Below are 85068 nucleotides of genomic sequence, written 5' to 3'. Positions count from 1 at the left end.
CCTAATGCAGAAGGCAGTAGCGAACGTCCACAACGTTCTTATGGTGATCGTCCGGCTTACAATCGTGAAGGTGGCGACCGTCCTTATCGTCCTCGCTATAACAGCGAAGGTGGTGATCGTCCTCAACGCCCATCCTATGGAAACAACGCCGGTGGCGACCGTCCTTATCGTCCTCGCTATAATAGCAGTGAAGGTGGCGACCGTCCTCAACGTCCTTCTTATGGCGGTGGTTCTTCCTATGGTGGAGGTTCTTCTTATGGCGACCGTCCTCAGCGCCCGCGTTTTAACAGTGGCGATGGCGGACAACGTTCTTATAACAACGATCGCCCTTATCGTCCCCGCTATAATGATGGCGACCGTCCTCAGCGTTCTTCCTATGGTGGTGGAGGCTCTTACGGTGGTGGCTCTTATGGCGACCGTCCTCAGCGTCCGCGTTTCAATTCCGATGGAGGAAGACCGAGTGGTGGATATGGACGTCCGCAACAGCGTCGCACAGCGGATTATGATCCGAATGCAAAGTACAGTCGTAAGAAACAAATAGAATATAAGGAGCAGTTTGTTGATCCTAACGAACCGATTCGTTTGAATAAATTCCTGGCAAATGCAGGTGTTTGCTCTCGTCGTGAGGCAGATGAATTTATCACAGCAGGTGTGGTTTTAGTAAATGGAGTAGTGGTTACGGAGCTTGGAACCAAGATTAAACGTGGTGACGAAGTGAAATTCCACGACCAGACGGTAAGCATCGAACGTAAAATCTATATTCTGTTGAATAAGCCGAAAGACACTGTGACTACCTCGGATGACCCGCAGGCACGCCGCACGGTTATGGATTTGGTGAAAGGTGCTTGTGACGAGCGTATTTATCCGGTAGGTCGTCTGGACCGCAACACTACAGGTGTTTTGCTGCTGACGAATGACGGTGACCTGGCTTCCAAGCTGACACATCCGAAGTTCCTGAAGAAGAAGATTTATCACGTACATACAGATAAGAATGTGACGAAGGCTGATATGGATCAGATTGCAGCCGGTATCCAGTTGGATGACGGTGAAATCCACGCAGATGCTATCAGTTATACGGACGATTTCAAACGTGATGAAGTGGGCATCGAAATCCACTCCGGTAAAAATCGTATCGTACGTCGTATATTTGAGTCATTGGGTTACAAGGTAGTGAAGCTCGACCGCGTGTTCTTTGCCGGATTGACAAAGAAAGGTTTGCGTCGTGGCGAATGGCGTTACCTTAGTGAACAAGAGGTGAACTACCTGCGCATGGGCTCATTTGAGTAATTATATAATAAGGTATTAAACACAAATTTATGGAAAAGATTAGTAGAACAAAGATTGTTGACGTGTTGAAGCGCGAAGATTTTGGCGCTATGGTCAACGTGAAAGGCTGGGTTCGCACCCGCAGAGGTAGTAAACAAGTTAATTTTATCGCCCTGAATGACGGTTCTACAATAAATAATGTGCAGATAGTAGTGGATTTGGCAAACTTCGATGAAGACATGCTGAAAGATATTACTACCGGTGCCTGTGTGAGTGTGAACGGTGAATTGACGGAATCTGTAGGTTCCGGTCAGAAAGCTGAAATTCAGGCTCGTGAGATTGAAGTTCTGGGAACTTGTGATAATACATATCCTTTGCAGAAAAAAGGTCATACGTTGGAATTCCTGCGTGAGATTGCTCACCTGCGTCCCCGTACGAATACTTTCGGTGCAGTGTTCCGCATCCGTCATAACATGGCGATGGCTATCCATACTTTCTTCCATCAGAAAGGTTTCGTCTATTTCCATACCCCCATCATTACAGCTTCTGACTGTGAAGGTGCCGGACAGATGTTTCAGGTGACGACAAAGAATCTGTATGACTTGAAAAAAGACGAAGCGGGTTCTATCATCTATGATGATGACTTCTTTGGCAAACAAGCCAGTCTGACGGTTTCCGGTCAGTTGGAAGGTGAACTTGCAGCTACAGCTCTGGGGGCTATCTATACGTTTGGCCCTACATTCCGTGCAGAAAACTCCAATACTCCGCGCCACTTGGCCGAGTTCTGGATGGTGGAGCCGGAAGTTGCGTTCAACGATATTACGGACAATATGGATCTGGCGGAAGAGTTCATTAAATTCTGTGTGAAATGGGCTTTGGATAACTGTGTTGATGATGTGAAATTCCTCAACGATATGTTCGACAAAGGGCTGATTGAGCGCCTGCAAGGTGTGTTGAAAGAGTCTTTCGTGCGCCTGTCTTATACGGATGGTATCAAGATACTGGAAGATGCAGTTGCAAAAGGCCATAAGTTTGAGTTCCCGGTATACTGGGGTGTGGACCTGGCTTCCGAACACGAACGTTATCTCGTGGAAGAGCACTTCAAACGTCCGGTCATCCTGACTGATTATCCGAAGGAAATCAAAGCCTTCTATATGAAACAGAACGAAGATGGCAAGACGGTACGCGCAATGGATGTGTTGTTCCCGAAGATTGGCGAAATTATCGGTGGCTCCGAGCGTGAAGCAGATTATGACAAACTGATGAAGCGCATCGATGAAATGCATATTCCGATGAAGGATATGTGGTGGTATCTCGATACCCGCAAGTTCGGTACGTGTCCTCACTCCGGCTTCGGCTTGGGCTTTGAACGCTTGCTTCTGTTCGTGACGGGTATGGCGAATATTCGTGATGTCATACCTTTTCCGCGTACACCGCGTAATGCAGAGTTCTAATTCGACAATAAAAGTTAAGAGCCCGCACAATCTTGGTTGTGCGGGCTCTTTTTTTATAGATAAATTGTTATAATATCAAAATAAATGCTTATATTTGGGTCAGTTGGATGCCGATACGTTAACCAAATATATACGAACATGAGAAAGCAATATTTCATTACCATGCTGGCGGCGGTGTTGCTGGCGGTAACAGGAACGATGGCGCAGGAGAAGACAAGTTTCAAACCTGCGGACCTGAAAGGCATCTGGCAATTATGTCACTATGTATCCGAAGTTCCGGGTGTTCCCGGTACGTTGAAGCCCAGCAATACGTTCAAGGTATTGAGCGATGACGGGCGTATCGTAAACTTCACTCTTATTCCCGGCAAAGATGCCATCATCACCGGCTATGGCACGTATATGCAGTTGACGGACAACAGCTATAAGGAAAGTATTGAGAAGAATATTCATCTGCCCATGCTGGATAATAAAGATAACACTCTGGAGTTTGAACTGGGTGATGGCGGACTTATGCATTTGAAGTATTTTATTTCTAAAGATTTGAACGGTAATGAACTGAACTGCTGGTATCACGAGACCTGGAAGCGAGTGTCGATGCCCGATAAGTTCCCGGAAGACATTGTTCGCTGAGACGAGCTTTCATAATGTAACAAGCAATGTCAGGTTGCAAAACAAACAATCTTTTGCAGCCTGACATTGCTTGTTTGGTATCCTGACATTGCTTGTAATTGATTGCTAGCCTTTTAAAAAAAAGAAGAAAACGTTTGCCAGTTTTGGGAAAATCCGTACCTTTGCAAGCCGATTATTATCTAATAAGGATAAGCAATTAATTCAGAGCGAGTTAATCTACCTTTGTCCGGGGTAGTTAATCCGTAATGAGATTTTTTTAGTAGTAACATTTAAAAAACAAATCAAGAGTGGATACTTTAAGTTACAAGACCATTTCTGCAAACAAAGCTACGGTAACCAAAGAATGGGTTATTGTTGATGCTACAGACCAAGTATTGGGACGTCTGGGCGCAAAAGTTGCGAAACTGTTGAGAGGGAAGTATAAACCAAACTTTACTCCTCACGTAGATTGCGGTGATAATGTAATCATTATTAATGCCGACAAAGTTAAAATGACAGGTAATAAGTGGACTGACAAAGTGTATTTGTCATACACAGGTTATCCCGGTGGTCAGAGAGAAATGACTCCTGCTCGTTTGCAGGCTAAACCGAATGGTGATGACAGACTGTTGAGAAAAGTAGTAAAGGGTATGCTGCCTAAGAATAAATTGGGCGCTAAATTGCTGAGCAATATGTATGTATATGCCGGTAGCGAGCACAAACATGAAGCTCAGAGCCCCAAGTCAATTGATATAAACTTACTTAAATAAGAAATATGGAAGTAGTAAATGCATTAGGCAGACGTAAAAGTGCAATTGCACGCATTTTCGTAACCGAAGGTACAGGAAAGATTACTATTAACAAGAGAGACCTTGCAGAGTACTTTCCATCAACTATTCTTCAGTATGTAGTAAAACAACCGCTGAGCAAGCTGGGTGTTGCTGAAAAATATGATATTAAAGTAAATCTTTGCGGTGGTGGTTTCACCGGTCAATCTCAGGCTTTGCGTCTGGCTATCGCCCGCGCACTGGTGAAGATGAATGCTGAAGACAAGGCTGCTCTCCGCGCCGAAGGCTTCATGACTCGTGACCCGCGTTCTGTTGAACGTAAGAAGCCGGGACAACCGAAAGCTCGTAGAAGATTCCAGTTCAGTAAACGTTAATCAGTTTAGAAAGTTAACAAGTGGACAAGTTAACAAGTGGACAAGGTATTTCCTAGTCAACTGTCAACTGATAACCTCGTCAACTGAACGGCGTTTAGTATCTAAACTACCGGGACTCTGGAATGATAGACTACCCGGCGGTTGGTTTAGAAAAAACAAAAAAGAAAGTAAACGATTTAAAGAAAAACAAGATGTCAAGAACAAATTTTGATACATTATTGGAAGCTGGTTGCCACTTTGGTCACCTCAAAAGAAAGTGGAATCCCGCAATGGCTCCCTATATTTTCATGGAACGCAATGGTATCCATATCATTGACCTCCACAAAACAGTTGCTAAAGTAGACGAAGCTGCTGAAGCTTTGAAGCAAATTGCTAAATCAGGAAAGAAAGTCCTGTTCGTTGCTACTAAAAAACAAGCTAAACAAGTGGTTGCTGACAAAGCTGCCTCTGTAAATATGCCTTATGTAATCGAGCGCTGGCCGGGCGGTATGTTGACTAACTTCCCCACTATCCGCAAGGCTGTTAAGAAGATGGCTACCATCGACAAATTGACGAACGACGGTACGTACTCTAATCTGTCTAAGAGAGAAGTTCTGCAGATTTCACGTCAACGTGCTAAGTTGGACAAGACTTTGGGTTCTATTGCTGACCTGACTCGTCTGCCGTCTGCACTGTTCGTTATTGATGTTATGAAAGAAAATATCGCTGTTCGCGAAGCTAACCGTTTGGGCATCCCCGTATTCGGTATCGTTGACACGAACTCTGACCCTACTAACATTGACTTCGTAATTCCGGCTAATGACGATGCTACTAAATCAGTAGAAGTAATTCTGGATGCTTGCTGCGCTGCTATGCAGGAAGGTTTGGAAGAAAGAAAAGCTGAAAAGGTAGATATGGAAGCTGCTGGTGAAGCTCCTGCTAACAAGGGTAAGAAGAAAGCTACAAAAGCAAGACTTGACAAATCCGACGAGGAAGCAATCAATGCAGCTAAAGCTGCTGCTTTCATGAAGGAAGAAGAGGCTTAATCATAGTTGAATGGTAAGATGGTAAAATGATAAGATGATAATGTCGTCTTACCATCCTATCATCTTACCATTTTATCATTTAGAATATTAATTTAACAAAGAAAATATATTATGGCTGTATCAATGGCTGATATTACCAAACTCCGCAAAATGACCGGAGCAGGTATGATGGATTGCAAGAATGCATTGACAGAAGCTGAAGGCGATTTCGACAAGGCAATGGAAATTATCCGTAAGAAGGGACAGGCTGTTGCCGCTAAGCGTTCAGATCGTGAAGCTTCTGAAGGTTGCGTTCTGGCTAAAACTACCGGTAACTTTGCTGTTATCGTTGCTTTGAAGTGTGAAACCGACTTTGTGGCTCAGAATGCTGACTTCGTGAAGTTGACTCAAGATATTCTTGATCTCGCTGTAGCTAACAATTGCAAGACTTTGGATGAAGTGAAAGCACTGCCGATGGGTAATGGCACTGTACAGGATGCAGTGACCGACCGTAGCGGTATCACGGGTGAGAAGATGGAACTTGATGGCTACATGACTGTAGAGGGTGTAAACACTGCTGTTTACAACCACATGAACAAAAATGGCCTCTGTACCATCGTTGCTTTCAACAAGGATGTAAACGAACAATTGGCTAAGCAAATTGCTATGCAAATTGCTGCCATGAACCCGATTGCAATTGACGAAGATGGTGTTTCTGAAGAAGTGAAACAGAAAGAAATCGAAGTTGCCATTGAGAAGACCAAAGCAGAACAAGTACAGAAAGCTGTGGAGAATGCTTTGAAGAAAGCTGGTATCAATCCTACTCATGTGGACAGCGAAGACCACATGGAGAGCAACATGGCTAAAGGCTGGATTACGGCTGAAGATGTAGCGAAAGCAAAAGAAATCATTGCTACTGTTTCTGCTGAAAAGGCTGCGCATTTGCCTGAACAAATGATTCAGAACATTGCTAAAGGACGTTTGGCTAAGTTCTTGAAGGAAGTTTGTCTGCTGAACCAGGAAGATATCATGGACGGTAAGAAGACTGTAAGAGAAGTGTTGGCTGAGGCTGATTCTGAACTGAAGATTGTAGACTTCAAGCGTTTCACTTTGAAAGCTGAATAATTCAAATCTATATATAGAAGCGACCGCACGTAGTTCCCGTAGCGGTCGTTTTTTTTATGCATATTCGTTGCTTTTGAAACAGGTGATATAACTTACTGAAAACAGATGGTCTGTTTACCCCAAACGGATGGTCTGTTTGACCTCAATAGACCATCTGTTTGCCCCTAATAGACCGTCTGTTTCGGCAGAGCGGATTACCCTACCGGTTTCGATTGCGTATATCCTTCTTTTTTTAGTAGTTCCAGTACTTTCTGTTTGAAATCTCCTTGCACAATGATTTCTCCGTCTTTGGCACTTCCACCTACACCACATTTAGACTTCAGCAATTTGCCTAATTCCTTCAAGTCATTCTCCGTACCTACAAATCCTGTGATAAGCGTAACCACTTTTCCACCCCGGTTCTTACGGTCCAGTTGAACACGTAACTTCTGCCGGGAAGGTTCTAAAGTGACTTGTTCTTCATCATCTTCCATTTCATAACTATAATCCGGGTTGGTAGAATAGACAACATTCAACCGTTCTTTCCAATCATTATTTTTCATATTTGTACTGTTTAGTAAGGTCAAAAGTAATATTTTGCATGGAACTTTGCAATCTTTTGAGAGTTTTGTCGTCTAATAGAAAAATGCTATTTAACTTCAAATGCCAAAGACATGAAGAAATATATCTGTTCCCTCTTATTGAGTCTTACCACTATACTTTCTTTTGCACAAAATTTCAAGGGTACTGTTACGGATGATAGCGGAAATCCGGTTCCTTATGCCGCTCTTTATCTGCGAGAGACTAAATCGGGTCTAACGACTGATGAACATGGACACTTTCAAACAAAACTGCCTGTGGGACAGTATACGTGTGAAGTCTCATCTTTGGGATACAAGTCCCAGAGTTTTTCTTTTCAGATGCCTGAGCGTGATTATGAAAAGAATATAGTCCTTGCCGAACGCACCTATACGTTGCCGGAAGTAAGCATTACCAAAGGAAATGAAGACCCGGCTTATGCTGTGATGCGCCGGGCGATAGCCCGTGCCCCTTATCACCGTACACAAGTGAAAGGTTACAGAGCAGGCACTTATCTGAAAGGAACAGGAAAGGGGACTTCCATTCCGGCAGTGTTGAAGCTATCCAAGGAAGTTCGCAAAGATGCAAAGGAGTGGCTTGGTAAACTCTTCGTGCTGGAAGAACAACAAGTCGTGAATTTTACAGCTCCCAATGTATGGAATAACCGGGTTATTGCTCATAAAAATTCTTTTCCGGAAGAGATACAGGTGGATATGGGGATAACTATGGTGAACCTTTATACCCCTGAACTTTTCGGCAAGATATCCCCCTTGAATAAAAGAGCTTTCTCATACTATCGTTTCAAACTCGACGGTTGTTTCGTGGAAGAAGGGCAGATGATTAATAAAATCCGTGTCATCCCCCGGAAAGAGGATAACCGTTTGCTGGAAGGGGATTTATTTATTGTGGAAGATTTGTGGTGTATATCTGCTGCCGATGTCAGAGTTCGCGGCGGAGGTTTGAAAGCACAAATCAAAGTTACCTGCAAGGAAGTACAACCTTCTGTTTTTCTACCGGTTTCCACTACGATGTCTTCTTCTATTGACATAATGGGCTTTAAGGCGGAAGCATCCTATCTGGCGGCAGTGCACTATACGGAAGTTAAAACAGACCACCAACCACAGGAAACAAAAAAAGAAGCTACAGTGGCGGTTGCAGTGAACAACGCAGCACAGCCGAAGAAACATAAATATGAACGGCCTGCCCGCATTGGCCGTAAGGATACTCAGGTTGATTCACTTGCCGATAAGCGGGATTCCCTTTACTGGACTGCTGTGCGTAGTGTACCGTTGAGATTGGAAGAGGTGCAGAGCTACCAATACAAGGAAAAGATTATTCTGAAAGATTCACTGTCCGGAGGAAATAAAGCGAATCAGAAAAAAGGTATCGGCCAGGTGTTGAATACCGTCATGTGGGGAAAGACGTTTAGAACTTCCAATAAAAAAGCCTGGTTGACTTTACCTCATCTTACCTCATATCTTCCCGAATATAATTTTGTCGATGGTTTCTGGTTGGGAGCCAAGCTAAAGACGGGCGTAAAACTGTCGCAAGCTTCCACCCTGCGTTTTGTACCTTCGTTCTACTATACTACAGCCCGGAAGAGTTGGGTAGGACAAGGGGAACTTACGTTAGATTATGCTCCACGAAACTGCGGTCGCTTTTCTCTTTCCGGTGGGGTACTCTCTGACGACTATAATTCAGAGAACGGAGAATCCCGTTTTATAAATGCAATGTCCAGTTCATTGTTCGGACACAACCATCTGAAACTCTACGAGAATACTTTCTTTACTGTGGACCACGCGATAGAACCTTTCAACGGATTACTTTTTTCGTCCTCACTTTCCTGGCAACGCCGAAAGATGCTGGATAATCACATCCGGCACAGTTGGTTCAAGAGAGATGTTGAGCCGAACCTGCCGGAGAACGATGCTTTCCGGCCGATGCCCGATAATGATATTCTGAAAGCTTCTTTCGAATTGGAATACACCCCGGCACACTACTATCACATGTCGAAGGGTAAGAAAGTATATGAAGATTCTCCTTATCCAACTTTTGCCTTGAAATATGACAGAGCCTTCCCGATGAACGGAAGCCGCTATCTGACCTCCTATCATCTGATGCAATTTTCTGCTAAGCAAGATATTGAGTTCGGCATGTTCAATCGTTTGCATTGGTCGGTAAACGCGGGTACATTTTGGGGAGCGAAAAACCTGCAATTCCCCGACTTCAAGCATTTCGCCTCCACCCGTATTTGGGTCACGGAACGTTTTTTCGATACCGGATTCAGCCTGCTGGATAATTACGCTTTATCCACCGATACCCGTTGGGCGCAGGCAAACGCCTCTTGGTACACCCCGTATCTTCTTCTGAAACATCTTCCTTTTCTGTCAAGAAAACCTATAGATGAAGCCCTGCATCTCCGTTCTATTGTGATATACGGGCAACGGCCTTACACAGAGTTGGGATATTCAATCGGGTTTTCAGATATGGCGCGGATAGGTGTGTTTGTTGGCTTCGATTGCCTGAAATACCATTCAACAGGAGTTTCCATCAGTCTGCCGTTATCTTTGATTGCGGGTGAGTGACACTTTTGTAGAAATTATGTTAACTTTCTTCTGTATGACTGTTCATTTTCGGAAAAAAGCGTATTTTTGTCAATCCGTAACCTATAAGAAATGAAGAAAATGACCACGAACCAGGCAATTCAATATAAGGATAGCATGAAAGTGCCGGAGCCTACTTTGCGCAGGTTGCCGTGGTACTTGTCGAATGTCAAGCTACTCAAACAGCGGGGCGAACGGTTTGTCTCTTCTACGCAAATATCCAAAGAAATCAATATAGATGCTTCCCAGATAGCTAAAGACTTGTCTTATGTGAATATCTCCGGACGCACGCGTGTGGGCTATGAAGTCGATACGCTGATTGCCGTATTGGAAGACTTCCTGGGATTTACCGATATGCACAAAGCATTCCTTTTTGGTGTAGGTAGCTTGGGGGGTGCCTTGTTGCGCGACTCCGGTTTGAAGCATTTCGGACTGGAAATAGTGGCGGCATTCGATGTTAATCCCGAATTGGTAGGTACTACACTGAACGGTATTCCTATTTTCCATTCTGACGATTTTGAGCAGAAGATGCACGAATATGATGTGAATATCGGCGTACTGACCGTACCCATCGAGATAGCCCAACGGATTACGGATACAATGATATCCGGCGGCATTAAAGCAGTGTGGAACTTTACCCCTTTCCGTATCCGCGTGCCGGAAAATATCGTTGTCCAGAATACTTCTCTATATGCTCATTTGGCGGTGATGTTCAACCGCCTGAATTTTAACGAAATCAAATAATGAAGATTATTGCTGTTGGAATGAACTATGCACTGCACAATAAAGAGCTGGGGCATACGTTAGTAAATAAAGAGCCGGTTATCTTCATGAAGCCCGACTCGGCGATATTGAAAGACGGAAAGCCTTTCTTTATTCCCGATTTTTCGGATGAGGTTCATTATGAAACAGAAGTGGTGGTACGCATCTGCCGTTTGGGAAAGAATATTGCGCCGCGCTTTGCAAGCCGTTATTACGACGCGGTGACGGTAGGTATCGACTTTACAGCGCGTGATCTGCAACGCAAGTTCCGCGAGGGGGGCAATCCCTGGGAACTCTGCAAAGCGTTCGACAATTCGGCGGCTATAGGTACATTTGTTCCTTTGGAACAGGCAGGAGGCGATGTGCAGCAACTCGATTTCCGTATGGAAATAGACGGACGGGAAGTGCAGCACGGAAACACCTCGGATATGCTTTTCAAGGTGGATGAGATTATAGCATACGTCAGCCGCTTTATGACGCTGAAAATTGGCGACCTGTTGTTTACGGGAACTCCCGCAGGCGTAGGTCCGGTACAGATAGGACAGCATTTACAAGGATACCTCGGAGAAGATAAGTTGCTCGACTTTTATATTCGTTGAGTCAATTTATTAATATATGTTCGTTAAACGTTGCTGGTTGCTTTGTTGCTTTATTGCTCTCTTTCTTCCGGTTTTGGCGCAGGAATTCGTTACGCTGAACTGGCAGGAGTTGCCGTCCGTGCAAACGCTTCCCGTAGTGACGCGAGAACTTCCGTTGAAGGATGATTTCCGTTCTTTTACTTATCAAGTTGAAATAGAGTTTCCGGAATATCAGAGATTAAACAAGAACGAAGTGGCGGCTTTAGAAATCCGGCTCGACAGTTTGCGCCGGTTTCCAGATGAAGACATGGCTTTCAGGGAAGGTCTGCCGGTATCTCCACAAATAACTTCGTTTATCAAAGTCTCCGCACATCGTGGTTTCCTCTCCATACACTTTGTCCCCGTGGTCTATCGGGAAGGCAGTTATCAACGACTGAACTCTTTTAAATTATCGGTGAAATCTTTCCCGAAGAAAGAAGAAATGGGAGAGGGGGCAGCCACCCGGAGCACTGCAACCTCCTCTATTAAAACTTCTCTGAAAGACTGTACTAATTCACTTCTTTCCTCCGGTCGTTGGACGAAGATACGTGTCCGGAACACCGGAGTCTTTAAGATTATGAATGCCGAATTGAAGAAAATGGGCTTTTCCAGACCGGAGAAAGTGCGGGTATTTGGGTATGGTGGCTATTTACTTTCCCAGCGTTTCAGTGAACATCCTTCGGCTGATTTGCCCGAAGTCCCCTTACTGCGTTTGTCGGACGGCGTGTTATTTTATGCGCGTGGCACTGTTTCCTGGAAGCCTGATACCAAAAACTCTTATTTTATCCGCGAACGTAATTTCTATTCCGATGAAGGATATTATTTTTTGACCGACCGGGATGATATTCCGGAAATGGAAACCGAAGTAGTACCCTCTGTGCAAGGCACTGCTGGCAACCGGCTGACTACATTCAACTCTTATGCCCTTTATGAGAAAGATGCATTTAGCTGGGCCAATACCGGCAGGGAGCTTTATGAAGACTATGATTATGTTGCAGGAAATGTGAAAAACTATACCTTACATTTGCCGGGCATTGTACCCGGAGAAGTCGGCTGGTTGACTACCACATTTGCCGCCCGTTCCATTGGAGTGCCCACTTCTTATGCTGTCTCGGTGGATGACGTAGCACAAGGTAGCGCCTCGTTAGCATCTATTTCATCCGATAATCAGTATTACACAAAAGCCACTTCTACAACCATAAATACTTTCTGGCGGGGAGCAAATTCGGAGACTGCCGTGGTAACCGTCACTCATACCCGTCCGTCAGGAACATCGGGCCGTCTGGATTATATCGCTTTGAACTATACTCGCGAACTTACTCTGAACGCTCCTTATCTAACTTTCCGTTCTCTGGCTTCTATTAATAAGGAAACCACATTCGTACTATCCGGTGCCACAGCCTCCACCGTTATCTGGGATGTAACCGACCCTGCAAGTATCAGTAGAATAGAGGGGCGTTTTGCCGATGGTACCTATACATTCACCATTCCTGCGGGGAAACTGCGTGAATTTGTTGCTGTTACTCCCGAAGCAACAGGCTTTGAAACTGTAGAATCTGCGGGCGGCATTGCAAATCAGAACCTGCATTCTCTGGAACCAACCGATATGATTATCATCTCTCCCGACCGGACTGACCTGATGACACAGGCAGAACGATTGGCACAGGCGCATCGTGAGAAGGACGGAATGTCTGTTGTAGTCATTCCTGCTCCGCAAGTCTACAATGAATTCTCTTCCGGGACGCCGGACGGAACAGCTTACCGCCGCTTGATGAAGATGCTCTACGACCGTTTCCCTAAAGCTGTCGAACGTCCTAAATACTTGTTATTCTTTGGAGATTGCAGTTATGACAACCGTATGCTGACCTCTTCTTGGAAGAACTACCATCCGGATAATTATCTGCTCTCTTATCAATCGGAGAACTCTATCGAAGAAACCGGTTCCTATGTAACCGATGACTACTTCGGCTTTCTGGATGATGAGGAAGGTGATAATCTGACGGCTGCCATGTTGGATATCGGCATCGGACGTTTTCCTGTCCGCACGGCTACTGAGGCAAAAGCAACTGTAGATAAGACCATTGCTTATATGGAAAACAAGCATGCAGGCCCTTGGAAACATACCGTCTGTTATGTATCCGATGATGGAGATAAGAACCTGCATATCTCCCAATCTGAGATACTGGCAAGTTATACTGAACGGAATTATCCTTCCCTGCTTGTCAACCGGATTTATGCTGATGCCTTCCGTCGTGAGGCTTCCGCTACGGGAGAAACGTATCCTGATGCTACGAAGTGCCTTTTGCAAATGTTCGATAAAGGGATGCTGGTAGTCAACTACACGGGACATGGAAGCGCCTCTGCCTGGGCAGCAGAAAGCCTGTTGACAACCAACGACATCACCAAAATGTCTTCTCCTCGTCTTCCTTTGTGGATAACAGCTACCTGCGACTTCACCCGTTTTGACGATATACAGACTTCGGCAGGCGAACAGGCGTTTCTGAATGCCAGAGGTGGCGCCATTGCCTTGCTCACTACCTCCCGTGTGGTATATGCTTCGCAGAACTCCGCCCTGAATCAGGCTTTCCTTCGTCACATCTTTTCCCGTCCCGAAGGCAAACGTCTCCGGTTGGGAGACATTATGCGCCTCTCCAAATGTGATGAGGCGTTGGCGAACGATAAGAATAAACTGAATTTCGCCCTTATCGGCGATCCTGCCCTGACTTTGGCATATCCCGATTATCAGGTACAAATAGATGAATTTGCAGGAGTGAATGTGGCAGAAGAAGGTGCCGTCTATCCGCAAGCGAAAGCCGGCAGCAAGATTACCGTCAAAGGACATATTCTGACTCCTGAGGGTAATCCGGCAGAGGACTTTACCGGTACGGTACACCCTACTGTGCTCGACAGTAAAGAGCAGGTTACCACGCTTGACAATCGGGGCGAGGGGGCTTACACTTATACCGAGCGCAGCAAAACACTTTTCTCCGGCAGTGACTCCGTTCGTCGGGGACGTTTTGAATTTACTTTCCCTGTGCCGTTGGATATCAATTATTCGGATGAAGAAGGTCTGTTGAGTCTTTATGCTCTGAGTGCAGACCGGACTAATGAAGCGGGAGGATATTTTGACCATTTTCTGGTAGGGGGCACAGCCGACGAGATTTCTTCGGATACTTTAGGTCCTAAGATGGCGATTTATCTGAATACCCCGGATTTCCAGTCCGGCGGACAAACCAATAATACACCTCTGTTTGTGGCAGAGTTGGAAGATGCTGACGGTATCAATACGGTAGGCAATGGCATTGGTCATGACCTTTCGCTCTGCATTGACGGCAGTGCGGTGCTGACCTATAATCTGAATGATTACTATACTTCCACAGCCGGAGATTATACCCGGGGGGGGGTGCACTTCTCCGTGCCCGACCTTGCCGAAGGGAAGCATACTCTTGCATTCCGTGCCTGGGATTTGCTGAATAACTCTTCTACAAAGACGTTGGATTTTGAAGTCGTTCGCGGATTGCGCCCCAATCTTTTCTCCGTGATTTGTACGCAGAGCCCTGCAAGGGAGAACACAACGTTTGTTCTTTCCCATAATCGTCCCGGTTCTACGCTTGCCGTGCGCATGTCGGTCTATGATTTTTCCGGGCGGGAATTGTGGACACATCTTGAAAAGGGTATATCCGAGGGACAAACTTATTATATAGAATGGGATTTATGCAGCAATGGGGGACAACGCCTGGCACCCGGTGTATATTTGTATCGTGCTTCCATTGTCTCCGATGGCAGTCGTGAAAGTACGAAAGCACAGAAAATCATTATCCTGTCACAATAAATGAGGTTGTTTATAGTTTTATTAAGACAGTTCCATAAAACATGCTGTATGAAGAAATTTATCTTAGTATCCATCATAGCTTTCTTATCCGTAAGTCTTTTTGCACAAGATAAGAACCAGTTTAACCCTGTCAATACCGGCGTTAACTCTTTGGGCATTGCTCCCGATTCCCGTGGTGGCGGTATGGGCGATGTTGGTGCGGCAACCGATCCGGACGTGAATTCCCAATACTGGAATCCTGCAAAGTATCCGTTCACCATCAGCCGTGCCGGAGTAGCTGTTTCATATACTCCCTGGTTGCGTAAATTGGTGAATGATATCGATCTGGCGTATGTGGCAGGCTATTATCGTATCGGAGATTATCAGGCCGTCAGTGGTTCGCTGCGTTACTTCTCTTTAGGTGAGGTTCCTGTTGGTTATCAGGATGCAAATTCCCCGGGCTATTCCATCAAACCTTATGAAATGGCAGTAGATGTTGCTTACTCCCGTATGCTTTCCGAACGCTTCTCTGCGGCTGTTGCTTTGCGGTATATCTACTCTGACTTGGCGTATAGGGAAGATGAAGAGGTTTCTGCCGGTTCAGCCTTTGCTGCTGATATTGCGTTCTATTATACCAATTATATTATTTTAGCGCAGCGTGAGTGCATGCTCTCTTTCGGACTGAATGCCTCTAATATCGGTACGAAGATTTCTTATGATAGCGGCAATACCAGCCAGTTTCTGCCTACCAACCTGCGTTTGGGAGCTTCTTTGCTGTTTCCGATAGATGATTACAATACGCTTGGAGTCAGCTTTGATGCTAATAAATACATGGTTCCCACCCGTCCAGTCCGGGGAAAAGATGAGTCACAGGAAGAATATGAAGAGCGTCTGGACAGTGACTACAATGATATCTCACCCATTAAAGGTATCTTTAAATCTTTCAGTGACGCCCCCGGTGGTTTCAAGGAAGAATTGCAGGAGATACAGTGGTCGTTGGGTTTGGAATATACCTATCACGAACAGTTTTCCGTTCGTGGCGGCTATCACTGGGAGCATGAAAATAAGGGAAACCGTAAGTACTTCTCGTTCGGTGCAGGCTTCAAGATGAGTGTGTTCTCGCTGGATGCTGCCTATCTGGTATCTACGGCACAGAGCAATCCGCTCGACCAGACACTTCGCTTTACGTTAGGCTTCGATCTTGACGGAATAAAAGACTTGTTCGGACGTCGCAGAAGATGAAGCAGCTACGAGTTACGGGTTACAAGTGCCTTTCGGCAGGAAGAGGAGCTGTGTGTGGAACATTCATTAATGCTGAGTTTTCCAGTAGTCCAGATATATATTTGCTACCCCCAATAATATATCTGTTATATTCAATTTATCTTCCGGTAGCTTTAAGTGCAGTTTTTTAGAGTCGTATATCATTGCATTTGCTCCTTGTGTCCGTGGCGTCGTCTTCACGAACATATCCTTCAGATTGATTGTAACCGTGCTAAAGCTCCGGAATATATCCATTCCTATGATTCCATCTCCGGCGAAGTGAAGGCCATTTTGTTCAGGTGTTGCCACTACACTGAGACTATCTGTGCATCCTATATACTCTCCTATCTGGAAACATGCACCCGGCAATTTGTAAATACAGACCCGTGCTGTGCCACCAAAACCGCCAAGCCCCATTGAGTCCCTTTCTGCTATTCGTTCAATGCGGCTTTTATGCCGTTCAAAGTAATCGTAATTCAACTGACTGAGACCGGAGCCGCTGTCGAAATTCATCCGTAGTAATTCATGGTCATATACCACTTGAAGATCAAGGATGTTTTTCCCTGTAAAACAGATATTCGGGGCAAATTTCGGTGCAGGAGTCAAGTCTTTGGGAATAGTCAGGCGGTTGGTGAGGAAATCCAGTTTTATTTCTTGGAACTGATTGAGGATAGGCAGTCCGATGATAGCTTCCAGATGTTCCATGTAGCGGTCGACTTTTTCTTCTCCGGTTTTCATATCCAGCACATAGAAAGGTACGTTTCTCATCACAAGCGGACCTACCTTTATTTCTTCGGCAATGGCAAATTGTCCGCTCCCTGTACCTACTCCGTTTGCTGTGATTTCTATATCCAGTATCTTCATTCCGCAGGTTTTTGCTATTTCAGGGGTGACTACATTGACACCTGCACCCGTATCCAGCGTAAAGTTCTGTTCTTTTCCATTTATATTGCCTTCCAGAGTTATGGTAGTGGCTCCCGAACCACTTTTGCCCACATTGTCTATGCGGATAGGCAGCACTAAATCCGTTTCTGGCTTTTCCCATTGGTATAAGGCGTAGCCGGACAAAACACGATATTCTTTTTCTTTCCTCCGATATCCGGCAAGAAAGACACTGTCCACCTGCCCCTCCAGTTGGTCGCAGAAACTTTTCAGGGTTTCGGCGGCCTGGTCGTTTGCTCCCTGCTTGCTCAGGTTTTCGGTGAGAAGGTAAATCATGGAAGCCGTGTTTTCAAATCCCATATTCTCCTGTTGTTCGGCAAGCAATTTGCCGATGGCTTTGCAGGCGGCTTCGGGACGGTTGAAGAAGTTGCATAGCAATGCTTGCCCAAAGTCACGCAGAAAAGGGTCCAGCGAGTCTTTGTTGGCAGCAAATTCCCAATGCAACTCAAACCAGTTTTCCTGATTCATGTAGTTTGCTGCCCGCTCGTTGGCGGTTTGGCCGAATGCACTGAGGCTTGTGCAGATAATTGCAACGAGAAATATCTTCTTCATGTCTGTGAGTATTAGTAGATTGTATAATCTCTCAAATATACGAAAAAAAAACGTTTTGTCTATTCTTTCGCCTGCTTTCTTTAAATTATATGCAGTTTTTCATTAATACTTCTTCTCACTAAAATACCCGGGGGCGGCAAGCTGATTTTACTGTAATAATGAGGAACTGTTTTCTTTGAATCCATACGAATTAAATTTGGAAGCAAAAATAAACATTTATATCTTTGTCTCTCGGAATTATCTAATACTCTAAGGAATCCATCTTTTTATGTAAGTTTGTTCTGTAAATTAGAATCGATGAAAGATGCAAAAGATATCCATAGTCTCTTGGGAATGATTTAAGAGGAAAACACACTCGCATTTAATATATTCTATGAAATGTATTATGACCAGGTGTTTCGTTACGCTTATTATTTCCTGAAAGATACTGAGTCTTGTCGGGAAGTAGTTGCAGATGTGTTCTTTGCTGTGTGGCAATCACGCAAAAGACTAAAGGATATAGAAAATCTGGAAACTTATTTATTTATCTCCGTAAGAAACGAAGTGACGCGCTACAACAAAAAAATAGGTAGACATAACCATGTTTCATTGGATGAATTATCGGTTCAATTAGAAATAACAGAAGAAGAATCGCCTCATGATAAAATCTCTTATAAAGAAATGGAGCAGTTGTTGGGGGAAATTATTGGCAAATTGCCGGAAAAATGCCGCCTAATATTCCTGATGGCCCGCCAAGAACGGCTGAAACCCAAAGAAATTGCAGAGAAACTCTGTATATCGGAAAGCACAGTACGCGTACAAATGAAAATTGCTATAGAAAAGATCATCAAACAAATCAAACCCTATTATCCCGACCTTACTCTCTCACTATTATGGTCACTCTTCTTTCCTGTCATTAGTTAAAGAAATAAAAAACTCGAGGTCTCTTTTAAATGAAATCTGATTGAGTGTACTCCTCTGTTTAGAAACAATAATTATGAGCGAGGAAAATAACCCAATTGACATTCTACGGAATGAATTGATTCATGATATCAGTGACCCTGAGAAAGCGACATTGGAAGAATGGAGCCGTTCGACTGATGATAATCGTAGCTTTTGGCAACTGATTAGTGAAATGAAGCTTTCTTCTGAGATTGAAAAAAAGAAGGAAGAAATGAAGACCGGCATCTTGCAAGAAGTTAATAAACGGATAAACAGGAGCCGATACATCCGTCGTATTTTAAAAATCAGTACAGTAGCTGCTTCTATCGCCATTCTGTTGGGAATAACCAGTTACTTCTCCTATAGAGAAGGGTTCAATCAGATAAATAGCCAGCAGATAGAAATGTCCAACCCATTCGGTATGCTGTCGACGATTACTTTACCTGATGGGAGTAAGGTTGTTCTGAATGCAGGAACCACCATTACTTATCCCAGTGCTTTTGTTGCGAAGAACCGGGAAGTTGAAATAAAAGGAGAAGCTTTTTTTGAGGTTGCCCATGATGCCAGACATCCTTTTATTGTGAAAGCTGACCGGATCAACATCGAAGTGTTGGGTACTCAATTCAATGTAAAAGCCTATGAAGAAGATGATTGGATTGAAGTCTCTTTATCAGAAGGAAAAGTGGAAGTGCAGAGCGAGGACAAAAGGAACAGGATTTTCCTCACCCCCGGAGAACAGGCATATTATGATAAACACAATCACTCCCTGAGCACGCGTAACGTGGATATTACTCATTATACATCGTGGAAGAACGGGGCATACTATTTTAGGGCACTTCCTCTGAAAGAAATAACCAAGCAGCTCGAACGTATTTTCAATGTCCATATCCATATAACTTCTCCTAATATTGAGAATATCGTTTTAACCGGTGACTTCCTACGAGGCGAGAATCTGGAACAAATATTACGAATGATAACTGCAGATAAACGCTTGAAATACAGGATAGAAGAGTATGTAATCTATATAGATGAAAATAAAAGTTCTAAGAAATAAATTATTAACCCTAAAAATGAGTGCCTATGATAAAATAGTGTAGTATATAGAAAAGCGAAAAATGCGCTAACATTTTTCGCTTGGATAAGACTTGAGTCTGTAATAATTCATGGATTTACAAACCTAAAATCAATACAAAAATATGGATTTAAAATTAAAAGTAAAACAACCTCACCACATTTATTATTTATTTCTTGTGATTGCTTCCTTTTTTGCATCCACGGAAGTAGCCTATTCGCAAGTAAAAAATATGTCTCTTCATTTAAAGAACGTGACGTTGGAAGAAGCCTTGGGGCAAATCAGACAGAAAGGAGAATATTCTTTATGGTATCGCAATGAAGAAGTTAATTTGAAAAAAAAAGTGTCTCTTGATATTCAAAATGGCAATATCAGCCAAATTTTAGACAGCCTTTTTGAGGGGGAAAACCTGAAATATATAATAGAAGATAATCACATCGTTATCTTCAAGACAAATGGAACGAGTAAATCTGCTCAACAAACAACCAAGCAAATCACCGGTGTAATTAAAGATAATCATGGAGAACCCATCATTGGATGTAATATTATGGAAAAAGGAACATCGAACGGTACAATTACCAGCGTGGATGGAGATTTTTCCCTGAATGTTGCAGAAAAAGCGGTTTTGTTGGTCTCTTATATCGGATACCTTACACAGGAAATCCCTGTGCAAAACAAACAAAATATAGCGGTTACTTTACAGGAAGATGCAAAAATGCTGGATGAAGTAGTTGTCGTTGGCTATGGTCTTGCGAAGAAAAGTGACCTGACCGGATCTATTTCCCAGGTTAAAGCGGAGAGTATGCAAAACTATACTCCGTCAAGTGTTAGCGACTTACTACGCAATAGTATTCCGGGTATGAGTGTAGGATATTCCGTATCCGCGAAAGGAAGTGGTGATATGATGATTCGTGGCGATAATACGCTGACCGCCGGCTCAAGTCCGCTGATTATTGTCGATGGAGTAATCTATAATGGTGACATTTCGGATATCAACCCGAATGACATTGAGAAGCTGGATATAATGAAAGATGCAAGTTCGGCTGCCGTTTATGGATCGAGGGCTACAAACGGGGTGGTTGCTATTACGACAAAAAAAGGAAATTCCCAGAAGCCTGTTATCAACTTTAGCGGAAGTATAGGGATATCTACCGCTGCGAACAGGGTGAAACCTTATGATAAAGAGGGCTTCATTAAATGGCGTTCCGATATGTTTAAATCAGTCTATAGTGCAACTGTGCCACAGAGCCCCTGGAGTCCTTTTGATGATCCGCGTACGATAGATCCTCAATATCTGGATCAATGGATGACTTACCATAGTACTACACAGGACAATCTTGTAGATGCCTGGTTATCTGGTTTACGACTGACCGGGTTGGAAATTGAGAATTACAAATCAGGAAGAAGCATTGACTGGGAGGACTATATTTTTCATAATGGTCCCAGGCAAGATTACAACCTGAGCCTTTCCGGAAAAAAAGAAGATTTCTCTTATTATTGGTCACTGGGATATATGACAAATGAGTCATTGGTAAAAGGGGATGAATTTTCTACCATACGTTCACGGGTGAATATAGAGGGAAAATCTGCCCGTTTCTTGAAAGTGGGATTGAATGCACAGTTCTCTTACCGTGACGAGAGTTCGGTCCCTGCGGATGTGAGCCAATACACCAAACTAACCCCTTACAGTTCATTTTATGAGGATGATGAGGAAACATTAAGGTTATATCCGAATGATGACAATCAGGCACTTCACCCATTGTTGAATCCCACATACAGGTCGCGGGAACAGGAATACTTTACACTCTTCCCTAAGATCTATGCAACTCTGGATTTACCATTCGGCATCACTTATACTGTAAACTATACAACCCGGTTTGTTTTTTACCACAACCATACACATGACTCCTCTGCACATCCACAGTGGAAGTTATTCGGAGGAAGTGCTTCCCGTGAAAATTCATTGAGAAGGGAATGGCAGGTTGATAATATTATAAACTGGAACAAAACCTTTGCACAGAAACACAAGGTGGATGTTACATTCCTGGTAAACGCCGAGCAGTTCCGTAATGATACGGAGAAAATGAATAATCAGAATTTCAGTCCAAACGACATCCTCGGGTATCACGATATGTCTATAGGAAACTTACCGGAAATTTCGAGTAATGATGAGATCCGGACATCGGATGCGTTGATGGCAAGGCTTAACTATGGCTTCATGAATAAATATTTGCTGACCTTGTCGGTGCGGAGAGATGGATCATCCCTGTTTGGCTACTCCAATCCGCGTGCCACCTTCCCTGCCGCAGCTCTGGGATGGGTACTCTCAGAAGAAAAGTTCTTTAAAGTGAAGTTTGTTGATTATCTTAAATTAAGAGCATCCTGGGGTATAAACGGTAACAGAGACATTGATAACTATGCTGCCTTGTCTAAGATGCTTGCCGAGAAATCGCTGAATACTGATGTAAGCGGAACCCCGATTATCATTCCTACCCTGGAAATAAATACGATGGGAAATAAAAAGCTTAAATGGGAAAAGACCGAAGCATATAACCTTGCTTTAGATTTCAGGCTGTTCAATGGCATTTTAAACGGAACAATAGAAACCTATTATATGTCGACCACAGATGTACTGGTCAACAGAGAACTTCCCACTATCACCGGATATAAAAGAGTGTATGCCAATTTGGGAGAGATAAGGAATAAAGGACTTGAACTTTCTCTGAGTAGCACCAATATGAAACAGCATAATTTTGAATGGACCTCCAATCTGCTCTTTGCCTTAAATAGGAATAAGATCATTTCGATAACCGGTGAAAAGTATGACGTTTTTGATAAAGATGGTAACTTTGTAGGACGGAAAGAGCCGGATGACAAAACCAATAACTGGTTTATCGGTCAGGCAAAAGATGTGATATGGGATTATAAAATTCTGGGAACCTGGAAGACCGGGCAAGAAGAAGAGGCTGCCAAATGGAATCAGGCACCCGGTGACTTCAGACTGGAAGATGTAAATGATGATGGACTGCTGACAGATGAAGACAAACAGTTTCTGGGATATAAGACCCCACGATTCTCGTGGACATTGAGTAACACTTTCAGACTGTTCAATGATTTTGAATTCTCCTTCGTCCTGTATTCTCTTTGGGGACACAAGGGAAGCTATGATTTGGCAAAGCATGATAACCATATCGAAGATCGCTGTAATTCCAGGGATATTCCTTATTGGACTCCTGAAAATCAATTGGATGATTATGCCCGGTTGAGGTCTGCTCCCGCTAAGGGAGTGAGCTATTCAGTATGGTTTGACAAGTCTTATATACGCTTGGAAAATGTAGCTTTAGCTTATAAGGTGCCTTCCAAATTTTTGAAGAAGACTCCTATATCCAACCTTAAATTTACATTGAATGTGAAGAATGCGGGGATATGGGCTAAAGACTGGAAGTTCGGCGACCCCGAAGACGGAATGCGTTCACAAAGAATATTCACTTTTGGATTGAATATGACACTTTAATTCTAAACTAAATTATATAGATATGAAAACCATTATGAAATATAAAGCAGCGATCCTGTCTTTTACCATTTGTCTTTTCTGCTCCTGCGGATCAGATTTCCTTAACCCTGACCCTTTGTCTTTTTATGCTCCCGAAAATGCATTGACCGATGAGGCGGGATTGCAAGCGGTATTGGACAAAGCAATGACCACCTTCCGGGGAGAATTCTGCACCGACCAGGCACCATTTTGCACCAATATGAAATATTCGGATATAGCCGTAGACGGTACAACCGATAAGGCAACCCCGTGGCAGGATTTAAATAATCAGATGCTGCCCGATGGAAAAAATGATGACTTGGCATACACCAGAATCGGATGGTACTGGGACAATTCTTTTATCAACATTAAAAACTGCAATACGATTGTAAACAGAATCGATCAAGCTACATTCAAATCGGAAGAGTCAAAGAATGCCTTGTTGGGCAGTGCCTATTTTGTGAGGGCCTATCGCTACTACATGAAAACCTTGCAGTATGGAGATGTACCTTTGGTTTTGGAAGAACTAACCGAACCTAAAGTGGACTACTATACCACCACCAAAGAATCTATTTGGCTGAAAATGATAAAAGACCTGGAGTTTGCAGCACAACATGTCCCCGAAGCTAATAAAGTAAATGGCGGACAGGTGACCAAAGCTGCCTGCAAGCATCTATTGGCCAAGTACTATTTGCTTGAAGGAAGATTCGATGATGCTATCCGGATAACGACCGAAGTTATTAGTGGAGGAGTTCATAAACTGTGCAATGAGCGGTTCGGAGCAGACAAGAGTGTTGCCAATAAAGACGTGGTATGGGACATGTTCCGTATTGAAAATAAGAGCTTGCCGGAAAATACGGAAGGATTATTATTGGCTATCAATAGATATGGCATGGAAGGAAATACGAATGGCACCTATGTGATGCGTAATGCACTTCCTTATTATGGATTGACGGGAATTATTAAAACCCCTAACGGCGCAAACGGCTTGTCGGATGCAGCCAAAAATGAAATTGGTCTTGTAGAAAAATACGGCAGAGGAATCAGTCGTATCCGCCCCACCTGGTATGCACAAAAAGGTGTATGGACCATTAACAAGGTAGAAGACTTTTCTGATTACAGGCACCGGACGGATAATGAAAACTGGATGACAATGGAAATGCTGGTTTATAACAGTCCCGCACTGAAGAAAAACGGAAATGAGTGGTATGGGAAAAATCTTCAATTGTATAATGATCAGGGGAACATTTTATGTAATGACACTATCAGATGCTGGTTTAGCTGGCCACACTATAAAACCTGGTATCCTGATCCTGACCGTGTGCAGCCCCAGGGAGGACCGGGGGATTTCTATATTTTCCGTTTAGCCGAAACTTATTTGCTCAGGGCAGAGGCATATGTATGGAAGGGTGAATGGCAGAAAGCAGCCGACGATATAAACGTCATAAGGAAAAGAGCCAATGCACAATACATGTATTCGGCTGCAGATATTGAAAAGCAAAAGACAGGTGCCGTATTAGATGAAAGGGCAAGGGAATTGTATTATGAAGAACCGCGTAAAGTGGAACTAACCCGAATGGCTATTATTTATGCTCGGACAGGAATCCCCTGCTATAATGGAAAGACGTACACTATGGACAGGCTGACAGAAGATAACTTCTGGTATGACAGGGTGGTGGAAATCAGCGACTTTTATAATAAAGGTGTCCGAACTCCCTACGGAAACTATTTCACCTGCTCACCTTTCCATATCTTCTGGCCTATTCCTTCGTATGCAATCAATACGAACTCCGGAGGAATAATCAATCAGAATAAGGGGTATCCCGGTACGGAAAAGAATGTTCCTCCTTTGGTATATGAGGGGAATTAAGTAATTTAGTGGAAGAATCAAATCAGAAAAATATGTTTTTAACTGATAACATTATGAGATCTGTCACTGGAGCAGTGTTGATTTCACTAAGTTCGGGAGTACTTGCTGGAACCAAAGAAAAGAAAGAACCGGATAAGCGGCCAAACATTTTGTTTGTGATAAACGATGACCAAAGCTATGCACATACAAGTTTTGCCGGCAGCCGGTTCGTAAGTACACCCGGGTTCGACAGGGTAGCTTCCAACGGAATCTACTTTACCAACTGTTATGCTGGTTCTCCGGGAAGTGCTCCTTCCAGAAGTAGTCTGGTGACGGGACGCCACCACTGGCAAAACAAACAGGCTGGGCAGCACGCCTCTTCCTGGATGAAAGAGCATGTTCCGTTTGTCGACCTACTGGAGGCAAGTGGATATTACACCGGATTTACCGGTAAAGGAGTCGATCCATTTCAATACGCACGTAATGATGAGGACTCCTTGTGGAGAAAGGGAAATGCTGCCGGACATCCCTTCAATAAACATAGGTATAAAAAAAATAGCCCTTCGGATTCACGTACGGCTAAAGGGATTGGATTGATTAATTATTATGAGAACTTTCGCTCGTTCTTGCAGCAACGTAAAGAGGGGCAACCTTTCTATTTCTGGTATGGAGCTACCGAACCTCATCGTGTTTATGAGAAAGGTTCGTGGAAACGTAATGGAAAGAAAATCGAACAAGTGGATGTTCCCGGTTTTCTTCCTGATACGGAAGAGGTCAGAGGGGATATGTTGGACTATGCGGTAGAAATAGAATGGGCTGATTCGCATTTGGCTAAAATGCTGGAATATCTGGATTCAATAGGTGAACTCAATAATACAATTGTTATAGTAACGGCAGATAATGGCATGCCTTTCCCTCGGGCAAAAGCCAACTGCTTTGAATATGGTGCACATGTCCCCTTTGCGGTCAGCTATCCGAAAGGCTTTCCGGGTAAACGCCGGGTAGATGATCCGATAGGCTTTACCGATATTGCTCCCACTATCCTGGAGATGGCGGGAGTGAAACCGGATGGAATGCTTCCTATTTCGGGGCGTAGCTTCATAAATATACTCCGATCGGAAAAAGAAGGAATAGTGGATAAAACGAAAAAGTATGTGTATATGGGGCGCGAAAGGCATTCCTCTTCCCGTTGGAGAAATCTGGGATATCCGCAACGTGCTGTCCGTAATCAGGATTATCTGTTAATCTGGAATGTCAAACCTGAACGTTGGCCTGCCGGAGCTCCTCAGATGGTGGATAAGGATACAGGCGAATTATATCCCATGTACGGGATAGGTGAAGATGGGACTTTTCATTCCGACCGGGCTTTTACCGATGTGGATGATGCACCTTCAAAAACTTTTTTGATAGAGCATTATAAAGATCCTGCCATCCAGCCTTACTTTGAACTGGCATTCGGTAAACGTCCTGAATTTGAATTGTACCATATTGGAAATGACCCGTTCTGTCTTGATAATCTGATAGGGAAAAAGGATTATGCTGCGATTGAAAAAGAACTGAGACAGGCTTTAGTAAATGAACTAAAGCGGTCGGAAGATCCCCGTACTGTGGGGCCTGATAAAGAGATATTCGACTCCTACATCCGATATAGTCCGGTGAGAGAATTTCCCAAACCTGACTGGACAGAATAACAGGATAGGAATCAGGTTATTCAGAAGCCTTAAAAGGATTCCTGAATTGAAGTGAAAATGAGTGTATCTGCTATTTTGACCTATACTGGATATAATTTTATAAGGTATAGGGAATAGGTCAAAACAGAACTGATACACTCATTTATAGTGTATCAGTAGTGTATTAATAGTGTATCAGTAGTGTATGAATAATATAGAAAAAAGAATCTGACAGTTTATCCTTTTACCGGGGATTTATAGTGTGAAGCGATTTCTTTTCCTTACTTTTGTGCGTATAGATAGAAAAATAATTAAGACATATAAGATTATGGGAAAAGTAAAAGATGGGGTTATCGGCGGTTTTTCCGGTAAGGTGGGACCGGTAGTGGGGTGCAAAGGCAAGAATGGGTATTACGTGCGTTCGTTACCCACAGGGGGCAATCCGTCGCGTTCGGATAAGCAGCGTTCGGCCCGTTCCAAATTTGGTGTGGCCATTGGGCTTGCGAAGATGTTGACGCCTTTTTTGCGTGTAGGTTATCGGGAGTTTGCCGCAGTCCGCTCGCCTTTCAATGTGGCTGTGTCGTGTATACTGGGCGCCGCCGTGGTAGCGGGGGAGGACGGACCCGTTATTGACTTTGACAGAGTGCTGGTGTCGCATGGTGGACTGACGTCGGCAGAGGGCGCTACGGCTGAAGTGGCTGATGATAAAGTATCCTTTTTCTGGGCTGATAATAGCAATAAGGGGAATGCTGCCGGGACAGATGTAGTCTTGTTGCTGGTTTACAACAAGGAGCTGGGACAACCGATGTATGACGTGAACACTGCCCATAGGCAGGACGGTAAAGCTACATTGATTCTGCCTGATGGTTGGAAAGCAGAGTCGTTGGCTGTCTATTTGGGGTTCAGTAGCGCAGATGGAAAAATGACGGCAAACAGTGTGTGCTTGTGGAATGGGTGATAGGCAACGTTTGAAGTGAAGATATTAGGGTGTGAATGCATGCCGGCATGTGAAACTAAAAAAGAGAAGGAACATGCCGGCATGTTGTGTTTGGAACTTTGAAATCATAACATAATAGTTTTTATATTTGTTAATATTATGTTAAAAGCAAGGCTTTTAATGTCTTGAATATATAATAATATTACTTTTACGAAAAGTTTGTATGCTTTTGCAGATTGATGGTGTTTTTATTGAATAACAGGTCTGCAAAGGAGAAGCTTTATGCCGTTTTGTGTTCTTTATATGCTTTAGAATGGTTTAATGGCATGTTTTGGAACAGGATATATATATTGCGGAATTACCGGATAATACAGCTGAATGTCGTTTTAGTATCGCTTTTTGTCCGTATAATCCAATTTTTATTGTATTTAATTTTCTGTAAAGGGTCGCATTTATAATAAATCTTAATAATAATAATTATGAAACTCAAATTTAGTTTGCCTTTAATTCTTCTCTTTTTAATTTCTTTGGGAGGATATGCGGCCGGACCTTTGGAATATGAGATCGTCGGTGCCGGTAGTGGAACGCAGGGTACATATCTGGTAAAAGTGTACGTTGTTTCCAAGAAAAATAAGCCGGACGCTGATTTACTGAAAAAATGTGCTGTTCATGGAGTGCTGTTCAAGGGTTTTTCCAGCCAGGAATCGCGGGTGACTCAGAAAGCACTGGCGGGTAGCACGCTTACCGAACAGGAACATTCCGATTTTTTTGAACCATTCTTTAAAGATGGAGGAGGCTATCAGAATTATGCCGATATGGTAACCGCCCAATATGATATTGTGAAGATGGACAAAAAGCAATATCGTATTGGTGCCACATTTTCCGTTTCGAAAGATCGTTTGCGTAAGGATCTTGAAAAGGCAGGGGTAATAAAAGGACTTGGAAGCGGCTTTTAACTATTAATTTAAACATAACATGCAATTTATGAAAGTGAGATTTAGTTTTATTCTTGCCGTGTCGGCAATATGCATGGCATTCAGTTCGTGCAAATCTCCTTCGACAGCGGCATTTTATACGTTTGAAACAGAATGTGTGGGAAATGCAATGGATGGGACGGTGGTACTTCGTGCATGGGGACAGGGCGCCTCCCGGGCGGATGCTGTGGAACAAGCCAAAAAGAAAGCCGTACGCGACATTATCTTCAGCGGAGTACAGAAGGGCCAATGCAAATTCAAACCGCTTCTTTTTGAGGTTAATGCGGAGGAGAGGCATCAAGCTTATTTTGACAACTTCTTCAGTAAAAACGGTGCATATGTCGATTTCGTGAAGATGGATGCCACCAAAATGGGGTCGGGCGTGAAGAAAAAGAGCCAGACACGCGATTCGTATGCGCTGGTGCTAAGAGTGCTGAGAGCTGATCTGGAGAAAAAGCTTATTTCTGACAATATCTTAAAAAAGTAGTATATGCGAAAACTCATTGGTACTTTGATTTTCTTGACCGTCATGGGGCAGGCGGCATTTGCCCAGGTGAAGAAACCCACCATTATGGTGATTCCGGCAGACGCGTGGTGTGCAAACAATAATTATATGCGCTCTTACGAGGCGCAGGGGGTTAAAACGGATGTACCCGATTATAAAAGTGCTTTGCAGAATGATATAGACTTACTGAATGTGATAACCAAAATCGGCGAGTTAATGGCTGAAAGAGGATTCCCTCTGAAAGATCTTTCTTCCACTATCAGGAGTATGGAACAGTCGTCGGCAGAAAACCAGATGTTGACAAGTTCTGCTTCGGGAGCTTCGCTGGCCGAGACGCCTTATGAACAATTGCTCAATAGAGCGAAAGCCGATATTCTGGTGGAGTTGGTTTGGAAGATTAATGTTACCGGCCCCAAACGCTCGGTCACCTATACATTGCGCGGGCTGGATGCGTATACAAACAAGCAGATTGCTGCTGCCACCGGGACGGGGGCAACTTCTTTGTCGGCCGAAACTCCGGTATTGCTTGAGGAGGCTGTACTGAATAATATGGATAATTTCGCTTCTCAGCTACAAGCACATTTCGATGATTTGCAGACAAACGGGCGCGAAGTAAATGTAGAAATATTAGTGTTCGACAATGGTTCCGGCAAGAATCTGGAGACTGAATTTGACGGCGAGATGTTGACGGATATCATTGACGGATGGATGTACAACAATACACAGGAACATCGGTATAATGTATCGGATGCTACGGAGAATCGTATGCTTCTGGAGCAGGTTCGCATCCCCCTTTACCGTGAAAACGGTATGCCGATGGATACCCGTAGCTTTGCCAACAATTTACGGCGTTATCTGAGGGCTGCGCCCTACAATGTGGAGTGCAAACTGCTCACCAAAGGATTGGGAAAGGCTATATTGGTAATCGGAGAAAAATAACATTTAATACATCTGTGGTATGAAAAAGATAATTTTTCTGTTTCTCCTGATGTGTATGGCAGGTATGAAGGCCTACTCGCAGGACTGTGAGATACGTTTGATGGCAATTGATGTCGGACAGGATGGAGAAACGCCGGCTTCGGCCAACGAATATTTATACAATCGCTTGTGTACGGTAGTGAGCAGCGACGGCATCAGTGCATCGGGAGATTATGCACAATTTTTTGTGGCAGCCAAGGCATTGCCGCTTTACGAACAGGTGGTGGCGGGAGCTCCTGCTAAGACGGCACTGACTTTATCGCTCAACCTTTATATCGGTGACTATTTGGGTGAAAAGGTGTTCGACCGCATTGCTTTTGAGATACGCGGAGTAGGCGAGAGCCGCGAACGCGCTTTTTTGAATGCCTACCGTTCGCTGAATGCCAGCAACGAGAAAATTGCAAGTTTCCTTGAGAAAGGCAAGAAACGCATTATCAGTTATTATGATGCAGAGTACAGCAATATAATCAAGGAGGCGCAACGTTTGTCGCAGTTGCGTAATTATGAACGGGCACTGTTTCTGCTGACAGCCGTTCCTGTGTGTTGTAAGGGTTACGAGCTTGTTTCCGAAGAACTGGTGAAGACCTATCATGCTTATATTGATTATAGCTGTGACCGTCTGTTGATGCTTGCCCGCAATGCCTGGGCCGTAAATCCTGACCAGACCGGTGCCGCCAGAGTAGCGGAGATTCTGAATCAACTGGAACCGGATGCGGCATGCTATGGTGAGGCGATGGAGTTGTACAAGGAGGTGAAAGCAAAAGTCAAGGACGACTGGAACTTTGAGATGCGCCAAAAGTATAATGACGAGATTGCCATACGGAAACAAGTCATTGATGCGGCTCGTGCTGTAGGTGTAGCTTTTGGAAAGGGGCAGCAGCCTAAGACAACAAATCTTATGTGGTTGAAATAACAAAATAATATCTTATGGAAACAATTCGTCGTTTTTTATTGCTATTGGGAGGCCTTCTGGCTTTTGCAGGCTTGCAGGCTCAGAATTTGCGTCCCGAAGCAAATGAGAAGGGAAAGTTCGGTTATGTCGATAACCAGGGAAAAAAAGTGATTTCGTATAAGTATACCGAAGCATATCCGTTTGAAGAAGGATTAGCAAAGGTAAAGAAGGGAGATAAATATGGATTCATCAATCCCAAAGGTGATGCAGTGGGAAAGATTAAATATACGCTGATTCTGCCTTTTACAGGGAATTTCTGCCGTGTGGCGGTAGGAGGTAGTTATAAGGACGGCATCCTGAAAGGTGCAAAGTGGGGATTCCTCAACAAGCGGGGGGAAGAGATTTTGCCACCGAAATATGATGAAATCGGAGAATTTGAAGATGGAGTGGCTTATGTTATCAATGGCAAGAAGTATGGTCTGATTGATGACCATGCACAATTTTTGTTAGAACCTAAATATGTGGCAGTCGGGTTGTTTGACAAGTTCGGGCATTGCTGGTTTGCTTCTTCGGGCAAGGTAAACAAGAAAACCGGAAAGTTGAGTGGTGCCAAATACGGTTTGATAAACAGGGAAGGAAAGGTAGTGGTTCCGGCTAAATATCTGACTCTCGGTTACTTCTTTAAATATAAGAGGAAGGATACGCAAGAGATTGTGGATTATAATGCAACTGTATCCAGTGGCTATGGATTGTATGCTCTACAAAGGCCTTTGAGTCGTTTGTTCAGTCCTGAGAACTATTATAATCTGACCTTGGCTACTGCAAAAACAAAGGAGGCAGCCGATAGCTTGAACTTCTTCTTTGATAATATAGAAATTTCCACGGAGGGTGATTTCTTGTTTTATGGGAAAGGGCTGAATAGATATGGAATTATGAATGACCGTGGCGACATTGTAGTCCCTGAAAAGAAATTTCATGAGGTGCATTGTCCTTCCAATGGTATTGCTTTGGTGGGAAAACTCCACAAAAAGAAAATGGAGTACGGCTATTATAACGTTGAATCCGGATATTTGAAAGAGTTTGCAGAGAATGAGATTTTGCAGTCCTATATTGATGGCGTCGGCAAGATTCAAAATAAGAATGACAAGACTGCCTATTTTGTCGATAAGTCCGGAAACCGGGTTACTGACGTGTTCCGCATGGCCATGAATTTTGATAAAGGCATGTGTATTGTGCAAGATAATGCGAGTGGTAGATTCGGAGTGATTGATAATAAAGGAAAGAATGTTCTTCCATTTGAGTATGATGATGTAAAAGCTAATTTCAGTGAAGATATGTTGGGCGTTTGCAAGGCCGGGAAGTGGGGGATAGCCGACCGTTCTGGCAGTATTGTCATTCCGTTGACATATAAGAATGTATCTGACTTTAGACATGGCTGGGCTGCTGCACAGATAGAAAACGGCAGATGGGGAATGATTGATAAGGAAAGTCGTCAGATAGTGCCCTTTGAATGGGGGGATCTTAAACTGGTGAATGAACCTGCTCCCCGATATATTTGGGGGAAAGATGGGGCGTTGTGGTATTGCTATGATCTTAAGAAAAAGGCCATGGCATTTAGCCAGGGTTTTGAAGATGCAAGCAACTTTAAGGAGAACTACGCTTATGTGGCCATGGAGGGTAAATATGGCATGATTGACATCAATGGAAATCTCATCGTACCTTGCAAAATGGATAACTTCTCCCGTTTAAAGAATGCTTTGGCTTATATGGAGAAGCTGGGCAAGACATCTTTGAATGATACGGATGCTTTCCGTTTGAATATTTATGAGGATGTTTCGGTCAATGCATTCAAGATAACCGACCGCATACCGGATGATAAATGGGATTATTAATCAATGTAAATTAGCTTATACTTTATGAAAAAGATAGCTTTAGTTTTGATGCTGGCAGTTTTGTCTGTCATGCAGTCATATGCACAGAAGGATTCTACGGCAATGAATTATCGCCGGAGTTCATTATATAGTCTTCTGATAAATCACGATGACCAGAAGTTTGCCCGGGAAATAAGTGATGTTTTTCTCCAGATTCCTACCCCGGATAAGTATAATAATCATGATTTATCGGTGAAGGTGGTTTCTATGGGACAGAAACTGAAGGATACGCAGGTGGTGGATGAGTTCGTAAAGAACAATGGCATAGCTTCGCGCATGGTTTCCCGCTGGTTCAACCGTGACCCTTTGACCGGAGTATGTGATGTGGAACTGGTGAAGGAGCGTGGTCTTTATGATGCAAGTGAGTTCGATAAAGAATTGGCTGCCCGTTCCCAAAGGGGGATGGCTATGCTGGAGGATGCCGGTGAAGATTTAATTGGAAATTCTTTCCTGGTGGTAAATGATATCAGGTATATAGACCGTGAGAAAACCGGTAAGGCATTTGGAACTGCATTCAGAATCCTGGGGGCAGTAGCGGATGTGGCTTTGGGTACAAATTCTTTTTCAGATTTAGGTGATTCGATGGGCGACATGATGGAAACTCTGAAAGGTTTCAAGGTAAATGTCATCACTCATCTCTATCAGTTGGTTTGGGATGAAGAAACGGCTATGACTTTTTATAGAGACTATTACTCTACTGATTCTGACCAAGCTAAAAAGCAGGCATTTGATAACCATCGTAGCAAGTTCAGCATGCGATATATCGGTATGCAGAAGAGTAGCGGCAAAGATGTTTCATTTCTTGGGGTGAACCTTGATGAACCGAAACAGATGATTCGCAAGGCATGTCAACGTGCCATTGATGAAAATATCGCTTCTTTGCAGCAGAACTTTGAAGCGTTTAAGGTAAAGACTCCTCTTACGGAAGTGGAACCAATCTGTGCTCAAATAGGGATGAAGGAGGGCATTACGGAAAAATCCCGTTTTGAAGTGCTGGAAGCTGTGATGAAGGACAATAAGGTGGAGTATAAAAAGGTTGGAGAGATTAAACCGGTGTCCGGAATGATTTGGGATAACCGGTATATGGCGAAGGAAGAAGGAGCAGCCGGTGCGGAATTGGGCCAGACGACTTTCAAGAAAGTGAGTGGCCGTGATTTTTATCCGGGAATGTTAATCCGTGAAATTAAATAGGAGGGAGGACAACTATATGAAACAATTTGTGGTATCGTTGTTTTTGATGTTTTTCTTTGTGGCTACGGTGTCTGCCCAGAGGTGGTTTGGCGATGATGGTGGAGCTGACATGAAGAGAAGCCAGTGGGGCATTGATTTAGGGGTTGGAAAAATGGCTGATGTTGATGGGAGTGTTGGTTTTTCAGGTGGCATCCGTTATCAATATAATGTTCATCGTTTTTTGGGCGTGGATGTCTTTGGAGTCAATTATGTAGGTCAGACAGTGAGGGGTGAAGGCTTGGGCCCAAGTGTTTTGCAGGCTATGATGGGACTTCGTGGAAAAACGCCCACTCTATATCAGGATGTTTCTGCTTATTTAGGTTTGCGCTTAGGGTATGGACACGATTTCTATGTTGAAGAAGGCGGACTGGCTTTGGAACTTAATTTAGGAATAAATATTACTCCGCATTTAAGTCTGGGATATGTATTCAATATGCAGAAGCTTAAGTTTGAAAATGCTTCTGCAAAATATAAATTTAATGGCTTGAGATTAGGGTTTGTATTTTGACATATTTAGGAATAAAAGAAAAGGGACTGATGGAAATGTAGTTCCTTTTCTTTATATTGTGCACAAAGCAAGTCAAACGTTATCGGTAAAATTCTGCTGAAAGAACAGGGAAACTTTCCTTTTTCAAATATTTATTCCGTACTTTTGTCCGTGAAGATTTATTGTTAAACCGTGAAAGAAATCCATATGAGGCAACTGAAAGTAATTTTAGCAGTCTTTTTTGTATCCCTGTCCCTGTATTCTTATGCCAATGAAACAGACTCTTTGCTTCGGGTACTTGATATGTCTATCAGGAACCGCCCCCAATATACATTAGAACGCCAGGAACAGATAGATGCTTTGCAACGGAAACTCCATTTGCCTCATTCGGACCAGGAACGCTTTGATGTCTATCGCGAATTGTTCGGCAAATACCGTTCTTATCGCATGGACTCCGCCCTGTGGGTTGCCAACCAGCGTGTGGAGCTCGCCAAGCGCATGAAGAATCCCCTTCATATTTATTCCGCCGAACTGAATGTGGCCGAGGTCATGATAGGAGTGGCCATGTATAAGGAAGGGTTGGAGATACTGGACGGCATTAAATCCGGCGACTTGGATGCTTCCGGTATTTCTTACTATTATTATCAGTATCACCAGGTTTACACGTTAATGGAGGATTATGCTTTTTCCGATAAGATGAAAGATCACTACCGGAGCCTTGCTTATCAATATAAAGATTCTATTCTCAATATCCGGAAGCCAGGTTCGCAGGGCTATCTGCTGATGAAAAGCGAGAAACTTCTGTATGAGGAAAAATACGACGAAGCCATCGAGATACTGAACAGTTGCTATGAGACGCATAAACGAAAAGGGTATAGTGTTGCTATTCCTTCCATAGGGCTGGCAAATGCCTATGGCGTGATGGGGAAGACAGAGCTTCAGAAGAAATATCTGATTATTTCCGCTATCGCCGACATCCAGGCAGCGACGAAGGAATATATTTCTCTTTGGAAACTGGCAAACCTCTTGTTTCAGGAAGGCGATATTAACCGTGCTTATACCTATATAGAATGTTCCATGCAGGATGCCACATTCTGCAATGCCCGCTACCGTACACAGGAGATTTCGGAAATGCTGCCCATTATTAGCCGGACTTATGAGAACAAGTTGCGGCAGGAGAAGACACAGATGGTTGCTTTGTTCGTCCTGACTTCTGCTCTGCTGATAATCCTGCTGATTGCCCTGATGTTCATTTTCTACCAGATGAAGCGGCTGAATGTTGCCCGGAAGGCAGTGAGCGATATGAACGAGGAGCTCAAGCATATCAATGCAAACCTGCATACATTGAATGATAAGTTGCAGGAGTCCAACCAGGTGAAGGAAGAATACATCGGTTACGTTTTCAATATGTGTTCGCTCTACATCAACAAACAGGAGGAACAACGGAAAATGCTTGCCCGGAAAATTAAAACCGGACAATTGGATGACCTTTATAAGACTGTTAATTCTTCTTCTTTTGTAGCCAATGAACTGAAAGAGTTCTTCTATACGTTCGACAGTGTGTTCCTGAAACTCTATCCTAAGTTCATAGAGCAGTTCAATACTTTGCTTCAGGAAGATGAGCGCATTTGTCCGAAGGAAGGTGAGTTGCTGACGCCGGAGTTGCGTGTCTTTGCTCTCATCCGGTTGGGAATCACTGATAGCGGGAAGATTGCTAACTTCCTTCATTATTCAGCCCAGACGGTATATAACTATCGCTTGAAAGTACGGAACAAATCTCAGCTTTCTAAGGATGAATTTATGGAAGCGGTGCAGCAAATAAGATAAAAGATCGTGAATACTCGGTGAATTATAGTAAAATAACGAATAATTTGTTTGGCACTATTCATATTATTACTATATTTGTATGGTAATTAAGTCCAAAGCGTTATGAGTTACAAATCAGTGAAAGACGTTGTAACTATGTTGCAAGAGAACGGTTTTGTTCTAAGGAGTCAGAAGGGTAGTCACATGAAGTTTGAGAAAGACGGCAAAGTGGTTATTGTACCGAATCATAATAGCAAAGGCGTTGAGAAAGGCACTTATTACAGCATTTTGAGGCAAGCGGGGCTGAAATAAGCCCCCTTGTTCTCATGATTTAAAAACAGGAGGTAATATGAAAACAGTAGAAGTTATTGTCGAACATGCAGGAAAGAATCTTAGTGCTTATATCGAAGGTGCCCCGGTTATCACTGTGGGCAATGATATGCGGGAGATTGAGGACAATATGAAGGAGGCTATTGAACTGTATCTGGAGGATAATCCTGATCCTTGCGAATTGTTATCCGGGGAGTTTGATTTGAAGTTCAAGATTGATGCTGCTACCTTTATCAACTATTATAGCAATATCTTTACCAAAGCTGCGCTAAGTCGTATCACGGGAATCAATGAACGTCAGTTATGGCACTATGCGGCTGGAGGTCACAAAACTCGCAGGCAGCAATTGGAAAAAATACAGAAAGGTATTCAAGCGTTGACGAAGGAGTTATCTGCTATTAATTTGCTTTAGAATACGAACTACCTGAAATATCAAGAAACACTATATTGCATTGATGAAATCTTGCAGAATGGTGTATTATCGAAGTGGGGAGGCTATTTTTAGCCTCTTTTTATTTTCCTCAAATGTCTCCTCTTATCTACTTTTCTTGTCTATAAGAAAAAAAAGTATATCTTATGTATATCAGTTACTTATCTCTTTTTTTGTTTCTACTTCCGTCTACTTTACCCATCTACTCAGATCACTTACCCTGAAAGTAATGCTTTAACTTTGCCGTAGAAAATAAAGTTAACAATAGGTCTTCTTTTAGGTATTAGTTTTTATTGGGTAAAATGTAGAATGAATTATCTTTTTTATTAATTATAATAATAACCTTATGAAAAACATTTTTAGACTTGTCAAGGGACTTCTCCCTTTGTTGGGATTACTACTATCCCTGTCGCTTTCAGCACAAGACATCGTGGTGAAAGGACATGTAAAAGACGCTACCGGTGAAGCGGTTATCGGGGCTAACATTCTGATTAAAGGCACATCCGTAGGTACTATTTCTGATGTAGACGGTAACTTCACGCTAAAGGCGGCTACCGGAAATGTACTCTCCATCACAAGTATCGGTTATAAAGGGCAGGAAATTGCCGTAACAAATAAACCTCTCATTGTGGTTACTTTGCTCGAAGACAGCGAGATGCTGGACGAAGTCGTAGTCATCGGTTATGGTCAGGTGAAGAAAGGCGACGTGACCGGCTCCTTGCTGACTGTGAAGCCGGACGAACTGAACAAGGGTAAACAACTGACTGCCGAAGATGCCCTGGTAGGTAAAGTTGCCGGTGTGAACATTGTTCCGGGCAACGGTGCTCCGGGTAGCGGAGGTACCATCCGCATACGTATGGGCGCCTCTTTGTCGGCAGATAACGACCCGTTGATTGTTATCGACGGTGTGCCTGTGAGCAATACCTCTATCAGTGCCATCAATCCGAATGACATCGCCTCGTTTACGGTGCTGAAAGATGCTTCGGCTACAGCTATCTACGGTTCGCGCGCCTCTAATGGTGTCATCATCATCACTACTAAGAAAGGTACAGGCGACGGCACTACACGTCCGTCTTTCAACTATAACGGGAATATGACGGTGAGCAATGTATATCAGTATATGGATGTACTTTCCACCGAAGAATTCCGCAAAGCTTTTGCAGAACATGGCAATGCGCCCGAAACTTTCCGGTTGGGCAATGCCGATGTAGACTGGCAGAAAGAAATCTATCGCGTGGCACTCGGCACGGACCATAACCTCTCCATGACCGGGGCTTTGAAAGGCATGCCATACCGTGTATCCGTAGGCTATACTAACCAGAACGGTACGTTGAAGAATAATAACTACGAGCGTATCAATGCCAGTGTAGGTTTGTCTCCGAAGTTCTTCAACAAGCATCTTTCTGTAGATATCAACGTAAAAGGGAGTATAGAGAACGATAAACCGGTTTCAACGGGTGTCATCGGCAGTGCTATCTCTTTTGATCCTACCCGTCCGGTTTATGAGGATTATGAAGGAAATGTAGGTCTGGGATATTATACGTGGATGAATGGCGGCAAACCTATCACACTGGCTTCTTCAAATCCTGTAGCCGACCTTGAACTGGCCGACAAACTGAACAAGACGAAGCGGTCTATTGGTAACATCGCTCTGGACTATAAAGTACATGGTTTCGAAGACTTGCGTTTCAACCTCAATATGGGTTACGATATTCAGACGAATGACAATCATGACAATGTTCCCGACCTTGCCCCCTCCATGTATACGGGTAATCAGAATGACGGTACGGGTAAGCGTTATACCTATCATCAGGATAAGCGGAACACCTTGCTCGATTTCTATGCCAACTATGACAAGGAACTGAAAGACCATCACATCAATGCCATGGCAGGTTACGGTTGGCAACGTTTCTGGTATAAGAACAACAGTGTAACCACTGATACCGAAGGCAAAGAACTGGCTACTCCTCAACATGCTGAGGCGGAACTTTACTTGCTCTCTTTCTATGGCCGTGTAAATTACTCCTGGAAACAACGTTATATGTTGACTGCTACCCTGCGTGCCGATGCGTCTTCACGCTTCTCTCCCGATAACCGTTGGGGATATTTCCCCTCAGTTGCTGCTGCATGGCGTGTGAATGAAGAGGCTTTCCTGTCGGACTTTAAAGCTCTGTCCGACCTGAAACTTCGTTTGAGCTACGGTCAGACCGGCCAGCAATCCATCGGTTCTTACTACCAGCATTTGCCGACTTATACGGCATCTTATGACGAATCACGCTATTACTTCGGGAATCAATGGTACACTACTTACCGACCTAACGGCTACGATGCCAACATCAAGTGGGAAACTACGGAAACTTATAACATAGGTATCGACTACGGTTTCCTGAATAACCGTATCTCCGGTACGATTGACTACTACTGGCGTACTACCAAAGACCTGCTGAATAAGATTTTTGTTCCTGCCGGAAGCAACTTTACCAACATGATTGAAACCAATATCGGTAATATGAAAAGCAAAGGTCTGGAAATAGGCATCAATGTGATTCCCGTAAAGAATAAGGATTGGGAGTGGTCTATTAGCGGTAACTTCACTTGGAATGCTTCTGAAATAACGAAACTGAATACCATCGACCGTGAGGACAACTACGTGAAGACAGGTAATGCCGGCGGTACGGGTAAATATTTGCAGGTTCACATGGTAGGTGAAACCCCGAATACTTTCTACCTGTTGCAACAGGCTTACGACGACAACGGCAAACCGTTGGACGGAAAATATATAGCCAAAGACGGTTCTATCACCAGTAGCGAAGAAGATGCTAACAAGTATGTGACAGGCAAGAGTTCCAAAGCTCCTTACTATTGCGGTCTTTCCACTCGCCTGACTTATAAAAATTGGGATTTGGGTATCAATGGTCACGGAAGCTTCGGTGCTTATGTTTACAACTATGTGAAAGCTTCCGATGCCCTGGACGGTCTTTATGGTGGAACAGGCGTTTCCAGCAATATTCTGCGTTCTACACTCGAAACAGGATTCACGCAGGAACGCATCTATACCGACCACTTCCTGGAAAAAGGTGATTTCTTCCGTATCGACAATATCACGCTGGGACACACCTTCGACAGATTGTGGAACGACAAGACTTCCCTTCGCCTCTCTTTCACAGTACAGAACGTATGTACGTTGACAGGTTACAGTGGCCTCGATCCGGAAATCTACAGTGGCATCGATAAGAACATCTATCAGCGTCCGCGTATGTTCATGCTGGGAGTAAATCTTAATTTTTAATTCATGATAAAACAGAAAACAATGAAAACGAAATATTTCAAGTTAGCAAGTATATGTCTGGTATCCCTGTTTCTACTCTCTTCTTGTCTGGGAGATTTGGATACATTGCCTTTGGACGACAATGAGTTGGTGGGCGAAAAGGTTTATTCTACCCCTGAGGGTTACATCGGAGTGTTGGCAAAATGCTATGCCAGCCTCATCCAGACCGGACAAAAGGGCGGTGATGGAGGTAACGGTGATGTGCCGGGCATTGATGAAGGATATAGTGGCTACACGCGTGCCCTGTTCTATCTGCAAGAGGCTTGTACGGATGAAATCGCTTTCCATTCCGGTGGTAGCCACGGGAGTTTGTCTTTGCTGTATATGAACTGGGACCCTTCGACAAAGATTATTTGTTACTCATACTATCGTCTTTATATGGCCATCAACTACTGCAATGAGTTTCTGCGCGAAAGTGCGGAAGGGAAGCTGAAAGCCCGTGGCGTATATGATGCTTTGCAGGCTGAAATGCCTTATTACCGTGCTGAGGCACGCTTTATCCGTGCTTATTGCTACAGTATGATTTGCGATTTGTACGGTTCGGGTCCCTTCATTGATGAAACAATGGATGTAGGTACGATTCCTCATCAGAAGACACGTCAGGAAATCTACGACTATGTGGTTTCCGAAACGGAAGAGCTGACAACCTTACTGAAAGAACCGAAACGGAATGAATATGGTCGTGTGGACCGCGTATCAGCTTGGTTTCTCCTGGCACGTGTATATCTGAATGCAGAAACATGGGTAGGCAAGAATGAATATACCAATTCCTATAAATATGCCAAAAAGGTGATTACGGAAGGTAATTATCCGTTAGCTTCGGACTATCGCCACATCTTCCTGGCGGATAACAATACTTGTTCCGAAATCATCTGGCCGTTGGTACAGGATGCTGACTATGCACAGAGCAGTGCCGGAACGAACTTCCTGATTAAAGCGCTGATGAATGGCCCGATGGATAAATATGTAAAGACAGGAGTAGGTAGCCGTGGTTGGGGAAATGCCCGTGTAAAGGTGGCACTTGTGGATAAATTTGATGAGGCTGACCAGGTTTTCTATGAAAACGATCCTTGGGGAGATAATAAGAAGGATAAGCGTGCACAGTTCTTTACTATCGACCATACAAAGGAAACCTGGGTAGAAGGTAAAGCTTTTCAAAAGACATTTGAGAATGGTTATGCTTGCATCAAATGGAGAAATGTAACGAAGAACCGTAAAGAATTGGTGGATGGCGGCACTAAGTACTCGTCTGTAGACCTCCCGATGTTCCGTACGGCAGATGCTTACCTGATGGCTGCCGAGGCTATTCTTCGTGGAGCCGCAGAAGGTACGCGCGCTGAGGCGTTGGGCTATGTCAACGAAATCAGAGACCGTGCTTATATGTCCGGCAATTATGGTGACGGGGTATCCGGCCATATTACTGACAGTCAGTTGAATCTGGACTTCATTTTAGATGAAAGAGCCCGTGAAATGAATATGGAGTTGGTTCGTCGCACAGACCTGATCCGCTTCGGCAAATTCACAAAGGGATATAACTGGGACTGGAAAGGCAGCAGCAATGGCGAGGCAGGTACATATATGGGTAAGGATGTAGACGATAAGTATAAATTGTACCCTATTCCGCAGGATGAGTTTACAACGAATCCGTATCTGACGCAGAATCCGGATTATCAGAAATAAATATAAACTATAAAAAACAAAGTGCCCATGAAATCAGGAATGAAGAGAGTTTTTCTCTCATTGACTTTTTTAGGTGCGCTGGCAGTGCATACCTCGTATGCACAAGCCACGCGCGAAGAAATCTTCGATGATATTGCAACAACGGGTGGTGTATATTATGCTTATCCCGGTCCGTCGGGAGTTCAGACTAAGGCTCCGAAAGGTTATGAACCGTTTTATATCAGTCATTATGGCCGTCATGGTTCCCGCTGGCTGATTGCGGATGAAGATTACGTTCGCGTAATGGAAGTTTTTGAGAAAGCTCATAAAGCGGGAGCGTTAACCGATTTGGGAGAAGATGTCCGCAAGCGTTTGGATATTGTTTGGGAAGACGCGAAAGGACATGGAGGCGATTTAAGTCCGGTAGGGGTGAAACAACAACGCGGCATTGCCGAGCGTATGTATCAGGCATTCCCCGAAGTCTTTAAGGGCGAACCGCAGATGTCGGCGCGTTCCACGGTTGTTATACGTTGCGTGCTCAGTATGGATGCTTTCTGCGAACGCCTGAAAGAGTTTAATCCGAAAATGCAGATTGAACGTGAGTCGAGCAATAAATATATGGATTATCTGAATTTCCATACACAGGAAGCCATGAAGTTTACTTCCCGCAAAGGTCCCTGGTATGAGGAATACCGTAAGTTCGAGCAGGAACATGTGCGTCCGGAACGTCTGATGAATACTTTGTTTAATAGTAAAGAGTATATCCGCAAGAATGTGAATCCCGAGGAACTGATGCGCGGCCTGTACTGGGTGGCTTCGGATATGCAGAACGTAGAGCCGGATGTGTGTTTCTATGATATCTTTGAGAAACAGGAATTGTTTGACATCTGGCAGATACACAATTACAAGAACTACGTTTGTGACGGTCCTTCACCCATGACCAACGGGCTGATGCTGGCTAATGCAAAATCTCTCGTCGAAAATATCCTTGACTCGGCAGACAAAGCGGTAGCCTCCGGTAAAAACTCGGCTACTTTCCGCTTCGGGCATGATGGTAACGTCATTCCTCTGGTGGGATTGCTGAGGCTGGAGAATTGTTACAACGAAGAATCAGACCCGGATAAATTTTATCAGGCATGGTGTAACTTCAAGATGGTCCCGATGGCGGCCAATGTACAGATTGTTTTCTTCCGCAAGAAAGGCGCTGCGGATGATATTATTGTGAAGTTTATGCTGAATGAAAAAGAAGTGAGCATTCCGGTGAAGACTGATATCGCTCCTTTCTATCACTGGAAAGATGTCAGGGCTTTCTACAAAGACTTACTTTCGCAGTTGCCGGATAGACCGTAAATCGTAGAAAATACGGAATAGAACGCAAATTACACAGGTTACGCAAATTCTTTTCAGGCTTCCTGGCGGTTGCCTTATATAAGACGAAAATTTGCGTAATTTGTGTAATTTGCGTTCTGTCTTTATTCCCCACTTGCTTTTTTTCCGTATTTTCGTGCATTCATCCAACAAAATTAAAGAAGAACGATATGAAAATACGTGTAGGCTTTGGCTTCGATGTACACCAGCTGGTGGCAGGACGTGAACTTTGGTTAGGCGGTATCCGCCTGGAACATGAGAAAGGATTACTCGGACATTCGGATGCCGACGTGCTGATTCATACCATTTGCGACGCTTTACTGGGGGCTGCCAATATGCGTGATATCGGTTACCATTTTCCCGATACCGCAGGAGAGTTCAAGGATATAGACAGCAAAATATTACTGAAGAAAACCGTAGAACTGATTGCAACCAAAGGCTATTCCGTGGGCAACATTGATGCAACCATCTGTGCGGAACGCCCCAAACTGAAATCCCATATTCCCGCCATGCAGCAAACGCTTGCCAAAGTAATGGGAATAGATGAAGACGACATTTCTATCAAAGCCACCACTACAGAAAAACTTGGTTTTACCGGTCGCGAAGAAGGTATTTCTGCTTATGCAACAGTTTTGATAACCAAAGAATAATACTGATTTCAACCTGATAAACTACCTAAAAACTAATTACTGACAACATGAAGAGAATTTCTTTAACCCTTTGTCTGGCTTTTCTGACAGTTCTGTTCTGCCAGGCACAGGTTGCCCCCTTAAAGTTTAACAAGAACGGAGAGTTTAAAATCGTCCAGTTTACCGACATCCATTTTCAGTATCACAATCCTGCTTCAGCTATTGCCTTGAAGCGTATCAATGAAGTTCTGGATGCCGAACGTCCCGATTTGATTGTTTTTACCGGAGACATAGTTTATGCCCCACCTGCTGATACAGCTATGCGGGCCGTGCTTGATTGTGCTTCCTCCCGTAAGATACCTTTTGTCGTGACTTTCGGTAACCATGATAACGAACAAGGTAAAACGCGTGCCGAATTATACGATATTATCCGTTCCATGCCTTACAACATCCAGCCTGACCGCGGGAGTGTTGAGTCTCCCGACTACGTTCTCACCGTGAAATCTTCGGATGGTAAGAAAGATGCTTCAGTACTCTATTGCCTTGACTCTCACTCGTACTCCAAATTGCCGGATGTGAAAGGGTATGACTGGCTTACATTCGATCAGGTGAACTGGTATCGTCAACAAAGTGCAGCTTTTACTGCTAAGAATAACGGAAAGCCATTGCCTGCTTTGGCATTCTTCCATATTCCTCTGCCCGAATACAACGAGGCTGCTTCTGATGAGAGCGCCATCCTTTATGGTACGCGTATGGAAAAAGCCTGTTCGGCTGCCATTAATACCGGTATGTTTGCAGCTATGAAGGAAGCAGGTGATGTAATGGGAACTTTTGTCGGACACGACCATGATAATGATTATTCAGTTATGTGGAAAGGCATCGTACTGGCTTATGGACGTTTCACAGGTGGCAATACGGAATATAACCATCTATCTAACGGTGCACGTGTAATTGTGTTGAAGGAAGGAGAACGTACCTTTACTTCCTGGATACGTCTGAAAGGTGGTGAGTTGAAAGATAAAACAGTCTATCCCGACAGCTATGTGAAGGATGACTGGCGTAAACGTCCCTGATATTATCGTCGCTTAATGAAGCAAATAATGATAAATTCATTAGTTTTGTCGAAAGAAAAAATGAAAGATATGGATAAGATAAGAACCGGATTGGCTGCTTTTGGAATGTCGGGACAAGTGTTTCATGCTCCTTTTATTTCCACAAATTCTCATTTTGAGTTGACTGCTGTCACTGAACGTAGTAAAGAATTGTCACGGGCGAAGTATCCGCAATCTCGTATTGTGCGTAGCTTTGATGAATTGATAGGGATGGAAGAACTGGAGTTAGTGGTAGTCAACACCCCTGACAGTTCCCATTACGAATATGCCCGTCGTGCTCTCGAAGCCGGAAAACATGTTATCGTAGAAAAACCTTTCACCACTACTGTAGAGGAAGGGGAGGAACTTGTAGCCCTTGCTGCGGAAAAAGGACTGGCCTTAAGCGTTTACCAAAATCGTCGTTGGGATTGTGATTTCCTGACTGTGAAAGAAATATTGGCTCAGGGATTGTTAGGCCGTCTGGTAGAATTTGAATCAACCTTTCCCCGCTACCGGAATTTTATCAAGCCGAACACTTGGAAAGAAACCGGCGAGAATGGTGGTGGTCTGACTTATAATCTGGGTGCCCATGTCATCGACCAGGCTGTTCAACTGTTTGGCATGCCCGAAGCTGTATTTGCTGATATTGCAACTTTGCGTACCGGCGGTAAAGTAGATGATTATTTTATCATCCATCTGATGAAACCTGCCCGGATGCCGGAAGTGAAAATTACCCTGAAAGCCAGCTATCTGATGTGTGAGAATGAGCCTCGCTTTGTTCTTCATGGAACGGAAGGCTCTTATGTGAAGTACGGTCTTGATCCTCAAGAGGCGGATCTGACTAAAGGTATGTTGCCGGATACCCCGCATTGGGGAGAAGAGGATGAATCCCAATGGGGAATACTCCATACGGAAAAAGATGGTAATGTGGTGCGGAAACCTTATCCGACCCTTCCCGGACACTACGCTGCTTTCTATGAGAATATTTATCAGCATATCCGGAATGGCAAAGTGCTGCAAAGTGATGCGTGCGGAGTGCTTGGCGTTATCCGCCTGATCGAGGCGGCATGGGAGAGTAGCCGTACAGGGAATGTTATAAAGTTGTAACCTGACTTATGGATAAGAAAGTAATCATCCTTTCCGTTGCCGGTTCCGACAGTTCCGGTGGCGCGGGTATACAGGCAGATATAAAAGCTGTCTCGGCACTTGGAGGTTACGCAGCTACCGCTATCACAGCCATCACAGTGCAGAATACATTGGGTGTGCAAGCCGTTCATCCTGTTGCGGCAGAGTTGGTAGGCCAACAGATGCAGGCGGTGATGGAAGACTTGCAGCCGGATGCCATTAAAATAGGTATGACCGGGAATGTAGAGATTATCCATGAGATAGTACAGATACTGCGTCGGTATTCTCCCCGTAAAGTGGTTTTTGACCCGGTGATGGTTTCTACCAGTGGGCATAGCCTGATGACGGATGAGGCAGTGGAAGCCATTCGTACTAAGTTGATTCCGAAAGTAACTCTCGTAACTCCTAATCTGCACGAAACAGAAGTCTTGTTGCAACAACCGGTTCAGACGATTGATGAAATGGAGGATGCCGCATGCCGGTTATTCGAAAAATATCACTGTGCTTTTCTTATTAAAGGAGGTCATCTGACCGGTCATGAAATGTGCGATGTACTTTATGACGGAAAAGAACTGAATATCTTTGGCGGCAGGCGCATTCATTCCGCCAACCTGCACGGTACGGGATGCACGCTTTCATCCGCCATTGCCACTTTTCTGGCGCAAGGATCATCCTTGTATGAAGCCGTGGAACAGGCCAAAGAATACATTTCCCGTACCATCGAAGCCGGGAAAAATTTACGTATAGGGCAGGGGAATGGTCCTTTGTGGCATTTCCCGTTTCCAACGCATCCGGTAAATGAAGAATAGAAAAATGAAACTGATTATTATCACCTCTCCGGATTTTATTCCGGATGAAGCACGCGTCGTCACTGAGTTATTTAAAGCCGGACTGGACTTGCTGCATGTACGCAAACCGGATGCGGATGTTCGTGCGGTAGAAAATCTGCTGCAAGGTATTGCTCCGGAATATAGAACCCGGATTGTCATTCATGATTTCTTTTCTTTGAAAGATAAGTATCTTCTAGGCGGAATTCACTTGAATTCCCGTCATCCGGAGGCGCCTGCGAATTATGAGGGAATACTGAGTCGTGCCTGCCATAGCTTGGAAGAAGTGGAAACTACAGTTTCCCTGTTCAATTATGTGCTTATGAGTCCTGTTTACGATAGCATTTCCAAGCAGGGATATCGCTCGGGATATTCTAAGGATGAGTTGAAACAAGCACAGGAAAGTGGAGTCATCCATGAAAAAGTAGTAGCTTTAGGCGGAATAAGTGAGGCGAACCTTGCAGAAATAAAGTCTCTTGGCTTTGGCGGTGCAGCTTTATTAGGAGATATCTGGAACCGTTACCATACATGGAAAGATGCCGAAGCGTTGCTTGCTCATTTCAGGAGGCTGAAAAAGATTGCAGGATAAGTCTATACAAGAGTATGCCGAAAATCACCACATATTACACTGATTTTTTGCAGATTACAAATATAGAGAATCAATCGTTTCCTCTTTTATCTGTGCAAATTCGTGTAATATGTGGTGAACAAATTGCCTACCTTGGTAAATAGTGGCTTCTGAGAAATTACTTCTTCAGTTTCGCGATAATTTCCTCAGCTACCTTTTTACCGGACATCAACATTCCTCCAAAGATCGGTCCCATACGGGGAGTGCCCGAAACGGCGGAGGCAGCCATAACGCAAACATAGAGTCCCGGATAGATTTCTTTCGTTCCGTTTACTACTTCATCTTCTCCTGCCACTACGTCCAGAGAACGCTCGCCAATCACACCACCTGTTTCTGTTGCCAGACGGATACCATTTTTGCGTGCTACGGTGGCAGCTATTTCGCTGTCATGTCCTGTTCCGTCCACTACTATCTTGGCGAGAATGTTCAACGGGTCTACGTGCATGCCTTCACGCAATACGGGAGTCCAGTTTACTACAACTCCGTTCACTGTGTTGTTTTTGAAGATGACATCTTCTACAGAGTAGCAGTTGAAGATGGTGGCACCTGCATGAACAGCCTGATAGAGCAGGGCAGAAGTGCTTTCTACCGAGTCCATTACATACAGTCCGTCTTCATACTTCTCATGGTTGATATTGAATTCCTTTACAATGTCAATCGCTTCTTCCTGAATCACAATCTGGTTGAACATCATGGCACCGCCCCACATACCGCCGCCGGGAGCAAGTTTACGGTCGAACTGTGCCACCTTTAATCCGGCCTTTGCCAGATAATAAGCGGCTACTATCCCTGAGGGACCACCACCGACAATAGCAACGTCCAAGTCAAGATTCCTCTCTAATTTTTCAAAATAGGTACTGATGATACCTTTGGATACTTTTGTTTCAATCATAATATAATAAGTTTAAAAAGTAATATGTTATAAGCTACGAGCTACAAGCTACAAGCTACAAGTGGCTGCGCTATGAAACGGCAAAGCACTTGTAGCTTGTAGCTAGTAGCTAGTAGCTCATTCATTGCAATCCTTCAACTGCTGACTAATGCGCATAGCACAGAAATTAGGTCCGCACATGGTGCAGTACTTCCCGTTCAGGTGATTGGCTTCCTTATAATATTGGAGTGCCCTTTCCGGATCAAGGCTCAGGTTGAACTGATCTTTCCAGCGGAATTCATAACGTGCCTTACTCAAAGCATCGTCCCGGACTTCCGCCCCCGGATGTCCTTTGGCAAGGTCGGCGGCATGTGCGGCAATCTTATAAGTGACTACGCCTACACGCACATCCTCTTTTTGTGGCAGAGCAAGGTGTTCCTTCGGAGTCACATAACAAAGCATCGCTGTTCCGTACCAACCGATTTGTGCAGCTCCGATGGCGCTTGTAATGTGGTCATATCCCGGTGCAACGTCTGTCACCAACGGGCCGAGGGTATAGAATGGTGCTCCGTGGCACTTCTCTATCTGGCGGTCCATGTTCTCTTTGATTTTATGCATCGGCACGTGTCCCGGACCTTCGATGAATGCCTGTACATTCTTTGCCCAGGCACGTTCTACGAGTTCCCCCATTGTGTCCAGTTCAGCAAACTGTGCCTGGTCATTGGCATCCCGTATGGCTCCCGGACGCAAACCATCACCCAATGAAAGAGCGACATCATATTGCGCACATATATCGCATATATCATCAAAATGCTCATAGAGGAAGCTCTCCTTCTGATGCGTTTTGCACCATTGCGAAATGATGCTTCCGCCCCGGCTCACCATTCCGCAAAGTCGTTCGTTAGCGAAATGTATATTCTTCAGGCGAATACCGCAGTGGATAGTGAAGTAATCCACTCCCTGTTCGCACTGTTCGATGAGGGTATCCCGGAATAATTCCCAAGTCAGGTCTTCGGCTTTTCCGCGCACCTTCTCCATGGCCTGATACATGGGAACTGTGCCCACCGGAACAGGACAGTTGCGAATAATCCATTCCCGTGTTTCGTGGATGTTCTCCCCTGTGGACAAGTCCATCAGTGTATCGCCTCCCCATTTGCAGCTCCATACAGCCTTTTCCACTTCCTCTTCGATAGTGGAAGAAGTGGCGGAGTTTCCGATATTCGTATTTATCTTGACGAGGAATTTGGAACCGATAATCATGGGTTCGGCCTCAGGATGGTTGATGTTGGCAGGCAGTGCGGCACGTCCTGCTGCAATTTCATCCCGCACAAACTCCGGTGTGATGTAAGTTTCTATGCCCAATTCCTTGCAGTTCATGTTTTCGCGAATGGCAACGTACTCCATTTCCGGTGTGACAATTCCTTTTTTGGCATAGTACATTTGCGTAACTTGCTTGCCCGCTTTGGCACGGTAGGGCAGGGTGATATGTTCAAAACGGAGAGAGTCGAGGCTCTTGTCTGCCAGGCGCATCTTGCCGTATTCGGAGCTGATTTCCGTCAGCCGTTCCACTTCCCGCTCCTGTATCCACGGTTCGCGGAGGCGGGGCAGGCCTTTCTTTAAGTCGACTTTCTGGTTCGGGTCACTGTATGCTCCACTTGTGTCGTAGATGTACACGGGCGCATTTTCCGTGATGATTTTCTTCCCGTTTTCCACTACTACGGTAGGCGTCAGATTCACTTTTCTCATGCCCACTTTCAGGTAAGGAAAAAGCTCACCCTGCATGTAGACTTTCTCGGAATCGGGATAGGTGATTTTTGTTTTATCTTCCATGGTTCAATTATTGATTGTTATTCGGTCAGTTGTATGATTGTCTCCATCTCACGCACCGGATTTCCGGCTTTCAGGATTCCACCGCTCAGTGCTATCCCGTTTAGTCCTACGGCTTTCAATGCCGGAATATCCTCACGCGTAATTCCACCAATGCCGACGATAGGAATTGAAAGACCTTCTTCTTTCATTCGCGTCAGGATGGAGCGATAGCCGTCCAGTCCTAGGATGGGTGATAATTTTTGTTTGGTGGTGGTGAAACGGAAGGGACCGCAACCAATGTAGTCTGCGCCATCGGCAACATGCTGCCTGATGTCCTCAAAAGTGTTGGCGGTTCCACCGATAATGAAACCTTTACCAAGTCTCTCCCTTGCTTCTTTTATCGGCATATCCAATTTTCCTAAATGGACACCGTCCGCACCAATTTGTTTCACCAGGTCTACGTGGTCATCAATGATGAAGGTAGCCCCGTATTGGCGGCAGAGGTCCTGCACGCGTATGGCTGTGGCTTTCAGTTCATCTTCGGAAGCGTCTTTCATCCGAAGCTGTACCCAGCGACATCCTCCTTCGAGGGCTATACGTGCGGAGTCCAAGTATGAAATAGATGCCGTAAAATGCGTAATGAATTGTACGTCAAACATTCAAACTCTGAATTTTTAGAGGTTCTACTTACAGAAAGGGATAGTAGTATAAACGAATAGTAGAATATAGAAAGAAAATTCCCTTCGACGGTACTAACCGTATCAGGTTCATTGGGTATAATCTCAGCTATTTTTATAGCACCCCCTTTTCTGCCGGTAAAGTAAGGACGAATGTTTTTAACAGGAAAGATAACGGCTTATATTTTAAGCTTATTTAAACTTAACATAATTGAGGCGGGTGTACTGCTTATTTCCCGAAGTGTAGGTGCGTGCGATGCGTGCCGAAACAATGTATACCGTTTCTCCCGGCTGGAAAGCATGTTCCGTGCCCGGCAGTTGGCACGACTCTCGGCTTGCTGTGCGGGCACTTGTCCGGAAAGTGACGAGGTTACCGATAGAATCTTCCAGCGTAAGTATCTGCCGGACGTAGAAATAAGGGGTATTTCCTTTTACGATGGTCTTGTAAGGATCGTCTTCCAGTCGCACGCGGAGCACTTTCAAGGTAAGGTCTGCCACTTTCTCCCCTTCCTTCCCCAGAAAACGGCTGGTGGAATATTTCTGCCGTGCCTGTTGTTTCTGGATATCGAGATGGACGGAGTGATATATCTGCGCAATCTGTACAAAACGTTCCTGCTTGGGGATGCGTGGGGTGAACTTATAAGCAACCCAACTGATATATCCCGGGTCGATGCGAAAGATTTCGTGAAGGAAATGCCCGTGATATTTACCGATGGAAATAATGTCGTCTCCTCTGCTTTGCATGCGTTTGGCATTGTATTCCACCAGTAGTATGCAGCGTGGAGAATAATAAAACAAACTACTTGCCACCCGCAAACTCTCATTGATATCTTCGGAAAGGTCCTGAATGTAAAAGATGGACTGCCGTTCGGGCAGGGGCGAATAAATCCATAATGAATAGCGGGGATATTCGGGACGAGGCAACACAACAAGATAGGCACCAGCCTCTTTGTAAGAGGCTCTTCCCAGATTGTATTCGTTTAGTTTTTTATACAACAGGTCTTGTTCAGCTTCGGATATGCCCGGAATAATCGGATTTGACATAATCTGACTTGTTTAAGTCAAATATACGATTTTTCGGGCAAATAAGCAAATTTTGTATAGAAAAGTTCGGGAAGAGCTCGCAGATACTTTTGAAGGCACATTCGGAATTGTGCCGATAAGAGTTATAGAAAGAAATATTCGCTACTCTAACAATAATCTTATAATTTTGTCGCATATTTGTATGCAGAGATTAAAAATTAAGACTATGGGTAATCTTCGAGTTTTATTGTATGTATTTGTCCTTTCTTTGGTTGCATGTCACCCGGAGGGGGCTAATGTGAAACAAGGATTGGACAAAGCCGCCCAATTAATAGAGCAAGATCCGGATACGGCATCCATTATTCTTGAAACTATTCGGATGGACCAAATGAATGAGGCGCAACTTGCAGAATATAATTTGCTTTGTACTCAATTCAACGAAGATAAGAATATACCTCATTCTTCTGATAATCAGATTCGTCAGGCCGTATCTTATTATGAACAATACGGAAATGAACTTCAAAAGTCGAGAGCCTATTATTATCTGGCATGTGTAGAAAGTGATTTGAATCGGGAAAAAGATGCCGAAGCTCATTTCAAAGAAGCAATAAAATTAGCTGCACAAGCAGAAGAATATGAGCAAATGACTAAGATTTGCAAGAGATGTAGCCTGTATTATCAGAAATATAAAAACTTTGACGAAGCGCTGGAAATGGAAAGAAAAGCATACGCCAGCCAGTTGATGCTGATTGATAGTAAAGATAACTCTACTGTCATTTTATCTTCTGCCTTAGGTCTGTTAGGTGTTATGTCTCTCTTGCTCGGGTTACTTTGGAAGAAACATTTGTCTGTACATTCACAACTGGATATCTTTAAGGAAGAAATGCAGATGAAAGAGGTCGAATCTGACAAACTGGTGATGCAATGTAATTATCTTGAAGAAAAATATCAATCCCTCCAACAACATATTTATGAAAGTTCTCCGGTTGTCTCAAAAGTACGTCAGTTGAAGGAACGAACGGCTTTATCTTCCAAAATATCTTTTTTCTCTGAGAAAGACTGGACAGAACTTTTGCGACTTCAGGAAAGTGTTTACGGACTTGTATCTAAATTGAGAGGGATAAGTCCGAAACTTACGGAAGAGGATTTAAGGGTATGTGCCTTTTTACGCGAAGGCGTTCAGCCTGCTTGTTTTGCTGATTTAATGAAACTGACTGTTGAGACTCTGACCCGGAGAATCTCCAGAATAAAAACGGAGAAACTGATGTTGGCAAACTCTAAAGAATCGTTGGAAGATATTGTAAAATCATTGTAGGTCTGGATTTGTCTGTAATTGGTAATGTGATATTGCTGGTTATCAGTTGACTATGTTTCCGGGATGTCCGTGCTCGTCCGGTAAATTTCTTCTCTTTTATAGGTCTGTTCTATAACTTTGCAAACAAAAAAGTTACAGAACAATGAGCAACTTATTATTTAAAAAGTGGAATGATTTTAGTGGGTGGATTGTCTTTGTGATAGCAGCTTTTGTATATGGAATGACGATTGAACCTACTGCCAGTTTTTGGGATTGTCCCGAATTTATCTCGTGTGCCGAAAAGTTACAAGTGGGGCATCCGCCGGGTGCACCTTTCTATATGCTTGTTGGAAACTTGTTTACCCAGTTTGCTTCCGACCCGTCACAAGTGTCCTGGATGGTTAATTTTCTGAATGCGTTGCTGAGTGCCGGTTGTATCTTATTTCTTTTCTGGAGTATCACCCGGTTAGTAAGGTACCTGATAATAAATGATGGGCAGAATTTATCAACGGCGGATGTTATCATCATTTGGGGTTCAGGATTTGTTGGAGCCTTGGCGTATACATTCAGTGACACATTCTGGTTCAGTGCGGTAGAAGGTGAAGTCTATGCCTTTTCTTCTTTCCTTACGGCACTGGTATTTTGGATGATTCTTCGCTGGCAAGATGAATCGGATTCGATATATGGTGACCGTTGGCTTATCCTGATAGCTTATATCATCGGGCTGTCAATCGGAGTGCATTTGCTTAATTTGCTCTGTATCCCGGCCATTGTGTTGGTTTTCTATTATCAGAAATATCGGACGATATCGCTTAAAGGAGTAGCTGCGGCAATTGCCATATCAGGTCTTCTCATTCTATTTATTCTTTTTGTTTATATTCCGGGCATGGCTGATATGGGAGGCTGGTTCGAGCTGCTTTTTGTCAATGTATTCGGGCTTCCTTTCCACACAGGGCTGATAAGCTTTTTAGCTTTAACATTTTTCGTACTGGCCGGAGCCATTTATCGTTTCCGAAAACGTGTGTTGCATACTTCTTTATGGTGCTTGCTTATGCTCACCGTAGGCTATACCACTTATGCGGTGATACTGATTCGTGCCAACGCCAATACTCCGCTTAATGAGAATGCGCCGGACAATATTTTTACGCTCAAAAGTTATCTGAACCGGGAGCAGTATGAAAGTGCTCCTCTGCTTTATGGAAAAACCTACGCTTCCGAGCCGGAATATGTGCCCGAGGGTGATTATTACAGAGTAAAAACCACAAAGGGGAGTGCTGTATATCGCCCGGATAAAGAAGAAGGCAAATATAAAATAATCCGGCATAAAGAAGAGGTGTGCTATACTCAGAATATGTTGTTTCCCCGGATGTGGAGTGAGCGCATGGCCTCTTCTTACAAAAATTGGACAGGAGGAAACGAGGCCGCTCCCACACAAAAAGAAAACCTGACTTATTTCATTACCTATCAACTCAATTATATGTATTGGCGCTATTTCTTGTGGAACTTTGTAGGACGGCAGAATGATGTGCAAGGAAGTGGCGAACCGGAACATGGGAACTGGATAACAGGAATTTCCTGGTTGGATAATTTAAGATTGGGAGACCAGAGCTTGTTGCCGGAATCCCTGCGCCAGAACAAAGGGCACAATGTGTTTTACGGATTGCCGCTATTATTAGGACTGTTCGGCATCTATTGGCAATGGAATCGCAGCAAGAAAGGCAAACAGCAGTTCAGTGTACTGTTTTTCCTTTTCTTTATGACAGGGCTGGCTATTGTGCTTTATCTGAATCAAACACCTGGTCAGCCGCGCGAACGGGACTATGCATACGCCGGTTCGTTCTATGCTTTTGCTATCTGGATAGGGATAGGGGCTGCCGGATTGTGTGATGCGCTTCGCCGGAAAACGACTTCTACGGTGCAAGTCGGTGTATTAATGACAATCTGTTTATTGATTCCGGTGCAAATGGCCACTCAGACGTGGGATGACCATGACCGGAGCGCCCGTTTCACTTGTCGCGACTTTGGGGCTAACTATCTGATGAGTCTTCCCGATACGGGAAATCCGATTATCTTTTGTAACGGGGATAATGATACTTTCCCATTGTGGTATAATCAGGATACGGAGGAAGTGCGCAGGGATACACGTGTTTGCAACCTAAGCTACGCACAGACCGATTGGTATATTTATCAACAGCAATGTCCGTTGTACGATGCTCCCGGACTACCTATAAGTTGGAATAAGAATCAGTATCAGGAAGGTAAAAACGAATATGTGCCCGTACGCCCGGAACTGAAAAAGCAAATAGAGGAATTGTACCGGAAACATCCAGAGGAAGCACGCGACAGCTTTGGAGAAGACCCGTTTGAAGTAAAAAATATCTTGAAATATTGGATATTCTCAGAGAGACAGGAATTTAATGTGATTCCTACGGATACGATAAATATCCACATTGATAAGGACGCGCTGCTCCGTTCGGGAATCATGCTTCCTGAAGCAATCCGACATTTGAAAGGGGAAGAACTGAAAGATGCGATACCGGACAAACTTTATATTCCTTTAAAAGATATACGTATGCTGAACAAAGTAGATTTACTGATGCTGGAGATACTGGCTAACTGTAATTGGGAACGTCCGCTTTACCTTGCAATCTCCGTAGGGAGTGTCAGTAAACTGAAGTTTGACAATTACTTTGTGCAGGAAGGATTAGCATTCCGCTTTACACCTTTTGACTATAAGAAGTGGGGGGATGCCGACGAAAACAGGCCTTATGCAGTAGATGTGGAAAGGCTTTATGACAATGTAATGAACAGATATAAATATGGCGGGCTGAATACTCCGGGGCTCTATCTGGATGAAACAACCCTGCGTACGTGTTGGTATCATCGCAGGCTTTTCGCGCAACTGGCTAAAGAACTGATAATACAAGGAGACCCTGCGCGTGCAAAGAAAGTACTTGCTTATGCGGAACAGGCTGTTCCGGGATATAATGTTCCCGAAACGTATGAAAGCGGTTCTTATAGCATAGCAACAGCCTATGCCGCATTGGGCGAAAAGATGAAAGCGATAACCCTGACAGAGCATTTGATAGCCGAAGCGGAAGATTATATCAACTGGGCTTTTTCATTAAAGGGGAACCGTATGGAAATGGTCCGCAATGATTGTATCTATAAATTCTGGCAATGGAACCAATGTAATGAACTCCTGAAGCAGGTCGATGAAGAGAGATATAAAGAGAGCAACAGATGGTTTGAAGATAAATATGCACTATTTGCTCCAAACATGGGTTACAAGAACTAAAATTAAAGAAGAATATGGGATCAAAAATAATGAAGCAGAACGAGACAGAAACGGTATTTGGCAGGAGAAATTATGTGATTCTGCTAATTGGTTCGGTCATAATCATAGTGGGATATCTGTTCATGAGCGGCGAGGGGAGTACCTCCGCCGCCTACAACCCTGATATATTCAGCGGATTGCGTATAAAGGTAGCTCCCATCGTGTGCTTGACAGGGTATTTGATTAATATATTCGGTATCCTGTATCGGCCTGAGCGGAGCTGATTGTCTGAAAGATTTGCGTGCATTAGAACCGAACCATCAGTTCTAATACAATCTTATCCTGCTCTGATTCTTTGGCAATGCTGTTTTTGGCATAAAAGTATTTTTCAAAGTTCAGGCGAAGGTCCGTACGGAATGCTTTGCTGAGGCTGAAAGTGACACCACCCGTCACGCGGTGCCGTTTATAGTCAGTAGTGACTAAAGCGCCTGTTTCCTCATCGACAGCTTTGCCGTCGCTTTGGCTGGTCATCATATCATAGCGTACCAGGAAAGACATTTTGTTGAAAACCTTTCGTAGAGGTAAATCGTAGTTGATGAAGCTGTTCACGGCATGCACATTGTCGTAAGCATTGTCAGCATACGTTTTGTACAGGTATTCCCCTTCAATATGGAAACGGCCGGATTCGTAGAAAGCTCCGATGTCATAAGAGTTAATCCGTACATCCTGCGGCTGGATGCTCTGTATGCTTAAAGCCAGATTCAGTTTTTGGGCAAACAGGAATTGCGCTTTGGCGGAGTAATTCACTTCTTTGTGCCACTCCTTCTGGTTGGTCAGTCCCGAACCATTATAAAGCCCGCCCTCTAATGTAACAGGTATTTCAGTTCCGAGTTTATATCCCAATGTAACGCCAACGTCACGTACATTACCGACTTGTTTCGCAATGAATGAACGGTTGGCAAAATATTGCTGGTGCGGAGAACGGTGGGCGTCAATGGTGAACGGCACGCGCATTTGTCCTGCGGTTACTGTCAGGTCTTTTACCGGGAAGAGGCGGGCGTAGGCATCCAGCATCTTGATTTGTCCTTCATCGGAAAGGTCGATTTCTGCTTTATAAGCTACTATCGGTAATACGTTACCGGTAATACTAATACGCGCATTGCGCACTTCGAAACGGCTGGCAGCCATTTCTGTCTGATATTCGAACTTGGTGCGGATAGTACCATGTATTTCCGGAAGATAATCTTTTGTTTCCAGCTCTTCTTTATCAATCTTCTTTCCGTCTTCGTTGCGGTATGGAGTTTGGGCTTTCACTGCCAGTGGCAACAAAATGATGAGCAATATCAATGCGCTTTTCTTCATAATTCTTAGTTGTAGTCGATTAATTTATGGCGGCAAAGTTCAGACATATGTGTTATGCTTTTATGTCATGCGTGTTTCGTTTTGGTTACAATTATCTTTTCCCTTTTTCATTTTAATGGTGGCATCAACCATAAAAAGACGTTTTCCTTCACTTTTTATTAAATGAGGTAACATAAGTGAAAAAACTTGTAACACAGATATGGGGATTCTCTCTAAAAAAAGCATTCTTTTGCAACCGTTTCCAATAGCAAACATTAAGTAATGAATATACGATATCATAGTAAACGGATATACAATGAAAAACCTTTTAAATAATTATCAGATGAAACATTTATTCAAATTTTCCCTTTGTGCATTGGCGTTTGCCATGGGCGCAAATACCGGGTTCGCACAAAGTGACGAAACGGGACTGAAGGATGCTTATAAAGATTACTTCTCTATTGGCGTGGCTGTTAATATGCGTAATATCGCAAATCCCGAACAGATTGCCATCATCAAAAAAGACTTCAACAGTATTACGGCAGAAAACGATATGAAGCCGCAACCCACTGAGCCTGCCTACGGACAGTTCAACTGGGAGAATGCTGACAAGATTGCCAACTTTTGCCGTAGCAACGGAATCAAACTTCGCGGGCACTGCTTGATGTGGCATGCCCAGATAGGAGAATGGATGTATAAGGATGAAAAAGGCAATCTTGTGTCGAAAGAGAAATTGTTCCAGAATATGAAACATCACATTACAGCTATCGTGGAACGTTATAAAGACGTGATATATGCGTGGGACGTGGTGAACGAAGCTATCTCCGATGGTGGCTGGCAGGGGGGCCGGCGGGGCATGGGAGAGCAACCAAGTCCATACCGCAATTCCCCCCTTTATCAGATTGCCGGTGACGAGTTTATTAAGAAAGCCTTTATTTATGCCCGTGAGGCCGACCCTGATGTACTCCTTTTCTACAATGACTATAATGCTGCCGATCCCGGAAAGCGTGACCGCATCTATAATATGGTGAAATCCATGAAGGAAGAAGGTGTGCCCATTGATGGTATCGGTATGCAGGGGCATTACAATGTCTACGGTCCGAGCATGGAAGATGTAGATGCTGCCTTGACAAAATACTCTACGATAGTGAAACATATCCATATTACTGAGTTGGACATCCGTGCCAATCAGGAAATGGGAGGACACCTCAACTTCAGCCGTGATGGCGGCAACATCAGTCAGGTAGTGAAAACGCTTCAGGAAGATCAGTATGCTCGCCTGTTTAAAGTGCTTCGCAAGCATAAGGATGTGGTAGACAATGTTACTTTCTGGAATCTTTCCGACCGCGACTCATGGCTCGGCGCACGCAACTATCCGTTGCCTTATGATGAAAATTATAAGCCGAAACGTGTCTATAATATCATTAAGGATTTTGATCCGGCGCGCGATAATGCTGTGGTGAAAGAAGATTTCCGTCCTTCTGTGCTTAATCAGCCTGGACAGCAGTATCCTATGGTTAATTCGCAAGGATATGCCCGCTTCCGTGTAGTTGCTCCTGATGCCAAATCAGTCATTGTCAGCCTTGGACTGGGCGGTCGTGGCGGTACAGTTCTCCGCAAGGATAAAGAAGGTGTATGGGTGGGTACTACAGATGGCCCTATGGACGAGGGATTCCATTATTACCACCTCACTATCGACGGTGGTGTGTTTAATGACCCGGGTGCCAAGAATTATTACGGTTCTTGCCGATGGGAAAGCGGCATTGAAATTCCGGCTCATGACGAAGATTTCTATGCCATGAAACAAGTGCCTCACGGCAATGTTCAGCAGGTTTATTTCTATTCCAAGAGTACGGATACTCACCGTCGTGCATTTGTTTATACACCACCCACTTATGGCAAGGATAAAAAGAAGTATCCGGTTCTCTATTTACAGCACGGATGGGGAGAAGATGAAACGGCATGGTCCAATCAGGGACATGCGAATCTGATTATGGACAACCTGATCGCTGAAGGCAAGATTGAACCGTTCATCATTGTAATGACGTATGGCATGACGAATGAGGTGAAATTTGGACACATCAAAGAGTTCACGGCTAAGGAGTTTGAAACAGTGCTGGTGGACGAACTAATCCCTTATATTGATAGTAACTTCCGTACACAGGCCGACAAGAAGCACCGTGCAATGGCAGGACTTTCTATGGGTGGTTTTGAGACGAAGCTGATTACTTTGCGCCGTCCGGAAGTATTCAATTATTACGGGCTGTTGAGCGGTGGTACTTATGCACCGGACGACATCAAGGATAAAAAGCAGGTGGAATCCATCTTCATCAGTTGTGGAAGTAAGGAGAATCCGGACGGTGTGACTAAGGCTGTGAACGACCTTAAGGCTGCTGGTTTCAAGGCTACGTCGTTCGTTTCTCCCGATACAGCGCATGAATTCCTGACTTGGCGTAGAAGTTTGTATCACATGGCACAGTTACTTTTCAAATAAAGAATAAACCCACTGAAACTGTTTTCGCCGCGTTGTTCATCCCTTGTCTTTTATCCACCGTGATAAAAAACAGTTCCGGCAGGCGGCTGGAAAACAGCCGGGGCGTTGATACTCAGACGCGGAATTTCACGGATTTTTTTGCTTATTCCGTGAAATTCCGCGTAATCTGTGCGAAGCTTTCCTGTTTGAGGATGCGTAGGAGAGTTTGCAGGCCCTCCAACTGATATTTGTACTTAATAAATGGCGCATTTTTTTTGTATTAATCGTAATTCCCGGTCATTCAAGTACTCCCCAGACTTGTGATGCGCTTGCGGGGGGAATTCTGTTATATTTGCCCTTCCTCTTTCAATCCTTTTTCTTCTTCCAGAATTTCAGGTGTCAGTAGTTCTTTGGGGAGGTAATAGCTTAAGGGTATGCGATAGCAGGCTACCTTCTTGAGACGTCTGAGCAGATTGCGGTCTGCCATGAAATAGACTTTAGATACGCTGACTTCTCCGGGAGTAACCTGGCCCGGATGCTCGAATCCCTTGCTGGTCAAGGCAGTCTGAAAGGTACCGAATCCCCGTATGGTGACTGATTGTCCTTTGCTGAGTTCCGTTTCTATTACTTCGCTGACGGCGGTCAGCACTCCCTCTACCACTCCGCGGTTAAAACCTCCGCGCATGGCCACCAGTTCTCCCAGTTCTTTTTCATTTACTCCGCCACGGCGTTGGAATTTACGGATGACGGCGTACCATAGTCCGCTTTTTGCTTTATTCAGCAAGTTTGTTTTTTGTCTTACTAAGTATGGAATTGACATATTACTACTATTAAGTTGTGAACTTACTACTATTCTTGTTTTTGGTTACTACGGGGAACTTACGAGTTGTACAACTCGTACAGCTCCAGTCGTACAACTTAGGCTGCTCCAGTTGTACAACTCGTAAGTTTTTAGTAACTGCAAAGATAAGGAATGATAGGGAGAAACAAAGAGAATGATGTGAAGTCATGTGAAAAAGGTATGTCTTTTCTATTTCTTCTCCCCGAAATCATTTATTTTTGTAAGCTAATTGAATGAATATTCTAAAATGAACAGACCTGAGAAGCGAGTATTAGTGGGCATGAGCGGCGGTATAGACAGTACCGCCACTTGTCTGATGTTGAAAGAACAGGGGTATGAGATAGTCGGACTAACCATGTGGGTGTGGGGAGATGAACCGGTGGAGGCGCGGCAACTTGCCGACAGCATGGGCATCGAACACCATGTGGCTGATGAGCGTGAGGCTTTTCGCAAAGTAATTGTGCAGAACTTTATTGATGAATATTGTCAGGGGCGGACACCTAATCCGTGCGTGATGTGTAATCCTACGTTTAAATTCCGCATACTCACTGAATGGGCGGATAAGCTTGGCTGCGCATTTATTTCTACCGGGCATTATAGCCGTCTGGAAGAAAAGAATGGGAATATATATATAGTGGCCGGAGATGACGATAAGAAAGACCAGTCTTATTTCCTTTGGCGACTGAGGCAGGATGTGCTGAGACGTTGCCTTTTTCCGCTGGGCACTTATACTAAGTTGCAAGTACGGGAGTATTTGCGCGAGAAAGGTTATCAGTTGAAGGCGGAAGAAGGAGAGAGCATGGAGGTATGTTTCATCAAGGGTGATTACCGGGACTTCCTGCGCGAACATTCTCCTGAAATAGACCGTGAAATTGGTCCCGGATGGTTTGTCAATTCCGAAGGGGTGAAGTTGGGCGAACATAAAGGTTTTCCTTATTATACCATCGGACAGCGGAAAGGCCTGGAAATAGCTTTGGGCAAACCGGCTTATGTGTTGAAGATAAATCCGCAGAAAAATACAGTGATGCTGGGTGATGCCGAACAACTACAGACCGAATATATGCTGGCCGAACAGGATAACATCATCGATGAACAGGAATTCTTCTCGGCTCCTGACTTGGCGGTGCGTATCCGTTATCGTAGCAAGCCGATTCCCTGCACGGTGAAAAGGTTGGAAGACGGATGGCTGTTTGTACATTTCTTGTCCGAAGCATCAGCGATAGCACCCGGTCAGTCAGCCGTATTCTATATTGGAAGGCGAGTAGTAGGGGGCTCTTTCATTGCTTCACAACGCGGCATCGGGCTGGTTATTTTAGAAAATAAATAAGTAATTAAATAATAGCATGAGAAAATTGTTTTCCCTTTTAGCCATTGCCGTGTTTGCAACAGGGGTATCGGCACAGCAAGATACATTGAAGTATCGCATCAGCCTGAAAGACAAGGCTGCCACAGAGTATTCGCTGAAACGGCCGGAAAAGTTCCTGTCTGAAAAAGCAATTGAACGCCGCAAGAAACAGAATCTTCCCATTGACTCTACCGACCTTCCGGTTTGTCGTAAATATATTGATGAGATCCGCCAGCAAGGAGTTACTATCGTAGTGACCGGGAAATGGAATAATTTCGTAACGGTATCTTGCAACGATACTACTCTGATTGACCGAATCGCAGCATTGCCTTTTGTCCTTTCCAGGGAAAAGGTCTGGATTTCTCCCGGTGCCGACAAACCGTCGATGGCGACGGAACGGGATTCTGTAATCAATCAACCGACAATGCACCCGGATAGTATTTACGGGCGTGCCATTACTCAAATTCAGTTGAGCAACGGCGATAAGCTCCACGAAGCCGGATTCAAAGGGCAGGGTATGACGATTGCGGTTATCGATGCCGGCTTCCATAACGTGGATAAGATTACTGCTATGCAGAATATCCGTATTCTCGGTACGAAAGATTTTGTGAATCCTCAAGCTGATATCTTTGCCGAGAGCAGTCATGGCTTGTCAGTGCTTTCCTGCATGGGTATGAACCAACCTGGTATTATGACAGGTACGGCTCCCGAAGCTTCCTTCTGGTTGCTCCGCAGTGAAGATGAATATTCCGAGCATCTGGTAGAACAGGACTATTGGGCCGCTGCCGTTGAATTTGCTGATAGCGTGGGAGTGGATGTGCTGAACACCTCTTTAGGATACTATGCGTTTGACGATAAATCGAAGAATTATAAATACCGTGACTTGGACGGGCATCATGCGTTGATGTCGCGTCAGGCTTCGCTTATTGCAGATAAGGGAATGGTATTGGTGTGCAGTGCCGGAAATTCGGGTATGGGTTCCTGGAAGAAGATAACCCCTCCGGGAGATGCTGACAATGTACTGACAGTGGGTGCTGTTGATAAGAAGGCTGTGCTGGCTCCCTTCTCTTCTATCGGTAATACGGCTGATGGCCGTGTGAAGCCGGATGTTGTGGCTGTTGGCGCCGGTTCTGATGTGATCCGTACGGATGGAAATCAGGGACGGGCAAATGGAACTTCTTTCTCTTCTCCCATCATGTGTGGCATGGTGGCTTGCTTGTGGCAGGCTTGCCCGAAGCTGACGGCTAAAGAACTGGTGGAACTTGTACGCCAGGCTGGTGATCGTGCGGCTTTCCCGGATAATATTTACGGATATGGAGTGCCTGATATGTGGAAGGCATATAATGATTATAAGTCAAAGAATTAAGACGAATCAGTGGTGAGATTCATAACTGCTCAGAAACGAATAAAGTTACGAGCTACAGGCTACAAGCTACAAGTAGCTGCGCTATGCTCCGAAAGGCACTTGTAGCTTGTAGCCTGTAGCTCGTAACTGATTCATAACCCTATATAATGGAAACTTTATCTCTCTTAGAACTTAATGCCTTGGTGCGTCGTAGCCTCGAACAATGCCTGCCTGATGAATATTGGGTACAGGCAGAGTTGAGTGATGTACGAACGAATAGTACTGGGCATTGCTACCTGGAATTTATTCAGAAAGATCCCCGTAGCAATGGTTTGGTTGCGAAGGCGCGGGGTACGATCTGGTCGAATGTTTATCGGCTGTTGAAACCTTATTTTGAAGAGGCTACAGGACAAGCATTTGTTTCCGGTATCAAGGTGCTGGTGCAAGTTTCTGTCAGTTTCCATGAACTTTACGGCTATAGCCTCACGGTGCAGGATATTGACCCTACCTATACCCTGGGCGATATGGCACGCCGTCGTCGGGAGATTTTGAAACAGTTGGAAGAAGAAGGTGTGCTTACTCTGAATAAAGAGTTGGAGATGCCCGATTTACCGCAACGTATTGCTGTCATTTCTTCCCCTACGGCCGCCGGTTATGGCGATTTCTGCCATCAGTTGCAGAATAATCCCCGTGGCTTTTTCTTCTATACGGAGCTATTCCCTGCTTTGATGCAAGGCGACCGTGTGGAAGAGTCCGTATTGGCAGCCTTGGATTTGATTCTTAACCGTCAGGATGAATTTGATGCCGTGGTTATCATCCGTGGGGGTGGGGCTGCTTCCGATCTTTCCGGTTTCGATACTTATCTGCTTGCCGCCGCTTGTGCACAATTTCCGTTGCCTGTTATCACCGGAATAGGGCATGAAAGAGATGATACGGTGCTCGACTCCGTGGCACATACCCGTGTGAAAACCCCGACAGCCGCTGCCGAATACTTCATTGACTGTATGGACCTTGCTGCCGATGGACTGGAAACTCTTGCCAGCCGTTTGCACGAGAGTGTTCTTTCCCGTCTGACGGAAGAGCATCGTAAATTGAATTTATACAGGAATCGTATTCCTTCTGCCGTTGTACGCCGCATCTCTGATGCTAAGTTGACTCTGCTGACTGCCCGGAGAGATATTTCTCAGGCAGTTACGTCTTCCCTTTCGCGTCAACGTCATCGTCTGGAACTGTTGCAGCAACGCCTGATTGATGCTTCGCCCGAAAAGATGCTTGCCCGTGGCTATAGCATCACTCTGAAAGATGGAAAAGCAGTGAAAGATGCCGCTTCTCTGAATGAGAATGATGAAATACTCACCCGCTTTTACCGGGGCGAAGCAACCTCAATCATAAATCATAAATCGTAAATCAAAAATATTCTTATGCCTACTCCGAAGAAAAAAGAAACTTATTCCCAAGCCATGGAGCGCTTGGAGAAGATTGTCCGCCAAATAGACAATAATGAGTTGGAAATTGATGCGCTTGCCGAAAAAATAAAGGAAGCGAATGAGATTATTGCATTTTGCAGCGATAAATTGACCAAAGCTGACAAGGAAATCGAAAAATTACTGTCGGAGAAGCGGGAAAGTGAAGAATAAAGACTAAATTTGTTGCAGAATGTACGTAATGAGATTACTAATACTTTGAGATATGAAAGAAATAGATTGGTCTAATCTGTCATTCGGATACATGAAGACAGATTACAATGTGAGAATTAATTTCCGCGAAGGTGAGTGGGGAAAACTTGAAATCAGCAGTAGCGAACTTATCAATCTGCACATGGCAGCTACCTGTCTGCATTATGGACAGGAAGCGTTTGAAGGCTTAAAGGCATTCCGTGGCAAAGATGGTAAGGTACGTATCTTCCGTTTGGAAGAGAATGCTGCCCGCTTGCAGTCTACGTGTCGTGGTATCATGATGGCAGAACTGCCGACAGAACGTTTTAAAGAGGCTGTGCTGACAGCGGTGAAAATGAACGAACGCTTTATCCCGCCTTACGAGAGCGGTGCTTCCCTTTATATCCGTCCGTTGCTGATTGGAACCGGAGCACAGGTAGGTGTACGTCCCTCCAATGAATATATGTTCCTGATATTCGTAACTCCGGTAGGCCCATACTTTAAAGGTGGCTTTGCTGCTACTCCTTATGTTATCACACGTAAGTACGACCGTGCTGCTCCGCTTGGAACTGGTATTTATAAGGTTGGCGGTAATTATGCAGCCAGTTTGCGTGCCAGTCAGGAAGCTCATGCTGCCGGTTATTCCGCAGAATTTTATCTGGATGCTAAGGAGAAGAAATATATCGACGAATGTGGTGCTGCCAACTTCTTCGGAATCAAGGATAATACATATATCACTCCTCTGTCCACTTCCATCCTGCCTTCTATCACAAACAAGAGCTTGATGCAGTTGGCCGAAGATATGGGAATGAAGGTGGAACGTCGTCCGATTGCAGAAGAGGAACTTACTACGTTCGAGGAAGCTGGTGCATGTGGTACGGCTGCGGTGATTAGTCCGATTGAGCGCATAGATGATCCTGAAAACGAACATTCTTATGTGATAGCCAAGGACGGTAAACCGGGACCTATCTGCACTAAGTTGTACAACAAGCTGCGTGGAATCCAATATGGTGACGAGCCTGATACGCACGGCTGGGTAACCATTGTGGAATAACGCATGAGTAAAGGTAAGTTAGCGAAGTTTGCCGACATGGCAAGTTATCCGCATGTGTTCGAATACCCCTATTCGGCAGTAGATGACGTGCCTTTTGAGATGAAAGGAAAATGGAACGGGTCATTCTTCGGGAATGACCGTCCCATTGTTTTGGAATTAGGTTGCGGACGTGGTGAATACACCGTAGGCTTGGGAAAGCTATTTCCCGAAAAGAATTTTATCGGTGTAGACATCAAGGGGGCCCGTATGTGGTCGGGTGCTACGGAGTCGATGCAGGCGGGCATGAAGAATGTCGCTTTCCTGCGTACGAACATCGAAATTATCGACCGTTTCTTTGCAGAGAATGAGGTAAGCGAAATATGGCTGACCTTCTCCGACCCGCAGATGAAGAAAGCAACCAAGCGTCTGACCTCCACCTATTTCATGGAGCGTTATCGCAAATTTCTGAAACCGGATGGCATCATCCATCTCAAGACAGATAGTAATTTCATGTTCACTTATACCCGCTACATGATTGAGGAGAATCACCTTCCGGTGGATGTGATGACAGAAGACCTGTATCACTCCGGCATGGCCGATGATATTCTCAGTATCAAGACTTATTATGAACAACAGTGGTTGGAGCGCGGACTGAACATCAAGTATATCAAGTTTCATCTGCCCGAAGAAGGCGAACTGCATGAACCCGATGTGGAAATAGAGTTAGATGAGTATCGCAGTTACAACCGCAGCAAGCGGAGCGGACTGCAAACTTCAAAATAACCATTTTAGATTATGACACTTTATCCTAAACTGATTTTAGATGCACTGGCAACAGTGCGATACCCCGGTACCGGAAAGAACCTCGTAGAGGCGGAGATGGTTGCCGATAATTTACGTATTGATGGAATGAAGGTTAGTTTCTCACTGATATTCGAGAAGCCGACCGACCCTTTTATGAAATCTGTGGTAAAGGCGGCAGAAGCGGCTATTCACACGTATGTATCTAAGGAGATTGAAGTTTCCATCGCTACGGAGAGCAAGCAGGCTGCACGCTCCGAACCGGGCAAGTTGCTGCCGCAAGTGAAGAATATTATTGGAATTTCTTCCGGTAAAGGAGGTGTGGGTAAATCGACGGTATCTGCCAATCTTGCGGTGTCTTTGGCAAAGCTGGGTTATAAGGTTGGTCTGCTCGATGCTGATATTTTCGGTCCTTCTATGCCGAAGATGTTCCAGGTGGAAGATGCACGCCCTTATGCAGAGAATATAGGTGGTCGTGATTTGATTATACCTGTTGAGAAATATGGTATCAAACTGCTCTCTATCGGCTTTTTTGTAGACCCTGACCAGGCTACCCTGTGGCGTGGCGGCATGGCAAGTAATGCCTTGAAGCAACTGATAGCGGATGCGAATTGGGGCGACCTTGATTATTTCCTTATCGACCTGCCTCCCGGTACAAGCGATATTCACCTGACAGTGGTTCAGACGCTCGCTTTGACAGGGGCCATCGTAGTCAGTACTCCGCAAGCCGTAGCATTGGCCGATGCCCGCAAAGGTATCAATATGTTTGTCAATGAAAAGGTAAATGTACCTATTCTCGGTTTGGTAGAGAATATGGCTTGGTTTACGCCTGCCGAACTACCGGAAAATAAATACTATATTTTCGGTAAGGAAGGCGCCAAGAAGCTGGCAGAGGAAATGAATGTACCTTTATTGGGGCAAATTCCTATTGTACAAAGCATCTGCGAAAGTGGAGACAAAGGGACACCGGTAGCGCTTGACGAGAATACTGTGACAGGACGTGCTTTCCTGCAATTAGCAGCAAGTGTAGTTCGCCAGGTAGATAAGCGGAATGTGGAAATGGCACCGACGGAAGTGGTGAAGATGCAAAAATAAGAAGTATCTCTTATGATTTATAAAAGAAACAGTAGACTGAGTATGGATAGCTCAATCTACTGTTTTTTTATTGGGGTATGTTTCTATAATAATTCCGTTATAGCATCCATAATTTCTTTGTCTGTTCTTTCATTGCCATAACCCCTGATAACTTTTCTGATAATGTGATGTTCGTCCAGTATGAAGAAGAAGGGGGCTGCATTCCCTGTTTGATAGTCTTTGATTACTTGGTCGTTTGCATTCAGAATAGTGTAATTGAGTTTTTTATTATTTGCATAAACTTGAATGGAATGTTCCTTCCGGCTCCAGCCTTCTATTGCTATAAGGTCGAAATCTTCATTACTGAATTTGCCTTTCAATTCTTTCAGAAAAGGAACGGCAGCCTGACAGGCACCACAACCTATCCCGGTAAAGTTGATTAGCAACACTTTACTTTTTAAGTTGGCAAGTGATACCAGATTGCCATTGGAGTCGTTTAAAGTCCATTCCGGAGCTTGCTTGCCTGTAAGTTCGGGGGCTGAGGCGGCTTTTTTGTTGCCATAGCTGTATGGTTCAACAGTATACCCCTTTGGGTAATAATCAGATACATTGAAATCATTAATGGACAACTTGTTGAATTCTACAGATGTAATAGTCGTAACTGATATATCATGCGACATTTCTCTCCGTGCTTTATAAGGTAAATTGTCCGACTTACGTATCCATAGCTCATAGATTGAGGTCGGTTCTACATAAAATGGTGGTTTCGGCATGTGGCAGGCTTTTCCGAAAAATTCCACTTGCGTATCTTCTTCAATAACTAATCTGAAAAAATAATCATTACCTTTATCTTGTAAATCAACGGTTATATTATCCTTTGTTTGCAGGGCATATTTTATTATGTTTTTTGTATAGTTATAAAAAGGACCACTCAATGGTCTGAAAGGAAGCGGTCGGGCGGTGAAGTTGTCTTCCACGATTGCTTTGTGCTCATCATACACCAGCACTCTTTTATGACCGTCATAGCAAAAGGTCATTTTTTCCATGTCTTTCGTTTCGAAAGAAGCATAACTTGCTCCAATGGTGCTATCACTCGGATTATTGTATTCATTGGTATAATCAGAATTAGTGAATATTGGAACTGTATCACCAGGCTGCCAGGATTCATTAAAACTCGTGTAGCTTGCCGACTCTATTTTCTCAAGATTAGCGAGTACCTTTTGTAGATATTCTCTTTTGCCTTCTTGCGCATGGATTGTATTGATTATGAGTAAGAAAGGAAATATGCAGATTAGTTTGTTCATGGCATGGATTGTTAATGGTTATCCGCATCCTACTCCTGATTGAGCTGTTAAAAATCAGGAGTAGGACATTGCAGATAATCTTTAATGTGAGAGAGAATTAATGTTAAAATAAGATTGTTTTATTGCAATCTGAATACGATAGGGAATGTATATTTTACATTGACCGGCATTCCTCTTTGTGTACCGGGTTTCCATTTAGGCATACTTGTGGTGACGCGAATCGCTTCTGTATCCAATAAGGGGTCTACGGGTTGGGTAACTTTAGGATTGGTTACATTACCGTTTTTATCAATAATGACTTGCATTATAACTCGTCCTTGGATTCCTGCTTTTTGTGCCTCTACCGGATATTTGATATTCTTAGACAGATATTGCATCAGCCCTCCCATACCACCGGGAAATTCAGGCATATTTTCAACCACCTCAAAAATCGGATCTTCCTCTGCAGGGGTTTGTTTGGGAACATATCCCACGACAACGGTTTCATCAATTTTAGGTACAGGCTTATACTCCTCTTTTTGACCATCATCCGATAAGCGGAACATAACAGGAACTGTATATTTCACCCGTACAGCTTTTCCTTTTTGCATACCCGGTTTCCAATTTGGCATTGTGCTGATAACGCGTACCGCTTCACCATCCAATTCCGGGTCTACTCCACGGATAATCCCTATGTTGGAGACGCTTCCGTCTGCATTTACAATAAATTGTACCGTAACGCGTCCTTGCGTATTATTCTTCTGTGCATTTACCGGATATCTGATGTTTTTCGATAAAAATTGCATCAGGCCGGACATTCCACCATCCGGAAATTCAGGCATTTGTTCCACTACTTCAAATACTGGATTATCAGGATCATCGACAGGCGGATTTTGCCATTCCCTATTCATGACGATCTTCATGTTGGAGTTGTCTTCTTTGTTGACAGTGACGGGTACTCCCATCATTTTCCCATCTTTTTTCCAAATTACTATCATTTTAGCATTCTCGAATGCTTTGAAAGAAAAATTACCGTTCTTTCCCGTGACATACGATTGGCCTTGTGGTAGTTTGTGGTCTCCATCAACGAAAAACTCAGCGCCTTCCACTGCTTTTCCGTCTTTATCCACTACTACTCCTTTGTAGCTCACAAGTTTGTCTTTATCCTGTTGCGGTGCCGGTGTTTCCAGCGGTGCCGTTTCAGTAGCAACTTCCATATCCGGCGCCGTTGTATCCGTCGTCAGATTATCTTCCACAGCCTCTATGACATCTCTGGCAACTTCTTTCGTGGTGCGTGCCACAGCTTCGATGTTGCTGATAATCATTAGTAAGGCTGCCAAGGGGAGGAACATAAGATACTTAGTTCTCCCTATTTCTCGGGTTCTCTTTTTGTTCATCATTTTGATGCGTTTTTTTAAGGGTAATACATTAAAACTGTTATAGATAGTTGCTGCAGCCTTATGATGGGATAATCCTAACAGATGATACTGATAGGCTTTGGAATCATGCCCGGTTTCCAATACACGGTTGTCCGCCAGATATTCCAGATTGGTGCGGATTTCCCGTTTCATGAGCCAGGCAAAAGGATTGAACCAGCAGAATACGCATACGCTTTCACTGACAAGTACATCGATGGAATGCCATTGATTGGCATGGGTTTGTTCGTGAATTAATATTTCGCTTAGTTCATCTTTGGTGTGCGAATCCGGATGAATGAATATCCAGTGAAAGAAAGAGAAAGGTCCGCCCGCTTGTTTGAGCAGATGTACATTGGCATTTTCAATTCGTGTTTTTCGACAACGGAAAGTCAGTCGGATAATGCCTGCAAGTTGTATGAGGAGACGGATAGCCAATATGATTACTACTCCCCAATAGATGAAACCTGCCGTTTGGAGCAAAAGCGTTTTCCAGTCGAAAGTGGCTTGTTCCGGTGTAAAGGTGAGTTCCGGCAAAACGATGTCGGCATACAAATCTGCCATTGCTACCATAGGTTCCTGCTCCGTAATCCATGCTTGTATATTCAGCAGTGGATAGACGGCGGATACGGCAAAGAAACAGAGTAATGCTACCCTGCGCCACGTGAAGAACGTGTCTTTATAGAAAAACAGCCGGTAGAACGCATAAAACAGCGCAATGGCTACGTTGATTTTTAGAAAATAGGCCAACATATAAATTTGTGATTTATAATTTATGAATTATGTATTTCTTGATTTATGAAAAGTTCTTCCTTATTCCGGATGATATAAATCATAAATCAAAAATCATAAATCTTCACTCTTTCCCTTTTTCAATCATTTCAATAATATCTTTCAGGTCATTGGTCGAAATCTTTTGCTCTTTGGCGAAGAACGAAACCATTTCCTTGTATGAATTCTCAAAATAGTTATGCACAAAGCCGCTCATGAAAGTGCGTTTGTATTCGCTTTCCCGAATGGCGGGTGTGTATTGATACGTATTGCCCACACGGGCGGCTGTGACATACTTTTTGCGTTCCAGGTTTTTAACGATGGACGCTACGGTTGTGTAAGGAGGTGCCGGTTTGGGATATTTGGCAACAATGTCTTTTACGAAGCAACTACCCAGTTCCCAGATGTAGATCATTACTTCTTCTTCTTGTATTGTTAATTTTTCCATGGAAATAAAGTATTAAAATGAATTCAATGCAAAGCTACGAAAAGTTCGTAATAAAGCAACGGGCAGTGAGTTAATTAATCTAAACTATTGTAGCGTATGTGGCATTTATTCCCACAGTGATGTATTTTTGTAGTCTTATATATTAGAATACAATACAAACTTAATTACTTTAAATTTAATAGTTATGAGAATTTTGAAATCATTGTTATTGGGTATGTGTGTCGCTTTGTGTGCATGCACTTCTCAGAATTCTACTGTGCAGACTAATGATAAGGGAACTCAGTGGGAGTGGAAGAATGGAACCATTGTAGTGAAAACTCCTGAGCGTCCGGCAGGGCAGCAAAGTGTAATCGGGCTGACTACTCCGAAGATAGAAGTAGTTCGTGTAGGGTTCGTTGGTTTGGGTATGCGTGGTCCCGGAGCTGTGGAACGCTTCACTCACATTCCCGGTACGCAGATTGTGGCTCTTTGCGATTATGAGCAATCGCGCGCAGAGAATTGCCAGAAGTATCTGGAGAAAGCATCCTTGCCTAAGGCTGCCGTTTATTCCGGAGAAAAAGGATATGAAGAACTTTGCAAACGTGATGATATAGATCTTGTTTATGTTGCTACCGATTGGCTGCATCACTTCCCCGTAGCTATGTGTGCCATGGAAAATGGAAAGCACGTGGCGATAGAGGTGCCTTCTGCTATGAATCTTCAGGAGTGCTGGGACCTGATTAATATGAGTGAAAAGACCCGCAAGCACTGCATGATACTGGAAAATTGCTGCTATGACTGGTTTGAAATGAATACGCTGAATATGGCCCAGCAAGGCGTATTTGGTGAAATCATTCGCGGACAGGGGGCTTATATCCACGAACTGAGCCCATTCTGGGATCATTACTGGAAAGATGGTGAGAATGATAAGTTGGGCTGGCGTCTGGATTACAATAAAAAGCATCGTGGAGATGTATATGCTACGCATGGTCTTGGCCCTGTAGCACAAGCGTTTGATATTCATCGTGGCGACCGTATGGTGACACTGGTGGCTATGGATACGAAGTCCGTTGTAGGTAAAGACCTGGTAGAAAAGAGAACCGGAGAGGCATGTGATGATTTCCGTAATGGTGATCATACTACCACTTTGATTCGTACTGCTAACGGAAAGGTTATTGAAATACAACATAATGTGATGACACCGCAGCCCTATAACCGTTTATATCAGCTTACCGGTACCAAAGGATTTGCAAATAAGTACCCGATTGAGGGCTACGCGCTCGACTCCAAGCAACTGGCTGCTTCGGGTGTAGAACCGCAAGTTGATAATCTGAATACGCATAGTTTCCTGCCGAAGGAAGAAATGCAGGCGCTTGTAGATAAATTCCAACATCCGATATTGAAGAAATATGGTGAGTTGGCTAAGGAAGTAGGAGGTCATGGAGGTATGGACTTCATTATGGATAGCCGGTTGGTGTATTGTCTGCAGAATGGCTTGCCTTTAGATTTGGATGTGTATGACTTGGCTGAATGGTGCTGCCTGGCCGAACTGGGTGAGCTTTCTATGGATAACAATTGTGCTGCTGTAGAGTTTCCCGATTTTACCCGTGGCGAGTGGAATGTTGTGAAAGGCTATAAGTTTGCCTATGCAAGTCCCGAAGAAGAAAAAGAGGCTATGGATAAAGCTAAGGCAATTACAAGTAAATTGAAGGAACAGGGAGCCAAAGAGTGGCAAGTGGAACCGGATAAGAAATAAACTAAATGCAACTGCCCATCATTTCCACGAAAATGATGGGCAGTGTCTTTATCAACTTCACCTTGTGCAGGTTTGCTATCTTTTCTTATTTACCGGCAACCTTTAGAAGTTCCTCTTTCATGGTGTTCACACCTGGGAAACCTACTTGCCTGTATTTTATATTTCCTTCGCGGTCTATAATAAGATAGGTGGGAACACCTGAAATATTGAAACTCTTACCCAGATAGTTCCATTGAGCGGCCGTTACGCGGTAGTGTTCACCATGAATATCAGGAATCATATTCTCCCAGGTCTTCAACGGAGAAGTTTCACCGGTGATGTACAGATACACGATATCTTTGTCTTTCAGCTCTTCTTTCATAGGTATCATTTCTTTGTTGGCCATGCGGCACGGACCGCACCAGGTAGCCCAGAAATCAACCAATAGCACTTTGCCACTGAATTTGCTGATGATGGAGGCGAAAAGATCCTCGTCGCTGACCTCTCCGGCTTCATTAACGGTGAAGCCCGTCTTTTTCTTATTGGCTTCAATTCTTGCCAGTAATTCATTGTTGGCAGCAATCACCATATCACGGTAGGCGGTGGGCAGGGTAGCAAGAGATGCCTTTTGCTCTTCGGTTATCGGCGTGAAGTCCTTGATACCCCGGTAGATAGGAATGGTTCGGGCAATATCAAAGAAGATGCCGCTGTCGGTTCCCCATGCTTTGGCAAAGTCTTCACTTCGGCTGTAATAGGCTGCAATGACGTTTACGTATTGGCTGGACAAGGTTGTTTGCGGAATATTCAGTAGTGCAAAATCAGCATTGGGAATATAGTTGTCGGGTACTTGTCTGGCAAGTTCCAGATAGTACTTTTGTGCTTCTTCCCGTTTCAACTGATTGGCTTCAATGGCAGCCGATGTCAGTGAATTAGCTGCTGAACGTAATAATCCGATGGTAGACAGTTTGTTGTTGCTCGTGAGCAACTGGCGTGTTGCCGGACTACAGGAGAGTTTGTCTATTTCTGTTTGCACTTCCTCAGAAATTTTAAGTATACGTTCTTTATATGCATCTATACCTATTCCGGCAAGCTCCTTTATATTCTTATACACTTTCTGTTGTATGTTCGTATCGGGCATATCCCGGTTTAATTCTTGCGCTATGGCAGCCAACGGACCATTTATATATATGATTTCTCCGTAAGGTTTTCCCTCTTTGTGGAATTTGGAACTGCGTCGAGAGATTTCACGCATATTAATGTATACTTCTGTAGTTTGTCCCGGCTCCATGAAAATCTGGAGCGGACTGCTACCGGACATATATATCGTACATGGCGTGCTGCTTGTCAATGGCACTTCTTTGCTGAAACTTCCATCCGACTGAATATCTATCAGGATTTCCGACAGGTCACCTTTGGCACTTTCCCATGCAACTAGTGTGATTGGCGACGACATGCCCGGGTAAAAGTCCAGCAACTTACCTTTCAGAATGGCTTTATCGTATCCGACGACCGGTTCAGGTAATTCAGCTTTCATATCCACCTTATGTACAACGGCTTCTTTGGGCAGTATAAGTTTCGGCAGGTTCTTGCCTTTCAGTTGTATCCCCCAAATGCTGAAACCGTTTTCTATGTCGGCTCCTTCGGTAAAGTCTACGGAGGTAACCGAGGCGGGGAGGGGAGGAAATACTAATTGAAATTCCGCTTCGCCCGATTCCGGCATCCAGAATTCTTTGTCCGGTGTGATGCCTATGCCCGAACGTAATGGATAAGTTTCCCCGTTATTGTCTTTCAGATAACTCCCTGCGGCAATCTTTATCCAGTTCTTAGGCCGGTATTTGGCGTAGATGTGCAGGATGGTAGCTGTATCGCTAATCTCTACTTTGCTGACTTCGATAGAAGTGGTGCTGCTTACGATGAACGGAGGCTGTTCTATCACTTTGTTTTTAGCTTGAATAGTGCAGCATATGCATAGTAGCAAACTGCTGAGTAAGAAATTGAGTCGTTTCATAATATATAGTTTTTTGCTCAAAGTTACGAATCTTTCGTAAAGGAGCAGTCTTTGGTTGGTTAATTGATGTAAAACCGGTAAAATTTATTATTTTTCAGTGTACCTTTGGCTTATCTTAATATCTACTAATCATGAGAATCAGACTTTTTATCGCAGGCCTGTTGCTGACCATGTCAGCCAATGCCCAAATCCTCTATCACGATGCTTCTGCTTTTCCTCTTTTAGGCAAAGCTACAGATGCCACACTTACCCGTTATGAACGCCTCCCGGATTCTTTAGAACACATTTCCCGTAAACCTCTCTGGAATTTAGGGCGGAACAGTGCCGGACTTGCCTTGCGTTTCCGCTCCAACTCCACTTGCATTGCGGCAAAGTGGGAAGTCCGGAATAATACGAGTATGAACCACATGACTCCTACAGGTATCAAGGGACTCGATCTTTACTGCCTGCAAGATGGTAAGTGGGCATTTGCCGGCAGTGGACGTCCGCAAGGAAAAATCAACGAAGCTACGATTGTAAAGAACATGACCCCCGAAGAACGTGAATATCTTCTGTATCTCTCTTTGTATGACGGAGTCACTTCACTGGCTATCGGAGTAGATAGTCTTTCAATGATTGAACAGCCGGCTGTTGACTTGCCGATACGTAAGAAACCGGTAGTTTTCTATGGAACCAGTATTTTGCAAGGCGGCTGTGCATCCCGCCCCGGTATGGCTCATACCAATATTCTGGAACGCTGGCTTAATCGTGAATGTATCAATTTAGGTTTTAGTGGCAATGCTTTGCTCGATTTGGAAATTGCTGAAGTGATAGCTTCCGTTGATGCTGCTATGTTCATCCTGGACTTTTTGCCTAACGCTACGGTGGAACAGATGAAAGAGCGTGCGGAGAAATTCTATTCTATTGTTCGTGCCAAGCACCCCGATACTCCCATCCTTTTTGTGGAAGATCCTATTTTTCCTCACTCCCGTTTCAATAAAGGAGTTGCGCAGGAAGTGAAGCGCAAGAATGAAACAATTGCAGCAATTTTTCAGTCACTGAAGAAGCAAGGTGATAAGAATATCTACTTTCTTCCTTCTAAAGATATCATCGGCCATGATGGCGAAGCAACCGTCGATGGCGTCCACTTCACAGATTTGGGCTTTATGCGCTATGCCGAAATTCTGTATCCATTAATTAAGAAACATATTCGATAATTGGGTTTGGGTGGCTATGCCCATAATCGTACAGAAAGGAAGGAAATTCAGTTGACAAGGGAACGAGTTGACAAGGAGACAAGGGGCTGCGCAATGCTTCTACGCCGCATGGAACCTTGTCTCCTTGTCAACTCGTTCCTTCGTCAACTGATTCAAATCCGCTCAGGAAAGAATCAAATCGCCATCGTCCCTAGTCTTTCCTTTTGTATTCCTTATATTTCTCAATCACATGCTTGCGGCTCTGAATGATTTGCCAGCGATATACCCAGCAGGTTGTCAGGAAATAAACACCTGTCAGTATCCATAAGGCCCTGTATTCAAAAGCCACCTCGTTGAGACTGGCCCCCATGCTGTTGATGCGTACAAAGCCATTGATACCGAAAGTTGACGGAAAGATATACGAAAAATATCTCCAGAAATCCGGCATGGCCGCCCCCGGCCAGGAAATACCTGAGAGGAACAATAAAGGTACGGATGTGAATACGAATATCAGCATACACGTCTCCCGGTTGCGTATGGCAATCGAGGCTGTCATGGCAAAGAAGATGCAGGCGGCCAGGTAGGGGAGCAGGAAAAGAGTCAGTACTCCGGGTTGTCCTATCTGAATGAGGTTGAACAAACGTGGCACTACACAAAGCACATAGACTGACACAAGAGCATATACCATAAAGTAGCTCAAACCTTTGCCGAAGACAATACGTAGCGTACCGTTGTAATGTCGGTTGATGGGCACCAGATCCTTGAAACGGTTATTTTCGCGTGCTGTCCCGGCGGAGAGTCCGATACCGAGCAATAAAGTTTGCTGAATAATCAATATCAATACAGCAGGTATAAGGAAGGCGGCAAAGCCGTTTGTCGGGTTGAAAAGAGTAACATCTTCATATCTTATCGGATATGCGGTGATTTCATCTTGACGGTCGGTGCTATTGCCTGCACGTTGTATTTTTATGTCGGCATTCATATCCAGGGATACGCTGGTATTGGTGTTCAGCAGCGATTTATAATAGAGCAGCCCGCTCATATCACAGAACAGGCTGACCTGTGTCTGCTTCCCCTGGGCAATGTCATTACTGAACTCAGCAGGTATATAGATGATGCCATAAGCCAGACGGTCTTTCAGCATTAGCTTGGCTTCTTCCATGTCCGCGCAATAGGCCACAATCTTTACCTCCGGGCTGGCGTCCACTTTGCGCAGATATTCTCGGCTTAATGCACTGCGGGAGTTGTCCACTACCACGGCAGGTACTTCACGTATTGTCTCGTTTGTATAAATGAAGGCATAAATAAGCGGATATACCAACGGAACAAGCACAAAGAAGATGAGCACACCCTGGTCGCGGAAGGTTGTGCGGAATTCCCGTATCCAGATATAGAATAAATCGTGGATACCTTGTACTACTCTCTGTTTGAACGTCAGATGTTTCATTAGGGCACGTATTTATAATAAATCAGCGCTTCCTTGAGTCGGTGAACGATGAAGAAAGGAAGCATCATGAAAATAAGTAATGCCACATAGTTCATCCATGAATAAATCATCGGATAACCATTCAATGCCTGGTCTACATAAATCAGGAAATAGTGGCGCAGTGGGAACAGATTGGCCAATCCTTGCAATACGGGATGCATGGCCATGGCAGGGAATGACAGTCCGCACATGGAGAACGAAAGTACTCCCCAAAGAGATGCAAAACTCAATCCCAGGCGTAGAGTAGGCAACGTACCTATCATGAGTACGCCCATACCTTGCGAAGCCAGCACCAGGCAGAGGGTGGCAAGCAACATCGGTATGATTCCACTGTTGCAGGGGAAATGCAGGAAACCGTATAGGTATACGTTATACAGTATGCCCATCAGGAAAAAGATAGCTGTATGCGGCAGCAGTTTTCCGGCAAGGGAGATATAGATGGAATTATTCCCCATGCGCAGCCACTCGCGAGCTGTACGGTCTTTTATTTCTACGCCGATGGAATAAACGGTTACCATAAAAATCAGTAGCATCAGTACGCCCGGCGCAAAAGTATTGCACAGATATACGGAATAGTTCAGCCACGGATTATTCAGTGGATGCGTATCAATGACGATAGGTTGCAGAAATGCCATAGCTTGGTCCTCGGTAGCACCTTTGGCATACAGGCTCGTGCGTGCAGCAGCTCCCGACGCCAACTCACTCATCATCTTCATGTCCTTATAGAGCAGGGAACCGGCAATGAGCAGCGTATTGTTGGTATAGAATGATACGGTTGGCTGTCGTTGGGATTGCGCCTTAGAAGTGGTGCCTTGCGGAATATAATAGAAGCCGTAAATTTCCCCCTTTTGCATGGCGGTGCGTGCTTCGTTAATGGTGGGATAATGTGCCACCACCGCAGTCTGTTCAAAAGCATCCAGGTTGCGCACCAACTGGCGTGAAGTGGACGTCATGTCTTGGTCCACCACCCCTACGGGCATATTAACAGGAAGCCCCGAGTCCATCAGCGTAGTGAAGAACACATAGCAGAACAATGGCGCTATCACCATGCAAAACAAGTATAGCGGTCGTGAAACGAGTCGACGCCCTTCCCGTTTCATGACGTTCCACAAAGCTATGTATTTCTTATCTCGTCCCATTCCTTTAATCACTAATAACTAATCACTTTTTAAGTATCACCGACATTCCCGGTCGCAGCCCTTCCACCTTCTCCTGTGGCAGTGCTTTCACCTCGAACGTCTTCAGATCGAATTGTCCGGTTGTTTTCGTTGCTTTCCATGCAGCATACGTACCGAGGTCCTTCATATAGTTCACTTTCAACCGGATATTCTTATCCAATGCTGGAACGAAAGCTTCAAATTCCGTACCCATTGTCAAACCTTGCAATAAATCCTCGCGGACATTGAACGTCACCCACATGTCGTCCAGGATGGCGATATTCATGATAGGTGCGCCCGTTCCCACCAGTTCACCTACTTTGGGGAAGATTTCTGAAACTTCTCCCGCAGTTTGTGCTATCAGGTAAGTTTCCTTGATGTAGGACTCCACTTCGGCAACAGCCCCTTTTGCGCGGTCCACCATAGCGGCGGCAGCGGCCTTGTCTTCGCGCTCGGCACCGTTCTTAGCCATATCATACTGGGCTTTGGCCGCCTTTTCGGTAGCCACGGCAGCATCCCGTTGCGCTGTAACTTCGTCCAGCTTTTGTGCAGTCATTACTCCCTGGTCGGCAAGATTCTTCACACGCTTGTACGATTTTTCGGCTATGGCAAGTCCCGCCTTGGCCTTTTGCCACATTTCAAACGCAGCCTGCACTTGTTCGTGACGGGCACCTTTCAGTGCTTTGGCATTCTGTGCCTGTGCGGCAGCTTCTGCAGCACGTGCCTGTTCCAGCTTCGCCAATACATCCGGAGCTTCCAGTATGGCAAGTGTATCTCCGGCCTGCACACTTTGTCCCTCCTTCACACGAAATTCCAGAATACGTCCCGGCACTTTGCTCGATACCCGGTATTCCGTGACTTCAGCCTGACCCTGTACGATTTCCGGTCCTTTGCGCAACATGAAGAAACCGACTATGGCTACGATGGCAATGACGCCAGTCAGCGTTAAGAATGCCAGTAGCATGTTACTGTTTTGTGATTTGGTATCCATCTTATGATTTCAGATTTATGATTTATGAGCTCTCACCCTTTAATTTTTAATTTTCAATTTTTAATTCTCCCAATGCCCTCTTCAAATAAATATCGGTCAACTTCACGTCAATCTGTGCATCTATCTTTTCCGATTGGGCGGAAAGCCAGGCTGTGTGCGCCTCAAGCACGTTGCTGGCAGCTATGACGCCTTCTTCAAATCCGAGGGTGGCATAACGCAGGTTCTCGTCCGCTTTTTCCAGATTCTTTTCCGCCATAGCCAGTTTCTTGGCAGCTTCGTTCACTTTGAAAACCGACTGGTTGACTTGGAGTTCTATCTTTTCTTTGGCATTGTCCAACTGGTATTGAGCGATACGGGCTTCCGATTTGGCAGCCTTTACCTTATACATACCTTCACCCCAATGCCAGATGGGCACTTGCAACACGACCCCCACGTTCCACATTCCTTTGAACTTCTTCTCAAAACCGTTGAAGACGGAAGGGTTCGTCATCATATAACTACCCATCAAAGCTAGTGACGGCATATATTCGGAGCGGGTGACGTTTATCTTTTGCTTATAGATTTCGGTTGCGAGTTCCAGACTGCGCACTTCCGGGCGCGTGGCATACACCGTATTTAAATCGATTCCGTCAGCCGCTTCCGGACCGGGACCAAGGTCGTCTTCCTGTTCATCCTTTAGCGTGATGGGAGAGGAGAGATCCAGACCACATAACTGGCATAGCAACATTCTGGATAGGCTCAATCCGTCTTCCACCTTGGTCAATGTCATCTCCGCTTCATTCACTTTTACTTTCACCGAAAGACCGTCTGCTTTGGTGGCAACGCCTTCGGCAATCATCTTGTCTACATCACTTTCCAGTTTCTGCAATAGTTTGAGGTAGCCATCTGCCAACTTCTTTTTGCTGGCAAGAGATACCACCTGCCAGTAAGCCTGGTCGGTGCTGAGGATTACATCCTGCAAGCCGCTTCCGTGCTGCTGGCGTGCCAGTTCTTCGGCATATTTGGTGATTTTGTTGTAAGCACGTATCTTGCCACCCATATACAGAGGTTGGGTCAGTGTGAGTGCGCCGGCGTACATGTTACGGGTATCTGTGCGAAATGCGTCAACGAGGGAGTTTCCCAAGCCGTTCAGTGGAGTAGCGACATCAACGTTGCCCAATGCCTGAATCAACGCCATGAACTGCGGATTCTGTGTTAGCTCGGGGTGCTGCGTCAGTATACCTTGTATACCATTTTGCATTACACCGCTCACTTGGGTTCCCATAGAGCCTAAAGCACCTTTCTGGGCATCGCTCAGCAATGAGATTTCTTTTTGGGTACGCATATATCCACCGGTGGCGGAAATGTCGGGGAGGTAATTGGTAAATGCTGCTTTTCTCTGATAATGCGCAGAGTTTATTTTCTCCTGGCTTATCAGTAGTTCTTTGTTATTGGCAATTGCCAATGCACGGCAACTATCGAGGCTTAAAACCTCTTGTGCACCGACTGAGAAGGTCAGACATACCAACCAAATGAAACAGAAGAACTTTCTCATCGTGTCTATACATTAATTAAGGTGATTAAAAAGTTGTTTGTGATGCAACAATAATTGCATAAACAACGATGCAAATGTATAGGCTTTCGATGAAACCTCAAAATATTTTAAAGTTTTTTTTAGTCCAATGCAAATGATTGTGAGCCGATGAGTGTTCCATCTGCAAAAAGATCCACCCGGTAGGTGCCTGCATACAGGTATTCTTCCACGTTCCAGTACACGGTTATGTTTTGTTCCTCACCGTTGTATTCAATATACTTTTTAATGGAGTATCCCAATTCGCGGTTTTCATAAGGGAATGTATTGGCAGGATTTTTAGTCAGTACGTCATTGTCCGGTTTAGTGATACGGACATAAATAGTGCGCTCGCCTGTTTCGGCAGTGATATTCTTGACGATGGTGAATCCTATCTTGAACTTCACTACGTCTTTCACCTTCTTGGCTATCTTATCCCGTTTGTTCACGGCTTGTATGTTGATATTGGTAGCGTCCAATTGTGCGGCAAGAGTCACTTTTTTGTTCAGGTTCTTTTTTTCTTCCGACAGATTGCTGATTTGGCGGGAAGCATCGTTATACTTCTGTGTAACTTGGGCAATGACTTCTTTCTGATGGGCGGTGAGCCGGTTCAGTGAGTCTATCTGGTTGATATACCCTATCATGACTTTACGCAGGGTGGCAAGTTCATTTTTCAAGCGGCGTATTTCGCTGGCGTTGCTGCTTTTTACGGTACGCAATTCTTCCAACAAACGTTGGGTCTTTGTCTGTTCCTGTTCCAGTAAGATAGACAGGGAGTCGTTGGAAACAGTCAGTTTCAACTCATCGTATTGTTGTGCAAAGTTGGTATACTCGTTCTCCAAGTCTTCTTTTTCCAGTTGAAACTCTTGTACCAGTTCTTTGTTGGTTTGCTTTTCCGAGATTAATAAAACGGTGAGTCCTACCAATAGTAGAACGAATAGGCTTCCTATGACGATTAATGACTTATTATTTTTCATATTTCCTGATTAAATTCTGTTCAACAATTTGTTCCATTGCACCTGAGCGGAGTGAGCGGCAAGCATAAGGGGATACCAACGTGCTTCGGCTGGTGCCAAAGCTCCAAATTCCCGGCATCGCTGACCGGCCCGGGTGAAAGTATACCATTTCCCACGCCAATATCCTTTGGGACGTTGTTTGCGCTTTTGGTCAAACTTCCCGAAATTGCCTCCCTGCCAGATATCACTAAGTAGCCATTCACCGGTTTTGATATCTTTCTCGGTGTAAGGTATGGGCAGTTCTTCTATGGGAAGTCCCAGATAGTTGACAGCTACCACTCCGAAGATTTTGGCTGCTTTGCTTAATCCCCATTCCTGCAAGAGCCTGGCAGTTTCTTTGAGGTCAATCTCTTTTCGCTGTGCATGAAGTATATTGGCCCAGTCGCATACTTGGCGAAGTCCGATTCCTTCATTGAGGAAATGCAATGCAGAGTGCATTAGCACGTAGGCTGCATCGAATGATAGGGGAGGGAGGGTTACCGGATAACCTTCAATTTCCAGATTCCGGCAAGCAGAGGTGCCGTGCCATCGGGCTATCTCTCGCTGGAAGCTCCGGTCGGAGGAAGGAGAACTGAGCCGTGAGAGCACGCGGTGGTTCTCTATATCCACGTCGTGCCAGTGTATGCACGTGTGTTTATGATTCTCTTCGTGTTCACTGGTCGATTCTTGTCTTAACAGTTTATTGGCCTTTTCATAGTTTTTGGGGCCTATATATAAATCAATATCCCCGCATTGGCGATGCAGGGGATTCCGGTAATTCAGTGCTACTCCTTGTCCTTTCAGCAGAACCGGTTCTATCTGGTTGGCACGATAGAGTGTAAATACTTTGGCGATTTCCTGATTCAGTATATGGTTATTCTCTTCTATTTGCAGCAACGTGTTGCACCACTTTAAGTAAAGTTCACGTTTAGGGCGCAATTCTTGTGGCAGGGTTTGCATGCCATCGAAGGCAATCCCCAGTAGGGCTTGCGCTTTGGCAGATTGGTACAATTGTTGCCAATCAGTTTGTATATCAAATAAGGTAACATCTGCAGTAGTGCCCCATAGACCTGATTGCACAAGTGCGAAAAACTGTTTTTGTATAAGAGTCATATTTTCTGCTGAATTCACTGTTTTCTTTTCCGAGGCAAAGATAATGCAAATTAAGCGCAGAACTTTCATGCTTGCATGAAAAAGTTATGCTGAGATGCACGGATACCGCTATTTTTTGCATGTGCCAAAGATTGTTTCACAGGAAAGGCGTGCTGCCTCTGTATTAGGCAAACAAGCCAG

The 85068-nt window shown here is 44.4% G+C and carries 67 protein-coding genes and 1 riboswitch; of the genes, 49 read left to right on the top strand and 18 right to left on the bottom strand.

From position 1 onward, the window contains the following. The 7 genes from QZ135_RS07495 to tsf form a co-directional block, all read left to right on the top strand. The coding region (locus QZ135_RS07495; RefSeq protein WP_294607371.1) for a pseudouridine synthase at nt 1-1287 on the top strand (1287 nt) is incomplete at its 5' end. A gap of 29 nt (nt 1288-1316) precedes the next feature. Continuing rightward, nucleotides 1317-2720 (top strand): asparagine--tRNA ligase, encoded by a 1404-nt coding sequence (gene asnS / locus QZ135_RS07490; protein ID WP_294607369.1) that lies wholly within the window; start codon nt 1317-1319, stop codon nt 2718-2720. 138 nt (nt 2721-2858) lie between these two features. Beyond that, nucleotides 2859-3350, top strand: a complete 492-nt coding sequence (locus tag QZ135_RS07485) for a DUF4488 domain-containing protein (RefSeq protein WP_294607366.1) — start codon at nt 2859-2861, stop codon at nt 3348-3350. Between the two features lie 287 nt (nt 3351-3637). Then, a complete protein-coding gene (gene rplM / locus QZ135_RS07480) occupies nt 3638-4099 on the top strand; it encodes a 50S ribosomal protein L13 (RefSeq protein ID WP_025835284.1) in 462 nt (153 codons plus the stop codon). Nucleotides 4100-4104: 5 nt separating this feature from the next. Then, a complete protein-coding gene (gene rpsI, locus QZ135_RS07475) occupies nt 4105-4491 on the top strand; it encodes a 30S ribosomal protein S9 (RefSeq protein WP_007210470.1) in 387 nt (128 codons plus the stop codon). Between the two features lie 191 nt (nt 4492-4682). Continuing rightward, nucleotides 4683-5516, top strand: a complete 834-nt coding sequence (gene rpsB, locus QZ135_RS07470; protein ID WP_294607360.1) for a 30S ribosomal protein S2 — start codon at nt 4683-4685, stop codon at nt 5514-5516. A 111-nt stretch (nt 5517-5627) separates the two neighbouring features. Then, the gene (gene tsf / locus QZ135_RS07465) at nt 5628-6620 is read left to right on the top strand and encodes a translation elongation factor Ts (RefSeq protein WP_294607357.1); all 993 of its coding nucleotides are present in this window, start codon (nt 5628-5630) and stop codon (nt 6618-6620) included. A 194-nt stretch (nt 6621-6814) separates the two neighbouring features. Here tsf and QZ135_RS07460 read toward each other — a convergent pair whose 3' ends face one another. After that, nucleotides 6815-7162 (bottom strand): translation initiation factor, encoded by a 348-nt coding sequence (locus QZ135_RS07460; RefSeq protein ID WP_294607353.1) that lies wholly within the window; start codon nt 7160-7162, stop codon nt 6815-6817. Between the two features lie 111 nt (nt 7163-7273). Between QZ135_RS07460 and QZ135_RS07455 the strand changes: the two genes are divergently transcribed. The 5 genes from QZ135_RS07455 (at nt 7274) to porV (ending at nt 16213) form a co-directional block, all read left to right on the top strand. Further along, on the top strand, nt 7274-9763 hold the full coding sequence (locus QZ135_RS07455) for a DUF5686 and carboxypeptidase regulatory-like domain-containing protein (RefSeq protein WP_294607351.1): 2490 nt from the start codon (nt 7274-7276) through the stop codon (nt 9761-9763). Between the two features lie 99 nt (nt 9764-9862). Next, nucleotides 9863-10525: a redox-sensing transcriptional repressor Rex gene (locus QZ135_RS07450; protein WP_294607378.1), complete on the top strand. Its 663-nt coding sequence runs from the start codon at nt 9863-9865 to the stop codon at nt 10523-10525. After that, nucleotides 10525-11142, top strand: coding sequence for a fumarylacetoacetate hydrolase family protein (locus QZ135_RS07445; RefSeq protein WP_294607348.1), 618 nt, complete (start codon nt 10525-10527; stop codon nt 11140-11142). Before QZ135_RS07450 ends, QZ135_RS07445 begins: the two co-directional genes overlap by 1 nt. A gap of 16 nt (nt 11143-11158) precedes the next feature. Further along, nucleotides 11159-14992: a type IX secretion system sortase PorU gene (gene porU, locus QZ135_RS07440; RefSeq protein WP_294607345.1), complete on the top strand. Its 3834-nt coding sequence runs from the start codon at nt 11159-11161 to the stop codon at nt 14990-14992. Between the two features lie 48 nt (nt 14993-15040). Continuing rightward, nucleotides 15041-16213, top strand: coding sequence for a type IX secretion system outer membrane channel protein PorV (gene porV / locus QZ135_RS07435; RefSeq protein WP_294607342.1), 1173 nt, complete (start codon nt 15041-15043; stop codon nt 16211-16213). 66 nt (nt 16214-16279) lie between these two features. On the opposite strand, the gene QZ135_RS07430 is transcribed toward porV, so the two are convergent. After that, entirely contained in the window at nt 16280-17725 is a 1446-nt protein-coding gene (locus QZ135_RS07430) for a retropepsin-like aspartic protease (RefSeq protein ID WP_294607339.1), read from the bottom strand. 366 nt (nt 17726-18091) lie between these two features. Here QZ135_RS07430 and QZ135_RS07425 point away from each other — a divergent pair, with 366 nt between their 5' ends. The 24 genes from QZ135_RS07425 (at nt 18092) to QZ135_RS07310 (ending at nt 47885) form a co-directional block, all read left to right on the top strand. Beyond that, nucleotides 18092-18628, top strand: a complete 537-nt coding sequence (locus tag QZ135_RS07425; protein ID WP_294607376.1) for an RNA polymerase sigma-70 factor — start codon at nt 18092-18094, stop codon at nt 18626-18628. Between the two features lie 73 nt (nt 18629-18701). Continuing rightward, nucleotides 18702-19700 carry a FecR domain-containing protein gene (locus QZ135_RS07420; RefSeq protein WP_294607337.1) on the top strand — a complete coding sequence of 333 codons (999 nt, stop codon included), beginning with the start codon at nt 18702-18704 and terminating at the stop codon, nt 19698-19700. Between the two features lie 250 nt (nt 19701-19950). Continuing rightward, nucleotides 19951-23232, top strand: a complete 3282-nt coding sequence (locus QZ135_RS07415) for a SusC/RagA family TonB-linked outer membrane protein (RefSeq protein WP_294607335.1) — start codon at nt 19951-19953, stop codon at nt 23230-23232. Between the two features lie 34 nt (nt 23233-23266). Next, complete coding sequence (locus tag QZ135_RS07410; RefSeq protein WP_294607333.1) at nt 23267-25120, top strand: RagB/SusD family nutrient uptake outer membrane protein; 1854 nt, start codon at nt 23267-23269, stop codon at nt 25118-25120. Nucleotides 25121-25173: 53 nt separating this feature from the next. Beyond that, entirely contained in the window at nt 25174-26790 is a 1617-nt protein-coding gene (locus QZ135_RS07405; protein ID WP_294607331.1) for a sulfatase, read from the top strand. Between the two features lie 307 nt (nt 26791-27097). Continuing rightward, the gene (locus QZ135_RS07400) at nt 27098-27727 is read left to right on the top strand and encodes a DUF6266 family protein (protein ID WP_294607329.1); all 630 of its coding nucleotides are present in this window, start codon (nt 27098-27100) and stop codon (nt 27725-27727) included. Between the two features lie 458 nt (nt 27728-28185). After that, nucleotides 28186-28662 carry a hypothetical protein gene (locus QZ135_RS07395; RefSeq protein ID WP_294607327.1) on the top strand — a complete coding sequence of 159 codons (477 nt, stop codon included), beginning with the start codon at nt 28186-28188 and terminating at the stop codon, nt 28660-28662. A 28-nt stretch (nt 28663-28690) separates the two neighbouring features. Then, entirely contained in the window at nt 28691-29167 is a 477-nt protein-coding gene (locus tag QZ135_RS07390; RefSeq protein ID WP_294607324.1) for a hypothetical protein, read from the top strand. A 3-nt stretch (nt 29168-29170) separates the two neighbouring features. After that, nucleotides 29171-30124 (top strand): DUF6175 family protein, encoded by a 954-nt coding sequence (locus tag QZ135_RS07385; RefSeq protein ID WP_294607322.1) that lies wholly within the window; start codon nt 29171-29173, stop codon nt 30122-30124. Nucleotides 30125-30143: 19 nt separating this feature from the next. Continuing rightward, nucleotides 30144-31076, top strand: a complete 933-nt coding sequence (locus tag QZ135_RS07380) for a hypothetical protein (RefSeq protein ID WP_294607320.1) — start codon at nt 30144-30146, stop codon at nt 31074-31076. Nucleotides 31077-31090: 14 nt separating this feature from the next. Then, nucleotides 31091-32947: a WG repeat-containing protein gene (locus QZ135_RS07375; protein WP_294607318.1), complete on the top strand. Its 1857-nt coding sequence runs from the start codon at nt 31091-31093 to the stop codon at nt 32945-32947. 24 nt (nt 32948-32971) lie between these two features. Next, nucleotides 32972-34177 carry a hypothetical protein gene (locus QZ135_RS07370; RefSeq protein WP_294607315.1) on the top strand — a complete coding sequence of 402 codons (1206 nt, stop codon included), beginning with the start codon at nt 32972-32974 and terminating at the stop codon, nt 34175-34177. A gap of 16 nt (nt 34178-34193) precedes the next feature. Then, the gene (locus QZ135_RS07365) at nt 34194-34724 is read left to right on the top strand and encodes a hypothetical protein (protein ID WP_294607313.1); all 531 of its coding nucleotides are present in this window, start codon (nt 34194-34196) and stop codon (nt 34722-34724) included. Between the two features lie 186 nt (nt 34725-34910). Next, entirely contained in the window at nt 34911-36530 is a 1620-nt protein-coding gene (locus QZ135_RS07360; RefSeq protein ID WP_294607310.1) for a DUF6377 domain-containing protein, read from the top strand. A gap of 102 nt (nt 36531-36632) precedes the next feature. After that, nucleotides 36633-36821, top strand: coding sequence for a type II toxin-antitoxin system HicA family toxin (locus tag QZ135_RS07355; RefSeq protein ID WP_044269504.1), 189 nt, complete (start codon nt 36633-36635; stop codon nt 36819-36821). 37 nt (nt 36822-36858) lie between these two features. Beyond that, nucleotides 36859-37251: an antitoxin HicB gene (locus tag QZ135_RS07350; RefSeq protein ID WP_294607305.1), complete on the top strand. Its 393-nt coding sequence runs from the start codon at nt 36859-36861 to the stop codon at nt 37249-37251. 364 nt (nt 37252-37615) lie between these two features. Continuing rightward, complete coding sequence (locus QZ135_RS07345) at nt 37616-40558, top strand: TonB-dependent receptor (RefSeq protein WP_294607302.1); 2943 nt, start codon at nt 37616-37618, stop codon at nt 40556-40558. Between the two features lie 21 nt (nt 40559-40579). Continuing rightward, nucleotides 40580-42277: a RagB/SusD family nutrient uptake outer membrane protein gene (locus QZ135_RS07340; RefSeq protein ID WP_294607299.1), complete on the top strand. Its 1698-nt coding sequence runs from the start codon at nt 40580-40582 to the stop codon at nt 42275-42277. Between the two features lie 39 nt (nt 42278-42316). After that, nucleotides 42317-43606: a histidine-type phosphatase gene (locus QZ135_RS07335; RefSeq protein ID WP_294607374.1), complete on the top strand. Its 1290-nt coding sequence runs from the start codon at nt 42317-42319 to the stop codon at nt 43604-43606. 188 nt (nt 43607-43794) lie between these two features. Further along, nucleotides 43795-44274: a 2-C-methyl-D-erythritol 2,4-cyclodiphosphate synthase gene (ispF, locus tag QZ135_RS07330; RefSeq protein ID WP_007210486.1), complete on the top strand. Its 480-nt coding sequence runs from the start codon at nt 43795-43797 to the stop codon at nt 44272-44274. A 47-nt stretch (nt 44275-44321) separates the two neighbouring features. Next, entirely contained in the window at nt 44322-45326 is a 1005-nt protein-coding gene (locus QZ135_RS07325; protein ID WP_294607295.1) for a metallophosphoesterase family protein, read from the top strand. Nucleotides 45327-45395: 69 nt separating this feature from the next. Then, nucleotides 45396-46451 carry a Gfo/Idh/MocA family oxidoreductase gene (locus tag QZ135_RS07320; protein ID WP_294607292.1) on the top strand — a complete coding sequence of 352 codons (1056 nt, stop codon included), beginning with the start codon at nt 45396-45398 and terminating at the stop codon, nt 46449-46451. Nucleotides 46452-46459: 8 nt separating this feature from the next. After that, nucleotides 46460-47278: a bifunctional hydroxymethylpyrimidine kinase/phosphomethylpyrimidine kinase gene (thiD, locus tag QZ135_RS07315; RefSeq protein WP_294607290.1), complete on the top strand. Its 819-nt coding sequence runs from the start codon at nt 46460-46462 to the stop codon at nt 47276-47278. A 4-nt stretch (nt 47279-47282) separates the two neighbouring features. After that, on the top strand, nt 47283-47885 hold the full coding sequence (locus QZ135_RS07310; protein WP_294607288.1) for a thiamine phosphate synthase: 603 nt from the start codon (nt 47283-47285) through the stop codon (nt 47883-47885). Nucleotides 47886-48042: 157 nt separating this feature from the next. On the opposite strand, the gene QZ135_RS07305 is transcribed toward QZ135_RS07310, so the two are convergent. The 4 genes from QZ135_RS07305 to QZ135_RS07290 all read right to left on the bottom strand — a co-directional run bounded on the left by QZ135_RS07305 (nt 48043) and on the right by QZ135_RS07290 (nt 52325). Then, entirely contained in the window at nt 48043-48816 is a 774-nt protein-coding gene (locus tag QZ135_RS07305) for a sulfide-dependent adenosine diphosphate thiazole synthase (protein ID WP_294607285.1), read from the bottom strand. A gap of 117 nt (nt 48817-48933) precedes the next feature. Further along, nucleotides 48934-50625, bottom strand: a complete 1692-nt coding sequence (thiC, locus tag QZ135_RS07300) for a phosphomethylpyrimidine synthase ThiC (protein WP_294607282.1) — start codon at nt 50623-50625, stop codon at nt 48934-48936. 17 nt (nt 50626-50642) lie between these two features. Further along, entirely contained in the window at nt 50643-51263 is a 621-nt protein-coding gene (locus QZ135_RS07295; RefSeq protein ID WP_294607281.1) for a thiamine phosphate synthase, read from the bottom strand. Between the two features lie 61 nt (nt 51264-51324). Then, nucleotides 51325-51419, bottom strand: a riboswitch (TPP riboswitch). Nucleotides 51420-51473: 54 nt separating this feature from the next. Then, a complete protein-coding gene (locus QZ135_RS07290; RefSeq protein ID WP_294607279.1) occupies nt 51474-52325 on the bottom strand; it encodes a hypothetical protein in 852 nt (283 codons plus the stop codon). A gap of 205 nt (nt 52326-52530) precedes the next feature. On the opposite strand from QZ135_RS07290, the gene QZ135_RS07285 reads away from it, so the two are divergent. From QZ135_RS07285 to QZ135_RS07275, 3 genes are all read left to right on the top strand, one after another. Further along, nucleotides 52531-53619 carry a tetratricopeptide repeat protein gene (locus QZ135_RS07285; RefSeq protein ID WP_294607276.1) on the top strand — a complete coding sequence of 363 codons (1089 nt, stop codon included), beginning with the start codon at nt 52531-52533 and terminating at the stop codon, nt 53617-53619. A gap of 142 nt (nt 53620-53761) precedes the next feature. Next, nucleotides 53762-56896 (top strand): DUF2723 domain-containing protein, encoded by a 3135-nt coding sequence (locus QZ135_RS07280; protein WP_294607274.1) that lies wholly within the window; start codon nt 53762-53764, stop codon nt 56894-56896. Between the two features lie 14 nt (nt 56897-56910). Then, nucleotides 56911-57159: a DUF3098 domain-containing protein gene (locus QZ135_RS07275; protein ID WP_294607272.1), complete on the top strand. Its 249-nt coding sequence runs from the start codon at nt 56911-56913 to the stop codon at nt 57157-57159. Between the two features lie 22 nt (nt 57160-57181). Here the strand turns inward: QZ135_RS07275 and QZ135_RS07270 are convergent, their stop codons facing one another. Beyond that, nucleotides 57182-58237, bottom strand: coding sequence for a porin (locus tag QZ135_RS07270; RefSeq protein WP_294607270.1), 1056 nt, complete (start codon nt 58235-58237; stop codon nt 57182-57184). A 322-nt stretch (nt 58238-58559) separates the two neighbouring features. Between QZ135_RS07270 and xyn10D/fae1 the strand changes: the two genes are divergently transcribed. Next, the gene (gene xyn10D/fae1 / locus QZ135_RS07265; RefSeq protein WP_294607267.1) at nt 58560-60710 is read left to right on the top strand and encodes a bifunctional endo-1,4-beta-xylanase/feruloyl esterase; all 2151 of its coding nucleotides are present in this window, start codon (nt 58560-58562) and stop codon (nt 60708-60710) included. Between the two features lie 325 nt (nt 60711-61035). On the opposite strand, the gene QZ135_RS07260 is transcribed toward xyn10D/fae1, so the two are convergent. Beyond that, nucleotides 61036-61509, bottom strand: coding sequence for an HU family DNA-binding protein (locus QZ135_RS07260; RefSeq protein WP_294607265.1), 474 nt, complete (start codon nt 61507-61509; stop codon nt 61036-61038). 268 nt (nt 61510-61777) lie between these two features. On the opposite strand from QZ135_RS07260, the gene mnmA reads away from it, so the two are divergent. From mnmA to QZ135_RS07225, 7 genes are all read left to right on the top strand, one after another. Then, entirely contained in the window at nt 61778-62857 is a 1080-nt protein-coding gene (gene mnmA / locus QZ135_RS07255) for a tRNA 2-thiouridine(34) synthase MnmA (protein WP_294607263.1), read from the top strand. 16 nt (nt 62858-62873) lie between these two features. Further along, nucleotides 62874-64241, top strand: coding sequence for a S8 family serine peptidase (locus QZ135_RS07250; RefSeq protein WP_294607261.1), 1368 nt, complete (start codon nt 62874-62876; stop codon nt 64239-64241). Nucleotides 64242-64387: 146 nt separating this feature from the next. Continuing rightward, on the top strand, nt 64388-65626 hold the full coding sequence (gene xseA, locus QZ135_RS07245) for an exodeoxyribonuclease VII large subunit (RefSeq protein WP_294607259.1): 1239 nt from the start codon (nt 64388-64390) through the stop codon (nt 65624-65626). Nucleotides 65627-65641: 15 nt separating this feature from the next. After that, the gene (gene xseB / locus QZ135_RS07240; protein ID WP_294607256.1) at nt 65642-65857 is read left to right on the top strand and encodes an exodeoxyribonuclease VII small subunit; all 216 of its coding nucleotides are present in this window, start codon (nt 65642-65644) and stop codon (nt 65855-65857) included. A 52-nt stretch (nt 65858-65909) separates the two neighbouring features. Then, entirely contained in the window at nt 65910-66929 is a 1020-nt protein-coding gene (locus QZ135_RS07235) for a branched-chain amino acid aminotransferase (protein ID WP_294607253.1), read from the top strand. A gap of 3 nt (nt 66930-66932) precedes the next feature. Then, nucleotides 66933-67691 carry a tRNA (guanosine(46)-N7)-methyltransferase TrmB gene (gene trmB, locus QZ135_RS07230; RefSeq protein ID WP_294607250.1) on the top strand — a complete coding sequence of 253 codons (759 nt, stop codon included), beginning with the start codon at nt 66933-66935 and terminating at the stop codon, nt 67689-67691. Between the two features lie 12 nt (nt 67692-67703). After that, nucleotides 67704-68804, top strand: coding sequence for an Mrp/NBP35 family ATP-binding protein (locus QZ135_RS07225; RefSeq protein WP_294607248.1), 1101 nt, complete (start codon nt 67704-67706; stop codon nt 68802-68804). Nucleotides 68805-68887: 83 nt separating this feature from the next. Here QZ135_RS07225 and QZ135_RS07220 read toward each other — a convergent pair whose 3' ends face one another. The 3 genes from QZ135_RS07220 to QZ135_RS07210 all read right to left on the bottom strand — a co-directional run bounded on the left by QZ135_RS07220 (nt 68888) and on the right by QZ135_RS07210 (nt 72700). Beyond that, on the bottom strand, nt 68888-70087 hold the full coding sequence (locus QZ135_RS07220; RefSeq protein WP_294607246.1) for a TlpA disulfide reductase family protein: 1200 nt from the start codon (nt 70085-70087) through the stop codon (nt 68888-68890). Nucleotides 70088-70206: 119 nt separating this feature from the next. Continuing rightward, entirely contained in the window at nt 70207-72234 is a 2028-nt protein-coding gene (locus QZ135_RS07215; RefSeq protein WP_294607243.1) for a M56 family metallopeptidase, read from the bottom strand. 103 nt (nt 72235-72337) lie between these two features. Next, complete coding sequence (locus tag QZ135_RS07210) at nt 72338-72700, bottom strand: BlaI/MecI/CopY family transcriptional regulator (protein WP_294607241.1); 363 nt, start codon at nt 72698-72700, stop codon at nt 72338-72340. Nucleotides 72701-72884: 184 nt separating this feature from the next. On the opposite strand from QZ135_RS07210, the gene QZ135_RS07205 reads away from it, so the two are divergent. Beyond that, complete coding sequence (locus tag QZ135_RS07205; protein WP_294607239.1) at nt 72885-74435, top strand: Gfo/Idh/MocA family oxidoreductase; 1551 nt, start codon at nt 72885-72887, stop codon at nt 74433-74435. Between the two features lie 85 nt (nt 74436-74520). Here the strand turns inward: QZ135_RS07205 and QZ135_RS07200 are convergent, their stop codons facing one another. After that, nucleotides 74521-76422 (bottom strand): TlpA disulfide reductase family protein, encoded by a 1902-nt coding sequence (locus QZ135_RS07200; RefSeq protein WP_294607237.1) that lies wholly within the window; start codon nt 76420-76422, stop codon nt 74521-74523. Nucleotides 76423-76553: 131 nt separating this feature from the next. Between QZ135_RS07200 and QZ135_RS07195 the strand changes: the two genes are divergently transcribed. After that, nucleotides 76554-77618, top strand: a complete 1065-nt coding sequence (locus QZ135_RS07195) for an SGNH/GDSL hydrolase family protein (RefSeq protein WP_294607234.1) — start codon at nt 76554-76556, stop codon at nt 77616-77618. A gap of 190 nt (nt 77619-77808) precedes the next feature. Here QZ135_RS07195 and QZ135_RS07190 read toward each other — a convergent pair whose 3' ends face one another. The 6 genes from QZ135_RS07190 to QZ135_RS07165 all read right to left on the bottom strand — a co-directional run bounded on the left by QZ135_RS07190 (nt 77809) and on the right by QZ135_RS07165 (nt 84888). Continuing rightward, nucleotides 77809-79044, bottom strand: coding sequence for an ABC transporter permease (locus QZ135_RS07190; protein ID WP_294607231.1), 1236 nt, complete (start codon nt 79042-79044; stop codon nt 77809-77811). Then, entirely contained in the window at nt 79044-80222 is a 1179-nt protein-coding gene (locus QZ135_RS07185) for an ABC transporter permease (RefSeq protein WP_294607229.1), read from the bottom strand. Before QZ135_RS07185 ends, QZ135_RS07190 begins: the two co-directional genes overlap by 1 nt. Before the next feature lie 22 nt (nt 80223-80244). Further along, nucleotides 80245-81231 (bottom strand): HlyD family efflux transporter periplasmic adaptor subunit, encoded by a 987-nt coding sequence (locus QZ135_RS07180; RefSeq protein WP_294607226.1) that lies wholly within the window; start codon nt 81229-81231, stop codon nt 80245-80247. 46 nt (nt 81232-81277) lie between these two features. Further along, nucleotides 81278-82765 carry a TolC family protein gene (locus QZ135_RS07175; RefSeq protein WP_294607223.1) on the bottom strand — a complete coding sequence of 496 codons (1488 nt, stop codon included), beginning with the start codon at nt 82763-82765 and terminating at the stop codon, nt 81278-81280. A gap of 119 nt (nt 82766-82884) precedes the next feature. Then, nucleotides 82885-83757, bottom strand: a complete 873-nt coding sequence (locus tag QZ135_RS07170; protein WP_294607220.1) for a hypothetical protein — start codon at nt 83755-83757, stop codon at nt 82885-82887. A 9-nt stretch (nt 83758-83766) separates the two neighbouring features. Further along, a complete protein-coding gene (locus QZ135_RS07165; protein WP_294607217.1) occupies nt 83767-84888 on the bottom strand; it encodes a nucleotidyltransferase family protein in 1122 nt (373 codons plus the stop codon). Between the last annotated feature and the right edge of the window lie 180 nt (nt 84889-85068).

Source organism: uncultured Bacteroides sp. (assembly GCF_905207245.1).
In the GTDB taxonomy this organism is placed as follows: Bacteria; Bacteroidota; Bacteroidia; order Bacteroidales; family Bacteroidaceae; genus Bacteroides.
Note: the sequence above shows the minus strand (reverse complement) of the source record. Positions and strands in the feature narration are given on the sequence as shown.

What these genes read in the sequence shown, in the direction of transcription:
- asnS (WP_294607369.1), top strand. Translation starts at nt 1,317, where the DNA reads ATGGAAAAGATTAGTAGAACAAAGATTGTTGACGTGTTGAAGCGCGAA.
- QZ135_RS07485 (WP_294607366.1), top strand. Translation starts at nt 2,859, where the DNA reads ATGAGAAAGCAATATTTCATTACCATGCTGGCGGCGGTGTTGCTGGCG.
- rpsI (WP_007210470.1), top strand. Translation starts at nt 4,105, where the DNA reads ATGGAAGTAGTAAATGCATTAGGCAGACGTAAAAGTGCAATTGCACGC.
- rpsB (WP_294607360.1), top strand. Translation starts at nt 4,683, where the DNA reads ATGTCAAGAACAAATTTTGATACATTATTGGAAGCTGGTTGCCACTTT.
- tsf (WP_294607357.1), top strand. Translation starts at nt 5,628, where the DNA reads ATGGCTGTATCAATGGCTGATATTACCAAACTCCGCAAAATGACCGGA.
- QZ135_RS07460 (WP_294607353.1), bottom strand. Translation starts at nt 7,162, where the DNA reads ATGAAAAATAATGATTGGAAAGAACGGTTGAATGTTGTCTATTCTACC.
- QZ135_RS07455 (WP_294607351.1), top strand. Translation starts at nt 7,274, where the DNA reads ATGAAGAAATATATCTGTTCCCTCTTATTGAGTCTTACCACTATACTT.
- QZ135_RS07450 (WP_294607378.1), top strand. Translation starts at nt 9,863, where the DNA reads ATGACCACGAACCAGGCAATTCAATATAAGGATAGCATGAAAGTGCCG.
- QZ135_RS07445 (WP_294607348.1), top strand. Translation starts at nt 10,525, where the DNA reads ATGAAGATTATTGCTGTTGGAATGAACTATGCACTGCACAATAAAGAG.
- porU (WP_294607345.1), top strand. Translation starts at nt 11,159, where the DNA reads ATGTTCGTTAAACGTTGCTGGTTGCTTTGTTGCTTTATTGCTCTCTTT.
- porV (WP_294607342.1), top strand. Translation starts at nt 15,041, where the DNA reads ATGAAGAAATTTATCTTAGTATCCATCATAGCTTTCTTATCCGTAAGT.
- QZ135_RS07430 (WP_294607339.1), bottom strand. Translation starts at nt 17,725, where the DNA reads ATGAAGAAGATATTTCTCGTTGCAATTATCTGCACAAGCCTCAGTGCA.
- QZ135_RS07420 (WP_294607337.1), top strand. Translation starts at nt 18,702, where the DNA reads ATGAGCGAGGAAAATAACCCAATTGACATTCTACGGAATGAATTGATT.
- QZ135_RS07415 (WP_294607335.1), top strand. Translation starts at nt 19,951, where the DNA reads ATGTCTCTTCATTTAAAGAACGTGACGTTGGAAGAAGCCTTGGGGCAA.
- QZ135_RS07410 (WP_294607333.1), top strand. Translation starts at nt 23,267, where the DNA reads ATGAAATATAAAGCAGCGATCCTGTCTTTTACCATTTGTCTTTTCTGC.
- QZ135_RS07405 (WP_294607331.1), top strand. Translation starts at nt 25,174, where the DNA reads ATGAGATCTGTCACTGGAGCAGTGTTGATTTCACTAAGTTCGGGAGTA.
- QZ135_RS07400 (WP_294607329.1), top strand. Translation starts at nt 27,098, where the DNA reads ATGGGAAAAGTAAAAGATGGGGTTATCGGCGGTTTTTCCGGTAAGGTG.
- QZ135_RS07395 (WP_294607327.1), top strand. Translation starts at nt 28,186, where the DNA reads ATGAAACTCAAATTTAGTTTGCCTTTAATTCTTCTCTTTTTAATTTCT.
- QZ135_RS07390 (WP_294607324.1), top strand. Translation starts at nt 28,691, where the DNA reads ATGAAAGTGAGATTTAGTTTTATTCTTGCCGTGTCGGCAATATGCATG.
- QZ135_RS07385 (WP_294607322.1), top strand. Translation starts at nt 29,171, where the DNA reads ATGCGAAAACTCATTGGTACTTTGATTTTCTTGACCGTCATGGGGCAG.
- QZ135_RS07380 (WP_294607320.1), top strand. Translation starts at nt 30,144, where the DNA reads ATGAAAAAGATAATTTTTCTGTTTCTCCTGATGTGTATGGCAGGTATG.
- QZ135_RS07375 (WP_294607318.1), top strand. Translation starts at nt 31,091, where the DNA reads ATGGAAACAATTCGTCGTTTTTTATTGCTATTGGGAGGCCTTCTGGCT.
- QZ135_RS07370 (WP_294607315.1), top strand. Translation starts at nt 32,972, where the DNA reads ATGAAAAAGATAGCTTTAGTTTTGATGCTGGCAGTTTTGTCTGTCATG.
- QZ135_RS07365 (WP_294607313.1), top strand. Translation starts at nt 34,194, where the DNA reads ATGAAACAATTTGTGGTATCGTTGTTTTTGATGTTTTTCTTTGTGGCT.
- QZ135_RS07360 (WP_294607310.1), top strand. Translation starts at nt 34,911, where the DNA reads ATGAGGCAACTGAAAGTAATTTTAGCAGTCTTTTTTGTATCCCTGTCC.
- QZ135_RS07355 (WP_044269504.1), top strand. Translation starts at nt 36,633, where the DNA reads ATGAGTTACAAATCAGTGAAAGACGTTGTAACTATGTTGCAAGAGAAC.
- QZ135_RS07350 (WP_294607305.1), top strand. Translation starts at nt 36,859, where the DNA reads ATGAAAACAGTAGAAGTTATTGTCGAACATGCAGGAAAGAATCTTAGT.
- QZ135_RS07345 (WP_294607302.1), top strand. Translation starts at nt 37,616, where the DNA reads ATGAAAAACATTTTTAGACTTGTCAAGGGACTTCTCCCTTTGTTGGGA.
- QZ135_RS07340 (WP_294607299.1), top strand. Translation starts at nt 40,580, where the DNA reads ATGAAAACGAAATATTTCAAGTTAGCAAGTATATGTCTGGTATCCCTG.
- QZ135_RS07335 (WP_294607374.1), top strand. Translation starts at nt 42,317, where the DNA reads ATGAAGAGAGTTTTTCTCTCATTGACTTTTTTAGGTGCGCTGGCAGTG.
- ispF (WP_007210486.1), top strand. Translation starts at nt 43,795, where the DNA reads ATGAAAATACGTGTAGGCTTTGGCTTCGATGTACACCAGCTGGTGGCA.
- QZ135_RS07325 (WP_294607295.1), top strand. Translation starts at nt 44,322, where the DNA reads ATGAAGAGAATTTCTTTAACCCTTTGTCTGGCTTTTCTGACAGTTCTG.
- QZ135_RS07320 (WP_294607292.1), top strand. Translation starts at nt 45,396, where the DNA reads ATGGATAAGATAAGAACCGGATTGGCTGCTTTTGGAATGTCGGGACAA.
- thiD (WP_294607290.1), top strand. Translation starts at nt 46,460, where the DNA reads ATGGATAAGAAAGTAATCATCCTTTCCGTTGCCGGTTCCGACAGTTCC.
- QZ135_RS07310 (WP_294607288.1), top strand. Translation starts at nt 47,283, where the DNA reads ATGAAACTGATTATTATCACCTCTCCGGATTTTATTCCGGATGAAGCA.
- QZ135_RS07305 (WP_294607285.1), bottom strand. Translation starts at nt 48,816, where the DNA reads ATGATTGAAACAAAAGTATCCAAAGGTATCATCAGTACCTATTTTGAA.
- thiC (WP_294607282.1), bottom strand. Translation starts at nt 50,625, where the DNA reads ATGGAAGATAAAACAAAAATCACCTATCCCGATTCCGAGAAAGTCTAC.
- QZ135_RS07295 (WP_294607281.1), bottom strand. Translation starts at nt 51,263, where the DNA reads ATGTTTGACGTACAATTCATTACGCATTTTACGGCATCTATTTCATAC.
- QZ135_RS07290 (WP_294607279.1), bottom strand. Translation starts at nt 52,325, where the DNA reads ATGTCAAATCCGATTATTCCGGGCATATCCGAAGCTGAACAAGACCTG.
- QZ135_RS07285 (WP_294607276.1), top strand. Translation starts at nt 52,531, where the DNA reads ATGGGTAATCTTCGAGTTTTATTGTATGTATTTGTCCTTTCTTTGGTT.
- QZ135_RS07280 (WP_294607274.1), top strand. Translation starts at nt 53,762, where the DNA reads ATGAGCAACTTATTATTTAAAAAGTGGAATGATTTTAGTGGGTGGATT.
- QZ135_RS07275 (WP_294607272.1), top strand. Translation starts at nt 56,911, where the DNA reads ATGGGATCAAAAATAATGAAGCAGAACGAGACAGAAACGGTATTTGGC.
- QZ135_RS07270 (WP_294607270.1), bottom strand. Translation starts at nt 58,237, where the DNA reads ATGAAGAAAAGCGCATTGATATTGCTCATCATTTTGTTGCCACTGGCA.
- xyn10D/fae1 (WP_294607267.1), top strand. Translation starts at nt 58,560, where the DNA reads ATGAAACATTTATTCAAATTTTCCCTTTGTGCATTGGCGTTTGCCATG.
- QZ135_RS07260 (WP_294607265.1), bottom strand. Translation starts at nt 61,509, where the DNA reads ATGTCAATTCCATACTTAGTAAGACAAAAAACAAACTTGCTGAATAAA.
- mnmA (WP_294607263.1), top strand. Translation starts at nt 61,778, where the DNA reads ATGAACAGACCTGAGAAGCGAGTATTAGTGGGCATGAGCGGCGGTATA.
- QZ135_RS07250 (WP_294607261.1), top strand. Translation starts at nt 62,874, where the DNA reads ATGAGAAAATTGTTTTCCCTTTTAGCCATTGCCGTGTTTGCAACAGGG.
- xseA (WP_294607259.1), top strand. Translation starts at nt 64,388, where the DNA reads ATGGAAACTTTATCTCTCTTAGAACTTAATGCCTTGGTGCGTCGTAGC.
- xseB (WP_294607256.1), top strand. Translation starts at nt 65,642, where the DNA reads ATGCCTACTCCGAAGAAAAAAGAAACTTATTCCCAAGCCATGGAGCGC.
- QZ135_RS07235 (WP_294607253.1), top strand. Translation starts at nt 65,910, where the DNA reads ATGAAAGAAATAGATTGGTCTAATCTGTCATTCGGATACATGAAGACA.
- trmB (WP_294607250.1), top strand. Translation starts at nt 66,933, where the DNA reads ATGAGTAAAGGTAAGTTAGCGAAGTTTGCCGACATGGCAAGTTATCCG.
- QZ135_RS07225 (WP_294607248.1), top strand. Translation starts at nt 67,704, where the DNA reads ATGACACTTTATCCTAAACTGATTTTAGATGCACTGGCAACAGTGCGA.
- QZ135_RS07220 (WP_294607246.1), bottom strand. Translation starts at nt 70,087, where the DNA reads ATGAACAAACTAATCTGCATATTTCCTTTCTTACTCATAATCAATACA.
- QZ135_RS07215 (WP_294607243.1), bottom strand. Translation starts at nt 72,234, where the DNA reads ATGTTGGCCTATTTTCTAAAAATCAACGTAGCCATTGCGCTGTTTTAT.
- QZ135_RS07210 (WP_294607241.1), bottom strand. Translation starts at nt 72,700, where the DNA reads ATGGAAAAATTAACAATACAAGAAGAAGAAGTAATGATCTACATCTGG.
- QZ135_RS07205 (WP_294607239.1), top strand. Translation starts at nt 72,885, where the DNA reads ATGAGAATTTTGAAATCATTGTTATTGGGTATGTGTGTCGCTTTGTGT.
- QZ135_RS07200 (WP_294607237.1), bottom strand. Translation starts at nt 76,422, where the DNA reads ATGAAACGACTCAATTTCTTACTCAGCAGTTTGCTACTATGCATATGC.
- QZ135_RS07195 (WP_294607234.1), top strand. Translation starts at nt 76,554, where the DNA reads ATGAGAATCAGACTTTTTATCGCAGGCCTGTTGCTGACCATGTCAGCC.
- QZ135_RS07190 (WP_294607231.1), bottom strand. Translation starts at nt 79,044, where the DNA reads ATGAAACATCTGACGTTCAAACAGAGAGTAGTACAAGGTATCCACGAT.
- QZ135_RS07185 (WP_294607229.1), bottom strand. Translation starts at nt 80,222, where the DNA reads ATGGGACGAGATAAGAAATACATAGCTTTGTGGAACGTCATGAAACGG.
- QZ135_RS07180 (WP_294607226.1), bottom strand. Translation starts at nt 81,231, where the DNA reads ATGGATACCAAATCACAAAACAGTAACATGCTACTGGCATTCTTAACG.
- QZ135_RS07175 (WP_294607223.1), bottom strand. Translation starts at nt 82,765, where the DNA reads ATGAGAAAGTTCTTCTGTTTCATTTGGTTGGTATGTCTGACCTTCTCA.
- QZ135_RS07170 (WP_294607220.1), bottom strand. Translation starts at nt 83,757, where the DNA reads ATGAAAAATAATAAGTCATTAATCGTCATAGGAAGCCTATTCGTTCTA.
- QZ135_RS07165 (WP_294607217.1), bottom strand. Translation starts at nt 84,888, where the DNA reads ATGACTCTTATACAAAAACAGTTTTTCGCACTTGTGCAATCAGGTCTA.